This window comes from Pseudomonas sp. FBF18, assembly GCF_024261405.1.
GTDB classification, from domain to species: domain Bacteria; phylum Pseudomonadota; class Gammaproteobacteria; order Pseudomonadales; family Pseudomonadaceae; genus Aquipseudomonas; species Aquipseudomonas palmensis.
On the sequence record NZ_QKRS01000023.1, the window covers coordinates 1 to 89,441 of the forward strand.

Consider the following 89,441-nt stretch of genomic DNA (forward strand, 5'->3'; position numbering starts at 1 on the left):
CAGAAAAACCCGTCCCAACCCCTGAAGCCATTCCCAAACCTTGCATGGGGGACGGTTAAAGGCCGCCTGGGCATGGCACGCCACCGGGCTTCCCCGAAAAGCCACGCCCAGGCCTTGCATCAGTATTGGTAGCGCAGCGTCACCGCAAAATTGCGTGGATCACCGTAGTACAGGCCGCCGAAGTTGTTGGAAGTGGGCAAGGACTGGTAGTAGACCTTGTCCAGAACGTTGTTGAGGTTGTACTGCACGCTGAACTGTTGGTTGATCTGATAGTGCGCATGCAGGTTGAGCAAGGTGTAGCCACCCTGCTTGATGTCGTACCCGGTCACGTCGGCGGCAGTGCGGCTCTGTGCATAGACATCGCCGCCCACACGCCATTGGTCGAGGACACCGGGCAAGCGGTAGTCGGTTGCCACCTTGAGCAGGCGGCGCGGGATCTTGCGGTAGTAGTCCGAACCCTTGCTGGCGCCCGCCACATATTCGGGATCGCTATAGGTATAGCCAGCGCTGACATTCCAGTTCTCCAACGGCTCGCCGGACACCTCCAGTTCGAAGCCACGGTTACGCACTTTTGCGCCTGTTTCATAGCACTTGCTCGTCCCCGTCACACCACAGGTGGGCGACACCGGCAACGCCTCGGGCATGTTCTCCAAGCTCGTCTGGAAGATTGCCAGCGAGGTGTTCAGCCGACCATCGAAGTATTCACCCTTGATGCCGGTTTCGTAATTCTCGCCTTCGATCGGGTCAAGCAAGGTATTGCCGACACCGTAGTAACTCTGTGTCTTGTAGATCTCGGTGTAGCTGGCATACCAGGTGTGGTGCTTGTCCAGGTCCAGCACCAGCCCGGCATAGGGCACCAGCCGGCCATTCTCCCGGTATTGGTCATTGGTATAGGGGCTGGCCACCTTGTAGTCCGACCAGCTCACCCGCGTACCGACGATCAGGCTCAGGTCATCGGTCAGGCTGAAGCGCGAGGCACCATACAGGCCGCGCTCCTTGCGGGTGTAGTTGTAGTCTGCGCCGATAGCATTGAGGATCGGGCTGGGCAGGGCACTGTAGTCGAAGTCGGTGATGTCGATCGTCGGGTTGTTGGTGGCGCTCTTGATCACCGCGTCGAACTCGTCCTTGCGCGTGTTGGCCCCGAGCATCAACTGATGCTTGCGCCCGAACAGCTCGAAGGGCCCGGTAGCATAGAGGTCCAGGGCGAACTGGGTGTCTTCGTAATCGGCCTGGGAGACGGTCATGCGATAGTTGTCGCCCGCTACCCGGTTCGGGTACGCGGAGAGAAAGTCGGCGTTCGACCAGATCGCATTCATGGCCAGGGTCAACTTCCACTCGTTGTCGAAGGTGTGCGTGAGGTCGCTGAACAGCGTGTAGTTGTTGCGATCCAGATGGGCCCACTTGCCGTTGAGGTTGGTGGAACGCGAAAGCGGATAGAAGGAGCCGTCACGACGAGTGTTCAAGCCGCCCCAGTCATAGCCGTTCTGGTTGTCTTTCTGGAGAGTGGCGCCCACCGTCAGTACGGTGGAATCGTTCAGATCCGCCTCCCCCACCAGGTACAGCAACTGGTTGTCACGCTCGGAGCCGTCGCGGTAGCTGTTGGCGTTGTTGTAGTAGGCCACTGCACGGCCGCGAACATTGCCCGTAGGGGTCAGTGGCCCGGAAACATCCACCTGGCCACGGTAGTTGTCCCAGGAGCCTGCCCCCAGCTCCGCGCCCAGACGAAAGTCCTGGGTCGGCCGTTTGCGTACCAGGTTGATCGCCGCCGACGGGTTGCCCGTGCCCTGCATCAGGCCGTTGGCGCCGCGTACGACCTCGACGCGGTCATAGATGGCCATGTTCGAGGTGGACATGACGTCCATGGAGTAGTTTTCCGAGATGTTGGTCGGAATGCCGTCATATTGCAGGTCGCTGATCTCGAAGCCGCGCGAGTAATAGGTGGAGCGATCAGTGCCGATCTTGGTGAGGGTGATACCGGTCGCCGTGCGCGCGATGTCGTCCAGGCTCTGGATGTTCTGGTCGTCCATCCTCTTGCGGGTGATCACCGTCACCGACTGCGGCGTTTCCCGCAGGCTCAGGGCGAGCTTGGTCGCCGTGTTGGTCGAACCCGTGGTGTACGAACCGGTGCCCTCGGTCGTGGCGCCCAGGCCCTGCCCGTTGACGGTGGTGGCGCCGAGCACGACCGCGTCCGAGGAACCGTCCTGGACCAGCAGATACCCACCATTGGCCTGGCGCTGAGCGCGCAAGCCGCTGTTGGACAGCAGCAGCGCCAGCCCCTCATCGACCCCATAGGCACCATCAAGGCCCGGGGTGGTCAGCGCGTGGATCTGCCGTGGATCGAAGGAAATCGTCACACCCGCCTGCACGCCGAACTGGGTCAGCGCGCTACCCAGCGGGCCTGCGCCGATGTGGTAGGCGATACGGCTCTGGGCGTGAGCCGCAGCAGGCATCAGCACCACCCCCGGCACACTCGCCATCGTCAGGCCGAACATCGCCAGGCGCACTGCGCGGGGCAATGAGATCGAGGGGGAGAAGCAAAGCTGGGGCATGAAATGATCCTTCTGTTGTCTTGGCAGAAATCCGCTGTCATCGCGGCTCCTGTCATTGACGGATGAGAATCATAATCAGCAAGGTGCTCCGCGTATTTTCTGTCAGTGACGGTTCAGACGGCTTCGACACTGACCCAGTAGCGGGTCAGGTAACGCAGCTTCACCGGCAAGGTCCGGGTCAGGTTTTCCAGGACCGCATCTGTATCGTCGATACGGAACGCTCCGGAAATGCTCAGGTCGCGAACCGCCCCGGCGCAGCGCAGCACGCCCGGGCGATAGCGCCCCAACTCGTCGATGAACTCCCCGAGGCGCCACTCGTTGACACTCAGCATGCCCTGCACCCACGCGGTAGAACCCTGTGCCAAGACACCGGCAGGATCGGCGCGATCAGGATCGAACGCCGCCTGCTGACCGGCCTCCAGACGCACTGCCCGCTCCGGGTGACGGCGAGGACGGAGCTCGACTGCCGACTGCAGCACACCCACGCGGGTCCGGTCCGTCATCTGGCGCACGCTGAAGCGCGTCCCGAGCGCGTGGATGCGCCCGTCCTGGGTCTCGACGATAAACGGCCGCTGCCCAGGATCCTTGGCGGTTTGCACGAGGATCTCCCCGCGGTAAAGACGGATAAGCCGAAGTTGCCCGTCGAAGCTCGCATCCAGCGCGGTGTTGGCATTGAGTTCCAGCTGCGATCCGTCGTCCAGCCGCAGCGAGCGACGCTCGCGCGCGCCCGTGCTCTGCTGAGCGAACAGGCCATGGTTCGCCAGCGGTTTGCCGATCATCCAACTGCTGCCCCCGACGGCCAGCAACACGCCGAGGATCTTCAATACCTCGCGGCGTTGCGCCTGGGCCGCATCCAGCCCTGACCGGGCGGCATGTGCGGGTACCGTTGCCCATTGCCGCTGGAACGCCTCGACCCGCGCCCATGCCTCGGCGTGCGAAGGATCTGCCCCCAACCATTGCTGCCAGGCCCGGGTGCAGGCCTCGTCCACCCCTGCATCGTTGAGCTGCACGTACCAGGTCGCAGCAGCTTCGAGGGTCCGACGATCGAGCGCCGCGCTCATCAGTTGTCCGCCAGCAGCAGGCACTCGGTCATGGCTCGCACCAGATGGTTCTTCACCGTGGTGACCGAGACCCCGAGGCGTTCGGCCACCGCCACATAGGTCTGCCCTTCCAGCTGCACCGACAGAAAGATCTCCCGGGTACGCTTGCCCAACCCGTCCAGCAGGCTGTCGACCGCCACCAGCATCTCGAGAATGGACAAGCGCACCTCAGGTGATACCTCGACCGGTTCAGGCTTCTGCGCCAGGGCCACCAGATACGCCTGTTCGATCGCCCGTCGCCTCGACTTGTCGATCAACAGCGAGCGCGCAATTGCAGTCAGGTAACCCCGCGGCTCTCGGATCGGCGCGGCGTTGCGTGCCGTCATGACCCGCACGAAGGTGTCCTGAGCCAGATCCGCCGCATCGGCCGAATTGCCCAGGCGCATGCGCAACCAGCCTTTCAGCCAACCGTTGTGTTCGGAATAAAGCTGGTGAAGTGCCAAAGGCTCGAGTGCGGACATAAGGTGGCCACTAAATATGCAAATGGTAATTGATCGCATTATTTAGGGCGAGCGCCGTTCGTGCAAGGGGCAATCCGCCCGCCAGGTGTGCATCTGGCCTGATGATGCCCAGGGCAAACTACGCACCTGCCCCCTCCCCCTGCCCGCGAAAACCCAACCTCCAGCACTTTCCCTGATGACACCCCACCCATTAAGTTGCACTCTGCACCAAACTGATTCAGCCGGAACCGATTTTGATGGAAAGCACACCCCCGACCGTTGCCGCCGAGCGCCTGCTGGAAAGCGCGCGACGGCTGTTCTGCCGTGAAGGCATTCATGCAACGGGCGTTTCGCGCCTGCTCAGCGATGCCAAGGTCGCGCGGCGCACGCTGTACGAGACCTATGGCTCCAAGGAGAACCTGCTGCGTGCCGTGTTCGATCGCGAGGCAGCGATGTGGTTTGGCTGGTTTGACCAGGCACTGCCTCAGCGTACCGACGACCCGGAGCAACGCCTGATCTTTCTGTTCGACCTGCTCGAGGAATGGTTCGCCAGCGGGCGCTTCTTCGGCTGCCTGTTCACCAACGCCGTCGCCGAACACGACAAGTCTTCCAGCTGGGTACGTGACCTGGCCCAGGCGCACTTCGATCGGGTGCATGACCGCATCGAGCAACTGGCCGCGGCCTGCGGGCTGCCGGAACCGGCCTGGGTCGCGCAGCAGATCTCGCTGCTGATCGACGGTGCCATCGCCACCGCGATGGTTTCGCGCAACGCCAGAAGCGCACAGGTTGCGCGCTCGATCCTGCTGACCCTGCTGCGCGAAGCGAAAGCCGCCTAGCCCGCCCCCTGCACCGCTGCCGGTGCAGGCCTCGGCGCCTATATGCTAATGGGGCATAAGCTAAGCTTAAAATATTAGTTCTGCTTATATCGCAGATCTCACATACTTCACGCGCCTGCCGAGAACGATCGGTCTACCTGTTTTGGGATGCGTGTGATGAGAGATTTTTTCCAGCGATTGTTCTCCACCAGTGGCGCGCAAGCGACGCCCGCACTCCAGTCCAACCTGAGCCGCCGCTCGTTCATGTGCGCCTGTGGCTGCGGCATGCTGGCGCTGAGCGCCGCCGGCACCGCGCTGCTGGCAGCGGCCAGCAAGGTCGAAGCTGCCACCGGCGGGCCGCTGCTGCGTGTGGGGCACATGCCCGCCGGCTGCGTGTCGCACCTGCTGCTGGCAAAGCTGCGCGGTGATTTTGCGGCGGCCGGCCTACAGGTGGAGCTGACGCAATTCAACAGCCCAAGCGATGCCCTGCAGGCCTTGTTGGCAGGTCGCCTGGAACTGATGCACGGGCCCTGGACCATGACCGCAGCCGCCTACGCCAAGGGCACCCAGGAGCTGCGCATCATCGGTGGCTCGGGGCAAGGCGGCATCGAACTGGTGGCGCGCAACGGCTCGGTGGCCAGCCTGGATGAATTCATCGCCGCCGCAGGCAGCGGCCTGCGCGTCGGCACCCTGCGCCTGGATACCCTGGAACTGGTGGGCTACGGCTCGATGGCGCGCCACGGCAAATCCTACAACGACTATCAGATGACCTTCTTCCCGAGCATGGCCGGGATGGGCGAAGCCATCGCCAACGGCCGCCTCGACGTGTGCACCCTGGCACAGCCCTATGCCCAGAACGTGGTCAGCACCACCGGCGCACGCTACCTGAGCGACTCCAACGCGGTGTGGGGCCCGGAGGCCGCCGACTGCGTGATCACCACGCAGGTGCGCACCAGCCAGGAACAGGGGCCGCTGCTCAAACGCTACCTGGAACTGCTGCAGGCGTCGGCCACTGCGATGAAAGCCGACTTCGACAACGCCATCCAGCAATTGCAGCCGATCTACGGGGTATCCAACGAGGTGCTCAAGGTGGCCCTGGCACGCCAGGCGCCCAACCCGGTCATCAGCCCGGTAGGCGTGGCCGGCCTCAAGCGCGGCGCCGGCTACCTGGTCGAACTGGGCTACTTCACCGACAACCCGATCGATGCGGTTCTCGACCTGCGCCATCAACCTGCTGCCCAGGTGACGGGATGAACCAGGCCATTCTGACCCTGAGCCGGCAGCCCGACGCACGCCGTGCCCCGCGTTATCTGGACGCGCTGCGCGACACGCTGTGGTTCCTGCTGGCGTGGGCATTGCTGATCGGCGCATGGGAGCTGGCGGTGCAGTCTGGCTGGCTGGATGGCCGCGTGCTCCCGCCGCCTAGCGTGACCCTGCCGTATGCGTTTTCCGGCGAAGCGGTGGTGGGTTTCGGGCAGCAGCGCAGCGGCTTGCTGGAGGCCTTGCTGGTGACCCTGCTGCGGGTCAGCGGCGGGTTGCTGGCTGGCAGCCTGGTGGCGCTGCTGCTGGCGGTGATCACCACCGAGGTGAAGCTGCTGCGCCGCCTGATCCTGCCGCTGGTGCAGACCCTGGCGCCGATCTCACCGGTGGCCTGGGTCCCCTTCACCATCGCGGTGATCGGCATCGGCGGACAGGCCGCAGTGTTCGTGGTGTTCCTGGCCGTGCTGGGCACCATGACGCTGTCGCTGGTCGCCGCGCTGGATGCCATCGACCCGCAGTACCTGAACATCGCCCGCAACCTGAGGTGCACGCGCCAACAGATCTGGCTGCGCGTGCGACTGCCGGCAATCGCCCCCAGTGCGATGACCAGCCTGCGCATGGCGTTCTTCGGCGCATGGATGGCGGTGCTGGCCGGGGAGATGGCGGGAATCAATTCCGGGTTGGGCTACATGATCATCATGGCCCAGCAGATGTACAACATGCCGTTGGTGATGGTGGGTGTGATGACCATTGGTGTCGTGGGTTTCGTGGTGGATCGCCTGATGCTGTTGCTCGGACGCCGCCTCACCGGGTGGGCGTCATGAGCCGGGGCGCCACGCTGAGTTTTCGTGGCCTGAGCAAGCAGTTCGAAGGCGGCACACGGGTCGAGGTGGGTGACCTGGATATCAAGGCCGCCAGTTTCACCGTGCTGCTGGGGCGCAGCGGGTGCGGCAAGAGCACCCTGCTCAACATCGCCGCGGGCCTGCAGCAACCCAGCACCGGGCACCTGCTGTACGACGGCCAGGCAGTGAGCGGCAACCAGCCCGACAGTGCGCTGATCTTCCAGCAGAACAACCTGTTCCCCTGGATGAGTGCGGTGGAAAACATTGCCATCGCCCTGCTCAACCGCGGGCTGGACCGTGAAGCGGCCACCCGGCGCGCCGAGCAGTTGCTTGCCGACGTGGGCCTGGCCGAATTCGCCCGGCACCGGCCGGCGGCATTGTCTGGCGGCATGTGCCAGCGCATCGCCCTGGCCAGGGCACTGGCCCTGGAGCCACGCCTGCTGCTGCTCGACGAGCCGTTTTCGGCACTGGACGCACAGACCCGGCGCCTGATGCAGGACCAGTTGCTGCGCGCCTGGAACACCAGCGGCGCCACGGTGCTGATGGTGACCCACGACCTGCAGGAGGCGCTGCTGCTGGCCGACCGTATCGTGCTGATGGCCAGCACGCCCCACGGCCGCATCGCCCAGATCCTGGAAATCGACCTGCCGCGCCCGCGCCAGGTGCGCTCGGCGCAACTGCTTGACCTGCAAGAACGGCTGGACGCGTTTCTGACCCACGAAACCCGGCTGGCCGAGCATTTCTAGTCGACACGGGACCTCCCGATTAACTGATTGGCACACGGTCATTCGACCGCCATGCCGCCCCTTGAAGAGCACAGACCATGAGTGAAACCACCCACCGCGTCACCATCAACGGCCTCCAGGCCAACGCCGGCCGAGCAGTTCGCGAACGCATCCGGGCCGATGGCGAGGGTGACATCGCACGCCCGCTCTACCACACCAGTGTGCAGTGGACCGAGGGCTACCAGACCCTCACCAAGGTCAAGTCCGGTGCCGTGCTGCACGGCGACGAGCCCTGCGCCTACGGTGGCGCCGGCCTGGGCGCCACGCCCCAGGAACTGTTGTTGGCGGGTATCGGCAACTGCCTGGCGGCCACCTACATCGGCGGCCTGTCGGCATCCGGGGTCAAGGTCAACAGCCTGGTGCTGGACGTGAGCGGCCGCGTGGATTTTCGCGCCGCATTTGGCGTGACCAGCGGCAACCCGGGCTTTGAAAGCATCCAGGTGCAGGTGTCGATCGATACCGAGGAATCACCCGAGCGCGTGGACGCATTGCTGGCCAAGCTGCTGCCGACCGCGCCGATCCCCGACACCATCATGCGTCCCGTGCCCCTGACGGTGGAGGTGCAACACACCGGCGGCGCCACCCATGGCTGACAACGCGCACAGGGTGCTGGTGGTGGGGGGCGGGCCGGCGGGGCTGTCCTGTGCCTACGAGCTGGTACGCGCCGGCCTGCGCCCGCTGGTGCTGGAGCGCACGCAGGCCGTGGGCGACGTGTGGCGCAACCACTATGACGGCCTGCGCCTGAACACCGGGCGCTGGTTTTCCGGGTTGCCGGGCGGGCGCTTTCCATGGGCGGCAGGCCGCTGGCCGAGCCGCGATGACCTGGCCCTGGTGCTGGCGTCACTGCCGGCCCGGGGCGGCTTCGAGGTGCTGACCGGGTGCGACGTGGAATCGGTCGGTTACCTTCAGGCGCAATCGATGTGGCAGGTGCGCTGCCGTGATGGCCGCGAGTGGCGCGCACCGGCGCTGGTGGTCGCCACCGGTACCTCGTGCGTACCGTCGATCCCGCAGTGGCCGGGGGCACAGCGCTTTGCCGGGCAGATCGTGCATGCCGCGCACTTCGGCAATGCACGTGCCTACGCCGGCAAGCACGTGGTGGTGGTCGGCAGCGGCAATTCGTCCTGCGAGATAGCCAGCCGCCTGGTGCCCCATGCCGCGTCGGTCACGCTGTCGGTGCGGCGCGCGCCGCACTTTCTGCCCAAGAGCCTGTTCGGCGTGCCGCTGGCGGCACTGGGTACGCTGATCCGTCGGCTGCCGCCCCGCGCGAGCGACGCGGTGCTGAGCTGGTTGTCGCGGCGCTGGGTCGGCGACCTGTCGGCCTACGGCCTGCCACCACCGGCACAGGGCGTGTCCGGGCTGGGCAGTGTCACGCCGACGCTGTTCATGCCGGTGATCGACGACCTGAAACAGCGCCGCATCAAGGTGGTCGGCCCGCTGCTGGAACTGAACGAGAAAGGCGCCTTGGCCCACACCGGCATCGACCGCACCGAGCGCTGCACGCTGCGCATGGACGTGATCGTTGCGGGCACCGGCTACACCACCGGCCTGGAGGCGCTGATCCAGTACCCCGAGGCGCTCACGGCAGACGGCAAGCCGACCGTGGATGACGATGGCCAGTCGAGCGTTGCGCGGGGCCTGTTCTTCATCGGTTACCGCAACCCCTTGAGCGGGCAACTGCGCGAAATCGGCCTGCAGGCGCCTGGCGTGGCAAGGGCGGTCAAGGACTATCTCGACGCCACGCAACTGGCGCCTTGCACCGGCTCGGCGAAGGTTTCCCTGTAGGCGTAAAGCCCCGGGGTGCCACCGGTCATGATGAACAGCACGTTATCGCCGCGGCGATAGCGGCCCTGTCGCAGGTCGGCCAGCAGCCCGGCGAAGGCCTTGCCCGAGTACACCGGGTCCACCAGCACACCTTCGCAGCGCGCCATCAGGCGCACCGCTTCGAGCATGGCCTGGGTCGGCAGCCCGTAGCCTTCGCCCAACTGGCTGCCATCGATGTTGATCGCACTCGCATCGAGGCTTGCAGCATGGCCCAGCAAGGCCAGCGCCTGGCGAGTCAACTGCAGGGTCGTGGCCGCCGCGGTCTGCTGGTCGGCCAGCACCGACCAGGACCTGACGCTCGCCGCACCCCGCCCCAGTACCTCGAACCCCGCCGCAAGCCCGGCATGGGTGCCGGCGCTGCCATTGGGAACCACGACCTCGTCGAATCGCACGCCCATCGCGGTTTCCTGCTGCACGATCTCTTCGGCGCAACGGGCGTAGCCCAGGCTGCCAAGCGGCGTGGAACCGCCGGTGGGAATGACCAGCACCTTGCGACCTGCCGCACGTAACTGCTGCGCGCGCGCCTCGGCCGCTGCCAGTGCATCGGCGCCCCTGTCCAGCACCTGCACCCTGGCCCCGAACAGCTGGTCGAGCAGCACATTGCCATTGAGCTCGTAATCGCGATCGGCCCTGGGCACCGCACGGCTGAGGATCAGTTCGCATTCAAGCCCCAGCCGGGCGCACACGGCGGCCGTCAACCGGGCGTGGTTGGACTGGATGCCGCCCACGGTGATCAGGGTGTCGACGCCGTTCTTCAGCGCCTCGCCCAGGTGGAACTCCAGTTTGCGCAGCTTGTTGCCGCCACCGCCGACAAGCATGTGGTCATCGCGCTTGAGGTACAGGCCGACACCCATGGCCGGCAGGCCCAGATGGTGCTCGATACGCTCGGCGCGTTGTATGCCGGTGGCGCCCTGCAGCAGATCGGCGCGCGCGAATGCGCCCAGCGCCTGGCTCAGTACATGTCGCATGGGATGACACCTCGTGCTCTGGTTCAATGCCACGGACTATAGGGATAAACTAAAGCGCAATAAACGCACGCCAGGTTAGCAATTGGCTCACTCAACATTAGTAATCATCACCTCTCGGATCACTCGATGAGCAAGCTCAGGCAGATGGAAGTATTTGTTGCCGTGGTCGAAGCCGGCAGCTTTGCCGGGGCGGCTGCCGCGCTGGGGATGTCGGCGGTGATGGTGGGGCGGCATGTCCAGAGCCTTGAGAAAACCCTGAACACCCGGCTGGTTCAACGCACCACACGCCGGCAGACCATAACCGGCGAAGGCCGCATCTTCTATGCCGAGGCCAGGACCGCCCTGGAGCAGGTCGCCTACGCCTACAACCGGGTAGAAGCCTCCAGCGACGCACCCAGTGGCCTGCTGCGGGTGACCGCGCCGATGACACTGGGGGTATCGCTGGTCGGCCCGCTGGTGACCGAGTTCATGCAGCGCTACCCGCAGGTTCAGGTCGAGCTGATCCTGAGCAACGAGGTGGTGGACCTCTACGAGAGTGCCTTCGACCTGGGCTTCAGGATCGCCGAGCTGGTTGACGCCAACCTGGTCTCGCAGCCCCTGCCGCCCTATCAGATGGTGATCTGCGCCGCCCCGAAATACCTCGAGAAGGCCGGCGAGCCGACAACACCGGAGGCGCTCCACGCCCACCGAATCCTCACCCACACCTCCTGGAACAACCGCTTTGCCTGGCCACTCAAGCAGGCTGGCAAAGAGGTGTTCTGGCCCGAGCAGGCGGTGCTTCGCAGCAACGATGGCCAGGTACTGCTGCAGGCCGCCATTGCCGGCAGCGGGATCCTGATGCAGCCGGACTTTCTGGTGGCCGCCGCGCTGGCGAACAAGGAGCTGGTGAGCATTCTGGGGGCGTATGTACCGGCCCACAAACCGGTGCAGATGGTGTATCCACGCTCGAAGAAGTCACTGCCCAAGCTCACTGCCTTCGTCGCGTTCATCCAGGCGCGGCTCGGCTTGCCGAGCCAGCCCTGATCGCAGGGCCGGCGGGCCGTCAGGCCTGCGCCGCGTCGCGCACCTGCATCAGCGCGAAGCCCAGCAGGTTCAGGCCGCGCCAGCGGTCCGGCCGGTGGGCGTTCTGGTCATCCTGCGCCAGGCCGATCCCCCACACCCGGTCCACCGGGCTGGCCTCCACGATCACCCGCGTGCCGGTGCCCTGCAGGAAGGCCCCCAGTTCCGCGTTCTGGGAAAACTTGGCCTGGTTGGCCCGCACCACGATCGCGAAGCGCTCCTGTGCCCACCGCGCCTCGTCGAACCCACGCACCTGGCGCCCGAGTGCCTTGGCCGCATTGGGATCGGTCGCCTCGATGATCCGTGCCCGCGTCTGTTCATCACCAAACAGCGCCGCCTTCTCGGCCATCATGTAGTGCTCGGCCGACTGGTACGACTGCCCGTCTACCTCGAACGGCGCCACGTACCACTGGCTGAAACACGAGGCGGTGACACCCTTGCGGCTCACCTGATGGCCCCAGAAGAATACGAACTCGGGCCTTTCGCCGGCCAGGTAGCGGGACACCAGGTCCTCGAGCATCTGTGAATCGTTCACGCTGATTGCCTCTCCAATAACACCATTGCAACGGTCATCCGGCCGCAGCACCGAACGGTGCCTGCCGGCCAGGACGGTGATACTACCGCGTAATGCAGCACCCGCTCACAGCGCCTCCAGAAATGCCTTCAACGCCTTCAACTCCACCCGGTCCAGCCCCAGCGCCTCGAACTGTGCCGAGGTGACAGGAAACAGCGGATCGCCCTGCTGCCCAGGCTTCGGCACCGGCCGCGGCATACCCACGTTGTAGAACGCCAGCACCTGATCGAGGCTGCTGGCGAAACCGTTGTGGAACCACGGGCCGGTGCGGCTCACCAGGCGCAGCGAAGGGGTGCGAAAACGCCCCACGTCCGCGGCCAGGCCGGTGACTTCATGGCGACCCAGGTCCTCGCGGCTGCGCCCGTAGAACGTCAGGCCGGCATTGTGAAAACGCTGGTCGCTCATTCCCGGCCCGAAGTGGCAGTTCATGCAGCGCGCCTTGGTGCGAAACAGGTGCAGCCCGTGTAGCTGCTGGTCACTCAGCGCAGCAGTGCGACCGCGCAGGAAGCGCTCGAACGGCGTGCGCTGCGCGACCCGCAACAGATCGCGCTGGTACGTCGCCAGGGCTGCGGCAATCTGCTCGGCACCCAGCGCCTGCCCGGGAAACGCCACGGCAAACAGTGCCGGGTAATCGGCGCTGGCGCGCAACCGGGCCACCAGTTCGTCGACGCTGAAGGCCATTTCCGCCGGATCGACGACCGGCATCAGCGCCTGGGTTTCCAGGCTGTCGGCGCGGCCATCCCAGAACAGCTGTGGGGCCAGGCCACTGGTGACCACGCTCGGCGCATTGCGCCGGCCTGGCGCACGCCCATGACCGAACGACACCCGGCGCCCATCGGCGAACGCCAGGTCCGGCTCGTGGCACGAGGCACAGGCGATCTGCCCCGACCGCGACAGGCGCGGGTCGAAGAACAGCGTGCGCCCCAGCGCTGCCTTCTGTTCGGTGTAGGGGTTGTGCGCAGGCGAGGGTGCACGCTCGGGCAGTGGCCCCAGCTCCTGCCAGGCCACGCCGGCGTCCACCTGCGGCGCCGGCCAGTGTGCCGGCGGGCGGCTGTAGGCCTCGCGCAGGCAGGCCGCATCAGCCGATGCACACAGGGGTGCGTGGTGCTGCGCCCACAGGGCCGGGCTGGCCAGCATGAGTGCGATGCCAATCAGGAACAGGCGCATCTCAGAAGGTGTACCCCACTTCCAGCCAGTACTGGCGACCCACTTCATAGGTCGACACCGAATTGCTGTTGACCGTGGCGTTGGCATTGACCGACTTCTTGTCGAGCACGTTGAACACGTCGACGTTGACGAAGATGGCCTGGTCCCGTGCGGTGGGGATACGCCAGCCCAGCCGCGTGTCCCAGGTCAGCGCCGCGTCGAATTTCTGCTCTTCCCACACATCCACCGAGGTGCCCCTGTAATCGACGTTGCGCCCGGTGTCGCCGATGCGCTTGTAGCCGGCCCGGTAGCGCCAGAAGTTGCTCCACTGCAGGTTGGCCTGGGGGATGTCGGTGATGGTGGTCAGGCGCGCCGTCCACGGTCGGTTGTAGTTGGTCGCCGGGCGGTCCTGGTAGTTGATGAAACTGCCCTGGTACTGGATCACGTCGTTCTGGTAGTAGGTGTCGTCGGCCTGCACGTAGCTGGGCGAGGAAGCCTTGCTGTCGGTCCAGTTCAGCGCCAGCTGGCCGCCGGTCTGCGTGCCCAACAGCGTCCAGCGCTGCATCGGCGTCACGGTCAGGGTGTAGGTGTCGGTCTCGCTCTTGCCGTCGTTGGTGTAGGTGGTGTAGTTGCTGGCCAGGTCAGGGTCGGTGGACGGCTGCCCCAGGGTGCGTCCGGACACCTGTACCACCTGGTCACGGCCCTTGCGGTTGACGTACTTGAGGCCGTACTCGATGCCGGCCCACTGCTGCACCACGCCCAGCATCAGCTCGTCGTCATAGGGGATGTCGAGCTGATTGAACAGCGTCTGGTTGCTGCCGTTGGACTTGGTCACCCAGGGTTTGTCGAGGCTCGCGCGGGTTTCGTTGAAGCGCAGGCGGTTGCGCCCGTCCTGCAACTGCCAGCTGGTGACGCTGCGGCCGTAGTAGCGGTTGGCACCGGCACTGAGCAAGGTGGTGCGGTCACCGAACACGTCGTACTCCAGGGAGAAGCGCGGTGCCCAGGTGGTCTTGTCCATGTAGTCGTCACTGTCCACGCGCACGCCGGGGCGCAGGGTCAGCTTGCCCAGGGTGATCTCGTCCTGCACCCAGCTGCCCCAGGTGGTGGTGGTGAAATCGAATTCGCCGGGGGCATAGCGGGTGCGGCTCTTCATGTACTGGCCGGCCCAGCCACTGACGGTCTCGCCCATGTTGCAGGCAACGGTATCGGTCACCCCCGCGCTGTTGGTACAGCTGTTGGTGGCGGCCGGGGCCACGTAGGTACTGCTGTCGGTGAGGCGCTCGTAGCGCACGTACTGGCGGGAGAACTCCAGGCCGGTCTGCGGGCGGTGAATGGCGCCCAGCCAGTCGAAGCTGCGCCAGTCGGCATTGAGCTTGTACTGCCAGGTGCGCTGCTGCTGTTCGATATCGCCCCAGCCCCCCTCCAGGGTGTTGGCGGTGGTCTTGCTGCCGATGCCCCAGTCCTTGGTGGTCGACTTGCGCCAGGTCCAGTAGTCGGCCGAGTCCGAGGTGCGGCTCTGTTCCTGGCGGCTCCAGGCCAGGGTCTGTTCGACGCGTGCCAGGTCGCCGTCCCACACGGTGCGCAGGTTCAACTGGGTACCGCCAACCTTGTTGTCATAGCCGGAGTTGGCGACGTTGGCCCGGAAGTAATGGCTCTCTTCGGGCGCGTGGGTCACGCTGGTCTCGACGGTGAGCCGGTCGCTGGCCTGCCACACCGACTTGAGGAAGTAGTTGTCGATGCGCCGCTCCTGCTTCTCCTTGTGATAGCCCATCTCTTCGACGTTGTTGTAGGAGTAGAGGCTCAGCGGAATGGTCGAGCGCTTCTGGCTGAAGTTGCCGATCAGGCCGAAGGTGTCGGTCAGGTGGCCTTGCAAGGTACCGCGCACGATGACCTTGTCGAACTCGGGCTGCTCGTCGGGCGAGCCGGAGTTCTCCATGCGCTGCTCTTCCGTCTCGTCGATGTGGTATTTGGTCCAGGCCGAGCGCGTGGTCTGTACCGAGAACTTGCCGTGCAGGGCCTTGGTCGGGGCGCGGGTCTGGGCGTCGATCACCCCACCGTTGAAGCCGCCATAGGCGGCCGGCACGTTGCTGTCCAGAACCGTGATGTTCTCCAGCAGGTCGGTGTCCAGCGCCAGGCCCTGGCTGCGCCCCGGCACCCTGTCCAGCAACTGCACGCGGTCTTCGGCCGGGTCGATGTCGTTGTTCATGTTGATGCCGTCGACCAGGAAGGCGTTCTGGTAGAACGCCGCGCCGTTGATGCTGATGTTGGCCGGGGCGATTTCTCCGGGTGTCTTGCTGCTGAGCTGGTTGTCGTCGAACTGAACGTTGGGGTGGCTGCGCAGCAGGCTGGTGATGTCGCCGTTGCCGGCCGGCATTGCCTCGATAAGCTCGCGATCGATATGGGTTTCACCCTGTGGCAGCAGCGCCCGTTCGCGGACCTTGGTGTTTTCCAGCTGGATCTGGTCGGCACGCGGACGCACCACCCGTTGCAGCAGCAGCGCGTCGTCGCCGATATGCACCCATTCCAGGTCGCTGCCCTTGAGCAGGATCGCCAGCGCCTGATCGGCGCTCAGCTCGCCACGCACCGGCGGGGCACTGAGGTTGCCCAGCAACTGGCTTTCGACACTGATCTGCAGGCCGGTCTGCTGCCCCAGCGCCATCAGCGCAGAGCCCAGCGGCTGGCGCGCGATATCGATGCTGTGGCGCGCCGGCTCGTCATCGGCCAGCACCGGCAACGACACTGCCAGCCCCACTGACAGCAACAGCAGGCGCGCACTGCGCCGACGACCCTGCAACGACTCTTGGGTGCGAATGGACATGCTCTGGTGAACTCCCCGTGCGGCGCGAACGATACGCGCCTGTAAATGAGAATCTGTACGATTAACTCAGCGGGGCAATAAACGAACGGCGATGGGGAATTTCCAGAACTTCGTGAATTTATTTTTTCCCAGGCGGCGAAGCGCGCTCACGGATGACCGTAATGTACGGCCCCCATTGCGTCAGCTGCCCGCCCAGCGGGGCGATGGCCAGTTGCAGCGCGCTACCTGGCGACCGCAGGTTCAGCGACGCGGTGATGCGCCGCTGGCCCAGGGCACGGTCCTGCAGCAGCAACACGCCGGGGTAATACGCACGCAGTTGTTCGATGACTTCGGCCAATGGACGGTCGTTGACCAGCAACTGCCATTGGCGCCATGCCGCAACCTGCTCCAGCTGCACCCGGCTGCGCTGCGCCGGGCCCTGGTTCAGCCCCACGCGCAGACTGTCGCCCGCGCCCAGCGCCGGCACTGCCAGTTCGCCGCGCCTGTCACGCACCTGCACCGAGCCGCTCTGCACTGCTACCGACACCGCGCTGCGGCTCAGGTCCACATCGAACGCCGTGCCGGTGACGGTCACCTTCACGTCTTCGGCCTGCACCGTGAAGGGCCGCGCGGCGTCATGGCTGACCTCGAAGAATGCCTGGCCCTTGAGCAGCGTGACCGCACGCGCACCCGGCTCGAACGCCACGCGGATGGCGCTGTCGCTGCCCAGTTCGATGTGGCTGCCGTCGCTCAGGCGCACCTGCCGGTGCTCGCCCGCCGTGCTGCTGTAGTCGGCCGGCGGTGCACGCCCCACCAGCAACAGCACACAGGCCGCCAGCGCGCTCGCCGCCAGCGCCCGGCGTGGCCAACTGCGCCGGCGGGCTGCCATGCGCGGTGCGGCGGGCACCTGATGCGCCGTTGGTGGCTCCAGCGGGTCGATGCCGGCGCTCAGCATCCAGACCTTTTGCACCTTGCGCCAGGCCGCCGCATGGCGTTCGTCAGCGGCCAGCCAGCGCGCATGGGCCTGGTGCAGCAGCACGTTGTCCGGTTCGGCATTGCATTGCAGCAGCCAGTCCATGGCGGCCTGCCACACCGGGTCGTCCTTCAGCGAGCCGGGCGTTCGGCAAGACGGGGTGGTATCAGTCATCGGCCAGATGCTCCGCACAGTGGGTCAGTGCGTCACGCACCAGTTGGTGCGCCAGACTAGTCGAAATATTCAAGCGGGCGGCAATTTCCTGAAAAGTCATGTGCTGCAAGCGGTGCATGTGAAAGGCCTGCCGCGCCCGCTCCGGCAGCAGCGCCAGGGCGTCCTGCAGCACACGCAACTGATCGCGGTGCAGGGCCTGGTGCTCCGGCGACGGTGCGCTCGACGGCAGCTCATCGAGCCGTTCGCCGCCATCGGGCTGGCGGTTTTCCAGGGTCGTGCGGCGCAGCAAGTCGAACGACAGGTTGCGCACGATGCGGTACAGGTACCCCACCGGATTGCCCAACTGCGCACCGGCGTCGGCCTGCCCGCAGAAACGCAGCCAGGCCTCCTGCACCACGTCCTCGGCCTGCGCACGGCAGCCGACGATGGGTGCCGAATAGTCGACCAGCGCAGCACGGTGGGAAAGGTACAACTGGAGTTTATCGCTGGGGCAGGACACGGCGACGACCATTGAAGGCAGGAGCGGGTTGGGAGGGCCGCTATTCTGCATTCAATTGCGAATGATTATCAACTGAAATATCAGACCTGCTACTGCGCCTTAAGCTGAGCTAGCCCGCCACCACCGCGGGTTCATGCACTGTCACCCGGTTGCGCCCGCCGTGCTTGGACAGGTACAGCGCATGGTCGGCCCAGGCAATCAGTTCGGCGTGGCTGCTGGAGGGCTGGCTCAGATCGGCCACGCCCAGGCTGATGGTGAAACGGATGTCCTGCCCCTCATGGCTGACGCTCAGGCGTTCGACCGCCTTGCGCAGGCGCTCGGCAAAGATCAGCGCGCCGGCCTTGTCGGTGTCCGTCAGCACAACGCCGAACTCTTCGCCACCGTAACGGCCGGCCACGTCGCTGTCACGGATCTGCTCGCGAACCACCCTGGCCACCTGGCGAATGACGGCATCGCCCGCCGGGTGGCCATAGGTGTCGTTGACCCGCTTGAAATGGTCGATGTCGAACATCACCAGGCTGGTGGCATTGCCATAGCGCTGATTGCGCGCATGCGCCAGTTGCAGGCACTCCTCCCAATGCCCGCGGTTGTACAGGCCGGTCAGGCAATCGGTGCTGGACAGCTTCTGCAACTGCGCGTTGGCGGCCTGCAACTGGTGGCGGTTGGTGGCCACATCGGTCACGTCGTAGATCACCAGGCAGATCTGGCGGATCTCGCTGTCGGTGGAGCGCAACGGCAGCAGCGTGGTGTTCTGGTACATGAAATCCACCTGGCCGGTGATCGGCTGGTAGTTCTTGAACCGCACCAGGTACGGGCGCTGCTCCCAGATGGTGAAAGCCGGGGTGCCCAGGGTCGCGACGCTGTCCACCTTGTGGCTGAACCATTGCCGGTCGACCTCGGGGAACAGGCTGAAGAAGCACTGGTTGTAGGCATCCCTGGGCTGCACCCCCGAGCGGTTTTCCATGAAGGTGTTCCACACCTGCACCCGATGTTCGCGGTCGAGCACCACCACGCCCACATCGATGCTCTGCACGATGCTCAGCAGCCAGTGAAATTCCTTCAGGTCGATAGGATCGCGCATGGGCTCAGTTCATCAGGTAGGCAAGTTTATGGGTCAAGCGCTCGATGGAGTCTTCGGTGAACAGCAACAGCAGGTCGAAACGGATATCGTGCCCTTCCAGGCTGTAGCTGATCTCGACCGCCAGGGTTTTCTGCCAGCGTTGGCCGTTGACCTGGATAAGCTCGTCGATGGTGCCGTGCTGGCCGAGGATCTGCGGGTGGCCCTGGGAGAACACCACGTCGATCTGCTCGGCAATGCTGCTCAGGCACGCACCGATCAATACGCTGGAGAAGTCCAGCAACAGCTCCATGTCGGAATACTCGATGCTCTGGTGGCGCATCAGCTTGGCCATGTCGGCGATTTCCGAATCGTGGAACATCAGCAGGGCCTCGCCGGCGATGCCGCTGCCGATGAAGCCCTGGCAGATTGCCGTGAGCCGCTGGCTGCTGCCCGCGTCGGCCAGCGCCATGTGCAACTCGCCCACCTCGAAGAGGTTGACGCTGGGCACCGGCAACTGCACGAACACGCCCAGCACCTTGGCGATCAGGGCCGCGGCGCGGCCGATGGCGACGTTGACCGTTTCGCTGAACACCTCGCGAAAGCCGATGACGGCAGTCGCCGCGCCGGCCAGCGGTGTCGCCGAGCGCTCACCCAACAGCCCCAGCTGGGCCAGCAGGCGGCGCAGCTCGTCCTGGTCGAAGGGTTTTTTCAGAAACGCCAGCGCGCCCAGGTCCAGCACCCGGCGCACGGCCTCTTCCTGCACATCGCCCGAGATCACGATGACCTTGGGGCTCAGGCCTTCGTCACGCAGCGCAGCCAGCACCTGGTAGCCATCCATGGTGGGCATGGTCAGGTCCAGCAGCACCACCTGGCCCAGGCCGCGGCGTATGGCATCCATGGCCTGGCGCCCGTCGCTGGCCTCGGTAACCGTTACCGGCCAGTTGGCGGGCAGCGCGCGCAGGACCTGCTTGCGGGCCACCATGGAGTCATCGCACACCAGCAAGGACATCGTTGACACAGACGGGGCGCTCATCGAGTGAATATCAATATAAAAAGTAATGGCATCATGCCATGATCCGACGCCAGGTTCTACGTACCTGCGGCGTCAGCGGTGCTGAGCGAATCCACTTGCACATTCCCTGCCAGGCCATCGCGCAGCATCTGCACGAATGCCTCCCGCGCCGGATGTCGCCCCGCCCCCTCGTGCCAGTAGAACAGGTTGTCGACCGCCTTCAGGTCGGCGAACTCGTGCCCGATCCACCCTGCGCCCTGGCGGTACTGCTCGTAGATGCCGCGCGGCACCAGTGACACCCCGGTGCCGGCGCTGACGCAGCTGACTATCGCACCGTAGCTGCCGATGCCCACGATGGGCAGCTTGTGCCCCTGGGCCTGCAGCCAGTGCTCCAGTGCCGCCCGATACGGACAGCCTTCAGGCCACATGAACACGGCCTTGCCCACCAGGTCCGCGGCGCTGCGCAGCGGACCCAGTGACGGTGCGCCGATCAGCAGCAGGTCTTCCTGGTACATCAGGGTGCGGCGCAGGTGCGGGCGCTCGACATCCACCGCCACGATCGCACCATCGAGACGGTGGTTGAGCACATCGTCGAGCATCTGCGACCAGGTGCCGGTGCTCAGCTCCAGCGTCACCTCGGGATAGCGCGCATGGTACTGCGCCAGAAACCGCGGCAGGCGCCCGCTGGCCGAGGACTCGATGGCGCCGATGCGCAAGCGTCCGGATGGTTTGGCGGACGGCGCCAGCGCCTGCCTGGAGGCCTCGGCCAGGGCCAGCATCTGCGTGGCATAGGGCAAGAAGGTTTCCCCCGCCGGACTGATCACCAGCCCGCGCCCGCGGCGATGGAACAACGGCACGCCCAGCTCGGCCTCCAGCGCCTTGATCCGCGCCGTGATGTTGGACGGCACGTAGTGCAGCACCTCGGCCGCACGGGCAATGCTGCCGGTATCGTGGACGGTCTTGAACATGCGGATCTGCATCAGCTCCATACATCACCCAAAGTGAACGATTGGCTCAGTATAAGTCGATTGTAGTGAGCAGTAGGCGTTCCGATACTGAGCGCACCCGCCCTTCGGAAGCCCACCCCATGACCCGCCCCAGCTCACTGAAAATCGCCTGCGCCGTACTCTTCGTGCTGCTGTGCTGGGCCTACTCGCCCACCGGCATCCGCCTGGGCTTGCAGGGCTATGCGCCCACGCACCTGGCGCTGGCGCGCTTTATCGTGGCGTCGCTGTTCATGGCGGTCATCGCGCTGCTGCGCGGCATCACCCTGCCCCGGCTCAGGGACGTGCCCACCCTGCTGTTGCTTGGCCTGTTCGCGGTCAGCCTGCACCATGTGGCCATCAACTACGGCCAGCGCGGGGTCAGCGCCGGGGCGGCCAGTGTGCTGGCGCAGTCCACGCCGCTGTTCAGCCTGCTGATCGCGCACTGGGTGTTCAAGCAGGTGGCCGGGGCCTGGCATTGGGGCTGCCTGCTGCTGGGCATGGCCGGCGCGGTGATCGTGGTGGCCGGCGATCGCGGGCTCGGTCAGTTCGACCCGCACGGGTTGCTGATTCTGGTGGCGGCATTGTCGTGGAGCATCTATTTCGCCCTGCAGAAACACCACGGCCACCGCTACGACGCGCTGACCATCACCTGCTACACCGTATGGTCGGGCACTGCATTGCTGATGGTGTACCTGCCGGGGCTGCTCGACGACCTGGGCCACGCGCCGTCCCAGGCCAACACTGCGGTGCTGGTGCTGGGGGTATTCCCCAGCGCGCTGGCCTACCTGGCCTGGGCCTGGGTACTGCGCCACTGCGAAGTCACCCGGGTGACCCTGGCGCTGTACCTGATACCCGCCTTCGCCATGCTGATCGCCGCAGCGCTGCTGGGCGAGCGGCCCTCGGCTTCGGTGATGCTGGGCGGGCCGTTGGTGCTGATCAGCGTGCTGGCGCTGAACCTGAGGCCGCCTCGGCTGCCGGTTCAGCCGGGTCGCCAAACTTCACATTGAAGTAGTCGAGCAGGGTCTGGCCACGACGCAAGGTACTGCGCACCTCTTCGCTCTGCGCCAGCAGTTCGGCGCTGGGCCTGGCATGCTGTTCAGCCGGCAGCGGCGTCGACCACGCCTTCACCTCAGGAGGTATGCCCGCCTTGGGCCGGTTGTTGACCCAGTGCGAGATATGGCACGGCAAGGTCCAGCCGCCGAAGGCCTGCACAAACAGAAAGCCAAACCAGTGCTGCCACCACGGGAAGTTGTCGCGATAGCCCTGGCGGGCCATGTGGAAGAACGCCACGGTGCCCTCCTCGAACTCTTCATCGGGCGCTGGCGGCAGGCTCGCCGGGCCCTCTTCCATGTACACCCGGATCGCTTCCCATTCGGCAATCGCCGCGCCCAGGTGGCCGCTGGGCACGTTGATCCACAGCACATTGCCGGTGTCGGCCTGACGCAGGCAGAACATCAGGTTGAAGGCGGGCAGCACGGCGTACTCGGTGACGGTGCGCCCCGCGCTGACGCAGGCGATCACCGACTCCCACGGCACGAAGATCGGCGCCGCGCCCCGAGTGGGCACGAACGCCACCTCGCGGCGCTGGCGGTTGAAGCGTATCGGCGGGTGAATCGTCACCTCGCGCATCACCCGCCAGAACATCCCCGCATACAGCAACGACAGGCAGGCGATGAAGCCCCAGATGAACCCGTTGGCCATGAAGTCGGCGAAGGTGCTCCAGAACGGCTCCACATGGCGGCGTGCCCAGGAGCCGAGCAAGGCAGTGAGCATGAAACAGGTAACCACGCCCATCACCGAGGCGATGCCGCAGCGCGCCATGAACTCGAAGTTGCCCTGGCCGATGGCAAAGTCCAGGTACACCTCGTTGGATTCGCGGTGCAGGTTGCGGCTGCTGTAGGCCGGCATGCCGGTGGGGATCGGCAGGGGCGAGAGGTAGACGATCTCGGTGCCGGCCACCCGCTCGAAGTCACCGGCGTGGGGCAGGCGTTCGTATTTGCTGTCGGTCATCGAGCTATTCCTCTTCCAGCGTCAATGGCCGCGCCATGTCTTTGATCCAGTGCCACAGGATGTAGAAGATGGGGCTTGCGCAGCAGACACCGATCAACAGCAGCCCGACAGCATTGTTGAGCAGCTGGCGCGGGTTGCACTCCAGGGGGCCGCTGTTGCCCTTGCCCATGCGCACACAGCCATGCTCCGGATAGGCCATGACATAGGCGCCCCAGGCAAACAGCGCGGCCAGCAGGGCGAACAGCAGCATCAGGCCCACCTCGGTATCGCGATTGCCCAGGCGCTCCCAGCGTTGCGCCAGCCGCAGGTTCAGCATGCGTCGACTTCCTTGTTCATACAGGCTCCTATGAAAAACGGCGCACAGTATCACGCAAATAGTCGTCGAGCAGTTTTACATCGCCGTGGGGCCTGGGCAGTGCCGGGGCGGCTCCCCCTCGTGCCAGCTCGCTCTCGATGAACTGGTGCAGCAGTACGCGGCGAGGCCCGTAATCGGCTTCGCTGGCGATGCGTTTGACGCGAAGCAGCTCGTCCAGGTCGGCCAGCAGCAGCGGGTCGTGCAGGGTCGCCTCCACCAGTTGGGCGAACGCGGTGGGCGGCATGCCCAGGCCCTGTTCGATCCAGCGCACCGCCAGCAACGGGCGCAATACGTAGAGGTACTTCTTCAGGCGCACCTCTTCGCCCTGCAGGTAGATGCGAAAGTTCTTGGTGGCCATCGACAGGTAGTGGTGAAACGCCGCCTGCGGCGAATGGAACTGCCTGGCCAGGCCGCGCAAGGCTTGCAGCGCCCCCGGCTCGGCGCGGTACACCAGCGGCGAGTCGAGCCATTCGAGCAGGGTCGGGTTGGCATTGCGCAGCAGGCGCAGGGTCTTGCGCAGCTCCCAGCCACTGATGTCGAGTTCGTCGGTGAGCGGGCGCTCGATCACGTCGCGTGGCTCGTCGATGCGCAGGTACCAATCCTGGCGGTGCACGTAGATGAAGCGCACGTCGAAGTCGCTGTCGGTGGAGGCAAAACCCCAGGCGCGGCTGCCGGATTCGCAGGCGTAGAGCACGCGCACGTCATGCTCGCGCTCGATGCGTTGCAGTTCTTCGAGTACCCAGCTGCGCATCGCACTGGGCAGGGGGTGACGGTCTTCCATGTTCATGTTCGAATCCTCGTTGTACCCCTTCGCCGGCAAGGCCGGCGAAGAGGCCGTCAGCCTTTCACACACACCACCTGACGCAACGTGTGCACCACTTCCACCAGCTCGCGCTGCGCCGCCATCACCGCATCGATGTCCTTGTAGGCCATCGGGATCTCGTCGATCACGTCCTTGTCCTTGCGGCACTCCACATGCGCGGTGGCGCGCACCTGGTCCTCAAGGGTGAAGGCCTGTTTGGCCCGGGTACGGCTCATGACCCGCCCGGCACCGTGGCTGCAGGAGCAGAACGATTCCTTGTTGCCCAGGCCGCGCACGATGAAACTCTTCGCGCCCATCGAGCCCGGAATGATCCCCAGCTGGCCCTTCTGCGCCGACACCGCGCCCTTGCGCGTCACCAGGATCTCCTGGCCGAAGTGCTGCTCTTTCTGCACGTAGTTGTGGTGGCAGTTGACCCCCTGCAGGTTGGCCTCGAACGGCTTGCGGATGACCTGGCGCGTGGCCTCGATCACCGCGTGCATCATCAGCGCACGGTTCTGCCGGGCAAAGTCCTGGGCCCACTCCACCGCCTGGACGTAGTCGTCGAAATGGCGGCTGCCTTCCTCGAAGTACGCCAGTTCCTTGTCCGGCAGGTTGGCGATGTGCTGGCGCATGTCGGCCTTGGCCAGCTCGATGAACAGGTTGCCGATGGCATTGCCCACGCCCCGCGAGCCGCTGTGCAGCATGAACCACACGCGGTCGGCCTCATCCAGGCACACCTCGATGAAGTGGTTGCCGCCGCCCAGGGTGCCCAGGTGCTGGCGATTGTTGGTCTTCTGCAGTTGCGGGTACTTGTCGGTGATCGCCTTGAAACGCCCGGCCAGGGCCGACCACGCCTGATCGGCGACGGTCGGTACGTGGTTCCACGCGCCCTGATCGCGCCGGCCGAAGGTCTTGCCGTGGGGCACTGCCTTCTCGATGGCGCTGCGCAGCCCTTGCAGGTTGTCGGGCAGGTCGGCCGCCACCAGCGAGGTGCGCGCCGCGATCATGCCGCAGCCGATGTCCACGCCCACCGCCGCCGGGATGATCGCGCCCAGGGTAGGGATCACGCTGCCAATGGTCGAGCCCTTGCCCACGTGCACATCGGGCATCACGGCCAGGTGCTTGAAGATGAACGGCAGGCGCGCGGTGTTCATCAGTTGCTGGCGTGCGTCCTCGTCCACCGGCACGCCCTGTGTCCAGAGCTTGATCGGTTTGCCGTTGGCCACTTCGAGGATGTTCATGTGTTTCATCTCAATTGTCCTTGTAGCCCGCCAGGCCCGAAGGCCTGGCAGGTGTCATGCGGTTTTCAGGCTGACCAGCCCATTCAACACCTGATCCAGCCCGCCGAATACCGAAATCCGGTCGATGCGCTCGGCCACCCGCTCCAGGGTTTCCAGCTCCTTCAGGCGCAGGGCCGTCGGGTTGTCTTCCATGACCTTGGCGGTGTTGAGCAGCGAACGGGTCGCCGAGGTTTCCTCGCGGCGCCGGATCACGTTGGCCTGGGCCGCCTTCTCCGCCTCCACCACTTGCGCCAGCAGGGTCTTCATTTCACCCGGCAGAATGATGTCGCGCACGCCCAGGCCGCTGACCTCGATGCCGCTGCCCACCAGTTTCTCGGCCAGGTACTGGCTGACGGTGTCGTCGATCAGTTGCTTGTTCTCCAGCAGCTCGTCGAGGGTACGCGTGCCCACGGCCGCACGCAGGCCGAACTGCACCTCGCGGTACAGGTGCTCCAGCGGTTTGCTGAGGCTGGCGAAGGCCATCAGCACGTCGCTGTAGCGCCAGTTGGCCGCCAGGTTCAGGCGCAGGCTGACCTTGTCGCGGGTGAGGATCTCCTGGCCGCTGACCTCCAGCGACTGGATGCGCATGTCGACCATGTCGACGCTCACCTGGCGGTTGAAGCGCCAGAAGCCGTACTGACCGGCCGGCAGCAGCTCGACAACTGCGCCATCGACCTTGAGCACGCCCACATGGAAGGCCGGCACCGGCGCCAGCAGCACCGCATCCAGCCCGGCCAGGGTGCGACCGCGCAGCTTGGGCTGGCCGAGCTGGCCGAGCAGGGTCGGCTCCAGGCGATAGCTGTGGGTCAGGTCGATGCGCTGCAGGGTCTGCGCGCTCTGGCCCTTCCAGTACAACTGGCGGCTGCCCGGTGGCAGCAGTTCCGCCAGTGCGCCATCCTCGAAACGCAGGCCCACTTCGTGTTCGGCCAGGTCCATGCGCTCGAAGTACTGATCCACCACCGCCGGCTCGCTCTGGCGCAGGTAGCCGGCCAGGCGGTGCTCGAAGCGCGGGGTGTTGAGACTGAAGGTTTCCACCGTCAGCCGGTTATGCAGGTCAAAGCGCTGATGCACGCCCGGTTCCAGGATCGACACGAAGTCGCCCTCGCAGAACAGCAGGCCGCGTTCGTTCTTTTTCACGATGAAGCGCTTGAGCAGTTTCATTCTGTATTTCCCTTTCAATGAATTCCGTGGTGCCGGTGCTGCCGGTACGCCGAGCGCTGCAGGTGGGGCCTGGGGGGAGGTGCACGCGCCGGGACATCAGAGTCCTTTGCCGACCGAGTCCTTCGGTCCGACGTTGCGCCTTGCCCCGGGCCCGGCCAGCAGGCCGGGCGTACCAGCGGTGGCGGGGGCGTCCTTCGCGACAGTCAGCCATCCTGGCTGCAAGTGCGTTGCCCTCGCCTCACCGGCGGGTGTTACGGGTACAGCTACCGTGGAGGGTATGTAACGAGTTCTAGGCTCGTTGGCGGCCCCATCCGGGGTTGCGCCAGCGACCGGTCGTTGCGGCGGCGGCATGCACGACACCAACACCAGGGGTGGGCTCGTGCACCGGTGGGGTTGTGAACCCCGACCCGTTGGCCTGCTTGGCGATGCGGTCGAAAGCGTTATTGCGAGGGGCGTGCCAGGTTTCGTAAAAGCGCTAGAATTTATTTTCAACTAATTGATTTATAAGTGTTTTATTTTCATCTTCGTTAAATCAACCTGCGCACCGGGCAAATGCTTGAGGGCTTTTATGTATACTTTTATCTCTTCATTTATCCAAAAAGATAAACAGCATGCACAAGCGCAGCGTTGCCATCGGCTTCATCGGTACCACCCTCGACCGCAACGGAAAGGGTGCCGCGCGCTGGAACAAGTGGCGGCCCACCGTCGCGCTGTGCCAGCAGCCTGATCTTTCGATCGACCGCCTGGAGCTGATTCACGGCAAGAGCGAACGTGATCTGGGCCTGGCCGAGCGCCTGCGCGAGGATGTACTCAGCGTGTCGCCCCACACCGAGGTGCGCCTGCACCGCTTGGCTCTGCACAACCCGTGGGATTTCGAAGAGATGTACGGCGCGCTGCATGACTTCGCCAGCAGCTACCACTTCGACACCGAGCACGAGGACTACCTGGTGCACATCACCACCGGCACCCACGTTGCGCAGATCTGCTGGTTTCTGCTGACCGAGGCGCGCTACCTGCCGGCGCGACTGGTACAGACCTCGCCGGCGCGCGGCAAGGAAGAAGAGCGTGACCCGGCCGGCACCAGCACGCTGATCGACCTCGACCTGTCGCGCTATGACCACATCGCTTCGCGCTTTCAGCGCGAGCAGGCGCACAGCCTGGCGTTTCTCAAGGCCGGCATCGCCACGCGCAACGTGGCGTTCAACCACTCCATCGAGCAGATCGAGCGCGTCGCCCTGCGCTCCACCGCCCCGATGCTGCTGGTGGGGCCGACCGGTGCCGGCAAGTCGTTCCTGGCCCGGCGCATCCATGAACTCAAGCGCACGCGCCACCAGCTGGAGGGCCGCTTCGTCGAAGTGAACTGCGCCACGCTGCGCGGCGACGGCGCCATGTCGAGCCTGTTCGGGCATATCAAGGGCGCCTTCACGGGAGCACAGAACGCCCGCGACGGCCTGCTGCGCGCCGCCGACGGCGGCATGCTGTTTCTCGACGAAATCGGCGAACTGGGCGCCGACGAACAGGCCATGCTGCTCAAGGCCATCGAAGAGAAGCGCTTCTTCCCGATGGGCGCAGACAACGAGGTGCAAAGCGACTTCCAGCTGATCGCCGGCACCCACCGTGACCTGCGCAAGCAGGTGGCCGAAGGGCTGTTTCGCGAAGACCTGTATGCGCGCATCAACCTGTGGACCTTCGAACTGCCGGGGCTGGCCGGGCGGCGCGAAGACATCGAGCCGAACATCGATTTCGAACTGCAGCGCCACGCCCGCGAACAGGGCCGCAACGTGCGCTTCAACCTTGAAGCCAAGCGCCAGTACCTGGCGTTCGCCCATTCACCGCAAGCACGCTGGGCCGGCAACTTTCGCGAGCTGTCGGCCTCGATCACGCGCATGGCGACCCTGGCCGACAGCGGACGCATCGACGAGCCCCTGGTCAGCGAAGAGATCTCCCGGCTGCAACGGGCCTGGGGGGTTGCCGCGCCCACCGAGCCGTTGCTTGAAGGGCGTGAGCTGGACCTGTTCGACCGCCTGCAACTGGAGGCCGTGCTGCGGGTGTGTCGCGATGCCCGCTCGCTGTCCGACGCAGGGCGCCAGCTGTTTGCGGTGTCGCGCCAGGACAAGGAAAAACCCAACGATGCCGACCGCCTGCGCAAATACCTGGCGCGCTTCGAACTGGACTGGAACCAGCTGCGCAGCTGAGCTGCCATGCTAGAATCCGCGCCCCGGCCGTATTGGCCGGCACACTTTCCCTTCCACCGAAAAAGGACTCTCGGTCTTGTCGTTCATGACATCTCCTCGTCTGCACTTTGCCACCCTCAGCCTGTTCACCGCCCTGAGCCTTACCGCCACCGCCAGCTTCGCCGACGAAGACGAGGCCGTTGCCAAGGGCCGCTGGCAGGGCCTGGCCGGCATGGCCAACCTCTACCTGAACGATGCCGACGCACAGGAATTCATCGATGCCGGCGACAAGGAGAAAAGCGAGCACGACAACATGGCTGGCGCCCTGGCCTATTACCTGACGGCCGCACGCCTGGACCCGAAGAACGCCTATGCGTCCTACCAGGCCGGCGCCGCCCTGGCCTCGATGGAGAAGTTCGATCTGGCTGGCGACCTGCTCGACCAGGCCCGCGAGCGCGGTTTCTGGCAGGCCGTGATCCTGCGTGACGACGACGAGCTGGAGAGCATGAAGGACGCACCGGCCTACAAGAAACTGCTGCAGAGCGCCGAGGCCAACTACGCCAAACAGGCCAAGGATGCCGGTGCGGCGGCGTTCAGCATCCCCGAAGGCAAGGCCCCGGCCGGCGGCTGGCCGGTAGTGGTGTGGTTGTCCGGCTACGGCACCGAAGGCAGCAAGGGCATTCGCATGCGTGAAGAGCTGGTGGGCGAACGCGCCGTACTGGTGGGCGTGAACGGCACGCTCAAGCGCGACGAGGGCCAGTTCATGTGGCAGCAACACTCGGTCGAGCCGACCGAGAAAGCCGTGGCGGCCGCGCTCAAGGCCCTGGAAAAGCAGACCCGCATCGACCGCTCGAACGTGGCGCTGATCGGCTTTTCCCAGGGCGCCGAACATGCGGCGCACCTGATCGCCGAATACCCGCAGCATTACAGCGGCGCAGTACTGCTGTCGCCGGGCGGCTTTCGCATTCCATTCGCCGTGCAGAAGGCCAAGGACAAGCGCATCGTGATCGTGCACGGCGCCAAGGAGCATTCGAGCAACCTGGAACTGACCGCAACCACGCAGAAGGCGTTCGAAGGCAGCAACCCGGTGCAAAGCCACGAACACCCGGCCGGGCACACCTTCCAGGATGACTGGGAAACGGCGTATCGCGGGTACCTCGATTACGCGTTGGGGCTGACCCCGGCGGGCTGACTACAGCGCGGCTTTCGCCAGCAAGGCCGGCTCCTGCAGGGTTGGGATAAACGGCAGGAGTCAGCCATGCTGACGAAGAACCCTTCGAGATCTGTCCAAAAGTCCTACAGCAGGCCCCAAAAAACCATTCTATGCTTGCACCTGAGTTCGACGCCCCTGTGGCTCGAAGCTGGGGGGCTGTTATCGATGCACCGGGGCGCCGCAAGCCAATCCCGACACCGATACAGCCCCTCTTTTTTTTGCCTCAGCGCAGCCCCAACTGCCCACGCAGGTAGTCATACAGCCCCGACGCACTCTTGCGATAGCCATCAGCCGTCAGGTGCACCAGGTCGCCTCGCGCCAGCCCCTCTGCCTGCCACCGCGCAATCGAGCACTCCCCGCCCATGTAGGCCTGCCAGTCCCAGAACAGCACGTTGGCCTGGCGTGCCACCTGGCGCTGGATCTGCACCACCTGCGGCAACGACTGCGGGCGCCGCGTCGCGCAGGTGCGCGCGCCACGCTGCTTGATCGAGTCCGAAGGCCCCACCAGCAGGATCACCGCCCGTGGCTGCACCCGCTTGAGCTGGGCCACGGTACGGCGCAACTGGTCACGGTACTTGGCCATGTCCAGGGTGTTGTCGAACGCCTCGTTGGTGCCATAGGCCAGAATGATCAGGTCCGGGCGCAGGGCCTTGAGGTTTTCCTGCCAGCCAGCCTGCCATTTGTCCTGCACCTCCAGCCGCGCACCATTGATGCCCAGGGCCGAATAGGTCACCCCGGCGTTCTTCTGGCCCTGGATGTACCAGCCACCCAGCACCGTGCCCGGGTGGGCATTCAGGCTCATGTCCACCGGCAGGCTGATGCTGTTGAGCGGCGGGCTGAAGCGCCACTGCCCGTTGCTTGCGGCCAGCATCACGCGGCGCGCCGCGTTCTGCCCGCCACGGGCGGTAAGGCTGCTGTTCTCCCGCGCCTGGTACAGGGCCGAGATACGGTAGCGCTGGGCACTGGGCTCGCGCGCCTCCAGGCGCACGCTCGGGTTCGCCGCCAGCGGTACCGACAGGTAGCCCCCCAGCGGGAACTGGGTGCTTTGCTGGTTGCGCGCCGACACCAGCTCCCACTGGCGCCTGGCCGTCTTGAGGATCAGGTTGTCGTAGCGCGTGCCAGGTACCGGTGTCGCCGCCACAAAGCCTATGCCGCCATCGCCGTACTGCGACTGCAGCAGGCGACGCATCTCGCCGCTGAACAGGTCGGCGGCAGTGTGCGAATCTCCGAATTGCACGATATTGACCGGTGTGCGACTGGAGGTGCGCAGCTTGCCGGCCAGCACCGCAAGGTTGCCGTCACGGCTGCCGGTCGCCTTCTGCTGCACGGCGAGGGGGCGCGCGGCCGGCGCGTTGACCGCCGCCACCGGGCTGCAGCCCGGCAGCGCGCAGATAAGCGCCGCCAGCACCAGGATGTTGTGCGCTCGGCGCATGCTCAGTGTCCCGTTACGGTCAGGCCCGGGAAGGCGATCATCGACAGTACCTGCTCGGCGATCAGCTTCTGGCCCGTGGTGGTGAAGTGGATGCCGTCGTCGACACGGGTCTTGACCCGTTTGCCCTGGCTGTTCTGCAGGGTATAGGAGAACTCGTCGGCCTGGTAACCGAGCACGCCGTTGGCCGACACGTAATGCTGCTGGTACAGCTGCGCCTGGCTTTCATACAGCCCGCTGAGATAGGCCATGGCCGTCGACAACCTGGGCTTTTGCATGTTGGGCGGGCCGACCCAGATCACCTGCACATTGTGCGCGCGGGCCTCGTCCAGGATCCGGTCGATGCGCTTGCGGTACAGCGCCTCCCACTCAGGCGATTTGAAACGCAGGAACGGCTTGCCCTTGGACTCGGGCATGTCCCACGGGTCGTTCGGGCCCAGGAACACCACCATCAGGCGGATGTTGGGGTGATTCTGCAGCGTGTCGGACACCGTCTGCGGCCAGTTGAAAAAACCGGGGTACGCCAGGCCCGTGCTCTGGCGGCTGAGGTTGACGCTCTTGATCTGGTAGCGCTTGAGCAAGGTGTTGGCCAGGTGCGGCGCCACGCCCTGCATCAGCGAGTCGCCCACCAGGAACACTTCGTCGCCAGCCGCCAGGCTCACGGCCTTGGGCGGCTGCCCCGGCACCAGCGGTTGCGCCGCCACCTTGACCGGTTGCGCGGCGGGCGCCTGCGCCACAACCGGCGGCACTGTCGCTGGCTGCACTGCAGGAGGCCTGGCCGCAGGTGTCGGCGCCACCACCGGTACCTTGGCAGGCGCCGGCGCCTTGGCATGGGGCTGCGCCAGGTCGACCAGCACCACCGGCATACTGGGCGGCAGCTCGACCGTCGGCACGCCCTCGGCCTGGGCCAGCAGGGTCTGGCGCTCCAGGCTGTCGATGAAGCTGCTGCGCGCATCCCCCAGGGCCTGGGTCAGGTTGCCGCCCAGGCGCCACGCCTGGCTCTGCCCTACCCAGGGCAGCTCGCAGCTCTGGTGGTACTTCTGCTGGCAGTACAGGCTGATGGAGTTCTGGTTCAGCCAGAACAGCAGCAAGGTGGTGACCAGGATCGCGTACAGCACCTTGGCCGCGCCCATTTGCGTCTTGAACAGCTGACCGGTACTAGAAGCTTGCATAGATGAACCCCGGCACGCCCGATTGCGAAGCGAAGATGACCAACGACACGAACAACCCCAGCGGGATCGGGTAGAGCTGCCAGGGCAGCCGGCTGCTGGCGGCAAAACCCTGGCGCAGCAGCGCCAGCACCTGCGGGTACACCGCGATGTACAGCACGCAGCCCAGCAACAGCAGGCCGGTGGGGCTCAACAGCCCGCCCAGGCTCAGGCCGGCGATGCCGCCGAGCATGTCCAGCGCATCATCCAGGCTCGCGCAGCGAAAGAAGATCCAGGCGAAGGCGACGTAGTGGAAGGTGAGCAGGCGCGCCAGCACATCCGCGCCCGGCCAGCGCATCGGTTGTGGCAGCACGTAGGTGGAGGCCTTGTACAGCGCCAGCCCCACGCCGTGCAGCGCCCCCCAGATGATGAAGTTGAGGCTCGCGCCGTGCCACAGGCCGGAAACCAGCATCGCCAGCAGCATGTTCAGGTTGCCGCGCCATACGCCCTGGCGGTTGCCGCCCAGCGGGATGTACACGTAGTCGCGAATGAAGGTCGACAGGCTGATGTGCCAGCGCCCCCAGAACTCCTTGAGGTTGCGGGCCGCGTAGGGCGCATTGAAGTTGGCCGGCAGGCGAAAGCCCAGCAGCAGCGCCACACCGGTCACCAGGTTGGTGTAGCCGCTGAAGTTCAGGTAGATCAGCAGGCTGTAGCCGTACACGCTCAGCAGCAGTTGCTCGGCGCTGAAGCCGCTTGGGGTCTCGAACACCGGGTCGACCCACTCGCTGCCCAGCCAGGCACTGAAGAAGAACAGCTTGACCACCGCCAGCGCAATCAGCCCCAGCGCCCGTTGCGGCTCCAGCACCTGGCGGATCTGCGCCGGGCGAATCTGCGGCAGCATGTGCGCGGCGCGGTTGACCGGGCCGGCCACCAGGCTGGGGAAGAAGGCCAGGTACAGGGCCAGGTCCAGCGGCGCGGCCGGGGCCATTTCACCGCGGTTGATCGACACCAGGTAGCTGACCGAATGGAAGGTGTAGAACGACAGCCCGATCGGCAGCAGCACCTCCAGCACCGGCAGCGAGACGTCCAGGCCCAGGTCGGCCAGCGCGGCCTGCACGCCCCCCACGAAGAATTCCTGGTACTTGAAGACATAGAAGCAGCCCAGCACCAGCAGCAACACCATCAGGTAGGTGAAACGCCGTCCGGGATGTCGCGCGCTGAACAGCCCCAGCAGGTAGACCAGCAGGGTGTAGCCGAGCAGGATGTACAGCGAATCGAGGCTGAAGCTTGCGACCAGCGCATAGCTGCCCGCCAGCAGCAGGACGTTCTGCAGGCGAACGCTCCAGCAAAGGCTCCAGTAGACCGCGAAAAACAGAGTGAAGCAGAGGCCGAACTCGATCGAAAGAAAGCTCACAACGTAGTCCATTACGCGACATGGAAGGGGGGACCCTGACCCGGATACAACCCGCGGCGCAGAGCGGGCGCGATTATGGCAGACAGCAGTGAGCCCCCACAATGCAAGCAGTGCAGGAAAATCAAGCCTGTTCCCACGGCATTTATGCAACAGAATGCGACGAAAGATCACAGGCGCTGATTTGCTCCCCCTGCCCTGCTCTGCTAGTGTCGCGCCGTTCAAACCGCCACCAGAGACAGCCGCCATGGCCCGAAAAAAAGCTGCCATTGACTTCGAGCAATCCCTTGCCGACCTGCAAGCGCTGGTCGAACGCCTGGAGAACGGCGAACTGTCGCTGGAAGACTCGCTGACCGCCTTCGAGCAAGGCATCGGCCTGACCCGCGATTGCCAGAGCGCCCTGACCCAGGCCGAGCAGAAGGTCCAGGTGCTGCTGGAGCGCGACGGCGAGTTGCGCGCCGAGCCGTTCGACGCGGAACAGCCAGAATGATTGCCGCCTACCAGGCCCGTTGCCAGGCCCAGGTGGATGCCGCGCTGGAAACCCTGTTCCACGCCCCCTCGAGCGAACTCGAGCGCCTGTATGCCGCCATGCGCTACAGCGTGATGAACGGCGGCAAGCGGGTACGCCCGCTGCTGGCCTATGCCGCCTGCGAGGCGCTGGGTGGCGCCAGCAGCGATGCCGACGGCGCCGCCTGCGCAGTCGAGCTGATCCACGCCTATTCGCTGGTGCATGACGACCTGCCGGCAATGGACGACGACGACCTGCGTCGCGGCCAGCCCACCACCCACAAGAAATTCGACGAGGCCTGCGCGATCCTGGCCGGCGACGGCTTGCAGAGCCTGGCCTTCAGCGCCCTGCTCGACCCGCGCCTGAGCCCGCAGAGCGATGCCATTCGCCTGGCCATGGTGCAGGCCGTGGCCCAGGGCGCCGGCCCCGCCGGCATGGTCGGTGGCCAGGCCATCGACTTGGGCTCGGTGGGGCTCAAGCTCGATCAGACCGCGCTGGAGTACATGCACCGGCACAAGACCGGCGCGCTGATCGAAACCAGCGTCAAGGTTGGCGCCCTGGCCAGCGCGCGGGCCGATGCCCAGACGCTTGCGGCCTTGCAGCAGTATGCCCAGGCCATCGGCCTGGCGTTCCAGGTGCAGGACGACATCCTGGATGTCGAGAGCGATACCGCGACCCTGGGCAAGCGCCAGGGCGCAGATATCGCCCGCGACAAGCCGACCTACCCGGCATTGCTGGGGCTCGAAGCCGCCAAGGCCTATGCGCTGGAACTGCGCGACCAGGCGCTGGCAGCGCTGGCTGGGTTCGATGACAAGGCCGAGCCGCTGCGCGCGTTGGCGCGGTACATCGTCGAACGCCGCAGTTGACCGCAGCGGCCCTTCGCCGGCAATGCCGGCTCCTGCATCGAACCCTGTAGGAGCCGGCATTGCCGGCGAAACGCGCACCACATACCTCAATGGGCAGCCTTCACCGCAATAAGGTAAACTGCCGCCTCATCACACCTATAACGATTCGCCTGATGCCCACGACGTTTCAAGAGATCCCCCGCGAACGCCCGGTCACGCCGCTGCTTGACCGTGCCGATACGCCAGCCGGCCTGCGTCGTCTGGCCGAAGCCGACCTGGAGAAACTGGCCGACGAACTGCGCCAGGAGCTGCTCTATAGCGTCGGCCAGACCGGCGGGCACTTCGGTGCCGGCCTGGGCGTCATCGAACTGACGATCGCCCTGCACTACGTCTTCGACACTCCGGACGACCGGCTGGTGTGGGATGTGGGCCACCAGGCGTATCCGCACAAGATCCTCACGGGTCGGCGCGAACGCATGCACAGCCTGCGTCAGAAGGACGGCCTGGCCGCCTTCCCGCGCCGCGTCGAGAGCGAGTACGACACCTTTGGCGTCGGGCACTCCAGCACCTCGATCAGCGCCGCGCTGGGCATGGCCATCGCCGCCCGCCTGCAGAACCAGGCACGCAAGTCGATTGCAGTGATCGGTGACGGCGCGCTCACCGCCGGCATGGCCTTCGAGGCGTTGAACCACGCCCAGGAAGTCAACGCCGACATGCTGGTGATCCTCAACGACAACGACATGTCGATTTCGCGCAATGTCGGCGGCCTGTCCAACTACCTGGCCAAGATCCTCTCCAGCCGCACCTATGCAAGCATGCGCGAGGGCAGCAAGAAGGTGCTGTCGCGCCTGCCCGGCGCCTGGGAGATCGCCCGCCGCACCGAAGAGTATGCCAAGGGCATGCTGGTGCCCGGCACCCTGTTCGAAGAGCTGGGCTGGAATTACATCGGCCCGATCGACGGCCACGACCTGCCCACCCTGATCGCCACCCTGCGCAACATGCGCGACCTCAAGGGGCCGCAGTTCCTGCACGTGGTGACCAAGAAGGGCAAGGGTTTCGCCCCGGCCGAGGTCGACCCGATCGGCTACCACGCGATCACCAAGCTCGAACCGCTGGACGCCCCGGCCACCGCGCCGAAAAAGGCCGCCGGGCCGAAGTACTCGGCGGTGTTCGGCCAGTGGCTGTGCGACATGGCCGCCGCCGACCAGCGCCTGGTGGGCATCACCCCCGCCATGAAGGAAGGCTCGGACCTGGTGGCGTTCAGCGAACGCTACCCCGAGCGCTACTTCGACGTGGCGATTGCCGAGCAGCACGCGGTGACGCTGGCGGCGGGCATGGCCTGCGAGGGCGCCAAGCCGGTGGTGGCGATCTATTCGACCTTCCTGCAGCGCGCCTACGACCAACTGATCCATGACGTGGCGGTGCAGAACCTCGACGTGCTGTTCGCCATCGACCGCGCCGGCCTGGTGGGCGAAGACGGCCCGACCCACGCCGGCAGCTTCGACCTGTCGTTCCTGCGCTGCATCCCCGGCATGCTGGTGATGACCCCCAGCGACGAGAACGAACTGCGCAAGATGCTCAGCACCGGACACCTGTACAACGGCCCTGCCGCCGTGCGCTACCCGCGTGGCAGCGGGCCGAACGCGACGATCGACGGCGACCTTGAGCCGCTGGAGATCGGCAAGGGCGTGATTCGCCGCCAGGGCAGCAAGGTCGCCCTGCTGGTGTTCGGTGTGCAACTGGCCGAAGCGCTGAAGGTGGCCGAAAACCTGGATGCCACCGTGGTCGACATGCGTTTCGTCAAGCCGCTGGATGAAGCGCTGGTGCGCGAGCTGGCCGGCAGCCATGAACTGCTGGTGACCATCGAAGAGAACGCCATCATGGGCGGCGCCGGCTCTGCGGTCAGCGAGTTCCTGAGCGCTGAAGGCGTGCTCAAGCCGATGCTGCACCTGGGCTTGCCGGATGTGTACGTCGAGCATGCCAAGCCGGCGCAGATGCTGGCCGAATGCGGGCTGGATGCTGCCGGGATCGAGGCTTCGGTGCGTCAGCGGATGCAACTGCTGGGCCTTTAGACCCTTTCGCCAGCCAGGCTTGCTCCTGCCTGCAGGAGCAAGCCTGGCTGGCGAAGGGCGCATCAGCCCAGCTGACGCGGTACCCGGTACAGGTAAAGGATCACCACGCTGGCGATGGCCAGCAGAATCTGCGGCACTCCCTCCAGGCCCACGAACACCGACAGTGCGGCCACCCACGCCGGCAGGCAGGCAAACAGCATCGACACACGGCGAACCCGCGCCAGCTCTATCCAGGCCGCCGGCTCTTCAGCGCTGTTCAGCGCCTTTTCAGTGGCAATCAATGCACGCTTGTAGGCGCTGAAACGCGGCAGGCTGAAGAACATCGAGGCCAGCCCGGCCAGAAACACCGGCATCACCAGCAGCGGGACACGCGCCACGCTGCCCCCGAACGCCCAGCCGAACACCAGCAGCGGCGCCAGGGCAATCGCGAAGAACTGCCACCAGGCGAACGCCAGCCGCCGCTTGACCTGGCCGCGGGTCACGCCCGACCGGCCTCGCCCTGGTGCTCGTTGCCCATCATGTGGCCGAGCTTGCCGGCCTTGGTGGCCAGGTAGTGCTTGTTGTGCGGATTGTGCCCGGTGTGCAGCGGCACGCGCTCGGCTACCGCAATGCCCATGGCGGTGAGGGCTTTTACCTTGCGCGGGTTGTTGGTCATCAGGCGCAATGACGTGACGCCCAGGTGCTCGAGCATCGGCTGGCACATGGCGTAGTCACGCTGGTCGGCGGCAAAGCCCAGGCGCTCGTTGGCCTCGACGGTGTCGGCGCCGCCGTCCTGCAGTTCGTAGGCGCGAATCTTGTTCAGCAGGCCGATGCCACGGCCCTCCTGACGCAGATACAGCAGCACGCCACGGCCTTCGCGGGCGATGGCCTGAAGAGCGGCCTCCAGCTGCGAACCACAGTCGCAGCGCTGGCTGAACAGCGCATCGCCGGTCAGGCATTCGGAATGCAGGCGCCCCAGTACCGGCTCGCCATCGGCTACATCACCCAGGCTGAGCACAACGTGCTCGCGGCCGGTGGCTTCGTCGAGAAAACCATGCATGGTGAACGTGGCAAAGGGGGTGGGCAGCTTGGAAGCGGCAACAAAGACGACGGGCACCTTGTGCTCCTGATCAATAACGTGAAATTTGATGTGCGCCGATTGTAACAGCAGCGTAAGGCAGGTGCTTAGGCTGAATTCTTGGGCAAACAGATCGAGAAGTTAGATGCTGGCACGTGCGCCCTGCCCGGAATCGGGAACGGATACGGCTGCTGCCAGCGCTCGAAGATCTCGCGCAATTCACCGCTGGCGATCAATTCGTCCATGCGCCGATCGAACAGCGCCCGGAGCGCACAGGCCTGCTCGGTCCTGGCAAAGGCCAGGTACAACGGCAACTCGGCGATGTGGGTGCGGCGGAACCGGGCCTTGTCACGGGCCTGGTTGTACACGTAGTCCACCTCGGTCTGGGCATCGATGTAGAAGTCCACGCGCTTGAGTTCGAGCATCGGCAGGATGCCGTCGCGCCGCTGCACCTCGCGAAACTCCTTCACATCGGGCAGGTAGCGCTGGTACTCGTAGCCACGCACCCAGGAGAGCTTGTAGCGGCCGATGGTGGCGGCGCTCGGCACCGGCAGGCTGGCCAGGCCCAGGGCGTAGATATGGTCCTGGTCGAAGGCGTTGCGCGGGTAGAGGTAGTCGTTGCTTTCCTGCTCGTAGGAGCCGACCCAGGCATCGGCCTCGGCGCGCTTGACCAGGCCCACGGCGCGACTGTAGGGCACGCTGATGGCGAGCACCTTGACCCCCGCCGGCTCGAACACCTTGCGCAGCACGTCCCAGGCCATGCCGCGCCCTTCGACGTCGGTGTAGTCCGGCCAGATCTCGCTGGCCAGGCGCACCTCCTGCGGCAACGCGGTCGGCTCGCCAGCGCAGGCGATGCCGCCACCCAGCGCCAACACCAGCAGCAACACTCGCCATGCGCGCATCAGGCCACTCCCTTCAGGTGAAACTCCACACCAGCGCCTGCATGCCCAACCAGGCGAACACGCCGGCCAGCACGTCATCGAACATGATGCCGAAACCGCCATGCACATGCCGGTCGATCCAGCGGATCGGCCACGGCTTGAGTATGTCGAAGAAGCGGAACATCAGAAAGCCTGCCAACAACCATAGCCAACCTTCCGGTACCAGCCAGAGGGTTATCCACATGCCGACCATCTCGTCCCAGACGATGCCCTCGTGGTCATGCACGCCCAGGTCGTCGGCGACCTTGCCGCACAACCATACGCCGAACAGCATGGTCAGCCCCAGCATCAGCCAGTAGCCCCAGTCGGGCAGCATCTGCCACAGCGGGATGAACGGCACGGCCACCAGCGAACCCCAGGTGCCCGGCGCCTTGGGCAGGGTGCCGGAGCCGAAGCCGAAGGCCAGAAAATGCCAGGGGTTGCGCCAGACTGAAGGCGGCACGTTTTCTGCCGGCACCTGATTGGGGTGATCGGTCACGGTGTCTCCCTAAAAATGTTGATAACCCCGCGTGCGCGGGGTGATGTCCGCCCCGGCGTGGTCACGCAGGCTGACGCCGCTGCCCGCCTCCACCCGACCGACCACGTGCACCGGCCAGCCGGCAGCCTGCAGGCCGGCCAGGTGCGCGGGGGGCAAGGTGAAGGCAATCACGTAGTCGTCGCCACCGGTGAGCGCGGCCTGTCGCGCACCTTCCAGGCCCAACAGGCCCTGCAGCGCCGCACCCAGCGGCAGCTGTTCGAGCGACAGCACAATCGACACGCCCGAGGCCGTGGCAATGTGTCCGCAATCGGCCAGCAGGCCATCGGAGATATCCAGCGCCGCGCTGGCCTTGCCTCGCAGCGCCTGACCCAGCGCCAGTTGCGGTGGCGGCGACCAGTAGTGCGCCAGCAGCGGCTCGGCCAGCGCCACCGCCGCCTCGCGTTCGCCCAGCACCAGCGGCAAGGCCCCGGCAGCGTTGCCCATCTCACCACCGACACACACCAGGTCACCAGGCCGCGCACCGCTGCGCGTCAGGGCCTGGCCGGCAGGCACGCGGCCGAACACGGTCATGGTCAGGCTCAGCGGCCCATGGGTGGTGTCCCCGCCTACCAGGCTCAGGCCGCATTGTCGGGCCATCAGGTTCAGACCCTGGGCATAGGCCTTCAGCCAATCGGCGTGAACCGTCGGCAGGGTCAGGGCAAGGGTAAAGGCCACGGGGGTGGCGCCCATGGCTGCCAGGTCACTGGCAGCCACCGCCAGCGAGCGCTGGCCGAGCAGGAACGGGTCGCACACAGCCGGGAAATGCACCCCGGCCACCAGCGTGTCGGTGGACACGGCCAGTTGCTCGCCGGCCGGCAGCGCCAGCAGGGCGCAATCGTCGCCGATCCCCAGGGCGACCCCGTCGCCGGCCTGCGCACAGGGCGCGGCGGCGAAGTAGTGGCGGATCAGCTCGAATTCACCCATGGGCAGGCAGCGCCGCAATCAGCGCTTGAACGCCTTCACTTCGGCTTCGCGCAGCCGCGGTGCGAGCTTGTCGAGCACACCGTTGACGAACTTGTGCCCGTCAGTGGCGCCGTACACCTTGGCCAGCTCGATACCTTCGTTGATGACCACGCGATAAGGCACGTCTACCCGCTTGATCAGCTCCCAGGTGGACAGGCGCAGCACCGACAGCTCGACCGGATCGAGCTCTTCGAGCACGGTGTCCAGGCAAGGCGCGAGGGCCTTGTCGATTTCTTCCTTGATCGCCGGCACGCCGTGCAGGATCTCGCGGAAGTAGGCACCGTCGACATCGGTGAAATCGTTATCGACCCGGAACTGCGCTTCGATCTCGTTCAGCGAGTGCTTGGCCATGTGCCACTGGTACAGCGCCTGGGTCGCGAGCTTGCGGGCTTCGCGACGCTTGGCGCTCTTGGAGGGCTTGCCAGCATCCGCAGGTTTTGGATCGCGCGGGTTGAAACGATCGCTTTCGTCGCTAATCACTTGGCCTCCAACTGCGCCAGCAGGCTGACCATTTCCAGGGCGGACAGGGCCGCTTCGGCGCCCTTGTTGCCGGCCTTGGTGCCGGAACGCTCGATGGCCTGTTCGATCGAATCGACGGTCAGGACACCGAAGGCAACCGGCACGCCGAACTCCATGGACACCTGGGCCAGGCCCTTGGTGCATTCGCCCGCCACGTATTCGAAGTGCGGGGTGCCACCACGGATCACGGCGCCCAGGGCGATGATCGCGGCGTATTCGCTCTGCTGGGCGACCTTCTGTGCCACCAGCGGAATCTCGAACGCACCCGGTGCACGGATGATGGTGATGTCGCTTTCGCTCACGCCGTGGCGAACCAGGGCATCAACGGCACCGCTTACCAGGCTTTCGACGACGAAGCTGTTGAAGCGGCCAACCACCAAAGCATAGCGACCTTTGGGGGCAATGAAGGTACCTTCGATGGTCTTCAGGGACATTGCGGGGTTCTCATCTTAAAGAGCCAGGCCGCAACGGTGCGGCCTGTGGGAGTTTTGTTCCGGATCAACAGCGGGAAACCAGCCCCTGCTTTATTCGGAGGGCACGTATTCTACAACTTCCAGATCGAATCCGGATATCGCATTGAACTTCATTGGCGAACTCATCAGGCGCATCTTGCGTACGCCCAGGTCGCGCAGAATCTGCGAACCGGCACCCACGGTGCTGTAGGTGGTGGGTGTCTTGACCTGGCTGCTGTCGGCGCTTTCGCGGATATGCGCCAGCAGCACGTCGCCGTCCAGCGGGTGTCCGAGCAGCAGCACCACGCCGCTGCCGGCCTCTGCCACGGCGCTCATCGCGGCGCGCAGGCTCCAGCGGCCGGGCTGCTTGACCAGCAGCAGGTCGCGCAGCGGGTCCATGTTGTGCACCCGCACCAGGGTCGGTTCCTCGGCGCAGATCTTGCCCAGGGTCAGGGCCATGTGCACGTCGCCTTCGACCGAATCGCGGTAGGTCACCAGGTTGAACTGACCCAGTTCGCTGTCCAGCGGCTGCTCGGAAATCCGCTGAATGGTACGTTCGTGGATCATGCGGTAGTGGATCAGGTCGGCGATGGTGCCGATCTTGATGTTGTGCTCGGCGGCGAACACTTCCAGCTCGGCGCGACGCGACATGGTGCCGTCGTCGTTCATCACCTCGCAGATCACCCCGCTCGGCTCGAAACCGGCCATGCGCGCCAGGTCGCAGGCCGCCTCGGTGTGGCCGGCACGGGCCAGGGTACCGCCGGGCTGGGCCATCAGCGGGAAGATGTGGCCCGGGCTGACGATGTCTTCGGCCTTGGCGTCCCGGGCGGCGGCGGCCTGCACGGTGCGCGCGCGGTCGGCGGCGGAGATACCGGTGGTGACGCCTTCGGCAGCTTCGATCGAAACGGTGAACTTGGTGCCGAAGCCCGAGCCGTTGCGCGGGGCCATCAGCGGCAGCTTGAGCAGCTCGCAGCGCTCGCGCGACATCGGCATGCAGATCAGGCCACGGGCGTGCTTGGCCATGAAGTTGATGTGTTCGGCCTTGCAGCACTCGGCGGCCATGATCAGGTCGCCTTCGTTCTCGCGGTCTTCGTCATCCATCAGGATGACCATTTTGCCCTGGCGAATGTCTTCGACCAGTTCTTCGATGCTGTTGAGCGCCACGCGGCACCCCCTTCTAAATCAGGATTTCAGGTAGCCGTTGGCGGCCAGGAAACTTTCGGTGATGCCACCCTTGCCCGGCTCGGCGGCCTTGTCGCCCAGCAGCAGACGCTCCAGGTAACGGGCCAGCAGGTCGACCTCAAGGTTAACCCGACGCCCAGTGCGATAGTCGGCCATGATGGTTTCAGCGAGGGTGTGCGGCACGATGGTCAGCTCGAACTCGGCGCCATCGACCTGGTTGACCGTGAGGCTGGTGCCATCGACGGTGATCGAGCCCTTGTGGGCGATGTACTTGGCCAGTTCGGCCGGCGCGCGCAGGCGGAACTGGATGGCGCGGGCGTTATCGCTGCGCGAGATGACCTCGCCGACACCGTCGACGTGGCCGCTGACCAGGTGGCCGCCCAGGCGGCTGCTGGGGGTCAGGGCCTTTTCCAGGTTGACCCGGCTGCCTACCTTGAAGTCGGCAAAGGCGGTGCAGTCGAGGGTTTCGCGGCTGACGTCAGCCCAGAAACCGTCGCCAGGCAGTTCGACGGCGGTCAGGCACACGCCGTTGACGGCGATGCTGTCGCCCAGTTTCACGTCGCCCAGGTCGAGCTTGCCGGTTTCGACATACACGCGCACGTCGCCGCCTTTGGGGGTGAGTGAACGGATGCTGCCGATGGATTCGATGATGCCGGTGAACATGAGTCCTCCTTCAGAACGGGTCGCGCAAGGCGCAGGCCGCGAATTATACGCCGGGCGCAGGCACAGGAATGGCAGTGACTCGCCAGTCATCGCCTACGGCGCGCATGTCGGTGATTTTGAGGGCCTGCGCTTCGCTCATTCTGGCCAGGGGCCAATCGAGCAATGGGCGGGCACTGGAGCCGAGAAACTTGGCAGCGATGAAGAGCTGGTATTCGTCCACCAGGCCCTGTTGCGCGAAGGCACCGGCCAGGCCCGGGCCGGCCTCCACCAGCACCTCGCTGGCACCACGCCGGGCCAGTTCGCGCAGCAGCGCGGGCAGATCGACGTGCCCGTCGGTGCCGGGCAGGCTCAGCAGGTCATGGCCGGCCTGGGCGTACTGCGCAACTGGCGCGGCGGCCGTCACCACCAGCACCGGGCCGGCCTGGAAGAACGGCGCCGTCAGCGGCAGGCGCAGGCGCCCGTCGATGAGCACGCGCAACGGTGGACGGGCCATCGCCAGGGCGGTGCTGGCGGCGTCCAGCCCAAGCTCGCTGGCGCGCACGGTCATGCGCGCGTTGTCGGCCAGCACGCTCTGGGCGCTGGTCAGCACCACGCTGGAGCGCGCGCGCAGACGCTGCACCGCCGAGCGTGCGGCCGGGCCGGTGATCCACTGGCTCTCGCCACTGGCCATGGCGGTGCGCCCGTCCAGGCTCATCGCCAGCTTGACCCGCACAAAGGGCAGGCCGTGTTCCATGCGCTTCAGAAAGCCCGGGTTGAGTGCGCGGGCCTCGGCCTCCAGCACACCGCTGGCAACCTCGATACCGACGTCGGCCAGGCGCTTGAGCCCCTGCCCCGCCACTTGCGGGTTGGGGTCCTGCATGGCCGCCACCACCCGCGCCACACCGGCCTTGACCAGCGCCTCGGCACACGGCGGCGTGCGCCCGTGGTGGCTGCACGGCTCCAGGGTCACATAGGCACAGGCGCCACGGGCCAGCTCGCCGGCCTGGCGCAGCGCGTGCACCTCGGCATGCGGTTCGCCGGCGCGTACGTGCCAGCCTTCGCCGACCACCTGCCCGTCACGCACGATCACGCAACCGACCCGCGGGTTGGGATGGGTGGAATAGAGACCCTTGCGCGCCAGTTCCAGCGCACGGGCCATGTAGTGGGCGTCGAGCACGTCGCGTTCGCTGGGCAGGCTCATTGCTTGGAAGGCTCGCGCGCCAGGCGGTCGATTTCTTCACGAAATTCGTCCAGGTCCTGGAAGCGACGGTACACCGAGGCGAAGCGGATGTAGGCCACTTCGTCGAGCTTTTGCAGCTCGGCCATCACCAGTTCGCCGACGACCAGCGACTTGACCTCGCGCTCGCCGGTGGCGCGCAGCTTGTGCTTGATGTGGGCCAGCGCCGCTTCGAGGCGCTCGACGCTCACCGGGCGCTTTTCCAGCGCCCGCTGCATGCCGGCGCGCAGTTTTTCTTCGTCGAAGGGCTGGCGGCTGCCGTCGGTCTTGATCAGGCGCGGCAGCACCAGTTCGGCGGTTTCGAAGGTGGTGAAGCGCTCACCGCAGGCCACGCATTCGCGGCGACGGCGCACTTGTTCGCCCTCGGCAACCAGTCGCGAGTCGATGACCTTGGTGTCGTTGGCACCGCAGAAGGGACAGTGCATGGTGGCAGGCAACAAAAAAAGGGAGGGTCATGGTAGCGCATCCCACTGGCAAGACAAGCCAAAGCAGTTACCATCCAGTGAGGAAATATCCCCCCGAAGGAATTGATCATGCCCTTTAGAGCGCTCGTTGTGCTCAGTTTTGCCGCCCTGCTGGCCGCCTGCAGCAGCGATGAACCCAAGCCGGTGCTGGCCCCCAAGGCCCCGGTAGCGGCCAAGCAACCTGTGGCCCTGGGCCCGCTGCCGGCCTACCAGCGTGAAATCAGCGGCACCCTGCTTGGCATCCCGTCGGGCGCCGAGGTCGAGCTGGCGCTGCTGGTGGTCGACCCGCGCGGCCGCCCGCAACGCCTGCTGGCCAGCAGCAACCTGGACGCCAACGGCCAGGACCTGCCGTTCCAGCTGCGTTTCAACCCCGAGGCGTTCCCTGCCGGTGCGCGGGTGGAGCTGCGCGGGCGTGCCAGCCAGTCCGGGCAGCTGATCCTGCACCTGCAACCTGTGGCGGTCAGCAGCCCGCAAACCCAGGCCACCGGCCCGCTGCGCCTCGAAAAAGCGCCGTGACCGCGCCGATCCACCTGCAACAGGCGTTGAGCGGGCTGCTGGGGGACGCACGGCTGGTGGTCAGCGAGCTGCCGGCCTGCGACCTCAAGCTGTGGCTGATCGATGCGCACAACATGGACCGCGCGTTCAGCCCCGAAGAAACCCGGCGCATCCTGCACGAGCCGCCCTACTGGGCCTTCTGCTGGGCCAGCGGTCTGGCCATGGCGCGCTACCTGGCCGCCCGCCCCGAGTGGGTGGCCGGCAAACGCGTGCTGGACTTCGGCGCAGGCTCGGGCATTGCCGGCATCGCCGCCGCCCGCGCCGGGGCGCTTGAAGTGGTGGCCTGCGACCTCGACCCGCTGGCGCTGCAGGCAAGCCGCGCGAATGCCGCGCTCAACCAGGTGCAGTTGGGCTACTCCAGCGATTTCTTCGCCGAGGCCGACCGCTTCGACCTGGTGCTGGTGGCCGATGTGCTCTACGACCGCGCCAACCTGCCGCTGCTCGATGCGTTTCTCAGCCGCGGGCACCAGGCGCTGGTGGCGGACTCGCGGGTGCGCGACTTCCGTCACCCCCTGTACCGCCAGCTCGACACCCTGCACGCCCTGACCCTGCCAGACCTGGCCGAACCCCACGAATTCCGCCAGGTGAGCCTGTACCACGCCAGCCGCAGCGCTTTATAGTGTTGCCATTCAAGGATTTGCGAGAGTCGCGATGAGCCAGGAAACCCCGTACATCTTCAATGCCACCAGCGCCGACTTCGACCAGTCGGTGATCCAGAACTCCCACGTCAAACCCGTGCTCGTCGACTTCTGGGCCGACTGGTGCGCGCCGTGCAAGGTGCTGATGCCGCTGCTGGAGAAAATCACCGCCGAATACCGGGGTGAGCTGCTGCTGGCCAAGGTCAACTGCGATGTGGAACAGGACATTGTCGCGCGCTTCGGTATCCGCAGCCTGCCGACGGTGGTGCTGTTCAAGGATGGCCAGCCGGTCGACGGCTTTGCCGAGGCACGCCCGGAATCGGAAATCCGCGCAATGCTCGAACCGCATGTGCAACTGCCGCCACCGGCGGCGGCCGACCCGCTGGTAGTGGCCCAGGGGCTGTTTGCCGAGGGACGCTTCAGCGAGGCCGAGGCGCTGCTCCAGGCCCTGCTGACCGAAGACAACAGCAATGCCGCGGCACTGATCCTGTATGCCCGTTGCCTGGCCGAGCGTGGCGAGCTGGGCGAAGCGCAGACCGTGCTCGATGCGGTCAAGAGCGATGAGCACAAGGCTGCACTGGCCGGTGCCAAGGCGCAGCTGACGTTCCTCAAGCAGGCCGCCAGCCTGCCGGACGTGGCCGACCTGAAGTCACGCCTGGCACAGAACGCCGAGGATGACGAGGCGGCGTATCAGCTGGCAGTGCAGCAGCTGTCGCGCCAGCAGTACGAGGCGGCGCTGGACGGGCTGCTGAAACTGTTCAAGCGCAACCGCGGGTATGAAGGCGGCCTGCCGCACAAGACCCTGCTGCAGGTGTTCGACCTGCTGGGCAACGAGCACCCGCTGGTGCTGGATTACCGCCGCAAGCTGTTTGCTGCGTTGTACTGAGGTCAACCGCCCGCTCCCACAAGGTTACCTACCCGCGCTGTGGGAGCGGGCTTGACCCGCGATGGGATCAACGCGGTGTTCAGCCGACCCAGTGATAGACCGGCGCATCCGCCCCGCTTTCCACCCTCACCTCGCTGCTATGGCGCAAACGCACCAGCAGGCGCTTGCCGGCCGCCGTATTGCCCGCCAGCCCCTCCAGCGCCTCCAGCAACTGGGGCCCGTTCAACTGACCAGCCTTGCGCAACACCTCGCGCGCCGCCTGCCACACTGCATCGTCCGGGCGAACCGGCGCCGTCGGTACAGCAGCGGCAACCGCCGGCACCCCGGCCGCCTGCAACTGCCCGCCCAACTGCGCCCACTCATGGGGCTCCAGCTCCACGCTCAAATCCACCGGCCATTCGCCGATGTGTCCACGAATACGCACGTTCGCACCCTCCACTCGATCAGGCGCCCATGCTCCCACGAAGTTTCATCCAGCGACACTGGTACGCGGCCGACAAGTTGTTATAACATTTCGAAACTCTTTCAGCGCCTTCCGGAGTTCCGCCCATGCGTCGTCTGCTGCTTGCCTTGCCGTTCGCCCTGCTGCCCCTGAGTCTGGTTTACGCCCATGACGACCATGACCATGAGCATGGCAGCCTGGGTGCCCATGAACATGGCGTGGCGCACCTGAACGTCGCACTCGACGGCAATGCCCTGGAGCTGGAATTCGACAGCCCGGCGATGAACCTGGTGGGCTTCGAACATGCCGCCACTTCTGCCACCGACAAGGCCAAGGTCGCGGCCGTGCGCGCCCGGCTCGAAACACCCCTGGCGCTGTTCGGCCTGAACAAGGCAGCCGGTTGCAGCGAAACCGACCAGGACCTGCAAAGCCCGCTGTTCGGCGACAAGCCGGTGCATGACGAGGATGGCGACGCCCGCGATCACGAACACAGCGACATCAACGCCCATTACAAACTCGAATGCACCACCCCGGCCCAGCTCACCCGCCTGGACCTGGCGCCACTGTTCAAGGCCTTCCCCGCCACCCAGAAGATCCAGCTGCAACTGGTGGGCCCCAATGGCCAGAAGGGCGTGGACCTGACCCCGACCCACAGCGCGATCGACTTCTGACATGGGCCAGGCACTGATCGAACTGTCCCGGCTGGGTTTCGCCTGGCCCGGCCAGCCTGAGCTGCTGGACATACCGGCGTTGCGCCTGCAGGCCGGCGAGTCGCTGTTCCTCAAGGGCCCCAGCGGCAGTGGCAAGACCACCCTGCTGGGCCTGCTGGGCGGGGTGCAGAAGGCCGACCGCGGCAGCATCCGCCTGCTCGGCCAGGAGCTGGGCGCGCTCAGCCAGGGCCAGCGCGACCGTTTTCGCGTCGATCATACCGGCTACATCTTCCAGCAGTTCAACCTGCTGCCGTTTCTGTCGGTACGCGAAAACGTCGAGCTGCCGTGCCGTTTCTCGCGCAGCCGGGCGCAACGCGCCGGCCAGCGCTACGGCAGTGTGGACAAGGCCGCCGCCAGCCTGCTCGCCCATCTGGGCCTGAAGGACCCGGCACTGCTGGCACGGCGCGCCGACAGCCTGTCGATCGGTCAGCAGCAACGGGTGGCCGCCGCCCGCGCGCTGATCGGCCAACCCGAGCTGGTGATTGCCGACGAGCCGACTTCGGCGCTCGATGCCGACACCCGTGAAGCCTTCATCCGCCTGCTGTTCGCCGAATGCCGCGCAGCCGGCTCCAGCCTGTTGTTCGTCAGCCACGACCAGAGCCTGGCACCGCTGTTCGATCGCCAGCTGTCGCTTGCCGAACTCAACCGCGCCGCGCGCCCTGCCAGCGACCTGGAGGCCTGATGTACCTGCTCCGCCTTGCCCTGGCGAGTCTCGCCAACCGCCGCTTCACTGCCCTGCTCACCGCCTTCGCCATCGCCCTGTCGGTGTGCCTGCTGCTGGCGGTGGAGCGGGTACGCACCGAGGCCCGCGCCAGTTTTGCCAGCACCATCAGTGGCACCGACCTGATTGTCGGTGCGCGCTCGGGCTCGGTGAACCTGCTGCTGTACTCGGTGTTTCGCATCGGCAACGCCACCAACAACATCCGCTGGGACAGCTTCGAGCACTACGCCAGCAACCCGCGGGTGAAGTGGGCCATCCCGATCTCGCTGGGCGACTCGCACCGCGGTTACCGGGTGATGGGCACCACCGAAGCCTACTTCGAGCATTACCAGTACGGGCGCAAGCAGCACCTGCAGCTGGCCAGCGGGCGTGCCTTCGCCAGCGACCCGTTCGAGGTGGTGCTGGGCGCCGAGGTGGCCGACGCGCTGCATTACAAACTCGGCGACAAGCTGGTGCTGGCCCATGGCGTGGCCGCCATCAGCCTGGTCAAGCATGACGACAAGCCGTTCACCGTGGTGGGCGTGCTGCAACGCACCGGCACCCCGGTGGACCGCACCCTGCACATCAGCCTTGGCGGCATGGAGGCGATCCACGTCGACTGGCACAACGGCGTGCCCGCCCGCGGCGCCGGCCGCGTCAGCGCCGAACAGGCCCGAGGCATGGACCTCACACCCAAGGCCATCACCGCGTTCATGCTGGGCCTGAACAACAAGATCAGCACCTTCACCCTGCAACGCGAGATCAACGAGTTCCGCGGCGAGCCGCTGTTGGCGATTCTGCCCGGCGTGGCCCTGCAGGAGCTGTGGAGCCTGATGGGCACCGCCGAACAGGCGCTGTTCGTGGTGTCTCTGTTCGTGGTGCTGACCGGCCTGATCGGCATGCTCACGGCGATCCTCACCAGCCTCAACGAGCGCCGCCGCGAAATGGCCATCCTGCGCTCGGTGGGTGCACGCCCCTGGCATATTGCAGGGCTGCTGGTGATGGAGGCGTTCACCCTGGCGCTGGCGGGGATTGCCGCCGGGCTGGGCCTGCTCTACCTTGGCATCGCCCTGGCCCAGGGCACGGTGCAGGCCAACTACGGCCTGTACCTGCCGCTGGCGCTGCCCAGCGCCCACGAGTGGAGCCTGCTGGGGATCATCCTCGGCGCCGCCGTGCTGATGGGCAGCATTCCGGCCTGGCGGGCCTACCGCCAGTCGCTGGCCGACGGTTTGTCCATTCACCTGTGAGAACGCCCGTGATACGTCGTGCCCTGCTGTTGTTGCTGTTGATTGCCCCGCCCCTGTGGGCAGGTGAGCCGCGCACGCTGGAATGGCCGCAATTGATCCCCGAGGGTGCACCGGTGATCGTGCCGCAGATGACCCCACTGCACGACCTTTCGCAGTTGAGCAACGCGCTGGCCGGCGAAAGCGGCCCGGCGGCGCAGCAGCAGGCGCCCGACGCGCCGGTGGTGAAGGCACTGGATGGCCAGCAGGTGAAGCTGCCGGGCTACATCGTGCCACTGGAAGTCAGCGAGGAAGGCCGTACCACCGAGTTCCTGCTGGTGCCGTACTACGGCGCGTGCATTCACGTGCCGCCCCCACCGTCGAACCAGATCGTGCACGTGTTCAGCGAAATCGGCATCAAGGTCGAGGAGCTGTACCAGCCCTACTGGATCGAGGGGCCGATGCAGGTCAAGGCTTCCAGCAGCGAGCTGGCCGAGGCCGGCTACCAGATGGAAGCCGAGAAGATCTACGCCTATGAACTACAATAGAAGCCCCGCGCCAGGGCGTTTGCGGTTTCATTGAGCTGCGTCAAGAATCACCGCCTGTCAGCTCCTTACCATTGGACACATTAAATTCTAAACGTCCTTTGGGAGCTTCCATGAACAAGTCCTTGCTCAGCGCCTCGCTCATTGCCCTCGCGCTTGCAGCCCCTGTTGCCCACGCCCACCAGGCGGGCGATTTCATTCTGCGTGCCGGTGCGATCACCACCGCACCGAACGAGGACAGCGGCGATATCAAGCTCGACGGCACCAAGGTTGGCGGCACCAAGGCCACCCTGGACAGCGACACCCAGCTGGGCCTGGCCTTTGCCTACATGCTGACCGACCACATCGGCCTGGAACTGCTGGCAGCCACCCCGTTCCAGCACGAAGTGGGCGTAAAGGGCCTGGGCGCGGGCCTGGACGGCAAGCTGGCGAACATCAAGCAACTGCCACCGACCCTGTCGCTGCAGTACTACCCGATGGAGCCGACCTCCAAGTTCCAGCCTTACGCCGGTATCGGTCTTAACTACACCCTGTTCTTCGATGAAGACCTGAGCAGCAGCCGCAAGGCCCAGGGCTTCAGCAACATGAAGCTCAAGGACTCGGTCGGCCTGGCCGGCCAACTGGGCATGGACTACATGCTGACCGACAACCTGCTGGTCAACGCCGCGGTCTGGTACGTGGACATCGACACCAAGGCCACCATCGACGGCCCAAGCGCGCTGGGCGTGGGCAAGACCAAGGTGAGCGTGGATGTGGACCCATGGGTCTACATGGTGGGTGTGGGTTACAAGTTCTGACCATGAAAAAGCCCCGATCATTCGGGGCTTTTTTTTGGCTGCGATTCCCGTCAGGGAGATACCGCCTGCAGGAGCCGGCGTTGCCGGCGAAGCTTTTTACGTTCAGCGCCCCAGCAGGTGCGCCAGCCCATCGGCCAGTGGCGTCGGCTCGGGCAGGTCGAAGCGCGCCAGCAGCCGCGCATTGTCGGCCCGCGAATGACGGATATCACCCGCGCGCGCCGGCCCGTGATTGACCTCGGGCAACGGCCCTACCACCTTGCGCAGTGCGTCGAGCAACTGGTTCAGCGTGGTGGCGCGGTTCAGCCCCACGTTCACCGCGCCCTCCTGCACCTGCGCCTGTTCCAGCGCCTGCACCAGCACCGCCACCAGGTCGGCCACATACAGGAAGTCACGGGTCTGCTCGCCATCGCCAAACAGGTTGATCGGCGTGCCGTTGAGGGCGCGCTCGCAGAAGATGCTGATCACTCCCGAATACGGCGACGACGGGTCCTGGCGTGGCCCGAAGATATTGAAGAAGCGAAACACCACCGGCTCCAGCCCATGCTGGCGACGATAGAAGTCCAGGTACTGCTCGCTGGCCAGCTTGTCCACCGCATAGGGGGTCAGCGGCGCCTTGGGCGTGTCCTCGTCGATGGCCTGGCCTTCACCGTTGTTGCCGTACACCGCAGCGCTGGAGGCAAACAGCACGCGCTTGATGCCGGCCACACGCATCGCCTCGCACACGTTCAGCGTGCCGATGAAGTTGCTCTGGTGGGTCCTGACCGGGTCTTCCACAGAGGCCTGCACCGAGGCCACCGCCGCCAGGTGCACCACGGCCTGGCAGCCCTCGGCGGCCCGGGCCACCAGGGCGGCATCGGCCACGTCGCCCTCGATCAGTTGCAGGCGCGGGTTGTCCAGCTGCAGGTTCAGGCGCCGGCCGGTAGACAGGTCGTCGAGCACGCGCACCGCGTACCCCTTGGCCAGCAGCGCGTCGCTCAGGTGGGAGCCGATGAAGCCGGCCCCCCCGGTAATCAGGATAGGAGCATCAGCCATGACGATAGAACCGGTCCAGTAGGGTCGGCAGGCCGGCGCGCCAGGCACGCGGCTTGATGCCGAAGGTGTGGAGGATTTTCTTGCAGGCCAGCACTGCGTGCTGGGGTTCTTCGGCAGCATCCGGGCGGGCGGCGTGGGCCTGCGCAGTGGGCGCTTCGACGGCCAGCTGACGCAGTTGCCCGGCTTCGCTGAGGATCGCCTGACCCAGCGCCAGCGGCGTGGTCGCCTCGTTGCCGGCGTAATGGTAGGTGCCCCACAGTGGCGCGCCACAGTCCAGTTGCTTGAGCACCGCCAGGATCACCCGCGCTGCATCGTCGACCGGGGTCGGGTTGCCACGCCGGTCGTCGGCCAGCAGCAGTTCCTGCGAGTGCTCGGCGCGGGTCAGAAAACGCCCCAGCACGCCGTCGACGCTGTCGTCGAGCACCCAGCCAAAGCGCAGCAGCACGTGCTGCGGGCAGGTCGCGCGCACGCTCTGTTCGATGCGCCACAACGCCTGGCCACGTTGGCCGAGCGGTACCGGCTCGTCCTTTTCGCTGTAGGCCGTGGCCCGCGAACCGTCGAATACCCGGTAGCTGGAGGGTTGCAGCAAGATGATATTGTGGTGCTGGCACAGTTCGGCCAGGCGCTCGACCGCACGCTCCTGCGAAGCCAGGCGCTGCTCGCTCACCGATTCGGCCTGGAACCAGTCGAAGTAGTAGGCCAGATTGATCAGCGCATCGGGGCGGGTTTCATCGAGCAGCTGGGTCAGGCTCGCGGCATCCCAGCCCTGGTCAGGTGGGCGCGGCGCCAGAAAGCCGATATCTTCCTCGGCCCCGAGGCGAATCAGCGCTTGCCCAAGGGCATTTCCACCACCCAACAGCATCAGGCGCATTCGCATAGAATCAGCAGGTCCGGTCAGATAAATTGAGGGAAAGCGGATATTTTGCGGCTTCCAGCAGGCGAAGTCCAACGCGGGGCCGACTGGCGCCAAAGTCTAGAGTGTGTCAGCGCAAAGTGTGACGGGTTCAACGTAGTTCAAGAAATAACCTGCGCGCCCACCAGAAATGCCCGACTGCATCTACTGTAAAAGCGTCAGCCTCGCTGGTTCATGTCGACTTGTCGACCCTTCACCCCGGGCAAGAGGACCGCTTCATGCCGATCAAGACGGCCGCACACGGACGTGAGCGTTGGCAATTCGACGAACCCAGCCCGGGCCGCGAGTGCCTGGTGGTCGAAACGTTCGACGGCTACAGCCAGGAAGGTCGCCTGCTGATCCCCGATATCGAGCACGCGCCGCCGCTGTTCATGCTCGGCGGCGCACGCAGCGACTTCACCCACCTCAACCCGCTGCTGTACCGCCTGCAGGCCCTGGGCATCGGCTCGCTGACCGGCAACCTGTCGGGGCACAGCCTGGCCAGCCTGCCGGGGGCCCGGGCGCCCTCGCTGCACACCAACCTGGCCGAGGCGCTGCGCTTCTTTCGCCACGTCGAGCATCGCTGCAACACCGTGATCGGCCACAGCCTGGGCGCAGCGCTGGCGCTGAAAGTGGCAGCACACCATGCACGCCAGGTGAACAAGCTGGTGCTGCTGTGCCCGGCGGTCTATGCCGACAGCGCTTACGATGCACCGTTCGGCCCGGCCTTCACCCGCGCCATCAGCACCCCCCACGGGTTTCTCGACAGCGACAGCTACAAGTTCCTGCGCAGCTATCGCGGCCAGGTGCTGCTGGTGCTGGGCCAGTACGATGGCCTGCTGGCCGCCCACCACGGGCGAACCCCGGGCACGTCGGCAGGCCATGTGGAAATCGACGGCATGCTGCGCTACAGCCCGATCCCGGCCGAAGTCATCCAGGCGCTGAGCGACACCCTACCCCCCGGGCATTTCGAACAGCTGACCCTGCCCGACTGCGACCACGGCATCGCCGCACACCTGCGCGCCCATCCCCCACAGGCCGGGGCCCTGGCGCAGCAGGTGGCGGCATTCATTCGCCGCTGAGCACGGCGCCCTTCACTCGATCTCGAACAGGCCGTTGCGAATCGGCCCGACGTTGAGCCGTGCGCGCACATCGTCATCGATGCGCGGGTCATCCGGGCGGTACAGCCGGACCTGGCGGTAGGCATTGATGCGGTTGATTTCCGGGCCCAGGTATTCCCACACCACGCGGGTACACGCCGGAGTGCGCCGGTCACCGCTGGAGACGCCGGTCTTGAGGCCGTTGAGCCGGGTGATGCGGCTCTTGAAGCTGGGAATCAGGATGGTCTGGCTCATCTCGTTGACCGTCAGCGATTCGTAGTCGATCAGAAACACCCGGTCCTGCAACTGAAAGGCCGCGCCCAGGTAGCGGCAGCGCACCCAGTCTTCGGCCTGCACGTCGGTGCTGCTGGAGCGCTCCTGGCGTTCCTGGCGCTCGAACAGGAACGTGCCGCGTTCTTCGCGCAGGTGCACCAGCGACAGCAGGATGCTGCCCGGCACCGACATGCAGTTGGAATACTCGAAGTAGTAGCCGCAGTAGCGCGACAGATTGCCCTCGTGCTCGCGCAGCGGGCGCAGCAGTTCCAGCAACGGGTCGGCCTGGGCCGGGCTGGCAAGCGCCGAGCTGCGCGCACCGATCAGGCGCGCGAACTGTTCCGGCGGCAGGCCCAGTTCGTAGTCCTCGACGCCGAAGAAGTCGCCGATGCGCTTGAGGTTGTACGCCGTCGGCTGGCTCTGCCCGCTCAGGTACTTGTTGAACTGCGCCCGGTTGATCGACAGCTGCCGGCAAACCTCGGAAATAGAGCGGTAATGGCTGCACGCCAGCTTGAGGTTGGGGCCCAGGTGTTGACTCATTGATCAGGTACCGATTGATGCGATAGGCGCCAGTTTAGCATCAGGTCGCATCAACTCAGAGCAACCCGCGAAATTGTAACGACGTTTGTCATGACCAACCATGCGCCCCCAGGCAAACGGCGCACGCCGTCAGCCACTGTCATTCAGAACAAGAACCGAGGTCACGCCATGCTCGAAGTGCTCAACGATTTCCTTTCGGGGAAGCTCCTTATCGTGCTTATCGTCGGACTGGGAAGCTATTTCACCCTGCGCTCGCGATTTGTGCAGTTTCGCCATTTCATCCATATGTTCGGCGTATTCAAGGAATCGTTGCGCGGCCAGGCGGGCCAGTTGAGTTCGTTCCAGGCACTGATGCTGAGCCTGGCCGGGCGCGTGGGTGCCGGCAACATCGCCGGTGTCGGTATCGCCGTGACCCTGGGCGGCCCGGGCGCGGTGTTCTGGATGTGGGTGACGGCGCTGGTGGGCATGTCCAGCAGCTTCTTCGAATGCACCCTGGCGCAGGTCTACAAGCGCGCCGACGGTGACGGCCTATACCGCGGCGGCCCGGCCTACTACATCCTGCACGGCCTCAACCTGCGCACCATGGCAGTGGTGTTCTCGGTGTTGCTGCTGGTGACCTACGGCTTCGCCTTCAACGGCCTGCAGTCGTACACCGTGACCCACTCGCTGCAGAACGCCTTCGGCTTCGCCCCGGAGCACACCGGGATTGCCCTGGCCGTGCTGCTGGCCATCGTGTTCCTGGGCGGGATCAAGCGCATCGCCTCGGTGTCCGACCTGCTGGTGCCGGTCAAGACCCTGGCCTACATCGGCGTTACCCTGTACGTGATCGGCAGCCAGATCGAACACGTGCCGGCCATGCTCGAAACCATCTTCAAGAGCGCCTTCGGCCTGGACCCTGCATTCGGCGGCCTGCTGGGCAGTGCCATCGTGATGGGCGTCAAGCGTGGCGTGTTCGCCAACGAAGCGGGCCTTGGCAGTGCGCCCAACGTGGCCGCCGTGGCGGCAGTGAAACACCCGGGCGCCCAGGGCGTGGTGCAGGCATTCAGCGTGTTCCTCGATACCTTCGTGATCTGCACCTGCACCGCGCTGCTGATTCTGCTGTCGGGCTTCTACACCCCGGGCTTCGAAGGTGACGGCATCGTGCTGACCCAGAACTCGCTGGCTGCCGTGGTCGGTGACTGGGGTCGCCTGTTCGTCAGCGTGGCGCTGTCGCTGTTCGTGTTCACCTGCATCCTCTACAACTACTACCTGGGCGAAAACAGCCTGCAGTTTCTGACCCGCAACCGTGCGGTGCTGATGGTCTACCGTGCCCTGGTGCTGGCGCTGATCGTGTGGGGCTCGGTGCAGAACCTGTCGACCGTGTTCGCCTTCGCCGACATCACCATGACGTGCCTGGCCTTCGTCAACCTGATCGCCCTGGCGCTGCTGTTCAAGATCGGCCTGCGCGTGATGCGCGACTACGACGACCAGCGCAAGGCAGGCATCAAGCAGCCGGTATTCGACTCGGCCAGGTTCCCCGACCTGGACCTGGACACCCAGGCCTGGCCTGCTGTCCAGCCCGCTGAAAGCGCACGCCCTGCCAGCGTGAGCGAAGCTCAAGCTCAAGCGCAACGCTGAGCTACCCTGTGCCGCCGCCCCGTTCGCGGGCGGCAGCCGATTCGCGATGCCCCTTTTCTCACCTGCCTGGAATGCTCACCATGCGCGCGGTCAAGAACCTTCTCGTCCTCTACACCGGCGGCACCATCGGCATGCTGCAAACGCCCCATGGCCTGGCGCCGGCCGGTGGCTTCGAGGCACGCATGCGCGCCTGGCTGGACACGCACCCGACGCCACCCCGGGTGCACTGGCGCCTGCAGGAGATGTCACCGCTGCTCGACAGCGCCAACATGCAGCAGGCCAACTGGCTGGCCATGCAGGCGGCCATCGTCACGGCGGTGACGCGTGACGGCCACGACGGCATCCTGCTGCTGCACGGCACCGACACCCTGGCCTACAGCGCAGCAGCGTTGTCGTTCCTGCTGCTGGGGCTGGATGTGCCGGTAGTGCTCACCGGCTCGATGCTGCCGGCCGGCGCACCGCACAGCGACGCCTGGGACAACCTGCACGGCGCCCTGGCCCTGTTCGAAAGCGGCCTGCAAAGCGGCGTGCAGCTGTATTTCGCAGGCCAGCTGCTGCACGGCGCACGGGCCAGCAAACTGCGCAGCGAGGCCTTCGATGCGTTTGCCGCGCCGGCGCGCCACCGCGAAGGCAGCCGCGCCAGCGCGTTGCCCGCGGTACTCGGCTATGCCCAGCCGCGGGTGCCGGTGAAACTGGCGGTGCTGCCGGTGTACCCCGGCTTGCAGGCCGAGCAGGTGCAGGCACTGGTGGCGAGCGGCGTGCGCGGCCTGCTGCTTGAATGCTATGGCAGCGGCACCGGCCCATCGGAGGATGCAGCACTGATGCAGGCGTTGCAGAAGGCGCGCCAGGGTGGCGTGCTGATTGCCGCCATCAGCCAGTGCATCGAGGGCAGTGTGCTGTTCGATACCTACGCCGCCGGCAGCCGCCTGCGCGAGACCGGCCTGGTATCGGGCGGCGGCATGACCCGCGAGGCGGCGCTGGGCAAGCTGTTCGCCCTGCTGGGCGCGGGGCTGGACATCGACACCGCCGAGCACTGGTTCGCCCTGGACCTGTGCGGTGAACGGGTGGCCTGAGGCACTGCGAAAAATGGCGGAAGGCAGCCGGAGTCGAACCTGCCCGGGAACGGCTGCCGTCCCCAACCGGGTTTGAAGCCCGGCCGCGCCACCGGGCGCGATTGCCTTCCTTGAATTCAGTTGTCGCCCGGTTGAGCCAGGGCATTGTCGCGGCGAATGCGACGCTGGTCGCCCAGGCGCCGGGTCAGGCCGATGCGGTCGAAGTATTCCAGCACCTGGATGCTGCGCTTGCGCCCGATACCCAGCGCATCACGAAAAACCGTCACCTGCACCTCATCACCCGCCATGCGCAACAGCATAGCCGCCATTTGCCGCACTGTGGCCTCGGGATAGAACAGATCGCGCACCACCTGGTGCACCTGGCCCAGACGCGCCATCTTGCGCAGCAGCAGCCGCACCTCGGCTTCTTCGCTGCCGGTGGCGCGGGCCAGGTCGCGCACCCAGGGCGGATCGAAACGCGCCGCCAGCAGCAACGGTTGCACCTGTTGCCAGAGCGCCGTGTCGGCCTCGTTCAGGCGCGCCTGGTGCGTGGGCAGGTGCAGCCACGGACCGCTGCTGGCAATCGCCTGCTCGCCCAGCAACTCGTCCACCAGGCTGATGAACGCCGGCCGCTCCAGTGCCAGGCTGGCGAAACGGCGCAGGCGGTCGCGGTCAGGGCCGAGCTGGTCGGGTTCGAGCTCGTGAAAGCGCGCCAGTTGCGCCAGCACCCGGGCCTTGAGCGCCTGCCATTGCGTCGTGTCGAACAGCAGCGGCCCCTGCCGCGTGGCCACCACCTGCACCTGCGCATCCAGCCGCCAGTGGCTGCGCAAGCGATTGAACTGGCGCTCCAGGCGCTGCGGGTCGAGCCCGCCCGTGCCTTGCGCAAGCAGCGCCGGCAAGGCCTGTTCCAGGCTGTCGGCCGCCGCCATTGCCTGCAGCTGCGCCAGCCGCTGCGGGCTGCGGCGCTGGCGGGCCGGGGCAAACGGATCGAGTACGCGCCCGCCGCCAATGGTGCGCTGGGCACTCTGGTCGCGCAGCACCACGGGGTCGCCATGCACCGCCTGCACCGGCGCGTTGACCAGCAGCTGCGCGAACATGCGCGCCCCGGGCGCCAGCCGCTCGCCCTCCAGCAATGCCACGCGGGCGGTGACATCCTGGGTGCCCAGGTGCAGGTGCACCGGGCTGAAATGCTCGAGTGCACGGGCTTCCCCGGCCAGCAGGTGCAGTTCGATATCCAGCCGCTGAGTAGGCGCATGCAGCCACTCGGCCAGCAGCCAGTCGCCGCGGTGGATATGCTCCAGCGCCAGCCGCTCGGCACTGATGTTCAGGGCCACGCGCTGCCCGGCGAAGGCCTGGGTCGCGACCTGGTTCTGCGCGTGCAGGCCGCGCACCCGCACCGGTTTGCCCGCCTTGCCCAGCACCAGGCTGTCGCCCACCTGAACCTGCCCGGACAACGCGGTGCCCGTGACCACGATACCGGCCCCGGCCACGCTGAAGGCCCGGTCGATGGCCAGGCGAAAAGCGCCACCCTGGCTACGCGGCTGCAGGGCGTGCTGCGCGGCGAGCAATGCCTGACGCAGTGCCTCGATACCCTGGCCGCTGACACTCGACACCGCGAACTGCGCCGCCCCGGCATACGGTCCCGGCGCAAGCAGCCCGCGCACCTGGGCCTGCACCGCCTGCACCCGCGCCGGCTCGACCCGGTCGCATTTGGTGATGGCCACCAGCGCCTGCGCGATGCCCAGCAGTTCGACGATGGCCAGGTGCTCGCGGGTCTGGGGCATCACCCCGTCGTCGGCCGCCACCACCAGCAGCACCAGGTCGATACCCTGGGCGCCGGCCAGCATGTTGTGGATAAACCGCTCGTGGCCCGGCACGTCGACAAAGCCGGTCAACGGCGCATCCGTCGCCAGCGCTGCATAACGGTAGCCAAGGTCGATGGTGATGCCGCGTTCGCGCTCTTCGCGCCGATGATCCCCGGCCTGGCCGGTGAGGGCTTCGAGCAGCGCGGTCTTGCCATGGTCGATGTGCCCGGCGGTGCCGACGATCACGTGGGCAGTACCGCCAGTTGCGTCAGCTGCGCCAGCCACGCGGGTTCGTCATCCAGCTGGCGCAGGTCGAGCCACAGCGCGTCGTCGTCCAGGCGCCCGAGCACCGGGATGGGCAACGCGCGCAAGGCCGCTTCCAGCGCCAGCAGGCTGCGACCGCGCAGGCGCTTGGACACCTGTGGGCGCATGCACAGCGCAGCACTGGGCAGGCGTGCCACCGGCTGGCTGCCGCTGCCGATCATGCCCAGTGCAGGCAGCGCGGCAACGCTCCACGACGCGCCCAACGCCTGTGCCATGCGCGGCGCCAAGCGTTCGGCCTGGGCCAGGATCTCGGCTTGCGGCCGGGTCAGCAGGCGCAGGCTGGGCAGGCGCTCGGCCAAACGGTCGGGGTCGCGGTACAGGCCCAGCACCGCTTCCAGCGCGGCGAGGGTCAACTTGTCGACCCGCAGGGCACGCTTGAGCGGGTTCTTCTTGATGCGCGCGATCAGCGCCTTGCTGCCCACGATGATCCCGGCCTGCGGACCGCCGAGCAGCTTGTCGCCGCTGAAGGTAACGATATCGGCGCCATCGGCCAGGGCCTGACGCACCGTGGGTTCGGCGGGCAGGCCCCAGCGGGTCAGGTCGATCAGGCTGCCGCTGCCCAGGTCTTCGAGCAGCGGCAGGCCGTGCTGGTGGGCCAGTTGCGCCAGCTCGGCGGTGGGCACATGGCTGGTGAAGCCTTCAATGCTGTAGTTGCTGCAATGCACGCGCATCAGCAGGCCGCTGCGCGGGTTGATTGCCGCTTCGTAGTCGCGGGCGTGGGTGCGATTGGTGGTGCCCACCTCGTGCAGCCTGACCCCGGCGCGGGCCATGATGTCGGGGATGCGGAATGCACCACCGATCTCGATCAGTTCGCCGCGCGAAATGATGCCCTCCTTGCGCGCGCCCAGGCTGTTGAGCGCCAGCAGCACGGCGGCGGCATTGTTGTTGACCACGGTCACGGCCTCGGCGCCGGTGAGCTCGCGGATCAGGCCTTCGATCAGGTCGTCACGGTCGCCGCGCTTGCCGCTGTCCAGGTCGAACTCGAGGTTGAGGGGGTGGCGCGCGGCAAGCTGGACGGCCTCGATGGCGGCTTCGGGCAGCAGCGCGCGGCCCAGGTTGGTGTGCAGCACGGTGCCGGTGAGGTTGAACACCCGGCGGATGTGGCTGCGGTGCCGGGCGGCGAGGCGTTCGTTGGTGCGGCCGGCGAGCACCTCGGGGGCCAGTTCGGCAGCGCCGAGCTGGCCGTGGCGGGCGGGCTCGCGCAGGTCATCGAGCAGTTGGCGCAAGGTGGCGAGCACGGCGTCGCGGCCGTAGCGGTCCACCAGGGGAACGCAGGCAGGGCTGCGCAGGAGGGTGTCGATGGAGGGTAGACGGTGGGTGCACTGAGTGACGTTGGAGGACATGCAAAAACGCTCCGGCCTATGTAGGAGCCGGCCTTGCCGGCGAATGGAACACCGCGCAGGGTCGGATCCCACAGTGTAGTGCGCCCTTCGCGCAAGGCCGCCCTACAGGCCCGGGGCCAGCAACAGGTTCGGCGCCAGGCGCTGGTACCCCTCCTGATCCAGGCGCATGTCCAGTGCCAGGCTGGCCAGGTCTGCCGACAGGGCCTCCGATTGCGCATCGCTTTCAAGGTAGACCAGCTTCAGGTAACTGTGGCATTCGAGGCAGCATTCGGCCCGCAACGGCGACTGCCCGGCGACATGGCGGTCATCCTCCAGGCTGAAGTACTGCAAGCCCTTGCTTTGCTCGCAATACACGCACTTGACCCGCACCGCATGCCATTCACAGGCACACAACGCACACACCAGGTAGCGCAGGCCGTTGTACTTGCCGCGGTGGCGGATTACCCCCGCCATCGCCGGCGAACCACATGCCGGGCACTGCCCCAGGCTGTCGCCGGGCTTGAGTTCGACGCCGGGCATGGCCAGCAGCCAATGGCTCCACGCCGCCTGCAGCGCGGCCCCCAGAAACGGCACCAGCGCCGCCGGCACCGCGCTGTACTGCCCGCCCAGCAGTGCCAGCGCCCACACCATGCGCTGCCCTGCCCCGGCCTCGCGCAATTGCATCTGGGCCTGATGCGCCAGCGGCGAAGACGCCTCGTAGCGTTGCAACAGGGCATCCAGCCAGCCCTGCCAGGCGCCCTCGCGCACCAGGCTGTCGGCGGCCAGTGGCGCCAAGCCGTGGGTCACGCACAGTTGCAGGCGCTGCGGGTCGGGCATGGCCGCTGCCGGCGGGTTGTCCAGCAACCCCTGCTGCACGCGGCACAACCCGGCCACGAAGCGCAGGTAGTCGCCCAGCGCATGCCCCTCGGCCAGCAGGTCGAGGCGTTCGGCACGCAGCGCAAACAGCTGGGGCGGTGGCGGGTGCAGAAACGGCGGCGAACTGGCCGACGCCTGGATCTGATCGGGTTCCATCACGGTACTCAAGGCTTGGCTCCTTTGTGCGTGTCGGGCCGCTCGTCCCGAGTGACCTCCCGGTACCATAGCGCATGGTGCTTGCGCGCCCACGCGCGGCTGACCCAGCCATGCAGCATGGCGCTGACCGAGCCCTTGATCCAGATGCCGGCATAGATGTGCACGATGATGCTCAGCACCAGCACGAAGCCGGCCAGGGCATGCAGCAGGGTGGCCAGGCGAATGGTGTCGATACCGAAGTACGCGCTGAAGTAGGCACGCCAGATCACCACGCCACTCACCAGCAGCACCAGCATGCACGCCAGCAGGGTCCAGAACAGCAGCTTCTGCCCGGCGTTGTACTTGCCCACCGGTGGTACGCCCTCCTCCTCGTTGCGGATCACCCGGTCGACCCGGCGCAGCCACTGCCGGTCGGTGGCGGTGATGAAGTTGGCTCGCCAGAAGCGCAGCACCAGCCCCAGGAACAGCACGAACATCAGCACGCCCATGAACGGGTGCAGGACGCGTGTCCACGGCCCGCCGCCGAACAGGTGGCTGAGCCAGAACAGCGCCGGGTGAAACAGCGCCAGCCCCGACAGTGCCGCCATGAAGAACAGGATCGCCACCAGCCAGTGGTTGGTGCGCTCGTTGGCGGTGTAACGCAGTATCGGCTTGTGCTTCATGGCCGTTGCTCCCCTGGTGCGGTGGGCTTGCCCGGGTCATACACATGCACCGACGGGTCGACCTGATGCACGCTGGTGTCAGGATGCTCGTCATCCTCTTCCTCGACCCGCTGCGGGCCGATGCGCACGTAGTGGAAGAACCCGGCCAGCACCGCCGCCCCCATGGCCAGCAGCGCCAGCGGTTTGCTCACGCCCTTCCATAGCCCGACCAGCGGGCTGATCACCGGGTTGTCGGGCAGCCCCGCGTACACGCGCGGCGTGTCGGCGTGGTGCAGCACGTACATCACATGGGTGCCACCCACGCCGTCCGGGTCGTACAGGCCGGCATGCTCGAAGCCCCGCGACTTGAGGTCGACGATGCGTTCGGCGGCGTGCTCCTGCATGTCGGTCTTGCTGCCGAACACGATGGCGCCGGTGGGACAGGTCTTCACGCAGGCCGGCTCCAGCCCCACGGCCACGCGGTCGGAACACAGGGTGCACTTGTAGGCCTTGTGATCCTTCTGCGAGATGCGCGGGATGTTGAACGGGCAGCCGGTGATGCAGTAGCCGCAGCCGATGCAGTGGTCCTGGTTGAAGTCGACGATGCCGTTGGCGTGCTTGATGATCGCCCCCGGGCTGGGACAGGCCTTGAGGCAGCCGGGGTCGGCGCAGTGCATGCAGCCGTCCTTGCGGATCAGCCACTCCAGGTTGCCGTCGGCGGTCTCGTGCTCGGTGAAGCGCATCAGCGTCCAGCTTTCAGCACTGAGGTCCTGCGGGTTGTCATAGGTGCCGTGGTTGTGACCCACCTCGTCGCGCAGCTCGTTCCATTCCGAACACGCCACCTGGCAGGCCTTGCAGCCGATGCACTTGGTGGTGTCGATCAGCTTGGCGACCTGCTCCTGCTGGCGCACCGAGGGGGGCAGCGTGGTGGTGGCCGAACGGGCAATGATGTCTTGGCTGGCCATCAGATCTTCTCCACGTTGACCAGGAACGACTTCGATTCCGGGGTCTGTGTATTGCCATCGCCGAGGAACGGCACCAGGGTGTTGGTCAGGTAGCCATGCCGCGTCAGCCCGGTGAAGCCCCAGTGCAGCGGGATACCGACCTGGTGCACGGTCTGGTTGTTGACCTGCAGCGGACGAATCCGCTTGGTGACGACCGCCACCGCCTCGATATGCCCACGCTTGCAACTCACCCGCACCCGGTCGCCGGCCTGGATACCCTTCTGCTGCGCCAGCACTTCACCGATCTCGACGAACTGCTCGGGCTGGGCGATGGCGTTCAGGCGCGCATGCTTGCTCCAGAAGTGAAAGTGCTCGGTCAGCCGGTAGGTGGTGGCCGCGTAGGGGTAGTCCTTGGCCTGGCCGAGGGTGTCCCACACCGAGTCGAAGATGCGTCCGGCCGGGTTGCTGGTGGCCTTCTTGTTGGTGGGGTGCAGCGGGTTGATCCCGATCGGCGTCTCGAAGGGTTCGTAGTGCTCGGGGAACGGGCCTTCGGCCATCTTGTCGACGGCGAAGAACCGGGCCACCCCTTCGGGGTTCATGATGAACGGGTTCATGCCCGCCTCGGGGGGCACGTCGGCCTTGTAGTCCGGGGTGTCGGTGCCGGTCCAGGCCTTGCCGTTCCACCATACCAGGCGTTTTTTCGGGTCCCAGGGCTGGCCTTGCGGGGTGGCCGAGGCACGGTTGTAGAGGATTCGCCGGTTCATCGGCCAGGCCCAGGCCCAGCCCAGGTTCTGCTTCATGCCATACGGGTCGCTGTTGTCGCGCCGAGCCATCTGGTTGCCCTGCTCGGTCCAGCTGCCGCAGAAGATCCAGCAGCCGGACGCGGTACTGCCATCGTCCTTGAGCTGGGCGAACCCCGACAGTTGCTGGCCGCCCTTGAGCGCGGCGCCGGTGGCATCGACCTGATCGGTCACGGCCACGCCGTTGAGCTCCCTGGCCAGCTCTTCGGGGGAGGGTTCATCGGCGACCTTGTACGGCCAGCTGAGGTTGAGCAGCGGTTCGGCAAACGCGCCACCCTCGGCGCGGTAGCGTTCACGCAGGCGCAGGAACAGGTCGCTCATGATGCGCACGTCGGTACGGGTTTCGCCCGGGCCGTCGGCGCCCTTCCAGTGCCACTGCAGCCAGCGGCTGCTGTTGACCAGCGAACCGTCCTCCTCGGCGAAGCAGGTGGTGGGCAGGCGGATGACCTCGGTGGCGATGTCGGCCGTGCTGACGTCGTTGTACGGCCCTGCGTTGCGCCAGAACTCCGAGGTTTCGGTGGCCAGCGGGTCCATCACCACCAGCCACTTGAGCTTGCTGAGCGCGGCAGTGACGCGGTTCTTGTCGGGCAGCGCAGCAATCGGGTTGAAGCCCTGGCACATGTAGCCGTGCACCTCGCCCCTGCCCATCATGTCGAACATCTTGAGCACGTCGTAGCCTGGGATGTCGAGCTTGGGCAGCCAGTCGTAGCCCCAGTGGTTCTCGGCAGTGGCGTTGGCGCCATACCAGGCCTTCATCAGACTGACGTGGAACTTGCCGTAGTTCTGCCAGTACGACAGCTGCCCTGGGCGCAGCGGCTTGAGGGCGCGTTTGGCGATGTAGCCGTCGTAGTCCTGCTCGGCATCACCGGGCAGGGTCAGGTAGCCCGGCAAGGAGTTGGACAGCAGGCCCAGGTCGGTCAGGCCCTGGATGTTGGAGTGCCCGCGCAGGGCGTTGACCCCGCCACCCGGCATGCCGACGTTGCCCAGCAGCAGTTGCACCATCGCCGCGCTGCGGATGATCTGCGCGCCGATCGAATGCTGGGTCCAGCCCAGGGCATAGAGGATGGTCATGGTCTTGCCGGGTGTGGAGCAGGTGGCGATCTCTTCCCAGATCTTCTGCATGCTGGCCTGGGGCATGCCGCAGGTCATGCTGGCGAGCTCCGGGGTGTAGCGGCTGTAGTGCTGCTTCATCAGCTGGTAGACGCAGCGCGGGTCCTGCAGGGTCGGGTCGACCTTGGCGAAACCGTCTTCACCCAGTTCGTAGCCCCAGCCGGACTTGTCGGCATAGGTACGCTTGGCCGCATCGTAGCCACTGAACAGCCCGTCCTCGAAGCCGAAGCCGGCTTTGACGATGAACGACACGTCGGTGTAGTTGCGCACGTACTCGTGCTGGATCTGGTCAGTGCTGAGCAGATAGTTGATCAGGCCGCCCATGAAGGCGATGTCGCTGCCGGTGCGAATCGGCGCGTAGTAATCGGCCACCGAGGCGGTACGGGTAAACCGTGGGTCGACCACGATCAGCCGCGCCTGGTTGTGCGCCTTGGCTTCGGTCACCCATTTGAAACCGCACGGGTGCGCTTCTGCTGCGTTGCCGCCCATCACCAGGATCAGGTTCGCGTTGGCGATATCGGTCCAGTGATTGGTCATGGCACCACGGCCGTACGTCGGGGCAAGACTTGCCACCGTCGGGCCGTGTCAGACACGCGCCTGGTTGTCGAACCCCAGCATGCCCAAACTGCGAATGACCTTGTGGGTCAGGTAGCCGGCTTCGCTGGAAGCCGCCGAGGCCGCGAGGAACCCGGTGCTGAGCCAGCGGTTGACGGTCTGGCCCTGGGCGTTCTTCTCGATGAAGTTGGCGTCGCGGTCGGCCTTGACCAGCTCGGCCACTCGGTCCATGGCCTCATCCCAGCTGACGCGCGTCCACTCGTTGCTGCCCGGCTTGCGCACCTGCGGGTACTGCAGGCGGCTGGGGCTGTGGATAAAGTCCAGCAGGCCTGCACCTTTGGGGCACAGGGTGCCGCGGTTGACCGGGTGATCGGCGTCGCCTTCGACGTGGATGATGCTCTGCGCCACGTTCTTGCCCGCATCGCCCTGGCTGTACAGGATCAGGCCGCAGCCGACCGAGCAGTAGGGGCAGGTGTTGCGGGTTTCCTTGGTGCGGGCCAGCTTGAAGTGGCGTATCTGTTCGGCGAAGGCCGGCGCGGGGGCCATGCCCAGCGCCGCCAGGCTCGAACCTCCAAGGCCGATGGCGGCGACCTTGAAAAATTGCCGACGGTTGAGATCCATCGTGCACTCCTGATCAGGTGGTGGACGCGCGGAGCATTGCCGGCGTCTCGTGAACAGTCACGGTGGCGGCCACTGGGTGGTCGTCAATATTCACTCTAGCCAAGATCGGGCCAAGCACCATTAAAACGGATTATCGATGCGCGCAACGGGTGCATAATCGCCAGCCTGACCACCATCGCCAAGGGACTGCATGATGCAATTGGACAAGAACGGGTTGCCGCTGCTGGAGCAGTTTGGCGAAGAAGGTTTTGTGGACTGCGTGTTTCAGGTGCAGCACCTGATGCAGGATGACGTGCACTACCACTTTGACCTGCGTGCCGCGTTCGCCGGGCACTCGGTGGGTGTGCGGGCGCGGCTGCGACGCGACGTGCAGCCGGGGTTCGATGGCGAGATGAACGTGATACAGGCGCACTTCTACAGCGACGGGCTCGAGATCTCGTCGCTGGGCCTGGAGACCGAGCGGTTCATCGAGGCGCTGGCACAGCTGTATGAAATCGAGCTGGTCGATGGCCCCGGGGCGGTCGGCGAGCGCTTCAGCGTGATTGCGCTGCACCAGGCGGACACCGGGCTTGAAGCGGGTGCGGTGCGCCTGAAGGTGTTCGGCAACGACCGTTCGGATTCGGCGCCAGGCAGCTACTACGAAAGCTTCTTCAATGTCGACCTGCCAGCCGGTCATGTGTACTGGAACGAGAAGGACGTGGAGTATCGCGCACCGATGCTCAATGCACTGGCCGGGCTGGTGGGCCAAGGCGTGGCCGCGGCGTGAGTGCTCACGGGCCGCTTCACCTCCTGGCGGCCCGCTAGAGGTACCGCGAGGCCCGCACGTGCGCTGAACATCGCAAGCGTGTCAGGGCCACCGCCCACCGAGGTTTCCCCAGAACGCAAAACGCCCGATGCAGCGCATCGGGCGTTTGTCTTGAAGCGCGGCGTTGGCCAGGGCTCAGAACGGGATGTCGTCATCGAAGCTGTCGAAGTCGGCAGCCGGCTGCGGCGCAGGCTGTTGCGGCGCAGGGCGCTGCTGAGGGGCCTGCTGTGGACGCTGCTGAGGCGCCTGCTGACGCGGGGCCTGGTTGTAGTTGTTGCCACCCTGCTGCGAACCGTCCTGGTTTTGCGGACGACCACCCAGCAGCTGCATGGTGCCCTGCATGTCGACGATGATCTCGGTGGTGTAACGCTTGATGCCGTCCTTTTCCCACTCGCGGGTCTGCAGCTTGCCCTCGATGTACACCTGCGAACCCTTGCGCAGGTACTCGCCGGCAATCTCGGCAACCTTGCCGAACATCGAAACACGGTGCCACTCGGTACGCTCGACCTTCTGGCCGGTCTGCTTGTCGGTCCACTGCTCGCTGGTGGCCAGGCTGAGGTTGGTCACCGCGTTGCCGTTGGGCAGGTGGCGAACTTCAGGGTCCTGGCCGCAAGTGCCGACCAAAATGACTTTGTTAACCCCACGGGCCATAACGTTCTCCTAGGCTTGGCACGCCGCGGGCGCCGGGTTTACCAGCAGCTCCAGGGCCGTACGATCCAAAATTTGTGTATCCAGTTTGATATAGATGGCGGCTTCCTCTGCCACCACCACTGCGTCGGTCACACCCGGCACGGCCTTGAGGCGCTCGGTCAAGCCCGCTTCGCGCATCGCTTCTGGCGACAACGGCAAGCGCAGGCTCGTCACGTAAGGTGGTTCGCGCATAGTAACAGCTATGGCCAACCAAAGGGCACAGAGGCCTGCGCACCCCAGGAAAACCACGCTCAAGCCGCCATGCTGGAACAACCAGCCACCCATGATCCCGCCCAGCGCCGCCCCCAGGAACTGGCTGGTGGAATACACCCCCATCGCCGTGCCCTTGCCACCGGCCGGCGACACCTTGCTGATCAGCGAAGGCAACGAGGCTTCGAGCAGATTGAAGGCGGTGAAGAAGATCACCGTGCCGATCACCAGTGACTGCAGGCTGTTGCCCAGCTCCCAGAAAAACAGCTCTGTGAGCATGAGCACACTGACCGCGCCGAGCAGGACACGTTTCATCTTGCGCTTTTTTTCACCGTAGATGATGAACGGAATCATTGCGAAGAATGAAACCAGCAAGGCGGTGAGGTAGACCCACCAGTGCTCCTCTTTCGGCAACCCGCCACGCTCCACGAACGCCAGCGGCAAGGCGACGAAGCTGGCCATGAGGATGGCGTGCAGCACGAAGATGCCGACGTCCAGGCGCAGCAGGTCGGGGTGACGCAGGGTCGGCCCCAGGGCCTGCTTGGCCACGCCCGACTCGCGGTGCGCCAGCGGGCCGTTGGAGGCCGGCACCACGAAGGCGATCAGGCCGATGCCCACCACCGCCATCGCCGCGGTGGCCAGGAACAACCCCGACAGGCCGAAGGCCCGCGTTACCAGTGGCCCCACGACCATCGCCACGGCGAACGACAGGCCGATGCTCATGCCGATCATGGCCATGGCCTTGGTGCGGTGCTGTTCGCGGGTGAGGTCCGAGAGCAACGCCATGACTGCCGCGGAGATGGCGCCCGCACCCTGCAGGATGCGCCCGGCGATCACGCCCCAGATCGAGTCGGCCTGCGCTGCCAGCACACTGCCCAGGGCAAAGATCACCAGCCCCAGGTAGATCACCGGCCGACGGCCGATGCGGTCGGAAATGACCCCGAACGGAATCTGCAACACGGCCTGGGTCAGGCCATAGGCACCGATGGCCAGGCCGATGAGCGCCGGCGTGGCGCCCGCCAGGTCCATGCCATAGGTGGCCAGTACCGGCAGCACCATGAACATGCCCAGCATACGGAAGGCGAACACCAGGGCCAGGCCGCCTGCGGCGCGGGTCTCGCTGCCGCTCATGCGTTCGCTGTGGGGATCGTGCATGGATAAACCTCGTGTGAACCGGCGGCGATTCTACCAGTCGGATCGGTTAACGGCATATACGCGACGCTTTGCCGCGTGGTGGCAGCGCGCCGTATACTCCTCCGTTTATGCCCGCCAAGCGAGGCCGCAGTGGACAAGATCCTGATACGTGGGGCACGTACCCACAACCTTAAGAACATCGACCTGACCCTGCCCCGGGACAAACTGATCGTCATCACCGGTCTGTCCGGGTCCGGCAAGTCATCGCTGGCGTTCGACACCCTGTACGCCGAAGGCCAGCGCCGCTACGTGGAATCGCTGTCGGCGTATGCCCGCCAGTTCCTGTCGATGATGGAAAAGCCAGACGTCGACACCATCGAGGGGCTGTCGCCGGCCATCTCGATCGAGCAGAAGTCGACCTCGCACAACCCGCGCTCGACCGTGGGCACCATCACCGAGATCTACGATTACCTGCGCCTGCTGTATGCCCGTGTGGGCACCCCACGCTGCCCCGACCACGACATCCCGCTCGAAGCCCAGACTGTCAGCCAGATGGTCGACCTGGTGCTGGCCCAGCCCGAGGGCAGCAAGCTGATGCTGCTGGCTCCGGTGATTCGCGAGCGCAAGGGCGAGCACCTGGCGGTGTTCGAAGAGCTGCGTGCCCAGGGCTTCGTGCGCGCCCGGGTCAACGGCAAGCTGTACGAGCTGGACGAGTTGCCCAAGCTCGACAAGCAGAAGAAGCACAGCATCGATGTGGTGGTCGACCGCTTCAAGGTGCGCGACGACCTGCAGCAGCGCCTGGCCGAATCGTTCGAGACGGCCCTTAAGCTGGCCGATGGCATCGCCCTGGTGGCGCCGATGGACGACGAGCCGGGTGAAGAGATGATCTTCTCGGCGCGCTTCGCCTGCCCGATCTGCGGCCACGCGATCAGCGAGCTGGAGCCCAAGCTGTTCTCCTTCAACAACCCGGCCGGCGCCTGCCCGACCTGCGACGGCCTGGGCGTGAAGCAGTTCTTCGACATCAAGCGCCTGGTCAACGGCGAGCTGACCCTGGCCGAGGGCGCGATTCGCGGCTGGGACCGGCGCAATGTGTATTACTTCCAGATGCTCGGCTCGCTGGCCGCGCATTACGGGTTCAGCCTGGAGGTGCCGTTCAACGAGCTGCCGGCCGACCAGCAGAAGGTGATCCTGAACGGCAGTGGCAAGCACAACGTCGACTTCAAGTACCTCAACGACCGGGGCGATATCGTCAAGCGTTCGCACCCCTTCGAGGGCATCGTGCCGAACCTGGAGCGGCGCTACCGCGAGACCGAATCGGCCACCGTGCGTGAAGAGCTGGCCAAGTTCCTCAGCACCCAGCCCTGCCCCGACTGCCGCGGCACCCGCCTGCGCCGCGAGGCGCGCCATGTGTGGGTTGGCGAGAAGACCCTGCCAGCGGTTACCAACCTGCCGATCGGCGATGCCAGCGACTACTTCGGCGGCCTCAAGCTGACCGGGCGCCGTGGCGAGATCGCCGACAAGATCCTCAAGGAAATCTGCGAACGCCTGCAGTTTCTGGTGAACGTGGGCCTGGACTACCTGACGCTGGATCGCAGCGCCGATACCCTGTCGGGCGGCGAGGCCCAGCGTATCCGCCTGGCCAGCCAGATCGGCGCCGGCCTGGTGGGGGTGATGTACATTCTCGACGAGCCATCCATCGGCCTGCACCAGCGCGACAACGATCGCCTGCTGGGCACCCTCAACCACCTGCGCGACATCGGCAACACGGTGATCGTGGTGGAGCACGACGAGGACGCCATCCGCATGGCCGACTACGTGGTGGATATCGGCCCGGGCGCGGGCGTGCATGGCGGCCAGATCGTGGCCGAGGGCACCCCGGCCGAGGTGATGGCGCACCCGGACTCGCTGACCGGCAAGTACCTGTCGGGCCGCGTGAAGATCGCCGTGCCGGCCAAGCGCACCCCGCGCAACAAGAAGCTGTCGCTCAAGCTCAAGGGCGCACGCGGCAACAACCTGCAGAACGTCGACCTGGAGATCCCGATCGGCCTGCTGACCTGCGTGACCGGCGTGTCCGGTTCGGGCAAGTCGACGCTGATCAACAACACCCTGTTCCCACTGGCGGCAACCGCGCTCAACGGTGCCAGCACGCTGGAAGCTGCGGCCCACGACAGCTGCGATGGCCTGCAGCACCTGGACAAGGTGGTGGATATCGACCAGAGCCCGATCGGGCGTACACCGCGCTCCAACCCGGCGACCTACACCGGGCTGTTCACGCCGATCCGCGAGCTGTTCAGCGGCGTGCCGGAGTCGCGCTCGCGCGGCTACGGGCCGGGGCGTTTCTCGTTCAACGTCAAGGGCGGGCGCTGCGAGGCGTGCCAGGGCGATGGCCTGATCAAGGTCGAGATGCACTTCCTGCCCGACATCTACGTGCCGTGCGACGTGTGCAAGAGCAAGCGCTACAACCGCGAAACGCTGGAGATCAAGTACAAGGGCAAGAACATCCACGAGGTGCTGGAAATGACCATCGAGGAAGCCCGCGAGTTCTTCGATGCGGTGCCGGCACTGGCGCGCAAACTGCAGACGCTGATGGACGTGGGCCTGTCGTACATCAAGCTGGGCCAGTCGGCGACCACGCTGTCCGGTGGTGAGGCGCAGCGGGTCAAGCTGTCACGCGAGCTGTCCAAGCGCGATACCGGCAAGACGCTGTACATCCTCGATGAGCCGACCACTGGCCTGCACTTTGCCGATATCCAGCAACTGCTGGACGTGCTGCATCGCCTGCGTGACCACGGCAACACCGTGGTAGTGATCGAGCACAACCTGGACGTGATCAAGACCGCCGACTGGCTGGTGGACCTTGGGCCGGAAGGCGGCTCCAAGGGCGGACAGATCATCGCCTGCGGCACGCCGGAGGAGCTGGCCGAGATGAAGCAGTCGCACACGGGGTATTACCTCAAGCCGCTGCTGGCGCGCGACCGGGCCTGAACTGCAGGAGCCTGCCTTGCCGGCTCCTGCACAGCGGCATGCGGGCACAAAAAAAGGCCATCGGGTACGCCCCGATGGCCTTTTTCGTTGCGCGGCGGATTACATCTGCGATTGCAGGTAGTTCTCCAGGCCCAGCGACTTGATCAGACCCTGCTGCTTCTCCAGCCAGTAGGTGTGATCTTCTTCGGTGTCGGCCAACTGCACGCGCAGGATGTCACGGCTGACGTAGTCCTTGTGCAGCTCGCACAGCTCGATGCCTTTGCACAGCGCAGCGCGCACCTTGTACTCAAGGCGCAGGTCGGCGGCGATCATCTCGGGCACGGTGGTACCGATGTCCAGGTCGTCCGGGCGCATGCGCGGGGTGCCTTCGAGCATGAGAATGCGGCGCATCAGGGCGTCGGCGTGTTGTGCCTCTTCTTCCATCTCGTGGTTGATACGCTCGTAGAGCTTGCTGAAGCCCCAGTCTTCGTACATGCGCGAGTGGATGAAGTATTGGTCACGTGCCGCCAGTTCGCCCGTCAGCAACGTGTTGAGATAATCGATTACGTCCGGGTGACCTTGCATTGCCCTGACTCTCCCTGTGTGAAAGCCATAGTTTGAACCAGGATGACTGTAAGGTCACTGCAAATTGCGCTAAAACCGCTAAAAAAGTGGGTAAACAGTAGTCAATTGCATTGAAAAACCGCCCAGATGAGGGCGGTTCTTCTTATCACTTCGACTTAGGCCAGATTGAGACCCAATGCCTTTGCGATTCCCCCTCCGTAGGCCGGATCGGCCTTGAAGAAGTGCTGCAGCTGACGCTCCACGACATCGCGCGAGACGCTGGCCATGGTGCCGGCGATGTTGGCGATCAGCAGGGCCTTCTGCTCATCGTTCATCAGGCGGAACAGCGCACCGGCGTGACTGTAGTAGTCGGTGTCTTCACGATGATCGTAACGGTCTGCTGCGCCACCGAGGGCCAGTGCAGGCTCAGCGTACTGCGGGGCCTGCTTGGGTGCGTCGGCGTAGCTGTTGGGCTCGTAGTTGGGCGCCGCGCCGCCGTTGCTGCCAAAGGCCATCGAACCATCGCGCTGGTAGCTGTTCACCGGGCTGCGTGGGGCGTTTACCGGCAGTTGCTGGTGGTTGGTACCCACACGGTAACGGTGAGCGTCTGCGTAGGCGAATACGCGGCCCTGCAGCATGCGGTCTGGCGACAGCCCCACACCGGGGATCATGTTGCTGGGGCCGAACGCGGCCTGCTCGACTTCGGCAAAGTAGTTGAGCGGGTTGCGGTTGAGCTCCAGTTCGCCCACCTCGATCAGCGGATAGTCCTTCTGCGACCAGGTCTTGGTCACGTCGAACGGGTTCTCGGCACGGCTGGCGGCCTCGGCTTCGCTCATGACCTGGATGCACACGCTCCATTTCGGGAAGTCACCGCGCTCGATTGCTTCGAACAGGTCGCGCTGGGCGTAATCCGGGTCGGTACCAGCCAGGCGGGCCGCCTCGGCAGGCGCCAGGTTCTTGATGCCCTGCTTGGTCTTGAAGTGCCACTTGACCCAGGTACGCTGGCCCTGTGCGTTGATCAGGCTGTAGGTGTGGCTGCCGAAACCGTGCATGTGACGGTAACCGTCCGGGATGCCGCGGTCGGAAAACAGGATGGTGACCTGGTGCAGCGATTCGGGCGAATGCGACCAGAAGTCCCACATCATCTGCGGGCTTTTCAGGTTGCTTTGAGGCAGGCGCTTCTGGGTGTGGATGAAGTCCGGGAACTTCAACGGATCACGGATGAAGAACACCGGCGTGTTGTTGCCCACGATGTCCCAGTTGCCTTCCTCGGTGTAGAACTTGAGTGCAAAACCCCGAGGGTCACGCTCGGTATCGGCCGAACCCCGCTCGCCACCCACGGTGGAGAAACGCAGGAAGGTCTCGGTCTGCTTGCCGACGCTGCTGAACAGCTTGGCGCAGGTGTACTGGGTGATATCGCGGCTGACGGTAAACGTGCCATAGGCACCCGACCCCTTGGCGTGTACACGGCGCTCAGGGATGTTCTCGCGGTTGAAGTGCGCAAGCTTTTCAATCAGGTGGAAGTCTTCCAGCAACAACGGACCCCGCGGGCCTGCCGAACGCGAGTTCTGGTTGTCGGCGACCGGCGCGCCACTGGCGGTGGTCAGCGTTTTGTTCTGGCTCATGCACTCTCTCCTTAATCAGACTTTTGCGGCCGGCTAATCGGCGTAGGCAGAAGTATCGACCAGGAACATGACACCATCAAATTCATTACATGACTGAGATCAATAGATTATTTCAATTCATGCAGAAACAAAAAACCGGGCACTGGGCCCGGTTCCTTGTTACAGACTGTTCGCCTTACTCAGCAGCTTCAACCGAGCCACCAACAGGACGATCAACCAGCTCGACGTACGCCATAGGTGCGTTATCGCCAGCGCGGAAACCGCACTTGAGGATACGCAGGTAGCCGCCCTGACGGGTGGCATAGCGCTTGCCCAGATCGTTGAACAGCTTACCGACGATTTCTTTCGAACGGGTACGGTCGAAAGCCAGACGACGGTTAGCAACGCTGTCTTCCTTGGCCAGGGTGATCAGCGGCTCGGCAACGCGGCGCAGTTCCTTGGCTTTTGGCAGAGTAGTTTTGATCAGCTCGTGCTCGAACAGCGACACCGCCATGTTCTGGAACATGGCCTTACGGTGAGAGCTGGTACGGCTCAGGTGACGTCCACTTTTACGATGACGCATGGGTTCATTCCTTACCAAACACTACGTTCGGTGATTACGACGATCAGGCAGTCGCCTTGTCGTCCTTCTTAAGACTTGCAGGCGGCCAGTTGTCGAGGCGCATGCCGAGGGACAGACCACGGGAGGCCAGAACGTCCTTGATTTCGGTCAAGGATTTCTTGCCCAGGTTCGGAGTCTTCAACAGTTCTACTTCGGTACGCTGAATCAGGTCGCCGATGTAGTAAATGTTCTCCGCCTTAAGGCAGTTGGCCGAACGCACGGTCAATTCCAGATCGTCAACCGGACGAAGCAGGATCGGATCGATCTCGTCTTCCTGTTCGACTACCACTGGTTCGCTGTCACCCTTGAGGTCGACGAATGCAGCCAACTGCTGTTGCAGGATGGTTGCAGCACGACGGATTGCCTCTTCAGGATCCAGAGTACCGTTGGTTTCCAGATCAATAACCAGCTTGTCCAGGTTAGTACGCTGCTCGACACGGGCGTTTTCCACCACGTATGCGATACGGCGAACCGGGCTGAACGAAGAGTCGAGCTGCAAGCGACCAATGCTGCGGCTTTCGTCTTCATCGCTCTGACGCGAATCGGCCGGTTCATAACCACGACCACGAGCTACGGTGAGCTTCATGTTCAAGGCGCCATTGGACGCCAGGTTAGCGATTACGTGATCGGGGTTAACGATCTCGACATCATGATCCAGCTGAATATCGGCAGCGGTAACCACCCCCGAACCCTTCTTCGACAAGGTCAGCGTAACTTCGTCACGACCGTGCAGTTTGATAGCCAGGCCTTTCAGGTTCAACAGGATTTCAATGACGTCTTCCTGAACACCTTCGATGGCGGAGTACTCGTGGAGTACACCGTCGATCTCGGCCTCGACTACTGCACAGCCAGGCATGGAGGACAACAGGATGCGGCGCAGCGCGTTGCCCAGGGTATGGCCAAAACCACGCTCGAGAGGCTCGAGAGTGATTTTAGCGCGGGTTGGACTGACGACCTGCACATCGATGTGGCGGGGCGTCAGGAACTCATTTACCGAAATCTGCATGGATGCACCTATTTTCTAGCCCTTACTTGGAGTAGAGCTCGACAATCAGGCTTTCGTTGATGTCGGCAGACAGATCACTGCGAGCAGGAACGTTCTTGAAAACGCCCGACTTCTTCGCGGTGTCTACATCTACCCACTCAACGCGGCCACGCTGGGCGCACAGTTCAAGGGCTTGAACAATGCGCAGCTGGTTCAGCGACTTCTCGCGAACCGCGACCACGTCACCCGGACGAACTTGGTAGGACGGAACGTTTACAGTCTTGCCGTTAACGCTGATCGCTTTGTGCGAAACCAGCTGACGGGATTCGGCACGAGTAGCGCCAAAGCCCATACGATAAACGACGTTATCCAGACGGCATTCGAGCAGTTGCAGCAGGTTCTCACCAGTAGCGCCCTTCGAGGAGGCCGCTTGCTTGTAGTAACCGCTGAACTGACGCTCGAGCACGCCGTAGATACGACGGACTTTTTGCTTTTCACGCAGCTGGGTGCCGTAGTCGGACTGACGACCGCGGCGCTGACCGTGAATACCTGGGGCTGCTTCGATGTTGCACTTCGATTCCAGAGCGCGAACGCCGCTCTTCAGGAACAGATCGGTGCCTTCACGACGAGACAGTTTGCATTTTGGACCAATGTAACGTGCCATTTATCTGTCTCCTGATTACACGCGGCGCTTCTTCGGCGGACGGCACCCGTTATGCGGGATTGGCGTCACGTCGGTGATGCTGGCGATCTTGTAGCCACAGCCGTTCAGAGCACGAACAGCGGACTCACGACCTGGACCTGGACCCTTGACGTTGACGTCGAGGTTCTTCAGACCATATTCCAGCGCAGCTTGACCAGCACGCTCAGCAGCTACTTGAGCAGCGAACGGGGTGGACTTGCGGGAACCGCGGAAACCCGAACCGCCGGAGGTAGCCCAGGACAGGGCGTTACCTTGACGATCGGTAATGGTCACGATGGTGTTGTTAAAGGACGCATGGATGTGGGCGATGCCATCAACCACTGTCTTTTTAACTTTTTTACGAGGACGAGCAGCAGGTTTTGCCATGTCTATATTCCTGTCGATTCGCTGGTGCGATTACTTGCGGATCGGCTTACGCGGACCTTTACGGGTACGCGCGTTGGTCTTGGTACGCTGACCGCGTACTGGCAGACCCCGACGATGACGCAGGCCGCGGTAGCAACCCAGGTCCATCAACCGCTTGATTTTCATGTTGATGTCGCGACGCAGGTCACCTTCAGTGGTGAACTTCGCAACTTCGCTACGCAGCTGTTCAATCTGCTCGTCGCTCAGATCTTTGATCTTCACGGCTGGGTTGACCCCAGTGTCTGCACAGATTTTCTGTGCAGTTGTGCGACCGACACCATAGATGTAGGTCAGCGAGATAACAGTGTGCTTGTTATCTGGAATGTTAACGCCTGCAATACGGGCCATTCAGTGGGACTCCAATTGACAGCTACCTACGCCCCGGAAGCCAAGAAATAGGGCGCGAGATAATATCGCTGTAGAAACAAATAATCAACCCAGCAGCGCACTAGCTGCTGGGTTTGAAGCACAGATCACACTCAGCCTTGGCGCTGCTTGTGACGTGGTTCCGCGCTGCAAATCACTCGCACAACACCTTCGCGGCGAATAATTTTGCAGTTACGGCACAGCTTTTTCACCGATGCACGAACTTTCATCACCAACTCCTCGAACCTTAAGGGTCTCTCAGCGCAGCATTCCGCTGCCACCGTAGCCTTTCAGGTTGGCTTTCTTCATCAGGGATTCGTACTGGTGCGAAACGAGGTGCGATTGTACTTGGGACATGAAGTCCATCACAACCACTACCACAATCAGCAACGAGGTCCCGCCAAGGTAGAACGGAACGTTTGCCGCTACCACCAGGAACTGGGGCAACAGACACACGGCCGTCATATAAAGAGCACCGAACATGGTCAAGCGGGTCAGAACGCCATCAATGTAGCGCGCCGACTGCTCGCCTGGACGGATGCCCGGAATAAAGGCACCGGACTTCTTCAGGTTTTCCGCTACGTCTTTCGGATTGAACATCAACGCCGTATAGAAGAAGCAGAAGAAAATAATCCCTGCACTAAACAGCAGAATATTCAACGGCTGACCAGGAGCGATCGACTGCGAGATGTCCTGCAGCCAGCCCATACCTTCAGACTGACCAAACCAGGCACCCAGCGAAGCCGGGAACAGCAAAATGCTGCTTGCGAAAATGGCTGGGATGACCCCGGCCATGTTCACCTTCAGCGGCAAGTGGCTAGTCTGCGCAGCGAAGACCTTGCGGCCCTGCTGACGCTTGGCGTAGTGAACGGCGATTCGACGCTGACCACGCTCAATGAACACCACAAAACCGATAATCGCTACTGCCAGCAAACCGATAGCGACCAGAGCGAAAATGTTGATATCGCCCGTACGTGCAGACTCGAAAGACTGCCCGATTGCTCTCGGAAGACCGGCGACGATACCTGCGAAAATCAACATCGAGATACCGTTGCCTACACCGCGCTCCGTGATTTGCTCACCCAGCCACATCATGAACATCGCACCCGCCACAAACGTGGAGACAGCGACGAAATGGAAGCCAAAGTCAGCAGAAAACGCTACACCCTGACCGGCCAGGCCGATGGACATGCCAACAGCCTGGACCAGCGCCAGGATAACGGTGCCGTAGCGGGTGTACTGGCTGATCTTGCGACGGCCAGCTTCACCTTCCTTCTTCAACTGCTCCAGCTGCGGGCTGACGGCGGTCATCAGCTGCATGATGATCGATGCCGAAATGTACGGCATGATCCCCAGTGCAAAGATGCTCATCCGTTCCAGCGCGCCGCCGGAAAACATGTTGAACAAGCTAAGAATGGTCCCCTCATTCTGTCGAAACAGTTCCGCCAGCCGGTCCGGGTTGATGCCTGGAACTGGGATGTGTGCGCCTATCCGATAGACGATGATCGCCAGAAACAGAAAACGCAGACGAGCCCAAAGTTCAGACATCCCGCCTTTACCGAGCGAAGAGAGAGCACCTTGCTTAGCCATTTATTCCTCGAACTTGCCGCCAGCTGCTTCGATAGCCGCACGCGCACCTTTGGTGGCTGCGATACCCTTGATGGTGACCGCGCGAGTAACTTCGCCGGACAGCATGATTTTCACACGCTGTACGTTTTGGTTAATCACGTTGGCATCCTTCAAGGATTGCACGGTGACAACGTCGCCTTCCACTTTGGCCAACTCGGACAGACGCACTTCTGCGCGGTCCATGGCTTTCAGGGAAACGAAGCCGAATTTCGGCAGACGACGGTGCAGCGGCTGTTGACCGCCTTCAAAGCCTGGAGCGATGGTGCCACCGGAGCGGGAGGTCTGACCTTTGTGGCCACGGCCACCGGTCTTGCCCAAACCACTACCGATACCACGACCCGGACGATGCTTCTCGCGACGGGAACCCGGCGCTGGACTCAGATCATTGAGTTTCATCGATTAACCCTCGACGCGCAGCATGTAGTAAGCCTTGTTGATCATCCCGCGATTCTCGGGAGTATCCAGGACTTCTACAGTGTGACCGATGCGGCGCAGACCCAGACCCTTAACACACAGTTTGTGGTTAGGGAGACGGCCGGCGGTGCTTTTGATCAGCGTTACTTTGACGGTAGCCATGATCAGCGGATCTCCTCGACGCTCTTGCCGCGCTTGGCAGCAATGGATTCAGGAGATTGCATAGCCTTCAGACCCTTGAAAGTGGCATGAACCACGTTCACTGGGTTGGTCGAGCCGTAGCACTTGGCCAGGACGTTCTGAACGCCAGCAACTTCCAGGACAGCACGCATCGCGCCACCGGCGATGATACCGGTACCGTCGGAAGCAGGCTGCATGTACACCTTCGAAGCGCCGTGGGCGGACTTGGTGGCGTACTGCAGAGTGGTGCCGTTCAGGTCTACCTGAATCATGTTGCGACGGGCAGCTTCCATGGCTTTCTGGATCGCAGCAGGTACTTCGCGCGATTTGCCACGGCCGAAACCAACGCGACCCTTGCCATCACCTACCACGGTCAACGCGGTGAAGGTGAAGATACGGCCGCCTTTTACGGTTTTGGCTACGCGGTTAACTTGAACCAGCTTCTCGATGTAGCCTTCGTCGCGCTTTTGATCGTTATTTGACATAACTTAGAACTCCAGTCCGCCTTCACGAGCACCATCTGCCAGCGCTTTAACGCGGCCGTGGTACTTGAAGCCAGAACGGTCAAAGGCAACTTGAGATACACCGGCGGCTTTCGCGCGCTCAGCTACCAGCTTGCCAACCTTAGTGGCCGCGTCGATGTTGCCAGTGGCGCCATCACGCAGGTCTTTGTCCAAAGTCGAGGCGCTGGCCAGGACTTTGCTGCCGTCGGCCGAAATGACCTGGGCATAGATGTGCTGCGAGGAGCGGAACACGCAGAGACGCACGACTTCGAGTTCGTGCATTTTCAGGCGTGCTTTGCGAGCGCGACGCAGTCGAGTAACTTTTTTGTCGGTCATTTGCTATGCCCTACTTCTTCTTGGCTTCTTTACGACGGACGACTTCGTCCGCGTAACGCACACCCTTGCCTTTGTACGGCTCTGGTGGACGGAAGTCGCGGATTTCAGCGGCCACCTGACCTACCAGCTGCTTGTCGATACCCTTGATCAGGATGTCGGTCTGGCTAGGGGTCTCAGCGGTGATGCCCTCAGGCAGTTCATAATCCACTGGGTGCGAGAAGCCGAGCGCCAGGTTCAGCACGGTGCCCTTGGCTTGCGCCTTGTAACCAACACCGACCAGCTGGAGCTTGCGCTCGAAGCCTTGGCTTACGCCCTGGACCATGTTGTTCACGAGTGCACGGGTAGTGCCGGCCATTGCGCGAGTTTGTTGGTCGCCGTTGCGAGCAGCGAAACGCAGCTCACCAGCTTCTTCAACAACTTCAACGGACGAGTGAACGTTCAGTTCGAGAGTGCCCTTGGCACCCTTCACCGAAAGCTGTTGGCCGACGAATTTGACTTCGACACCGGCTGGCAGCTTAACGGGGTTCTTAGCGACGCGAGACATGCTTATCCCCCCTTAGAACACTGTGCAGAGTACTTCGCCGCCGACACCGGCAGCGCGCGCAGCACGATCAGTCATCACACCTTTGTTGGTGGAGACGATAGACACGCCCAGACCGCCACGTACTTTCGGCAGTTCTTCGACGGACTTGTACTGACGCAGGCCTGGACGACTTACGCGCTTGACTTCCTCGATGACCGGACGGCCTTCGAAGTATTTCAGCTCGATGGACAGCGAAGGTTTGACTTCACTGCTGACCTGATAACCCGCGATGTAACCTTCGTCTTTCAGAACTTTGGCTACAGCCACCTTCAGGGTCGAGGACGGCATGCTTACGACGGACTTTTCAGCCATCTGGGCATTACGGATTCGAGTTAGCATGTCCGCTAACGGGTCCTGCATACTCATGGGCTAGACGCTCCTGATACAAGAAAAATTAGCCTTTCGGCTACTACAGTCACCTGAACACAACGGGCAAAAAACCCGGGCTCAGGTGAGCCGGTCATTCTAGACACATCCCAGAAACGAAACAAGCCCCATAAGGGGCTTGTTTCGTTGCAAGATCACCGGCGGTCGGAAGATCACTCCCCCGCCGCCAGGGCCCTGCCGGTACGTCTTACCAGCTGGCTTTGACCAGACCTGGAACGTCACCGCGCATTGCTGCTTCACGCAGCTTGTTACGGCCGAGGCCGAACTTGCGGTAAACGCCGTGTGGACGACCGGTGATGCGGCAGCGGTTACGCATGCGCGAGGCGCTTGCGTCACGTGGCTGCTTCTGCAGAGCGATCGAGGCTGCCCAACGTTCTTCTGGAGTTGCATTCAGATTAACGATGGTAGCTTTGAGCTCAGCACGCTTCTTGGCGTATTTAGCAACCGTGAGCTGACGCTTCAGCTCGCGGTTTTTCATGCTCTTCTTGGCCATTTTCCTACTCCAATCAGTTGCGGAACGGGAATTTGAAAGCGCGCAGCAGAGCGCGACCTTCGTCATCCGTACGAGCAGTGGTGGTCAGGGTAATGTCCAGACCGCGCAGAGCATCGATCTTGTCGTAGTCGATTTCCGGGAAGATGATCTGCTCTTTCACGCCCATGCTGTAGTTGCCACGACCGTCGAAGGACTTGGCATTCAGGCCGCGGAAGTCGCGAACCCGAGGCAGGGAGATCGCCAGCAGGCGGTCCAGGAATTCGTACATACGATCACGGCGCAGAGTGACTTTGACGCCGATCGGCCAGCCCTCACGGACTTTAAAGCCCGCGATGGATTTCCGAGCGAAAGTCACAACGGCTTTTTGACCGGTGATCTTCTCGAGGTCAGCTACAGCGTGCTCGATGACTTTCTTGTCGCCGACAGCTTCGCCCAGACCCATGTTCAGGGTGATCTTGGTAACGCGCGGAACTTCCATCACGTTCGCCAGCTTAAGTTCTTCCTTAAGCTTGGGAGCAATTTCCTTCCGGTAAATCTCTTTCAGTCGTGCCATGGTCTTCTACCTAGCAGTGTTCAAGCATCAACCGCTTTTTGGGTCGACTTGAAGACACGAATTTTTTTGCCTTCTTCTACTTTGAAACCAACGCGGTCAGCCTTGTTGGTTTCGCCGTTGAAGATGGCGACGTTGGAAGCGTGCAGTGGCGCTTCTTTCTCGACGATACCGCCTTGTACGCCCGACATAGGGTTAGGCTTGGTATGACGCTTCACCAGGTTGATCCCACCAACGACCAGACGGTCGTCAGCGAGAACCTTGAGCACCTTACCGCGCTTACCTTTGTCTTTGCCGGCGATCACGATGATCTCGTCGTCACGACGAATCTTTTGCATGTCGGATCTCCTTACAGCACTTCTGGGGCGAGCGAGACGATCTTCATGAACTTCTCAGTACGAAGTTCACGGGTCACTGGCCCAAAGATACGGGTGCCGATCGGCTCTTGCTTGTTGTTCAGCAGAACAGCAGCATTGCCATCAAAGCGGATGATGGAGCCGTCAGCACGACGGACACCGTGGCGAGTGCGGACTACAACAGCAGTCATCACCTGGCCTTTCTTCACTTTACCGCGAGGAATTGCTTCCTTGACGGTTACCTTGATGATGTCACCGATACCGGCGTAGCGACGGTGCGAACCGCCGAGCACCTTGATGCACATGACGCGACGAGCGCCGCTGTTATCGGCCACATCGAGCATGGATTGAGTCTGAATCATAAAATTTCTCCGACCCCTAGCCCTTAGACTTCAACAGCGCGTTCGAGAACTTCAACCAGTGCCCAGGACTTGGTCTTGGCCAGCGGACGAGTCTCGCGGATGGAGACCTTGTCGCCGATGTGGCACTGGTTGGTTTCGTCGTGCGCGTGCAGCTTAGTCGAACGCTTAACGTATTTACCGTAGATCGGGTGCTTTACGCGACGCTCGATCAGTACGGTGATGGTTTTGTCCATCTTGTCGCTGACGACACGGCCAGTCAGCGTACGGACGGTTTTTTCAGCTTCAGCCATGATCACTTACCTGCCTGCTGGTTGAGCACAGTTTTCACGCGAGCGATGTCACGCTTAACTTGCGAGAGCAGGTGCGACTGCCCCAACTGGCCAGTTGCCTTCTGCATACGCAGATTGAACTGGTCGCGCAGCAAGCCGAGCAGTTGCTCGTTCAGCTGCTGTGCTGATTTTTCACGAAGTTCATTCGCTTTCATCACATCACCGTCCGCTTAACAAAGGAGGTGGCGAGAGGCAGCTTTGCAGCCGCCAAGGCGAATGCCTCACGCGCCAGCTCTTCAGAAACACCCTCGATCTCGTACAGGACCTTGCCTGGCTGGATCTGGGCAACCCAGTACTCCACGGAACCCTTACCTTTACCCATCCGCACTTCGAGAGGCTTCTTGGAGATCGGCTTGTCCGGGAATACACGGATCCAGATCTTGCCGCCACGTTTTACGTGACGGGTCAGGGCACGACGTGCCGATTCGATCTGGCGAGCGGTGAGACGACCGCGAGCAACAGCTTTCAGAGCAAACTCGCCGAAGCTGACTTTGCTACCGCGCAGTGCCAGACCACGGTTGTGGCCAGTCATCTGCTTGCGGAATTTTGTACGCTTTGGTTGCAACATTTGGCGTACCCCTTACTTAGCAGCTTTTTTACGAGGCGCTGGTGCTTGTGGTTTCAGTTCTTCTTGGCGACCACCAATAACTTCGCCTTTGAAAATCCAAACCTTCACACCGATCACACCGTAAGTGGTGTGAGCTTCGTAAGTGGCATAGTCGATGTCGGCACGCAGGGTGTGCAGTGGCACACGACCTTCGCGATACCATTCAGTACGTGCGATTTCAGCACCGCCGAGACGACCGCTCACCTGGATCTTGATGCCCTTGGCACCAATACGCATGGCGTTCTGTACGGCGCGCTTCATGGCGCGACGGAACATCACACGACGCTCCAGCTGCTGAGCTACGCTCTGAGCTACCAGCATACCGTCGAGTTCCGGCTTGCGGATCTCTTCGATATTGATGTGCACAGGCACACCCATTTGCTTGGTCAGGTCCTGACGCAGTTTCTCAACATCTTCACCTTTCTTCCCGATAACGATACCTGGACGAGCGGTGTGGATGGTGATGCGTGCAGTTTGAGCCGGACGATGGATATCGATACGGCTAACGGACGCGCTTTTTAGTTTGTCTTGGAGGTACTCACGCACATTCAGATCTGCGAGCAAATAGTCCGCATAAGTCCGACCGTCTGCGTACCAGACGGAGGTGTGCTCCTTGACGATTCCCAGGCGAATGCCAGTGGGATGTACTTTCTGACCCATCTGATCGACTCCGTTACTTGTCCGCAACCTTGACAGTGATATGGCAAGACCGCTTGACGATGCGATCAGCGCGGCCTTTGGCACGCGGCATGATGCGCTTCAGCGAACGCCCTTCGTTGACGAAAACGGTGGAGACCTTCAGGTCATCAACGTCTGCGCCTTCGTTATGCTCGGCGTTGGCTACGGCCGACTCGAGGACTTTCTTCATGATTTCAGCGGCTTTTTTGCTGCTGAAGGCCAACAGGTTGAGCGCTTCGCCCACCTTCTTCCCGCGGATCTGGTCGGCGACCAAGCGGGCTTTCTGGGCGGAGATGCGAGCGCCCGACAACTTAGCGGCTACTTCCATTTCCTTACCCCTTAACGCTTGGCTTTCTTGTCAGCCACGTGCCCGCGGTAGGTGCGGGTACCGGCGAACTCGCCCAGTTTATGGCCGACCATGTCTTCGTTCACGAGAACTGGGACGTGTTGGCGACCGTTGTGTACCGCGATGGTCAGACCGACCATTTGTGGCAGGATCATCGAACGGCGCGACCAGGTCTTAACTGGTTTGCGATCGTTCTTTTCCGCCGCCACTTCGATCTTCTTCAGTAGGTGAAGATCGATAAAAGGACCTTTTTTCAGAGAACGTGGCACTGTCGTATCCCTCTATTTACTTGCGACGACGGACGATCATTTTGTCGGTACGCTTATTACCACGAGTCTTCGCGCCCTTAGTCGGGAAGCCCCATGGCGATACCGGATGACGACCACCGGAGGTACGACCTTCACCACCACCATGTGGGTGGTCAACCGGGTTCATGGCAACACCACGAACGGTTGGGCGAACGCCACGCCAGCGTTTGGCACCAGCTTTACCCAGCGAACGCAGGCTGTGCTCGGAGTTCGAGACTTCGCCCAGGGTCGCACGGCACTCAGCCAGGACTTTACGCATTTCACCAGAGCGCAGACGCAGGGTCACATAGACACCTTCGCGAGCGATCAGCTGAGCCGAAGCACCAGCGGAACGAGCGATCTGTGCACCTTTGCCCGGCTTCAGTTCGATGCCGTGAATGGTGCTACCCACTGGAATGTTGCGCAGTTGCAGGGAGTTGCCTGGCTTGATTGGAGCCAGAGCACCTGCGATCAGCTGGTCGCCAGCACTCACGCCTTTAGGGGCGATGATGTAGCGGCGCTCGCCGTCTGCGTAGCAGAGCAGTGCGATGTGAGCAGTACGGTTCGGGTCGTATTCGATACGCTCGACAGTGGCGACGATGCCGTCCTTGTCGTTGCGACGGAAGTCGACCATACGGTAATGCTGCTTATGACCACCACCTACGTGACGCGTAGTGATGCGGCCATTGTTGTTACGACCACCAGACTTCGATTTCTTCTCGAGCAGCGGTGCGTGAGGAGCGCCTTTATGCAGCTCCTTGTTGACCACCTTGACCACGAAACGGCGGCCAGGGGAAGTCGGTTTGCATTTAACGATTGCCATGATGCACCCCTTCCTTACTCAGCACTGCTGCTGAAATCGAGATCTTGGCCGGGTTGAAGGGAGATGATCGCCTTCTTCCAGTCATTACGCTTGCCCAGACCGCGAGCGGTACGCTTGGTCTTACCCAGAACGTTCAGGGTAGTCACGCTTTCCACTTTCACGCTGAACAGGCTTTCGACGGCCTTCTTGATTTCCAGCTTGGTTGCGTCGGTAGCAACCTTGAAAACGAACTGGCCTTTCTTGTCAGCCAGAACCGTGGCCTTCTCGGAAACGTGCGGGCCAAGTAGAACTTTAAATACGCGTTCCTGGTTCATCCCAGCAGCTCCTCGAATTTCTTCACGGCCGACACGGTGATCAACACCTTGTCGTATGCGATCAGACTGACCGGATCGGAACCCTGTACGTCACGTACGTCGACGTGCGGCAGATTGCGAGCAGCCAGGTACAGATTCTGATCAACAGCATCAGAAACGATCAGTACGTCGCTCAGACCCATGCCGTTCAGTTTGTTCAGCAGGTCTTTGGTTTTCGGTGCTTCAACAGCGAAGTCCTGAACCACGACCAGACGGTCGGTACGCACCAGCTCGGCGAGGATGGAACGCATTGCTGCGCGGTACATCTTCTTGTTGAGCTTCTGCGAGTGGTCTTGAGGACGAGCTGCGAAAGTGGTACCGCCGCCACGCCAGATTGGGCTACGGATAGTACCGGCACGAGCGCGGCCAGTGCCTTTCTGACGCCATGGGCGCTTGCCGCCACCAGCAACGTCGGAACGGGTTTTCTGCTGCTTGGTGCCCTGACGGCCGCCGGCCATGTAGGCCACGACTGCTTGGTGTACCAGCGTCTCGTTGAATTCGCCGCCGAAAGTCAGTTCGGAAACTTCGATCGCTTGAGCGTCATTTACATTTAGTTGCATGTCAGCTTCCCCTTAACCGCGAGCCTTGGCAGCCGGACGCACAACCAGATTGCCGCCAGTAGCGCCAGGAACGGCACCCTTGACCAGCAACAGATTGCGTTCAGCGTCGACGCGCACTACTTCGAGGGACTGAACGGTCACGCGCTCGGCGCCCATGTGACCGGACATTTTTTTGCCCTTGAATACACGACCAGGAGTCTGGCACTGGCCGATAGAGCCCGGGACGCGGTGGGAAACGGAGTTACCGTGGGTATTGTCTTGACCGCGGAAATTCCAACGCTTGATGGTACCGGCAAAGCCTTTACCTTTCGACTGACCGGTAACATCTACCATTTGGCCAGCAGCGAAGATTTCTGCATTGATCAAGTCGCCAGCCTGGTACTCGCCTTCTTCAAGACGGAATTCCCAGACACCGCGACCAGCGGCAACGTTCGCTTTAGCGAAGTGACCTGCTTGAGCAGCAGTCACACGCGAAGCGCGACGCTCGCCAACAGTGACTTGCACTGCGCGATAGCCATCAGTTTCTTCGGTTTTGAACTGGGTGACGCGATTCGGCTCGATCTCAATGACCGTGACCGGAATGGAGACACCTTCTTCGGTGAAAATACGGGTCATACCGCATTTACGACCGACTACACCAATAGTCATGTTGTAAACCTCATGAGTGTACGGGGCTTTCACCCGCTATGGCCGCCCATTTCAGAGCGTTACACGACTAAGACCCGAGTCTTAGCCGAGGCTGATCTGCACTTCCACGCCTGCCGCAAGATCGAGCTTCATAAGAGCATCAACGGTTTTATCCGTTGGCTGGACGATGTCCAGTACGCGCTTATGAGTACGGATCTCGTACTGGTCACGCGCGTCTTTGTTGACGTGCGGGGAGACCAGAACGGTGAACCGCTCTTTACGGGTAGGCAGTGGAATTGGACCACGCACTTGAGCACCAGTACGTTTCGCGGTTTCCACGATTTCCTGGGTGGATTGGTCGATCAGGCGATGGTCAAAAGCCTTCAACCTGATACGGATTTGCTGATTTTGCATTGGATTTCAGACTCCAGGCTGCTATTCCCACCGGGCGCACTACGCCCGTTAAAAGGAGGCGTGATTCTATAGACACCCCCACTGAGTGTCAACCCAATAAAAAAGCCCCCGCAAAAGCGGGGGCCTTTCTAAACGATCAACGATTACTCGATGATTTTGGCTACGACGCCGGCG

General features: G+C 64.1%; 99 protein-coding genes and 1 tRNA gene. 26 read left to right on the forward strand and 74 right to left on the reverse strand.

Going from position 1 to position 89,441, the window contains the following annotated elements; all coding sequences use genetic code 11:
* Positions 1-119 precede the first annotated feature (119 nt).
* The 3 genes from DN387_RS24180 to DN387_RS24190 all read right to left on the reverse strand — a co-directional run bounded on the left by DN387_RS24180 (position 120) and on the right by DN387_RS24190 (position 4,110).
* Positions 120-2,549 carry a TonB-dependent receptor gene (locus DN387_RS24180; RefSeq protein ID WP_043863928.1) on the reverse strand — a complete coding sequence of 810 codons (2,430 nt, stop codon included), beginning with the start codon at positions 2,547-2,549 and terminating at the stop codon, positions 120-122.
* Between the two features lie 113 nt (positions 2,550-2,662).
* Positions 2,663-3,610: a FecR domain-containing protein gene (locus DN387_RS24185; RefSeq protein ID WP_043863929.1), complete on the reverse strand. Its 948-nt coding sequence runs from the start codon at positions 3,608-3,610 to the stop codon at positions 2,663-2,665.
* Positions 3,610-4,110 (reverse strand): sigma-70 family RNA polymerase sigma factor, encoded by a 501-nt coding sequence (locus tag DN387_RS24190; protein ID WP_043863930.1) that lies wholly within the window; start codon positions 4,108-4,110, stop codon positions 3,610-3,612. The genes DN387_RS24185 and DN387_RS24190 overlap by 1 nt, the downstream gene beginning before the upstream one ends.
* 236 nt (positions 4,111-4,346) lie before the next feature.
* On the opposite strand from DN387_RS24190, the gene DN387_RS24195 reads away from it, so the two are divergent.
* From DN387_RS24195 to DN387_RS24220, 6 genes are all read left to right on the forward strand, one after another.
* Positions 4,347-4,925: a TetR/AcrR family transcriptional regulator gene (locus DN387_RS24195; RefSeq protein WP_043863931.1), complete on the forward strand. Its 579-nt coding sequence runs from the start codon at positions 4,347-4,349 to the stop codon at positions 4,923-4,925.
* Positions 4,926-5,081: 156 nt separating this feature from the next.
* Positions 5,082-6,158, forward strand: a complete 1,077-nt coding sequence (locus tag DN387_RS24200) for an ABC transporter substrate-binding protein (protein ID WP_052504310.1) — start codon at positions 5,082-5,084, stop codon at positions 6,156-6,158.
* Positions 6,155-6,988 (forward strand): ABC transporter permease, encoded by an 834-nt coding sequence (locus tag DN387_RS24205; protein ID WP_054916407.1) that lies wholly within the window; start codon positions 6,155-6,157, stop codon positions 6,986-6,988. Before DN387_RS24200 ends, DN387_RS24205 begins: the two co-directional genes overlap by 4 nt.
* Positions 6,985-7,752, forward strand: coding sequence for an ABC transporter ATP-binding protein (locus tag DN387_RS24210; RefSeq protein ID WP_043863934.1), 768 nt, complete (start codon positions 6,985-6,987; stop codon positions 7,750-7,752). The genes DN387_RS24205 and DN387_RS24210 overlap by 4 nt, the downstream gene beginning before the upstream one ends.
* A 77-nt stretch (positions 7,753-7,829) precedes the next feature.
* Positions 7,830-8,384, forward strand: coding sequence for an OsmC family protein (locus DN387_RS24215; protein WP_043863935.1), 555 nt, complete (start codon positions 7,830-7,832; stop codon positions 8,382-8,384).
* A complete protein-coding gene (locus DN387_RS24220; protein ID WP_254506375.1) occupies positions 8,377-9,573 on the forward strand; it encodes an NAD(P)/FAD-dependent oxidoreductase in 1,197 nt (398 codons plus the stop codon). Before DN387_RS24215 ends, DN387_RS24220 begins: the two co-directional genes overlap by 8 nt.
* Here DN387_RS24220 and DN387_RS24225 read toward each other — a convergent pair.
* Entirely contained in the window at positions 9,516-10,580 is a 1,065-nt protein-coding gene (locus tag DN387_RS24225; RefSeq protein WP_054916409.1) for a D-cysteine desulfhydrase family protein, read from the reverse strand. The genes DN387_RS24220 and DN387_RS24225 overlap by 58 nt on opposite strands.
* Positions 10,581-10,706: 126 nt before the next feature.
* Here DN387_RS24225 and DN387_RS24230 point away from each other — a divergent pair, with 126 nt between their 5' ends.
* Positions 10,707-11,603 (forward strand): LysR substrate-binding domain-containing protein, encoded by an 897-nt coding sequence (locus tag DN387_RS24230; RefSeq protein WP_054916410.1) that lies wholly within the window; start codon positions 10,707-10,709, stop codon positions 11,601-11,603.
* 19 nt (positions 11,604-11,622) lie between these two features.
* On the opposite strand, the gene DN387_RS24235 is transcribed toward DN387_RS24230, so the two are convergent.
* From DN387_RS24235 to DN387_RS24270, 8 genes are all read right to left on the reverse strand, one after another.
* Entirely contained in the window at positions 11,623-12,174 is a 552-nt protein-coding gene (locus tag DN387_RS24235) for an NADAR family protein (protein ID WP_054916411.1), read from the reverse strand.
* A gap of 105 nt (positions 12,175-12,279) precedes the next feature.
* Positions 12,280-13,380 carry a cytochrome-c peroxidase gene (locus tag DN387_RS24240; RefSeq protein ID WP_054916412.1) on the reverse strand — a complete coding sequence of 367 codons (1,101 nt, stop codon included), beginning with the start codon at positions 13,378-13,380 and terminating at the stop codon, positions 12,280-12,282.
* A 1-nt stretch (position 13,381) separates the two neighbouring features.
* A complete protein-coding gene (locus DN387_RS24245) occupies positions 13,382-16,177 on the reverse strand; it encodes a TonB-dependent receptor (protein ID WP_082405794.1) in 2,796 nt (931 codons plus the stop codon).
* A 118-nt stretch (positions 16,178-16,295) separates the two neighbouring features.
* Entirely contained in the window at positions 16,296-17,303 is a 1,008-nt protein-coding gene (locus DN387_RS24250) for a FecR domain-containing protein (RefSeq protein WP_231390680.1), read from the reverse strand.
* A complete protein-coding gene (locus tag DN387_RS24255; RefSeq protein ID WP_043861871.1) occupies positions 17,296-17,814 on the reverse strand; it encodes a sigma-70 family RNA polymerase sigma factor in 519 nt (172 codons plus the stop codon). The genes DN387_RS24250 and DN387_RS24255 overlap by 8 nt, the downstream gene beginning before the upstream one ends.
* 97 nt (positions 17,815-17,911) lie before the next feature.
* Entirely contained in the window at positions 17,912-18,883 is a 972-nt protein-coding gene (locus DN387_RS24260) for a sensor domain-containing diguanylate cyclase (RefSeq protein WP_043861872.1), read from the reverse strand.
* Positions 18,884-18,887: 4 nt separating this feature from the next.
* Entirely contained in the window at positions 18,888-19,895 is a 1,008-nt protein-coding gene (locus DN387_RS24265) for a response regulator (RefSeq protein ID WP_043861873.1), read from the reverse strand.
* Positions 19,896-19,951: 56 nt separating this feature from the next.
* Positions 19,952-20,863: a LysR family transcriptional regulator gene (locus DN387_RS24270; RefSeq protein WP_054916414.1), complete on the reverse strand. Its 912-nt coding sequence runs from the start codon at positions 20,861-20,863 to the stop codon at positions 19,952-19,954.
* Between the two features lie 98 nt (positions 20,864-20,961).
* Between DN387_RS24270 and DN387_RS24275 the strand changes: the two genes are divergently transcribed.
* Entirely contained in the window at positions 20,962-21,867 is a 906-nt protein-coding gene (locus DN387_RS24275) for a DMT family transporter (protein WP_054916415.1), read from the forward strand.
* Here DN387_RS24275 and DN387_RS24280 read toward each other — a convergent pair.
* Genes DN387_RS24280 through DN387_RS24300 form a run of 5 tightly spaced genes read right to left on the reverse strand, consistent with a single transcriptional unit; the run spans position 21,797 to position 26,468 of the window.
* Positions 21,797-22,870 (reverse strand): DUF6708 domain-containing protein, encoded by a 1,074-nt coding sequence (locus tag DN387_RS24280; RefSeq protein WP_052504270.1) that lies wholly within the window; start codon positions 22,868-22,870, stop codon positions 21,797-21,799. The genes DN387_RS24275 and DN387_RS24280 overlap by 71 nt on opposite strands.
* A gap of 4 nt (positions 22,871-22,874) precedes the next feature.
* The gene (locus DN387_RS24285) at positions 22,875-23,186 is read right to left on the reverse strand and encodes a hypothetical protein (protein WP_043861876.1); all 312 of its coding nucleotides are present in this window, start codon (positions 23,184-23,186) and stop codon (positions 22,875-22,877) included.
* A gap of 28 nt (positions 23,187-23,214) precedes the next feature.
* Positions 23,215-24,012, reverse strand: a complete 798-nt coding sequence (locus tag DN387_RS24290; protein ID WP_043861877.1) for a nucleotidyltransferase domain-containing protein — start codon at positions 24,010-24,012, stop codon at positions 23,215-23,217.
* 50 nt (positions 24,013-24,062) lie between these two features.
* Complete coding sequence (locus DN387_RS24295; RefSeq protein ID WP_156326249.1) at positions 24,063-25,277, reverse strand: RtcB family protein; 1,215 nt, start codon at positions 25,275-25,277, stop codon at positions 24,063-24,065.
* Between the two features lie 45 nt (positions 25,278-25,322).
* Positions 25,323-26,468 carry a slipin family protein gene (locus tag DN387_RS24300; protein ID WP_054916416.1) on the reverse strand — a complete coding sequence of 382 codons (1,146 nt, stop codon included), beginning with the start codon at positions 26,466-26,468 and terminating at the stop codon, positions 25,323-25,325.
* A gap of 611 nt (positions 26,469-27,079) precedes the next feature.
* On the opposite strand from DN387_RS24300, the gene rtcR reads away from it, so the two are divergent.
* Positions 27,080-28,663, forward strand: coding sequence for an RNA repair transcriptional activator RtcR (gene rtcR / locus DN387_RS24305; RefSeq protein WP_054916417.1), 1,584 nt, complete (start codon positions 27,080-27,082; stop codon positions 28,661-28,663).
* 85 nt (positions 28,664-28,748) lie between these two features.
* The gene (locus DN387_RS24310) at positions 28,749-29,834 is read left to right on the forward strand and encodes an alpha/beta hydrolase (RefSeq protein ID WP_177333013.1); all 1,086 of its coding nucleotides are present in this window, start codon (positions 28,749-28,751) and stop codon (positions 29,832-29,834) included.
* 244 nt (positions 29,835-30,078) lie between these two features.
* Here the strand turns inward: DN387_RS24310 and DN387_RS24315 are convergent, their stop codons facing one another.
* From DN387_RS24315 to DN387_RS24325, 3 genes are read right to left on the reverse strand one after another with little or no spacing between them, the layout of a single operon-like run.
* Entirely contained in the window at positions 30,079-31,287 is a 1,209-nt protein-coding gene (locus tag DN387_RS24315; protein ID WP_043861881.1) for an SGNH/GDSL hydrolase family protein, read from the reverse strand.
* 2 nt (positions 31,288-31,289) lie between these two features.
* Positions 31,290-32,456 (reverse strand): SGNH family hydrolase, encoded by a 1,167-nt coding sequence (locus DN387_RS24320; RefSeq protein WP_054916419.1) that lies wholly within the window; start codon positions 32,454-32,456, stop codon positions 31,290-31,292.
* Positions 32,443-33,846, reverse strand: coding sequence for an MBOAT family protein (locus tag DN387_RS24325; protein WP_043861883.1), 1,404 nt, complete (start codon positions 33,844-33,846; stop codon positions 32,443-32,445). The genes DN387_RS24320 and DN387_RS24325 overlap by 14 nt, the downstream gene beginning before the upstream one ends.
* Positions 33,847-34,090: 244 nt before the next feature.
* Between DN387_RS24325 and DN387_RS24330 the strand changes: the two genes are divergently transcribed.
* The 3 genes from DN387_RS24330 to dxs all read left to right on the forward strand — a co-directional run bounded on the left by DN387_RS24330 (position 34,091) and on the right by dxs (position 37,268).
* Positions 34,091-34,333: an exodeoxyribonuclease VII small subunit gene (locus DN387_RS24330; protein WP_043861884.1), complete on the forward strand. Its 243-nt coding sequence runs from the start codon at positions 34,091-34,093 to the stop codon at positions 34,331-34,333.
* Positions 34,330-35,217 (forward strand): (2E,6E)-farnesyl diphosphate synthase, encoded by an 888-nt coding sequence (ispA, locus tag DN387_RS24335; protein WP_043861885.1) that lies wholly within the window; start codon positions 34,330-34,332, stop codon positions 35,215-35,217. The genes DN387_RS24330 and ispA overlap by 4 nt, the downstream gene beginning before the upstream one ends.
* A gap of 152 nt (positions 35,218-35,369) precedes the next feature.
* A complete protein-coding gene (dxs, locus tag DN387_RS24340; protein WP_054916420.1) occupies positions 35,370-37,268 on the forward strand; it encodes a 1-deoxy-D-xylulose-5-phosphate synthase in 1,899 nt (632 codons plus the stop codon).
* 62 nt (positions 37,269-37,330) lie between these two features.
* On the opposite strand, the gene DN387_RS24345 is transcribed toward dxs, so the two are convergent.
* From DN387_RS24345 to nrdR, 11 genes are all read right to left on the reverse strand, one after another.
* Positions 37,331-37,750 (reverse strand): hypothetical protein, encoded by a 420-nt coding sequence (locus DN387_RS24345; protein WP_043861887.1) that lies wholly within the window; start codon positions 37,748-37,750, stop codon positions 37,331-37,333.
* Positions 37,747-38,364, reverse strand: a complete 618-nt coding sequence (gene ribA, locus DN387_RS24350) for a GTP cyclohydrolase II (protein WP_043861888.1) — start codon at positions 38,362-38,364, stop codon at positions 37,747-37,749. Before ribA ends, DN387_RS24345 begins: the two co-directional genes overlap by 4 nt.
* Before the next feature lie 68 nt (positions 38,365-38,432).
* Positions 38,433-39,227, reverse strand: a complete 795-nt coding sequence (locus DN387_RS24355) for an ABC transporter substrate-binding protein (protein WP_043861889.1) — start codon at positions 39,225-39,227, stop codon at positions 38,433-38,435.
* A 13-nt stretch (positions 39,228-39,240) separates the two neighbouring features.
* The gene (locus DN387_RS24360; RefSeq protein WP_043861890.1) at positions 39,241-39,744 is read right to left on the reverse strand and encodes a phosphatidylglycerophosphatase A; all 504 of its coding nucleotides are present in this window, start codon (positions 39,742-39,744) and stop codon (positions 39,241-39,243) included.
* A 9-nt stretch (positions 39,745-39,753) separates the two neighbouring features.
* Positions 39,754-40,707 carry a thiamine-phosphate kinase gene (gene thiL / locus DN387_RS24365; RefSeq protein WP_054916421.1) on the reverse strand — a complete coding sequence of 318 codons (954 nt, stop codon included), beginning with the start codon at positions 40,705-40,707 and terminating at the stop codon, positions 39,754-39,756.
* Between the two features lie 18 nt (positions 40,708-40,725).
* Complete coding sequence (gene nusB, locus DN387_RS24370) at positions 40,726-41,226, reverse strand: transcription antitermination factor NusB (protein WP_043861892.1); 501 nt, start codon at positions 41,224-41,226, stop codon at positions 40,726-40,728.
* Positions 41,223-41,699: a 6,7-dimethyl-8-ribityllumazine synthase gene (gene ribE, locus DN387_RS24375; protein WP_043861893.1), complete on the reverse strand. Its 477-nt coding sequence runs from the start codon at positions 41,697-41,699 to the stop codon at positions 41,223-41,225. The genes nusB and ribE overlap by 4 nt, the downstream gene beginning before the upstream one ends.
* 90 nt (positions 41,700-41,789) lie before the next feature.
* Entirely contained in the window at positions 41,790-42,881 is a 1,092-nt protein-coding gene (ribBA, locus tag DN387_RS24380; RefSeq protein WP_043861894.1) for a bifunctional 3,4-dihydroxy-2-butanone-4-phosphate synthase/GTP cyclohydrolase II, read from the reverse strand.
* An 18-nt stretch (positions 42,882-42,899) separates the two neighbouring features.
* A complete protein-coding gene (locus tag DN387_RS24385) occupies positions 42,900-43,562 on the reverse strand; it encodes a riboflavin synthase (RefSeq protein WP_043861895.1) in 663 nt (220 codons plus the stop codon).
* A 43-nt stretch (positions 43,563-43,605) separates the two neighbouring features.
* Positions 43,606-44,742 (reverse strand): bifunctional diaminohydroxyphosphoribosylaminopyrimidine deaminase/5-amino-6-(5-phosphoribosylamino)uracil reductase RibD, encoded by a 1,137-nt coding sequence (gene ribD, locus DN387_RS24390; RefSeq protein WP_054916422.1) that lies wholly within the window; start codon positions 44,740-44,742, stop codon positions 43,606-43,608.
* A complete protein-coding gene (gene nrdR, locus DN387_RS24395) occupies positions 44,739-45,203 on the reverse strand; it encodes a transcriptional regulator NrdR (protein ID WP_043861897.1) in 465 nt (154 codons plus the stop codon). Before nrdR ends, ribD begins: the two co-directional genes overlap by 4 nt.
* Before the next feature lie 108 nt (positions 45,204-45,311).
* On the opposite strand from nrdR, the gene DN387_RS24400 reads away from it, so the two are divergent.
* Genes DN387_RS24400 through trxA form a run of 3 tightly spaced genes read left to right on the forward strand, consistent with a single transcriptional unit; the run spans position 45,312 to position 47,321 of the window.
* On the forward strand, positions 45,312-45,758 hold the full coding sequence (locus DN387_RS24400; RefSeq protein ID WP_043861898.1) for a YbaY family lipoprotein: 447 nt from the start codon (positions 45,312-45,314) through the stop codon (positions 45,756-45,758).
* On the forward strand, positions 45,755-46,417 hold the full coding sequence (locus tag DN387_RS24405; RefSeq protein WP_054916423.1) for a methyltransferase: 663 nt from the start codon (positions 45,755-45,757) through the stop codon (positions 46,415-46,417). The genes DN387_RS24400 and DN387_RS24405 overlap by 4 nt, the downstream gene beginning before the upstream one ends.
* Positions 46,418-46,448: 31 nt before the next feature.
* On the forward strand, positions 46,449-47,321 hold the full coding sequence (trxA, locus tag DN387_RS24410) for a thioredoxin (RefSeq protein WP_054916424.1): 873 nt from the start codon (positions 46,449-46,451) through the stop codon (positions 47,319-47,321).
* A 79-nt stretch (positions 47,322-47,400) separates the two neighbouring features.
* Here the strand turns inward: trxA and DN387_RS24415 are convergent, their stop codons facing one another.
* Positions 47,401-47,745, reverse strand: coding sequence for a hypothetical protein (locus DN387_RS24415; protein WP_054916440.1), 345 nt, complete (start codon positions 47,743-47,745; stop codon positions 47,401-47,403).
* Between the two features lie 125 nt (positions 47,746-47,870).
* Between DN387_RS24415 and DN387_RS24420 the strand changes: the two genes are divergently transcribed.
* From DN387_RS24420 to DN387_RS24440, 5 genes are all read left to right on the forward strand, one after another.
* A complete protein-coding gene (locus tag DN387_RS24420) occupies positions 47,871-48,434 on the forward strand; it encodes a DUF2796 domain-containing protein (RefSeq protein WP_054916425.1) in 564 nt (187 codons plus the stop codon).
* 1 nt (position 48,435) lies between these two features.
* Positions 48,436-49,155 (forward strand): ABC transporter ATP-binding protein, encoded by a 720-nt coding sequence (locus DN387_RS24425; RefSeq protein WP_043861902.1) that lies wholly within the window; start codon positions 48,436-48,438, stop codon positions 49,153-49,155.
* Positions 49,155-50,420, forward strand: a complete 1,266-nt coding sequence (locus DN387_RS24430) for an ABC transporter permease (protein WP_043861903.1) — start codon at positions 49,155-49,157, stop codon at positions 50,418-50,420. The genes DN387_RS24425 and DN387_RS24430 overlap by 1 nt, the downstream gene beginning before the upstream one ends.
* An 11-nt stretch (positions 50,421-50,431) precedes the next feature.
* Entirely contained in the window at positions 50,432-50,944 is a 513-nt protein-coding gene (locus tag DN387_RS24435; protein ID WP_043861948.1) for a DUF3299 domain-containing protein, read from the forward strand.
* 110 nt (positions 50,945-51,054) lie between these two features.
* A complete protein-coding gene (locus DN387_RS24440) occupies positions 51,055-51,738 on the forward strand; it encodes an OmpW family protein (RefSeq protein WP_043861904.1) in 684 nt (227 codons plus the stop codon).
* 102 nt (positions 51,739-51,840) lie between these two features.
* Here DN387_RS24440 and DN387_RS24445 read toward each other — a convergent pair whose 3' ends face one another.
* Positions 51,841-52,770 (reverse strand): NAD-dependent epimerase/dehydratase family protein, encoded by a 930-nt coding sequence (locus DN387_RS24445; protein WP_054916426.1) that lies wholly within the window; start codon positions 52,768-52,770, stop codon positions 51,841-51,843.
* On the reverse strand, positions 52,763-53,647 hold the full coding sequence (locus DN387_RS24450) for a sugar nucleotide-binding protein (RefSeq protein WP_054916427.1): 885 nt from the start codon (positions 53,645-53,647) through the stop codon (positions 52,763-52,765). The genes DN387_RS24445 and DN387_RS24450 overlap by 8 nt, the downstream gene beginning before the upstream one ends.
* A 254-nt stretch (positions 53,648-53,901) precedes the next feature.
* On the opposite strand from DN387_RS24450, the gene DN387_RS24455 reads away from it, so the two are divergent.
* A complete protein-coding gene (locus tag DN387_RS24455) occupies positions 53,902-54,744 on the forward strand; it encodes an alpha/beta hydrolase (protein WP_054916428.1) in 843 nt (280 codons plus the stop codon).
* A 12-nt stretch (positions 54,745-54,756) separates the two neighbouring features.
* On the opposite strand, the gene DN387_RS24460 is transcribed toward DN387_RS24455, so the two are convergent.
* The gene (locus DN387_RS24460; RefSeq protein ID WP_043861908.1) at positions 54,757-55,575 is read right to left on the reverse strand and encodes a helix-turn-helix transcriptional regulator; all 819 of its coding nucleotides are present in this window, start codon (positions 55,573-55,575) and stop codon (positions 54,757-54,759) included.
* 168 nt (positions 55,576-55,743) lie between these two features.
* Between DN387_RS24460 and DN387_RS24465 the strand changes: the two genes are divergently transcribed.
* Both DN387_RS24465 and DN387_RS24470 read left to right on the forward strand, forming a co-directional pair.
* Entirely contained in the window at positions 55,744-57,192 is a 1,449-nt protein-coding gene (locus DN387_RS24465; protein ID WP_054916429.1) for a sodium:alanine symporter family protein, read from the forward strand.
* An 80-nt stretch (positions 57,193-57,272) separates the two neighbouring features.
* A complete protein-coding gene (locus DN387_RS24470; RefSeq protein ID WP_054916430.1) occupies positions 57,273-58,265 on the forward strand; it encodes an asparaginase in 993 nt (330 codons plus the stop codon).
* 14 nt (positions 58,266-58,279) lie between these two features.
* On the opposite strand, the gene DN387_RS24475 is transcribed toward DN387_RS24470, so the two are convergent.
* From DN387_RS24475 to fdnG, 7 genes are all read right to left on the reverse strand, one after another.
* A tRNA-Sec gene (locus DN387_RS24475) sits at positions 58,280-58,375 on the reverse strand.
* Between the two features lie 6 nt (positions 58,376-58,381).
* On the reverse strand, positions 58,382-60,295 hold the full coding sequence (gene selB / locus DN387_RS24480) for a selenocysteine-specific translation elongation factor (RefSeq protein ID WP_054916431.1): 1,914 nt from the start codon (positions 60,293-60,295) through the stop codon (positions 58,382-58,384).
* Positions 60,292-61,716 carry an L-seryl-tRNA(Sec) selenium transferase gene (selA, locus tag DN387_RS24485; RefSeq protein WP_054916432.1) on the reverse strand — a complete coding sequence of 475 codons (1,425 nt, stop codon included), beginning with the start codon at positions 61,714-61,716 and terminating at the stop codon, positions 60,292-60,294. The genes selB and selA overlap by 4 nt, the downstream gene beginning before the upstream one ends.
* A gap of 102 nt (positions 61,717-61,818) precedes the next feature.
* Complete coding sequence (fdhE, locus tag DN387_RS24490) at positions 61,819-62,739, reverse strand: formate dehydrogenase accessory protein FdhE (RefSeq protein ID WP_054916433.1); 921 nt, start codon at positions 62,737-62,739, stop codon at positions 61,819-61,821.
* The gene (locus DN387_RS24495; RefSeq protein WP_054916434.1) at positions 62,736-63,389 is read right to left on the reverse strand and encodes a formate dehydrogenase subunit gamma; all 654 of its coding nucleotides are present in this window, start codon (positions 63,387-63,389) and stop codon (positions 62,736-62,738) included. The genes fdhE and DN387_RS24495 overlap by 4 nt, the downstream gene beginning before the upstream one ends.
* Positions 63,386-64,333, reverse strand: coding sequence for a formate dehydrogenase subunit beta (gene fdxH, locus DN387_RS24500; RefSeq protein ID WP_043861915.1), 948 nt, complete (start codon positions 64,331-64,333; stop codon positions 63,386-63,388). The genes DN387_RS24495 and fdxH overlap by 4 nt, the downstream gene beginning before the upstream one ends.
* Positions 64,333-67,398, reverse strand: a complete 3,066-nt coding sequence (fdnG, locus tag DN387_RS24505) for a formate dehydrogenase-N subunit alpha (RefSeq protein WP_156326250.1) — start codon at positions 67,396-67,398, stop codon at positions 64,333-64,335. The genes fdxH and fdnG overlap by 1 nt, the downstream gene beginning before the upstream one ends.
* Positions 67,399-67,591: 193 nt before the next feature.
* Between fdnG and DN387_RS24510 the strand changes: the two genes are divergently transcribed.
* Positions 67,592-68,164, forward strand: a complete 573-nt coding sequence (locus DN387_RS24510) for a hypothetical protein (protein ID WP_052504272.1) — start codon at positions 67,592-67,594, stop codon at positions 68,162-68,164.
* Positions 68,165-68,338: 174 nt separating this feature from the next.
* Here the strand turns inward: DN387_RS24510 and DN387_RS24515 are convergent, their stop codons facing one another.
* A complete protein-coding gene (locus tag DN387_RS24515; protein ID WP_043861918.1) occupies positions 68,339-68,854 on the reverse strand; it encodes a single-stranded DNA-binding protein in 516 nt (171 codons plus the stop codon).
* A gap of 9 nt (positions 68,855-68,863) precedes the next feature.
* A complete protein-coding gene (locus tag DN387_RS24520; RefSeq protein WP_054916437.1) occupies positions 68,864-70,258 on the reverse strand; it encodes an MFS transporter in 1,395 nt (464 codons plus the stop codon).
* A 129-nt stretch (positions 70,259-70,387) separates the two neighbouring features.
* Between DN387_RS24520 and uvrA the strand changes: the two genes are divergently transcribed.
* Positions 70,388-73,222, forward strand: a complete 2,835-nt coding sequence (uvrA, locus tag DN387_RS24525; protein WP_043861920.1) for an excinuclease ABC subunit UvrA — start codon at positions 70,388-70,390, stop codon at positions 73,220-73,222.
* A gap of 99 nt (positions 73,223-73,321) precedes the next feature.
* Here the strand turns inward: uvrA and bfr are convergent, their stop codons facing one another.
* The 30 genes from bfr to rpsJ all read right to left on the reverse strand — a co-directional run bounded on the left by bfr (position 73,322) and on the right by rpsJ (position 89,267).
* The gene (bfr, locus tag DN387_RS24530) at positions 73,322-73,786 is read right to left on the reverse strand and encodes a bacterioferritin (protein WP_043861921.1); all 465 of its coding nucleotides are present in this window, start codon (positions 73,784-73,786) and stop codon (positions 73,322-73,324) included.
* 155 nt (positions 73,787-73,941) lie between these two features.
* Positions 73,942-75,390 (reverse strand): catalase, encoded by a 1,449-nt coding sequence (locus tag DN387_RS24535; RefSeq protein ID WP_043861922.1) that lies wholly within the window; start codon positions 75,388-75,390, stop codon positions 73,942-73,944.
* A 175-nt stretch (positions 75,391-75,565) separates the two neighbouring features.
* Positions 75,566-75,952, reverse strand: coding sequence for a 50S ribosomal protein L17 (gene rplQ, locus DN387_RS24540; RefSeq protein ID WP_002555463.1), 387 nt, complete (start codon positions 75,950-75,952; stop codon positions 75,566-75,568).
* Positions 75,953-75,995: 43 nt separating this feature from the next.
* Positions 75,996-76,997 (reverse strand): DNA-directed RNA polymerase subunit alpha, encoded by a 1,002-nt coding sequence (gene rpoA / locus DN387_RS24545; protein ID WP_003186012.1) that lies wholly within the window; start codon positions 76,995-76,997, stop codon positions 75,996-75,998.
* Between the two features lie 22 nt (positions 76,998-77,019).
* Entirely contained in the window at positions 77,020-77,640 is a 621-nt protein-coding gene (gene rpsD, locus DN387_RS24550) for a 30S ribosomal protein S4 (RefSeq protein ID WP_043861923.1), read from the reverse strand.
* A 15-nt stretch (positions 77,641-77,655) separates the two neighbouring features.
* A complete protein-coding gene (gene rpsK, locus DN387_RS24555) occupies positions 77,656-78,045 on the reverse strand; it encodes a 30S ribosomal protein S11 (RefSeq protein WP_002555466.1) in 390 nt (129 codons plus the stop codon).
* A gap of 30 nt (positions 78,046-78,075) precedes the next feature.
* Positions 78,076-78,432, reverse strand: coding sequence for a 30S ribosomal protein S13 (gene rpsM / locus DN387_RS24560; protein WP_043861924.1), 357 nt, complete (start codon positions 78,430-78,432; stop codon positions 78,076-78,078).
* A gap of 131 nt (positions 78,433-78,563) precedes the next feature.
* On the reverse strand, positions 78,564-78,680 hold the full coding sequence (gene rpmJ / locus DN387_RS24565) for a 50S ribosomal protein L36 (protein ID WP_002555468.1): 117 nt from the start codon (positions 78,678-78,680) through the stop codon (positions 78,564-78,566).
* A gap of 28 nt (positions 78,681-78,708) precedes the next feature.
* Positions 78,709-80,040: a preprotein translocase subunit SecY gene (secY, locus tag DN387_RS24570; RefSeq protein ID WP_043861925.1), complete on the reverse strand. Its 1,332-nt coding sequence runs from the start codon at positions 80,038-80,040 to the stop codon at positions 78,709-78,711.
* Positions 80,041-80,475, reverse strand: a complete 435-nt coding sequence (rplO, locus tag DN387_RS24575; RefSeq protein WP_010220318.1) for a 50S ribosomal protein L15 — start codon at positions 80,473-80,475, stop codon at positions 80,041-80,043. It abuts the gene before it with no gap.
* Positions 80,476-80,478: 3 nt separating this feature from the next.
* Positions 80,479-80,655 carry a 50S ribosomal protein L30 gene (gene rpmD / locus DN387_RS24580; protein WP_010220317.1) on the reverse strand — a complete coding sequence of 59 codons (177 nt, stop codon included), beginning with the start codon at positions 80,653-80,655 and terminating at the stop codon, positions 80,479-80,481.
* A 2-nt stretch (positions 80,656-80,657) separates the two neighbouring features.
* Positions 80,658-81,158: a 30S ribosomal protein S5 gene (rpsE, locus tag DN387_RS24585; protein WP_043861926.1), complete on the reverse strand. Its 501-nt coding sequence runs from the start codon at positions 81,156-81,158 to the stop codon at positions 80,658-80,660.
* Between the two features lie 3 nt (positions 81,159-81,161).
* The gene (gene rplR / locus DN387_RS24590) at positions 81,162-81,512 is read right to left on the reverse strand and encodes a 50S ribosomal protein L18 (protein WP_043861927.1); all 351 of its coding nucleotides are present in this window, start codon (positions 81,510-81,512) and stop codon (positions 81,162-81,164) included.
* Positions 81,513-81,522: 10 nt separating this feature from the next.
* Positions 81,523-82,056 carry a 50S ribosomal protein L6 gene (gene rplF, locus DN387_RS24595; protein WP_043861928.1) on the reverse strand — a complete coding sequence of 178 codons (534 nt, stop codon included), beginning with the start codon at positions 82,054-82,056 and terminating at the stop codon, positions 81,523-81,525.
* 12 nt (positions 82,057-82,068) lie between these two features.
* Positions 82,069-82,461, reverse strand: a complete 393-nt coding sequence (rpsH, locus tag DN387_RS24600) for a 30S ribosomal protein S8 (protein ID WP_010220313.1) — start codon at positions 82,459-82,461, stop codon at positions 82,069-82,071.
* 208 nt (positions 82,462-82,669) lie between these two features.
* On the reverse strand, positions 82,670-82,975 hold the full coding sequence (gene rpsN, locus DN387_RS24605) for a 30S ribosomal protein S14 (protein WP_043861929.1): 306 nt from the start codon (positions 82,973-82,975) through the stop codon (positions 82,670-82,672).
* A 13-nt stretch (positions 82,976-82,988) separates the two neighbouring features.
* Positions 82,989-83,528, reverse strand: a complete 540-nt coding sequence (rplE, locus tag DN387_RS24610) for a 50S ribosomal protein L5 (protein WP_043861930.1) — start codon at positions 83,526-83,528, stop codon at positions 82,989-82,991.
* A 20-nt stretch (positions 83,529-83,548) separates the two neighbouring features.
* On the reverse strand, positions 83,549-83,863 hold the full coding sequence (gene rplX, locus DN387_RS24615; protein ID WP_008374158.1) for a 50S ribosomal protein L24: 315 nt from the start codon (positions 83,861-83,863) through the stop codon (positions 83,549-83,551).
* An 11-nt stretch (positions 83,864-83,874) separates the two neighbouring features.
* Positions 83,875-84,243, reverse strand: coding sequence for a 50S ribosomal protein L14 (gene rplN / locus DN387_RS24620; RefSeq protein WP_002555479.1), 369 nt, complete (start codon positions 84,241-84,243; stop codon positions 83,875-83,877).
* 23 nt (positions 84,244-84,266) lie between these two features.
* Positions 84,267-84,533 carry a 30S ribosomal protein S17 gene (gene rpsQ / locus DN387_RS24625; protein ID WP_008374160.1) on the reverse strand — a complete coding sequence of 89 codons (267 nt, stop codon included), beginning with the start codon at positions 84,531-84,533 and terminating at the stop codon, positions 84,267-84,269.
* A 2-nt stretch (positions 84,534-84,535) separates the two neighbouring features.
* On the reverse strand, positions 84,536-84,727 hold the full coding sequence (rpmC, locus tag DN387_RS24630) for a 50S ribosomal protein L29 (protein WP_002555481.1): 192 nt from the start codon (positions 84,725-84,727) through the stop codon (positions 84,536-84,538).
* Positions 84,727-85,140, reverse strand: coding sequence for a 50S ribosomal protein L16 (rplP, locus tag DN387_RS24635; RefSeq protein ID WP_003255479.1), 414 nt, complete (start codon positions 85,138-85,140; stop codon positions 84,727-84,729). Before rplP ends, rpmC begins: the two co-directional genes overlap by 1 nt.
* 12 nt (positions 85,141-85,152) lie before the next feature.
* Positions 85,153-85,839 (reverse strand): 30S ribosomal protein S3, encoded by a 687-nt coding sequence (gene rpsC / locus DN387_RS24640; protein WP_010220308.1) that lies wholly within the window; start codon positions 85,837-85,839, stop codon positions 85,153-85,155.
* Positions 85,840-85,852: 13 nt separating this feature from the next.
* The gene (rplV, locus tag DN387_RS24645; RefSeq protein ID WP_003103908.1) at positions 85,853-86,185 is read right to left on the reverse strand and encodes a 50S ribosomal protein L22; all 333 of its coding nucleotides are present in this window, start codon (positions 86,183-86,185) and stop codon (positions 85,853-85,855) included.
* A gap of 11 nt (positions 86,186-86,196) precedes the next feature.
* Entirely contained in the window at positions 86,197-86,472 is a 276-nt protein-coding gene (gene rpsS / locus DN387_RS24650) for a 30S ribosomal protein S19 (protein WP_002555486.1), read from the reverse strand.
* Positions 86,473-86,488: 16 nt separating this feature from the next.
* Positions 86,489-87,313: a 50S ribosomal protein L2 gene (gene rplB / locus DN387_RS24655; protein ID WP_078481646.1), complete on the reverse strand. Its 825-nt coding sequence runs from the start codon at positions 87,311-87,313 to the stop codon at positions 86,489-86,491.
* 14 nt (positions 87,314-87,327) lie between these two features.
* Complete coding sequence (rplW, locus tag DN387_RS24660) at positions 87,328-87,627, reverse strand: 50S ribosomal protein L23 (protein ID WP_009397515.1); 300 nt, start codon at positions 87,625-87,627, stop codon at positions 87,328-87,330.
* On the reverse strand, positions 87,624-88,226 hold the full coding sequence (gene rplD, locus DN387_RS24665) for a 50S ribosomal protein L4 (protein WP_010220305.1): 603 nt from the start codon (positions 88,224-88,226) through the stop codon (positions 87,624-87,626). The genes rplW and rplD overlap by 4 nt, the downstream gene beginning before the upstream one ends.
* 12 nt (positions 88,227-88,238) lie before the next feature.
* Positions 88,239-88,874 (reverse strand): 50S ribosomal protein L3, encoded by a 636-nt coding sequence (rplC, locus tag DN387_RS24670; protein WP_043861931.1) that lies wholly within the window; start codon positions 88,872-88,874, stop codon positions 88,239-88,241.
* 81 nt (positions 88,875-88,955) lie between these two features.
* Positions 88,956-89,267 carry a 30S ribosomal protein S10 gene (rpsJ, locus tag DN387_RS24675; protein WP_003186070.1) on the reverse strand — a complete coding sequence of 104 codons (312 nt, stop codon included), beginning with the start codon at positions 89,265-89,267 and terminating at the stop codon, positions 88,956-88,958.
* Between the last annotated feature and the right edge of the window lie 174 nt (positions 89,268-89,441).

What these genes read in the sequence shown, in the direction of transcription:
- DN387_RS24180 (WP_043863928.1), bottom strand. Translation starts at nt 2,549, where the DNA reads ATGCCCCAGCTTTGCTTCTCCCCCTCGATCTCATTGCCCCGCGCAGTG.
- DN387_RS24185 (WP_043863929.1), bottom strand. Translation starts at nt 3,610, where the DNA reads ATGAGCGCGGCGCTCGATCGTCGGACCCTCGAAGCTGCTGCGACCTGG.
- DN387_RS24190 (WP_043863930.1), bottom strand. Translation starts at nt 4,110, where the DNA reads ATGTCCGCACTCGAGCCTTTGGCACTTCACCAGCTTTATTCCGAACAC.
- DN387_RS24195 (WP_043863931.1), top strand. Translation starts at nt 4,347, where the DNA reads ATGGAAAGCACACCCCCGACCGTTGCCGCCGAGCGCCTGCTGGAAAGC.
- DN387_RS24200 (WP_052504310.1), top strand. Translation starts at nt 5,082, where the DNA reads ATGAGAGATTTTTTCCAGCGATTGTTCTCCACCAGTGGCGCGCAAGCG.
- DN387_RS24205 (WP_054916407.1), top strand. Translation starts at nt 6,155, where the DNA reads ATGAACCAGGCCATTCTGACCCTGAGCCGGCAGCCCGACGCACGCCGT.
- DN387_RS24210 (WP_043863934.1), top strand. Translation starts at nt 6,985, where the DNA reads ATGAGCCGGGGCGCCACGCTGAGTTTTCGTGGCCTGAGCAAGCAGTTC.
- DN387_RS24215 (WP_043863935.1), top strand. Translation starts at nt 7,830, where the DNA reads ATGAGTGAAACCACCCACCGCGTCACCATCAACGGCCTCCAGGCCAAC.
- DN387_RS24220 (WP_254506375.1), top strand. Translation starts at nt 8,377, where the DNA reads ATGGCTGACAACGCGCACAGGGTGCTGGTGGTGGGGGGCGGGCCGGCG.
- DN387_RS24225 (WP_054916409.1), bottom strand. Translation starts at nt 10,580, where the DNA reads ATGCGACATGTACTGAGCCAGGCGCTGGGCGCATTCGCGCGCGCCGAT.
- DN387_RS24230 (WP_054916410.1), top strand. Translation starts at nt 10,707, where the DNA reads ATGAGCAAGCTCAGGCAGATGGAAGTATTTGTTGCCGTGGTCGAAGCC.
- DN387_RS24240 (WP_054916412.1), bottom strand. Translation starts at nt 13,380, where the DNA reads ATGCGCCTGTTCCTGATTGGCATCGCACTCATGCTGGCCAGCCCGGCC.
- DN387_RS24245 (WP_082405794.1), bottom strand. Translation starts at nt 16,177, where the DNA reads ATGTCCATTCGCACCCAAGAGTCGTTGCAGGGTCGTCGGCGCAGTGCG.
- DN387_RS24250 (WP_231390680.1), bottom strand. Translation starts at nt 17,303, where the DNA reads ATGACTGATACCACCCCGTCTTGCCGAACGCCCGGCTCGCTGAAGGAC.
- DN387_RS24255 (WP_043861871.1), bottom strand. Translation starts at nt 17,814, where the DNA reads ATGGTCGTCGCCGTGTCCTGCCCCAGCGATAAACTCCAGTTGTACCTT.
- DN387_RS24260 (WP_043861872.1), bottom strand. Translation starts at nt 18,883, where the DNA reads ATGCGCGATCCTATCGACCTGAAGGAATTTCACTGGCTGCTGAGCATC.
- DN387_RS24265 (WP_043861873.1), bottom strand. Translation starts at nt 19,895, where the DNA reads ATGAGCGCCCCGTCTGTGTCAACGATGTCCTTGCTGGTGTGCGATGAC.
- DN387_RS24270 (WP_054916414.1), bottom strand. Translation starts at nt 20,863, where the DNA reads ATGGAGCTGATGCAGATCCGCATGTTCAAGACCGTCCACGATACCGGC.
- DN387_RS24275 (WP_054916415.1), top strand. Translation starts at nt 20,962, where the DNA reads ATGACCCGCCCCAGCTCACTGAAAATCGCCTGCGCCGTACTCTTCGTG.
- DN387_RS24280 (WP_052504270.1), bottom strand. Translation starts at nt 22,870, where the DNA reads ATGACCGACAGCAAATACGAACGCCTGCCCCACGCCGGTGACTTCGAG.
- DN387_RS24285 (WP_043861876.1), bottom strand. Translation starts at nt 23,186, where the DNA reads ATGCTGAACCTGCGGCTGGCGCAACGCTGGGAGCGCCTGGGCAATCGC.
- DN387_RS24290 (WP_043861877.1), bottom strand. Translation starts at nt 24,012, where the DNA reads ATGAACATGGAAGACCGTCACCCCCTGCCCAGTGCGATGCGCAGCTGG.
- DN387_RS24295 (WP_156326249.1), bottom strand. Translation starts at nt 25,277, where the DNA reads ATGAAACACATGAACATCCTCGAAGTGGCCAACGGCAAACCGATCAAG.
- DN387_RS24300 (WP_054916416.1), bottom strand. Translation starts at nt 26,468, where the DNA reads ATGAAACTGCTCAAGCGCTTCATCGTGAAAAAGAACGAACGCGGCCTG.
- rtcR (WP_054916417.1), top strand. Translation starts at nt 27,080, where the DNA reads ATGCACAAGCGCAGCGTTGCCATCGGCTTCATCGGTACCACCCTCGAC.
- DN387_RS24310 (WP_177333013.1), top strand. Translation starts at nt 28,749, where the DNA reads ATGACATCTCCTCGTCTGCACTTTGCCACCCTCAGCCTGTTCACCGCC.
- DN387_RS24315 (WP_043861881.1), bottom strand. Translation starts at nt 31,287, where the DNA reads ATGCGCCGAGCGCACAACATCCTGGTGCTGGCGGCGCTTATCTGCGCG.
- DN387_RS24320 (WP_054916419.1), bottom strand. Translation starts at nt 32,456, where the DNA reads ATGCAAGCTTCTAGTACCGGTCAGCTGTTCAAGACGCAAATGGGCGCG.
- DN387_RS24330 (WP_043861884.1), top strand. Translation starts at nt 34,091, where the DNA reads ATGGCCCGAAAAAAAGCTGCCATTGACTTCGAGCAATCCCTTGCCGAC.
- ispA (WP_043861885.1), top strand. Translation starts at nt 34,330, where the DNA reads ATGATTGCCGCCTACCAGGCCCGTTGCCAGGCCCAGGTGGATGCCGCG.
- dxs (WP_054916420.1), top strand. Translation starts at nt 35,370, where the DNA reads ATGCCCACGACGTTTCAAGAGATCCCCCGCGAACGCCCGGTCACGCCG.
- DN387_RS24355 (WP_043861889.1), bottom strand. Translation starts at nt 39,227, where the DNA reads ATGCGCGCATGGCGAGTGTTGCTGCTGGTGTTGGCGCTGGGTGGCGGC.
- thiL (WP_054916421.1), bottom strand. Translation starts at nt 40,707, where the DNA reads ATGGGTGAATTCGAGCTGATCCGCCACTACTTCGCCGCCGCGCCCTGT.
- ribE (WP_043861893.1), bottom strand. Translation starts at nt 41,699, where the DNA reads ATGTCCCTGAAGACCATCGAAGGTACCTTCATTGCCCCCAAAGGTCGC.
- DN387_RS24385 (WP_043861895.1), bottom strand. Translation starts at nt 43,562, where the DNA reads ATGTTCACCGGCATCATCGAATCCATCGGCAGCATCCGTTCACTCACC.
- ribD (WP_054916422.1), bottom strand. Translation starts at nt 44,742, where the DNA reads ATGAGCCTGCCCAGCGAACGCGACGTGCTCGACGCCCACTACATGGCC.
- nrdR (WP_043861897.1), bottom strand. Translation starts at nt 45,203, where the DNA reads ATGCACTGTCCCTTCTGCGGTGCCAACGACACCAAGGTCATCGACTCG.
- DN387_RS24400 (WP_043861898.1), top strand. Translation starts at nt 45,312, where the DNA reads ATGCCCTTTAGAGCGCTCGTTGTGCTCAGTTTTGCCGCCCTGCTGGCC.
- trxA (WP_054916424.1), top strand. Translation starts at nt 46,449, where the DNA reads ATGAGCCAGGAAACCCCGTACATCTTCAATGCCACCAGCGCCGACTTC.
- DN387_RS24420 (WP_054916425.1), top strand. Translation starts at nt 47,871, where the DNA reads ATGCGTCGTCTGCTGCTTGCCTTGCCGTTCGCCCTGCTGCCCCTGAGT.
- DN387_RS24425 (WP_043861902.1), top strand. Translation starts at nt 48,436, where the DNA reads ATGGGCCAGGCACTGATCGAACTGTCCCGGCTGGGTTTCGCCTGGCCC.
- DN387_RS24430 (WP_043861903.1), top strand. Translation starts at nt 49,155, where the DNA reads ATGTACCTGCTCCGCCTTGCCCTGGCGAGTCTCGCCAACCGCCGCTTC.
- DN387_RS24440 (WP_043861904.1), top strand. Translation starts at nt 51,055, where the DNA reads ATGAACAAGTCCTTGCTCAGCGCCTCGCTCATTGCCCTCGCGCTTGCA.
- DN387_RS24445 (WP_054916426.1), bottom strand. Translation starts at nt 52,770, where the DNA reads ATGGCTGATGCTCCTATCCTGATTACCGGGGGGGCCGGCTTCATCGGC.
- DN387_RS24450 (WP_054916427.1), bottom strand. Translation starts at nt 53,647, where the DNA reads ATGCGAATGCGCCTGATGCTGTTGGGTGGTGGAAATGCCCTTGGGCAA.
- DN387_RS24455 (WP_054916428.1), top strand. Translation starts at nt 53,902, where the DNA reads ATGCCGATCAAGACGGCCGCACACGGACGTGAGCGTTGGCAATTCGAC.
- DN387_RS24460 (WP_043861908.1), bottom strand. Translation starts at nt 55,575, where the DNA reads ATGAGTCAACACCTGGGCCCCAACCTCAAGCTGGCGTGCAGCCATTAC.
- DN387_RS24465 (WP_054916429.1), top strand. Translation starts at nt 55,744, where the DNA reads ATGCTCGAAGTGCTCAACGATTTCCTTTCGGGGAAGCTCCTTATCGTG.
- DN387_RS24470 (WP_054916430.1), top strand. Translation starts at nt 57,273, where the DNA reads ATGCGCGCGGTCAAGAACCTTCTCGTCCTCTACACCGGCGGCACCATC.
- selA (WP_054916432.1), bottom strand. Translation starts at nt 61,716, where the DNA reads ATGTCCTCCAACGTCACTCAGTGCACCCACCGTCTACCCTCCATCGAC.
- DN387_RS24495 (WP_054916434.1), bottom strand. Translation starts at nt 63,389, where the DNA reads ATGAAGCACAAGCCGATACTGCGTTACACCGCCAACGAGCGCACCAAC.
- fdxH (WP_043861915.1), bottom strand. Translation starts at nt 64,333, where the DNA reads ATGGCCAGCCAAGACATCATTGCCCGTTCGGCCACCACCACGCTGCCC.
- DN387_RS24510 (WP_052504272.1), top strand. Translation starts at nt 67,592, where the DNA reads ATGCAATTGGACAAGAACGGGTTGCCGCTGCTGGAGCAGTTTGGCGAA.
- DN387_RS24515 (WP_043861918.1), bottom strand. Translation starts at nt 68,854, where the DNA reads ATGGCCCGTGGGGTTAACAAAGTCATTTTGGTCGGCACTTGCGGCCAG.
- DN387_RS24520 (WP_054916437.1), bottom strand. Translation starts at nt 70,258, where the DNA reads ATGCACGATCCCCACAGCGAACGCATGAGCGGCAGCGAGACCCGCGCC.
- bfr (WP_043861921.1), bottom strand. Translation starts at nt 73,786, where the DNA reads ATGCAAGGTCACCCGGACGTAATCGATTATCTCAACACGTTGCTGACG.
- DN387_RS24535 (WP_043861922.1), bottom strand. Translation starts at nt 75,390, where the DNA reads ATGAGCCAGAACAAAACGCTGACCACCGCCAGTGGCGCGCCGGTCGCC.
- rplQ (WP_002555463.1), bottom strand. Translation starts at nt 75,952, where the DNA reads ATGCGTCATCGTAAAAGTGGACGTCACCTGAGCCGTACCAGCTCTCAC.
- rpoA (WP_003186012.1), bottom strand. Translation starts at nt 76,997, where the DNA reads ATGCAGATTTCGGTAAATGAGTTCCTGACGCCCCGCCACATCGATGTG.
- rpsD (WP_043861923.1), bottom strand. Translation starts at nt 77,640, where the DNA reads ATGGCACGTTACATTGGTCCAAAATGCAAACTGTCTCGTCGTGAAGGC.
- rpsK (WP_002555466.1), bottom strand. Translation starts at nt 78,045, where the DNA reads ATGGCAAAACCTGCTGCTCGTCCTCGTAAAAAAGTTAAAAAGACAGTG.
- rpsM (WP_043861924.1), bottom strand. Translation starts at nt 78,432, where the DNA reads ATGGCCCGTATTGCAGGCGTTAACATTCCAGATAACAAGCACACTGTT.
- rpmJ (WP_002555468.1), bottom strand. Translation starts at nt 78,680, where the DNA reads ATGAAAGTTCGTGCATCGGTGAAAAAGCTGTGCCGTAACTGCAAAATT.
- secY (WP_043861925.1), bottom strand. Translation starts at nt 80,040, where the DNA reads ATGGCTAAGCAAGGTGCTCTCTCTTCGCTCGGTAAAGGCGGGATGTCT.
- rplO (WP_010220318.1), bottom strand. Translation starts at nt 80,475, where the DNA reads ATGAAACTCAATGATCTGAGTCCAGCGCCGGGTTCCCGTCGCGAGAAG.
- rpmD (WP_010220317.1), bottom strand. Translation starts at nt 80,655, where the DNA reads ATGGCTACCGTCAAAGTAACGCTGATCAAAAGCACCGCCGGCCGTCTC.
- rpsE (WP_043861926.1), bottom strand. Translation starts at nt 81,158, where the DNA reads ATGTCAAATAACGATCAAAAGCGCGACGAAGGCTACATCGAGAAGCTG.
- rplR (WP_043861927.1), bottom strand. Translation starts at nt 81,512, where the DNA reads ATGACCGACAAAAAAGTTACTCGACTGCGTCGCGCTCGCAAAGCACGC.
- rplF (WP_043861928.1), bottom strand. Translation starts at nt 82,056, where the DNA reads ATGTCTCGCGTCGCTAAGAACCCCGTTAAGCTGCCAGCCGGTGTCGAA.
- rpsH (WP_010220313.1), bottom strand. Translation starts at nt 82,461, where the DNA reads ATGAGTATGCAGGACCCGTTAGCGGACATGCTAACTCGAATCCGTAAT.
- rpsN (WP_043861929.1), bottom strand. Translation starts at nt 82,975, where the DNA reads ATGGCCAAGAAGAGCATGAAAAACCGCGAGCTGAAGCGTCAGCTCACG.
- rplE (WP_043861930.1), bottom strand. Translation starts at nt 83,528, where the DNA reads ATGGCACGACTGAAAGAGATTTACCGGAAGGAAATTGCTCCCAAGCTT.
- rplX (WP_008374158.1), bottom strand. Translation starts at nt 83,863, where the DNA reads ATGCAAAAGATTCGTCGTGACGACGAGATCATCGTGATCGCCGGCAAA.
- rplN (WP_002555479.1), bottom strand. Translation starts at nt 84,243, where the DNA reads ATGATTCAGACTCAATCCATGCTCGATGTGGCCGATAACAGCGGCGCT.
- rpsQ (WP_008374160.1), bottom strand. Translation starts at nt 84,533, where the DNA reads ATGGCTGAAGCTGAAAAAACCGTCCGTACGCTGACTGGCCGTGTCGTC.
- rpmC (WP_002555481.1), bottom strand. Translation starts at nt 84,727, where the DNA reads ATGAAAGCGAATGAACTTCGTGAAAAATCAGCACAGCAGCTGAACGAG.
- rplP (WP_003255479.1), bottom strand. Translation starts at nt 85,140, where the DNA reads ATGTTGCAACCAAAGCGTACAAAATTCCGCAAGCAGATGACTGGCCAC.
- rpsC (WP_010220308.1), bottom strand. Translation starts at nt 85,839, where the DNA reads ATGGGTCAGAAAGTACATCCCACTGGCATTCGCCTGGGAATCGTCAAG.
- rplV (WP_003103908.1), bottom strand. Translation starts at nt 86,185, where the DNA reads ATGGAAGTAGCCGCTAAGTTGTCGGGCGCTCGCATCTCCGCCCAGAAA.
- rplB (WP_078481646.1), bottom strand. Translation starts at nt 87,313, where the DNA reads ATGGCAATCGTTAAATGCAAACCGACTTCCCCTGGCCGCCGTTTCGTG.
- rplW (WP_009397515.1), bottom strand. Translation starts at nt 87,627, where the DNA reads ATGAACCAGGAACGCGTATTTAAAGTTCTACTTGGCCCGCACGTTTCC.
- rplD (WP_010220305.1), bottom strand. Translation starts at nt 88,226, where the DNA reads ATGCAACTAAATGTAAATGACGCTCAAGCGATCGAAGTTTCCGAACTG.
- rplC (WP_043861931.1), bottom strand. Translation starts at nt 88,874, where the DNA reads ATGACTATTGGTGTAGTCGGTCGTAAATGCGGTATGACCCGTATTTTC.
- rpsJ (WP_003186070.1), bottom strand. Translation starts at nt 89,267, where the DNA reads ATGCAAAATCAGCAAATCCGTATCAGGTTGAAGGCTTTTGACCATCGC.